General features: G+C 70.0%; 99 protein-coding genes, 2 pseudogenes and 1 riboswitch (2 of these 102 running past the window's edge). Of the genes and pseudogenes, 34 read left to right on the forward strand and 67 right to left on the reverse strand.

Annotation, left to right across the window (positions count from 1 at the left end):
• Both OG210_RS05770 and OG210_RS05775 read right to left on the reverse strand, forming a co-directional pair.
• A protein-coding gene (locus tag OG210_RS05770; RefSeq protein WP_371535161.1) for an endo-alpha-N-acetylgalactosaminidase family protein crosses the window boundary here: on the reverse strand, positions 1 to 3,678 show its 5' portion. 180 nt of this gene lie to the left of the window's left edge; only the first 3,678 of its 3,858 coding nucleotides appear in the window; it begins with the start codon at positions 3,676 to 3,678; the stop codon falls past the left edge of the window.
• 124 nt (positions 3,679 to 3,802) lie between these two features.
• Entirely contained in the window at positions 3,803 to 4,312 is a 510-nt protein-coding gene (locus OG210_RS05775) for a hypothetical protein (protein ID WP_328331822.1), read from the reverse strand.
• Between the two features lie 329 nt (positions 4,313 to 4,641).
• Here OG210_RS05775 and OG210_RS05780 point away from each other — a divergent pair, with 329 nt between their 5' ends.
• Positions 4,642 to 5,250, forward strand: a complete 609-nt coding sequence (locus OG210_RS05780; RefSeq protein WP_328331821.1) for a YceI family protein — start codon at positions 4,642 to 4,644, stop codon at positions 5,248 to 5,250.
• Here the strand turns inward: OG210_RS05780 and OG210_RS05785 are convergent.
• Together OG210_RS05785 and OG210_RS05790 are read right to left on the reverse strand one after the other, a co-directional pair.
• Positions 5,251 to 5,364: pseudogene (locus tag OG210_RS05785) on the reverse strand (CGNR zinc finger domain-containing protein); the annotation flags it as partial.
• Positions 5,365 to 5,377: 13 nt separating this feature from the next.
• Positions 5,378 to 6,076 (reverse strand): TetR/AcrR family transcriptional regulator, encoded by a 699-nt coding sequence (locus OG210_RS05790; RefSeq protein WP_328331820.1) that lies wholly within the window; start codon positions 6,074 to 6,076, stop codon positions 5,378 to 5,380.
• 106 nt (positions 6,077 to 6,182) lie between these two features.
• On the opposite strand from OG210_RS05790, the gene OG210_RS05795 reads away from it, so the two are divergent.
• From OG210_RS05795 to OG210_RS05835, 9 genes and pseudogenes are all read left to right on the forward strand, one after another.
• Positions 6,183 to 6,917, forward strand: a complete 735-nt coding sequence (locus OG210_RS05795) for an SDR family oxidoreductase (protein WP_328331819.1) — start codon at positions 6,183 to 6,185, stop codon at positions 6,915 to 6,917.
• A 91-nt stretch (positions 6,918 to 7,008) separates the two neighbouring features.
• Positions 7,009 to 7,215, forward strand: a complete 207-nt coding sequence (locus OG210_RS05800; RefSeq protein WP_328331818.1) for a 4-oxalocrotonate tautomerase family protein — start codon at positions 7,009 to 7,011, stop codon at positions 7,213 to 7,215.
• Positions 7,216 to 7,477: 262 nt separating this feature from the next.
• A complete protein-coding gene (locus OG210_RS05805; RefSeq protein WP_328331816.1) occupies positions 7,478 to 8,125 on the forward strand; it encodes a hypothetical protein in 648 nt (215 codons plus the stop codon).
• A gap of 227 nt (positions 8,126 to 8,352) precedes the next feature.
• The gene (locus OG210_RS05810; RefSeq protein ID WP_328331814.1) at positions 8,353 to 9,972 is read left to right on the forward strand and encodes a histidine kinase; all 1,620 of its coding nucleotides are present in this window, start codon (positions 8,353 to 8,355) and stop codon (positions 9,970 to 9,972) included.
• Entirely contained in the window at positions 9,969 to 10,646 is a 678-nt protein-coding gene (locus OG210_RS05815; protein ID WP_328331812.1) for a response regulator transcription factor, read from the forward strand. Before OG210_RS05810 ends, OG210_RS05815 begins: the two co-directional genes overlap by 4 nt.
• A 160-nt stretch (positions 10,647 to 10,806) precedes the next feature.
• Positions 10,807 to 11,580, forward strand: coding sequence for an ABC transporter ATP-binding protein (locus OG210_RS05820; RefSeq protein WP_328331810.1), 774 nt, complete (start codon positions 10,807 to 10,809; stop codon positions 11,578 to 11,580).
• Between the two features lie 53 nt (positions 11,581 to 11,633).
• On the forward strand, positions 11,634 to 14,201 hold the full coding sequence (locus OG210_RS05825; RefSeq protein ID WP_328331808.1) for an FtsX-like permease family protein: 2,568 nt from the start codon (positions 11,634 to 11,636) through the stop codon (positions 14,199 to 14,201).
• Between the two features lie 761 nt (positions 14,202 to 14,962).
• Positions 14,963 to 16,216, forward strand: coding sequence for a globin domain-containing protein (locus OG210_RS05830; protein WP_328331806.1), 1,254 nt, complete (start codon positions 14,963 to 14,965; stop codon positions 16,214 to 16,216).
• Positions 16,213 to 16,791: pseudogene (locus OG210_RS05835) on the forward strand (pyridoxamine 5'-phosphate oxidase family protein); the annotation flags it as partial. The gene OG210_RS05830 and the pseudogene OG210_RS05835, both read left to right, overlap by 4 nt.
• A gap of 360 nt (positions 16,792 to 17,151) precedes the next feature.
• Here OG210_RS05835 and cimA read toward each other — a convergent pair.
• The 6 genes from cimA to ureA form a co-directional block, all read right to left on the reverse strand.
• Entirely contained in the window at positions 17,152 to 18,765 is a 1,614-nt protein-coding gene (gene cimA / locus OG210_RS05840; protein ID WP_328331804.1) for a citramalate synthase, read from the reverse strand.
• A 350-nt stretch (positions 18,766 to 19,115) separates the two neighbouring features.
• Positions 19,116 to 20,447, reverse strand: coding sequence for an MFS transporter (locus tag OG210_RS05845; RefSeq protein WP_371535167.1), 1,332 nt, complete (start codon positions 20,445 to 20,447; stop codon positions 19,116 to 19,118).
• Positions 20,448 to 20,544: 97 nt separating this feature from the next.
• On the reverse strand, positions 20,545 to 21,156 hold the full coding sequence (locus OG210_RS05850; RefSeq protein WP_328331800.1) for a TetR/AcrR family transcriptional regulator: 612 nt from the start codon (positions 21,154 to 21,156) through the stop codon (positions 20,545 to 20,547).
• 70 nt (positions 21,157 to 21,226) lie between these two features.
• Positions 21,227 to 22,246, reverse strand: coding sequence for an agmatine/peptidylarginine deiminase (locus tag OG210_RS05855; RefSeq protein WP_371535170.1), 1,020 nt, complete (start codon positions 22,244 to 22,246; stop codon positions 21,227 to 21,229).
• Between the two features lie 83 nt (positions 22,247 to 22,329).
• Positions 22,330 to 23,994 carry an urease subunit alpha gene (locus OG210_RS05860; RefSeq protein ID WP_328331796.1) on the reverse strand — a complete coding sequence of 555 codons (1,665 nt, stop codon included), beginning with the start codon at positions 23,992 to 23,994 and terminating at the stop codon, positions 22,330 to 22,332.
• Positions 23,987 to 24,688: an urease subunit gamma gene (ureA, locus tag OG210_RS05865; protein ID WP_371535172.1), complete on the reverse strand. Its 702-nt coding sequence runs from the start codon at positions 24,686 to 24,688 to the stop codon at positions 23,987 to 23,989. Before ureA ends, OG210_RS05860 begins: the two co-directional genes overlap by 8 nt.
• Positions 24,689 to 24,858: 170 nt before the next feature.
• Between ureA and OG210_RS05870 the strand changes: the two genes are divergently transcribed.
• Both OG210_RS05870 and OG210_RS05875 read left to right on the forward strand, forming a co-directional pair.
• Positions 24,859 to 26,307: a cytosine permease gene (locus OG210_RS05870; protein WP_371535174.1), complete on the forward strand. Its 1,449-nt coding sequence runs from the start codon at positions 24,859 to 24,861 to the stop codon at positions 26,305 to 26,307.
• A gap of 11 nt (positions 26,308 to 26,318) precedes the next feature.
• Positions 26,319 to 27,530: an amidase gene (locus OG210_RS05875; RefSeq protein WP_371535176.1), complete on the forward strand. Its 1,212-nt coding sequence runs from the start codon at positions 26,319 to 26,321 to the stop codon at positions 27,528 to 27,530.
• Positions 27,531 to 27,617: 87 nt separating this feature from the next.
• Here OG210_RS05875 and OG210_RS05880 read toward each other — a convergent pair whose 3' ends face one another.
• Both OG210_RS05880 and OG210_RS05885 read right to left on the reverse strand, forming a co-directional pair.
• Positions 27,618 to 28,724: a branched-chain amino acid aminotransferase gene (locus tag OG210_RS05880; protein ID WP_328331788.1), complete on the reverse strand. Its 1,107-nt coding sequence runs from the start codon at positions 28,722 to 28,724 to the stop codon at positions 27,618 to 27,620.
• A 228-nt stretch (positions 28,725 to 28,952) separates the two neighbouring features.
• Complete coding sequence (locus OG210_RS05885; protein ID WP_328331786.1) at positions 28,953 to 29,993, reverse strand: 3-isopropylmalate dehydrogenase; 1,041 nt, start codon at positions 29,991 to 29,993, stop codon at positions 28,953 to 28,955.
• 129 nt (positions 29,994 to 30,122) lie between these two features.
• Here OG210_RS05885 and OG210_RS05890 point away from each other — a divergent pair, with 129 nt between their 5' ends.
• Positions 30,123 to 31,703: a purple acid phosphatase family protein gene (locus OG210_RS05890; protein ID WP_371535179.1), complete on the forward strand. Its 1,581-nt coding sequence runs from the start codon at positions 30,123 to 30,125 to the stop codon at positions 31,701 to 31,703.
• Positions 31,704 to 31,798: 95 nt separating this feature from the next.
• Here OG210_RS05890 and OG210_RS05895 read toward each other — a convergent pair whose 3' ends face one another.
• From OG210_RS05895 to OG210_RS05940, 10 genes are all read right to left on the reverse strand, one after another.
• A complete protein-coding gene (locus tag OG210_RS05895) occupies positions 31,799 to 31,936 on the reverse strand; it encodes a hypothetical protein (protein ID WP_203599203.1) in 138 nt (45 codons plus the stop codon).
• A gap of 364 nt (positions 31,937 to 32,300) precedes the next feature.
• The gene (locus OG210_RS05900; RefSeq protein ID WP_328331782.1) at positions 32,301 to 33,320 is read right to left on the reverse strand and encodes a hypothetical protein; all 1,020 of its coding nucleotides are present in this window, start codon (positions 33,318 to 33,320) and stop codon (positions 32,301 to 32,303) included.
• Positions 33,311 to 33,988: a hypothetical protein gene (locus tag OG210_RS05905; RefSeq protein WP_371535182.1), complete on the reverse strand. Its 678-nt coding sequence runs from the start codon at positions 33,986 to 33,988 to the stop codon at positions 33,311 to 33,313. The genes OG210_RS05900 and OG210_RS05905 overlap by 10 nt, the downstream gene beginning before the upstream one ends.
• Positions 33,989 to 34,056: 68 nt before the next feature.
• A complete protein-coding gene (locus tag OG210_RS05910; protein ID WP_328331778.1) occupies positions 34,057 to 34,383 on the reverse strand; it encodes a hypothetical protein in 327 nt (108 codons plus the stop codon).
• A 39-nt stretch (positions 34,384 to 34,422) separates the two neighbouring features.
• A complete protein-coding gene (locus OG210_RS05915) occupies positions 34,423 to 35,007 on the reverse strand; it encodes a hypothetical protein (RefSeq protein ID WP_371535184.1) in 585 nt (194 codons plus the stop codon).
• Positions 35,007 to 36,749, reverse strand: a complete 1,743-nt coding sequence (locus OG210_RS05920; RefSeq protein ID WP_371535186.1) for a hypothetical protein — start codon at positions 36,747 to 36,749, stop codon at positions 35,007 to 35,009. Before OG210_RS05920 ends, OG210_RS05915 begins: the two co-directional genes overlap by 1 nt.
• Positions 36,750 to 36,990: 241 nt before the next feature.
• Positions 36,991 to 38,232: an LAETG motif-containing sortase-dependent surface protein gene (locus tag OG210_RS05925; RefSeq protein WP_328331772.1), complete on the reverse strand. Its 1,242-nt coding sequence runs from the start codon at positions 38,230 to 38,232 to the stop codon at positions 36,991 to 36,993.
• A 148-nt stretch (positions 38,233 to 38,380) separates the two neighbouring features.
• Complete coding sequence (locus tag OG210_RS05930) at positions 38,381 to 40,963, reverse strand: NACHT domain-containing protein (RefSeq protein WP_328331770.1); 2,583 nt, start codon at positions 40,961 to 40,963, stop codon at positions 38,381 to 38,383.
• A 425-nt stretch (positions 40,964 to 41,388) separates the two neighbouring features.
• Positions 41,389 to 43,029: an L-glutamate gamma-semialdehyde dehydrogenase gene (gene pruA / locus OG210_RS05935; RefSeq protein WP_328331768.1), complete on the reverse strand. Its 1,641-nt coding sequence runs from the start codon at positions 43,027 to 43,029 to the stop codon at positions 41,389 to 41,391.
• 48 nt (positions 43,030 to 43,077) lie between these two features.
• Positions 43,078 to 44,004, reverse strand: a complete 927-nt coding sequence (locus tag OG210_RS05940; protein ID WP_328331766.1) for a proline dehydrogenase family protein — start codon at positions 44,002 to 44,004, stop codon at positions 43,078 to 43,080.
• A gap of 192 nt (positions 44,005 to 44,196) precedes the next feature.
• Between OG210_RS05940 and OG210_RS05945 the strand changes: the two genes are divergently transcribed.
• Entirely contained in the window at positions 44,197 to 45,438 is a 1,242-nt protein-coding gene (locus OG210_RS05945) for a helix-turn-helix domain-containing protein (protein ID WP_328331764.1), read from the forward strand.
• 41 nt (positions 45,439 to 45,479) lie between these two features.
• Here OG210_RS05945 and cynR read toward each other — a convergent pair whose 3' ends face one another.
• On the reverse strand, positions 45,480 to 46,385 hold the full coding sequence (cynR, locus tag OG210_RS05950; protein ID WP_328331762.1) for a transcriptional regulator CynR: 906 nt from the start codon (positions 46,383 to 46,385) through the stop codon (positions 45,480 to 45,482).
• Between the two features lie 115 nt (positions 46,386 to 46,500).
• On the opposite strand from cynR, the gene OG210_RS05955 reads away from it, so the two are divergent.
• The 3 genes from OG210_RS05955 to OG210_RS05965 all read left to right on the forward strand — a co-directional run bounded on the left by OG210_RS05955 (position 46,501) and on the right by OG210_RS05965 (position 48,281).
• Positions 46,501 to 47,121: a carbonic anhydrase gene (locus OG210_RS05955; protein ID WP_328331760.1), complete on the forward strand. Its 621-nt coding sequence runs from the start codon at positions 46,501 to 46,503 to the stop codon at positions 47,119 to 47,121.
• Positions 47,122 to 47,238: 117 nt separating this feature from the next.
• Complete coding sequence (gene cynS / locus OG210_RS05960) at positions 47,239 to 47,709, forward strand: cyanase (RefSeq protein WP_328331758.1); 471 nt, start codon at positions 47,239 to 47,241, stop codon at positions 47,707 to 47,709.
• Between the two features lie 71 nt (positions 47,710 to 47,780).
• Entirely contained in the window at positions 47,781 to 48,281 is a 501-nt protein-coding gene (locus tag OG210_RS05965) for a nucleoside deaminase (RefSeq protein ID WP_328331756.1), read from the forward strand.
• A 108-nt stretch (positions 48,282 to 48,389) separates the two neighbouring features.
• Here the strand turns inward: OG210_RS05965 and OG210_RS05970 are convergent, their stop codons facing one another.
• The 7 genes from OG210_RS05970 to OG210_RS06000 form a co-directional block, all read right to left on the reverse strand.
• Positions 48,390 to 48,971, reverse strand: a complete 582-nt coding sequence (locus OG210_RS05970) for a TetR/AcrR family transcriptional regulator (RefSeq protein ID WP_328331754.1) — start codon at positions 48,969 to 48,971, stop codon at positions 48,390 to 48,392.
• 100 nt (positions 48,972 to 49,071) lie between these two features.
• A complete protein-coding gene (serA, locus tag OG210_RS05975; RefSeq protein WP_328331752.1) occupies positions 49,072 to 50,664 on the reverse strand; it encodes a phosphoglycerate dehydrogenase in 1,593 nt (530 codons plus the stop codon).
• Between the two features lie 258 nt (positions 50,665 to 50,922).
• Entirely contained in the window at positions 50,923 to 51,924 is a 1,002-nt protein-coding gene (gene ilvC / locus OG210_RS05980; RefSeq protein ID WP_327295079.1) for a ketol-acid reductoisomerase, read from the reverse strand.
• A 130-nt stretch (positions 51,925 to 52,054) separates the two neighbouring features.
• Entirely contained in the window at positions 52,055 to 52,582 is a 528-nt protein-coding gene (ilvN, locus tag OG210_RS05985) for an acetolactate synthase small subunit (RefSeq protein ID WP_327295080.1), read from the reverse strand.
• A 20-nt stretch (positions 52,583 to 52,602) separates the two neighbouring features.
• Positions 52,603 to 54,489 carry an acetolactate synthase large subunit gene (locus OG210_RS05990; protein ID WP_328331750.1) on the reverse strand — a complete coding sequence of 629 codons (1,887 nt, stop codon included), beginning with the start codon at positions 54,487 to 54,489 and terminating at the stop codon, positions 52,603 to 52,605.
• Positions 54,490 to 54,705: 216 nt separating this feature from the next.
• Entirely contained in the window at positions 54,706 to 57,558 is a 2,853-nt protein-coding gene (locus OG210_RS05995) for a putative bifunctional diguanylate cyclase/phosphodiesterase (RefSeq protein ID WP_371535193.1), read from the reverse strand.
• A 298-nt stretch (positions 57,559 to 57,856) separates the two neighbouring features.
• On the reverse strand, positions 57,857 to 58,795 hold the full coding sequence (locus tag OG210_RS06000) for a 2-hydroxyacid dehydrogenase (protein ID WP_371535195.1): 939 nt from the start codon (positions 58,793 to 58,795) through the stop codon (positions 57,857 to 57,859).
• 46 nt (positions 58,796 to 58,841) lie between these two features.
• Here OG210_RS06000 and OG210_RS06005 point away from each other — a divergent pair, with 46 nt between their 5' ends.
• The 3 genes from OG210_RS06005 to OG210_RS06015 all read left to right on the forward strand — a co-directional run bounded on the left by OG210_RS06005 (position 58,842) and on the right by OG210_RS06015 (position 61,457).
• On the forward strand, positions 58,842 to 59,834 hold the full coding sequence (locus OG210_RS06005; protein ID WP_328331744.1) for an aldo/keto reductase: 993 nt from the start codon (positions 58,842 to 58,844) through the stop codon (positions 59,832 to 59,834).
• A gap of 126 nt (positions 59,835 to 59,960) precedes the next feature.
• Entirely contained in the window at positions 59,961 to 61,169 is a 1,209-nt protein-coding gene (locus OG210_RS06010) for a PQQ-dependent sugar dehydrogenase (protein ID WP_328331742.1), read from the forward strand.
• A gap of 66 nt (positions 61,170 to 61,235) precedes the next feature.
• Positions 61,236 to 61,457 carry a DUF6191 domain-containing protein gene (locus OG210_RS06015; RefSeq protein WP_328331740.1) on the forward strand — a complete coding sequence of 74 codons (222 nt, stop codon included), beginning with the start codon at positions 61,236 to 61,238 and terminating at the stop codon, positions 61,455 to 61,457.
• A gap of 46 nt (positions 61,458 to 61,503) precedes the next feature.
• Here the strand turns inward: OG210_RS06015 and OG210_RS06020 are convergent, their stop codons facing one another.
• The 5 genes from OG210_RS06020 to OG210_RS06040 all read right to left on the reverse strand — a co-directional run bounded on the left by OG210_RS06020 (position 61,504) and on the right by OG210_RS06040 (position 68,427).
• Complete coding sequence (locus OG210_RS06020) at positions 61,504 to 64,602, reverse strand: AAA family ATPase (protein WP_371540185.1); 3,099 nt, start codon at positions 64,600 to 64,602, stop codon at positions 61,504 to 61,506.
• 80 nt (positions 64,603 to 64,682) lie between these two features.
• A complete protein-coding gene (locus tag OG210_RS06025) occupies positions 64,683 to 64,856 on the reverse strand; it encodes a hypothetical protein (protein ID WP_328331738.1) in 174 nt (57 codons plus the stop codon).
• A gap of 193 nt (positions 64,857 to 65,049) precedes the next feature.
• Complete coding sequence (locus OG210_RS06030; protein ID WP_328331736.1) at positions 65,050 to 65,661, reverse strand: hypothetical protein; 612 nt, start codon at positions 65,659 to 65,661, stop codon at positions 65,050 to 65,052.
• Between the two features lie 35 nt (positions 65,662 to 65,696).
• On the reverse strand, positions 65,697 to 66,251 hold the full coding sequence (locus tag OG210_RS06035) for a GNAT family protein (RefSeq protein ID WP_328331734.1): 555 nt from the start codon (positions 66,249 to 66,251) through the stop codon (positions 65,697 to 65,699).
• Positions 66,229 to 68,427, reverse strand: coding sequence for an MMPL family transporter (locus OG210_RS06040; RefSeq protein WP_328331732.1), 2,199 nt, complete (start codon positions 68,425 to 68,427; stop codon positions 66,229 to 66,231). Before OG210_RS06040 ends, OG210_RS06035 begins: the two co-directional genes overlap by 23 nt.
• A gap of 165 nt (positions 68,428 to 68,592) precedes the next feature.
• Between OG210_RS06040 and OG210_RS06045 the strand changes: the two genes are divergently transcribed.
• A complete protein-coding gene (locus OG210_RS06045) occupies positions 68,593 to 68,979 on the forward strand; it encodes a S4 domain-containing protein (protein ID WP_328331730.1) in 387 nt (128 codons plus the stop codon).
• An 86-nt stretch (positions 68,980 to 69,065) separates the two neighbouring features.
• On the opposite strand, the gene OG210_RS06050 is transcribed toward OG210_RS06045, so the two are convergent.
• The 8 genes from OG210_RS06050 to OG210_RS06085 form a co-directional block, all read right to left on the reverse strand.
• Complete coding sequence (locus OG210_RS06050) at positions 69,066 to 70,322, reverse strand: SLC13 family permease (protein ID WP_328335619.1); 1,257 nt, start codon at positions 70,320 to 70,322, stop codon at positions 69,066 to 69,068.
• A gap of 162 nt (positions 70,323 to 70,484) precedes the next feature.
• Positions 70,485 to 71,993 (reverse strand): Asp-tRNA(Asn)/Glu-tRNA(Gln) amidotransferase subunit GatB, encoded by a 1,509-nt coding sequence (gene gatB, locus OG210_RS06055; RefSeq protein WP_266852755.1) that lies wholly within the window; start codon positions 71,991 to 71,993, stop codon positions 70,485 to 70,487.
• 16 nt (positions 71,994 to 72,009) lie between these two features.
• Positions 72,010 to 72,252 (reverse strand): hypothetical protein, encoded by a 243-nt coding sequence (locus OG210_RS06060; protein ID WP_328331727.1) that lies wholly within the window; start codon positions 72,250 to 72,252, stop codon positions 72,010 to 72,012.
• Positions 72,249 to 73,748 carry an Asp-tRNA(Asn)/Glu-tRNA(Gln) amidotransferase subunit GatA gene (gene gatA / locus OG210_RS06065; protein ID WP_328331726.1) on the reverse strand — a complete coding sequence of 500 codons (1,500 nt, stop codon included), beginning with the start codon at positions 73,746 to 73,748 and terminating at the stop codon, positions 72,249 to 72,251. The genes OG210_RS06060 and gatA overlap by 4 nt, the downstream gene beginning before the upstream one ends.
• A 3-nt stretch (positions 73,749 to 73,751) precedes the next feature.
• A complete protein-coding gene (gene gatC / locus OG210_RS06070) occupies positions 73,752 to 74,048 on the reverse strand; it encodes an Asp-tRNA(Asn)/Glu-tRNA(Gln) amidotransferase subunit GatC (protein WP_164259168.1) in 297 nt (98 codons plus the stop codon).
• 209 nt (positions 74,049 to 74,257) lie between these two features.
• Positions 74,258 to 76,423, reverse strand: a complete 2,166-nt coding sequence (locus OG210_RS06075; protein ID WP_328331722.1) for a bifunctional diguanylate cyclase/phosphodiesterase — start codon at positions 76,421 to 76,423, stop codon at positions 74,258 to 74,260.
• A gap of 292 nt (positions 76,424 to 76,715) precedes the next feature.
• The gene (gene ligA, locus OG210_RS06080) at positions 76,716 to 78,896 is read right to left on the reverse strand and encodes an NAD-dependent DNA ligase LigA (RefSeq protein ID WP_328331720.1); all 2,181 of its coding nucleotides are present in this window, start codon (positions 78,894 to 78,896) and stop codon (positions 76,716 to 76,718) included.
• A 33-nt stretch (positions 78,897 to 78,929) separates the two neighbouring features.
• Positions 78,930 to 79,934 carry a methionine synthase gene (locus OG210_RS06085; protein ID WP_328331718.1) on the reverse strand — a complete coding sequence of 335 codons (1,005 nt, stop codon included), beginning with the start codon at positions 79,932 to 79,934 and terminating at the stop codon, positions 78,930 to 78,932.
• Between the two features lie 266 nt (positions 79,935 to 80,200).
• Between OG210_RS06085 and OG210_RS06090 the strand changes: the two genes are divergently transcribed.
• Positions 80,201 to 81,421 (forward strand): PQQ-binding-like beta-propeller repeat protein, encoded by a 1,221-nt coding sequence (locus OG210_RS06090; RefSeq protein ID WP_328331717.1) that lies wholly within the window; start codon positions 80,201 to 80,203, stop codon positions 81,419 to 81,421.
• Positions 81,422 to 81,543: 122 nt separating this feature from the next.
• Here OG210_RS06090 and OG210_RS06095 read toward each other — a convergent pair whose 3' ends face one another.
• Complete coding sequence (locus OG210_RS06095; protein WP_328331716.1) at positions 81,544 to 82,242, reverse strand: SDR family oxidoreductase; 699 nt, start codon at positions 82,240 to 82,242, stop codon at positions 81,544 to 81,546.
• A 7-nt stretch (positions 82,243 to 82,249) separates the two neighbouring features.
• On the reverse strand, positions 82,250 to 82,789 hold the full coding sequence (locus tag OG210_RS06100; RefSeq protein WP_328331715.1) for a TIGR00730 family Rossman fold protein: 540 nt from the start codon (positions 82,787 to 82,789) through the stop codon (positions 82,250 to 82,252).
• A 61-nt stretch (positions 82,790 to 82,850) separates the two neighbouring features.
• On the opposite strand from OG210_RS06100, the gene OG210_RS06105 reads away from it, so the two are divergent.
• A complete protein-coding gene (locus OG210_RS06105; RefSeq protein ID WP_266852773.1) occupies positions 82,851 to 83,174 on the forward strand; it encodes a DUF427 domain-containing protein in 324 nt (107 codons plus the stop codon).
• On the opposite strand, the gene mnmA is transcribed toward OG210_RS06105, so the two are convergent.
• Positions 83,153 to 84,451: a tRNA 2-thiouridine(34) synthase MnmA gene (gene mnmA / locus OG210_RS06110; RefSeq protein ID WP_371535203.1), complete on the reverse strand. Its 1,299-nt coding sequence runs from the start codon at positions 84,449 to 84,451 to the stop codon at positions 83,153 to 83,155. The two genes, OG210_RS06105 and mnmA, sit on opposite strands and share 22 nt — an antisense overlap.
• A 61-nt stretch (positions 84,452 to 84,512) precedes the next feature.
• Here mnmA and OG210_RS06115 point away from each other — a divergent pair, with 61 nt between their 5' ends.
• Entirely contained in the window at positions 84,513 to 85,217 is a 705-nt protein-coding gene (locus OG210_RS06115; RefSeq protein WP_328331710.1) for an N-acetylmuramoyl-L-alanine amidase, read from the forward strand.
• A 54-nt stretch (positions 85,218 to 85,271) separates the two neighbouring features.
• Here OG210_RS06115 and OG210_RS06120 read toward each other — a convergent pair whose 3' ends face one another.
• The 3 genes from OG210_RS06120 to OG210_RS06130 all read right to left on the reverse strand — a co-directional run bounded on the left by OG210_RS06120 (position 85,272) and on the right by OG210_RS06130 (position 87,003).
• On the reverse strand, positions 85,272 to 86,435 hold the full coding sequence (locus tag OG210_RS06120) for a cysteine desulfurase family protein (protein WP_328331709.1): 1,164 nt from the start codon (positions 86,433 to 86,435) through the stop codon (positions 85,272 to 85,274).
• 72 nt (positions 86,436 to 86,507) lie between these two features.
• Positions 86,508 to 86,780, reverse strand: a complete 273-nt coding sequence (locus tag OG210_RS06125) for a DUF4190 domain-containing protein (RefSeq protein WP_328331707.1) — start codon at positions 86,778 to 86,780, stop codon at positions 86,508 to 86,510.
• 49 nt (positions 86,781 to 86,829) lie between these two features.
• A complete protein-coding gene (locus OG210_RS06130) occupies positions 86,830 to 87,003 on the reverse strand; it encodes a hypothetical protein (RefSeq protein ID WP_328331705.1) in 174 nt (57 codons plus the stop codon).
• A 132-nt stretch (positions 87,004 to 87,135) separates the two neighbouring features.
• Between OG210_RS06130 and OG210_RS06135 the strand changes: the two genes are divergently transcribed.
• On the forward strand, positions 87,136 to 87,762 hold the full coding sequence (locus OG210_RS06135) for a TetR family transcriptional regulator (RefSeq protein WP_371535207.1): 627 nt from the start codon (positions 87,136 to 87,138) through the stop codon (positions 87,760 to 87,762).
• A 125-nt stretch (positions 87,763 to 87,887) separates the two neighbouring features.
• Here the strand turns inward: OG210_RS06135 and OG210_RS06140 are convergent, their stop codons facing one another.
• From OG210_RS06140 to OG210_RS06190, 11 genes are all read right to left on the reverse strand, one after another.
• Positions 87,888 to 88,724, reverse strand: coding sequence for a thioesterase family protein (locus tag OG210_RS06140; RefSeq protein ID WP_328331701.1), 837 nt, complete (start codon positions 88,722 to 88,724; stop codon positions 87,888 to 87,890).
• A 23-nt stretch (positions 88,725 to 88,747) separates the two neighbouring features.
• Positions 88,748 to 89,410 (reverse strand): trimeric intracellular cation channel family protein, encoded by a 663-nt coding sequence (locus OG210_RS06145; protein ID WP_328331699.1) that lies wholly within the window; start codon positions 89,408 to 89,410, stop codon positions 88,748 to 88,750.
• Positions 89,411 to 89,483: 73 nt separating this feature from the next.
• A complete protein-coding gene (locus tag OG210_RS06150) occupies positions 89,484 to 90,875 on the reverse strand; it encodes a M1 family metallopeptidase (protein WP_328331697.1) in 1,392 nt (463 codons plus the stop codon).
• A gap of 123 nt (positions 90,876 to 90,998) precedes the next feature.
• Positions 90,999 to 92,357, reverse strand: coding sequence for a dipeptide ABC transporter ATP-binding protein (locus tag OG210_RS06155; protein ID WP_328335618.1), 1,359 nt, complete (start codon positions 92,355 to 92,357; stop codon positions 90,999 to 91,001).
• Positions 92,358 to 92,449: 92 nt separating this feature from the next.
• Complete coding sequence (locus OG210_RS06160; RefSeq protein WP_328331695.1) at positions 92,450 to 93,544, reverse strand: ABC transporter ATP-binding protein; 1,095 nt, start codon at positions 93,542 to 93,544, stop codon at positions 92,450 to 92,452.
• Complete coding sequence (locus OG210_RS06165; RefSeq protein ID WP_328331693.1) at positions 93,541 to 94,551, reverse strand: ABC transporter permease; 1,011 nt, start codon at positions 94,549 to 94,551, stop codon at positions 93,541 to 93,543. The genes OG210_RS06160 and OG210_RS06165 overlap by 4 nt, the downstream gene beginning before the upstream one ends.
• Positions 94,552 to 94,646: 95 nt before the next feature.
• Positions 94,647 to 96,392 (reverse strand): ABC transporter substrate-binding protein, encoded by a 1,746-nt coding sequence (locus tag OG210_RS06170; RefSeq protein ID WP_328331691.1) that lies wholly within the window; start codon positions 96,390 to 96,392, stop codon positions 94,647 to 94,649.
• A 46-nt stretch (positions 96,393 to 96,438) separates the two neighbouring features.
• On the reverse strand, positions 96,439 to 97,437 hold the full coding sequence (locus OG210_RS06175) for an ABC transporter permease (RefSeq protein ID WP_328331689.1): 999 nt from the start codon (positions 97,435 to 97,437) through the stop codon (positions 96,439 to 96,441).
• Positions 97,438 to 97,774: 337 nt separating this feature from the next.
• On the reverse strand, positions 97,775 to 98,545 hold the full coding sequence (locus tag OG210_RS06180; RefSeq protein WP_328331687.1) for an enhanced serine sensitivity protein SseB C-terminal domain-containing protein: 771 nt from the start codon (positions 98,543 to 98,545) through the stop codon (positions 97,775 to 97,777).
• A 358-nt stretch (positions 98,546 to 98,903) separates the two neighbouring features.
• Positions 98,904 to 99,653, reverse strand: coding sequence for an enhanced serine sensitivity protein SseB (locus OG210_RS06185; protein ID WP_328331685.1), 750 nt, complete (start codon positions 99,651 to 99,653; stop codon positions 98,904 to 98,906).
• Positions 99,654 to 99,745: 92 nt separating this feature from the next.
• Entirely contained in the window at positions 99,746 to 100,486 is a 741-nt protein-coding gene (locus OG210_RS06190; RefSeq protein ID WP_371535213.1) for an AAA family ATPase, read from the reverse strand.
• A gap of 121 nt (positions 100,487 to 100,607) precedes the next feature.
• Positions 100,608 to 100,703, forward strand: a riboswitch (glycine riboswitch).
• A gap of 141 nt (positions 100,704 to 100,844) precedes the next feature.
• Here OG210_RS06190 and gcvT point away from each other — a divergent pair.
• The 4 genes from gcvT (at position 100,845) to OG210_RS06210 (ending at position 105,219) form a co-directional block, all read left to right on the forward strand.
• A complete protein-coding gene (gcvT, locus tag OG210_RS06195) occupies positions 100,845 to 101,960 on the forward strand; it encodes a glycine cleavage system aminomethyltransferase GcvT (protein ID WP_328331681.1) in 1,116 nt (371 codons plus the stop codon).
• 67 nt (positions 101,961 to 102,027) lie between these two features.
• Positions 102,028 to 102,408, forward strand: coding sequence for a glycine cleavage system protein GcvH (gene gcvH, locus OG210_RS06200; protein ID WP_327295121.1), 381 nt, complete (start codon positions 102,028 to 102,030; stop codon positions 102,406 to 102,408).
• 9 nt (positions 102,409 to 102,417) lie between these two features.
• Positions 102,418 to 103,680, forward strand: a complete 1,263-nt coding sequence (gene glyA / locus OG210_RS06205; protein ID WP_328331679.1) for a serine hydroxymethyltransferase — start codon at positions 102,418 to 102,420, stop codon at positions 103,678 to 103,680.
• A gap of 171 nt (positions 103,681 to 103,851) precedes the next feature.
• A complete protein-coding gene (locus OG210_RS06210) occupies positions 103,852 to 105,219 on the forward strand; it encodes an L-serine ammonia-lyase (RefSeq protein WP_328331677.1) in 1,368 nt (455 codons plus the stop codon).
• A gap of 530 nt (positions 105,220 to 105,749) precedes the next feature.
• Here the strand turns inward: OG210_RS06210 and OG210_RS06215 are convergent.
• From OG210_RS06215 to OG210_RS06230, 4 genes are all read right to left on the reverse strand, one after another.
• Entirely contained in the window at positions 105,750 to 106,232 is a 483-nt protein-coding gene (locus tag OG210_RS06215; protein WP_371540189.1) for a GtrA family protein, read from the reverse strand.
• Positions 106,233 to 106,639: 407 nt separating this feature from the next.
• Positions 106,640 to 107,269, reverse strand: coding sequence for a dihydrofolate reductase family protein (locus OG210_RS06220; RefSeq protein WP_328331673.1), 630 nt, complete (start codon positions 107,267 to 107,269; stop codon positions 106,640 to 106,642).
• A 199-nt stretch (positions 107,270 to 107,468) separates the two neighbouring features.
• A complete protein-coding gene (locus tag OG210_RS06225; RefSeq protein ID WP_328331671.1) occupies positions 107,469 to 108,077 on the reverse strand; it encodes a hypothetical protein in 609 nt (202 codons plus the stop codon).
• Positions 108,078 to 108,080: 3 nt separating this feature from the next.
• On the reverse strand, positions 108,081 to 108,701 hold the full coding sequence (locus OG210_RS06230) for a sigma factor-like helix-turn-helix DNA-binding protein (RefSeq protein ID WP_328331668.1): 621 nt from the start codon (positions 108,699 to 108,701) through the stop codon (positions 108,081 to 108,083).
• A 361-nt stretch (positions 108,702 to 109,062) separates the two neighbouring features.
• Here OG210_RS06230 and OG210_RS06235 point away from each other — a divergent pair, with 361 nt between their 5' ends.
• Complete coding sequence (locus OG210_RS06235) at positions 109,063 to 109,893, forward strand: SAM-dependent methyltransferase (protein WP_328331666.1); 831 nt, start codon at positions 109,063 to 109,065, stop codon at positions 109,891 to 109,893.
• On the opposite strand, the gene OG210_RS06240 is transcribed toward OG210_RS06235, so the two are convergent.
• Positions 109,866 to 110,480: a TetR family transcriptional regulator gene (locus tag OG210_RS06240; protein ID WP_328331664.1), complete on the reverse strand. Its 615-nt coding sequence runs from the start codon at positions 110,478 to 110,480 to the stop codon at positions 109,866 to 109,868. The genes OG210_RS06235 and OG210_RS06240 overlap by 28 nt on opposite strands.
• Before the next feature lie 56 nt (positions 110,481 to 110,536).
• Here OG210_RS06240 and OG210_RS06245 point away from each other — a divergent pair, with 56 nt between their 5' ends.
• From OG210_RS06245 to OG210_RS06255, 3 genes are all read left to right on the forward strand, one after another.
• Positions 110,537 to 111,760: a beta-ketoacyl-[acyl-carrier-protein] synthase family protein gene (locus OG210_RS06245; protein ID WP_328331662.1), complete on the forward strand. Its 1,224-nt coding sequence runs from the start codon at positions 110,537 to 110,539 to the stop codon at positions 111,758 to 111,760.
• Between the two features lie 82 nt (positions 111,761 to 111,842).
• Positions 111,843 to 112,400: a GH25 family lysozyme gene (locus OG210_RS06250; protein ID WP_328331660.1), complete on the forward strand. Its 558-nt coding sequence runs from the start codon at positions 111,843 to 111,845 to the stop codon at positions 112,398 to 112,400.
• 347 nt (positions 112,401 to 112,747) lie between these two features.
• Entirely contained in the window at positions 112,748 to 113,968 is a 1,221-nt protein-coding gene (locus tag OG210_RS06255) for a glycoside hydrolase family 64 protein (RefSeq protein ID WP_328331658.1), read from the forward strand.
• A 54-nt stretch (positions 113,969 to 114,022) separates the two neighbouring features.
• Here OG210_RS06255 and OG210_RS06260 read toward each other — a convergent pair whose 3' ends face one another.
• Positions 114,023 to 114,685 (reverse strand): ANTAR domain-containing protein, encoded by a 663-nt coding sequence (locus OG210_RS06260; protein WP_328331655.1) that lies wholly within the window; start codon positions 114,683 to 114,685, stop codon positions 114,023 to 114,025.
• Between the two features lie 99 nt (positions 114,686 to 114,784).
• On the reverse strand, positions 114,785 to 114,997 hold the full coding sequence (locus OG210_RS06265; protein WP_328331653.1) for an EF-hand domain-containing protein: 213 nt from the start codon (positions 114,995 to 114,997) through the stop codon (positions 114,785 to 114,787).
• A gap of 209 nt (positions 114,998 to 115,206) precedes the next feature.
• Here OG210_RS06265 and OG210_RS06270 point away from each other — a divergent pair, with 209 nt between their 5' ends.
• Positions 115,207 to 115,343, forward strand: partial view of a GNAT family N-acetyltransferase gene (locus tag OG210_RS06270; protein ID WP_328331651.1) — the start only. 526 nt of this gene lie beyond the right edge of the window; only the first 137 of its 663 coding nucleotides appear in the window; it begins with the start codon at positions 115,207 to 115,209; its stop codon lies off the right edge, out of view.

Below are 115,343 nucleotides of genomic sequence, written 5' to 3' on the forward strand. Positions count from 1 at the left end.
CACACTCAACTGCACGCTGCCGCGCGTCCCCTGCGAGCTGTCGAGACCCGCCTGCGCGGTGAAGGACGTGCACCGGCCGCCCAGGTAGTAGCGGATGGTGCCGGGCGATGCGGTGCCGAGCCCCTTGGCGTACACCGTGCCGCCGATGGTCAGCGGTGTGCCGTCGCCCGCGGCTGTCTCGCCGTTGTCCATGTCCTTCTCGGCCGGTCCCCAGCCGTTCTCCATGGACGTCCAGTCGAGGTCGCTGGCGTAGCGGTCCCCGGTGGGCGGCGGCGGGAGCGTGCGGACCGAGGCGGACGCGGTCAGCTTCCTGGTGCTGCCACCGACCGTGTACGAGCCGGTGGAGCTCAGCTCGTAGGGCTGGTACGCCGCGTCGGCCGGCGGGGTGACCTGCCAGCTGCCGGTGGCCTTGGCGCCCGGGGCGACGGTGTCGAAGGTGACAGGCCCCGCGGGCTCGGCCTGCCAGCCGTCGGGGAGGTCCAGGCTCACCGAGACACCGGTAGCCGCGGTCGCCTCGTAGTTGGTGAAGGTGGCCGACACCTTGTTCTTCGCGCCCGGTTCCAGGGTCTGGCTGTCCGGGTCGACGGAGAGCGTGCCGCAGGCGGCCTGTCCGCTTGCCGGGCCCAGGTCGGTCACCGTGAAGTTGTCGAGCACGAAGTCGGCGCCGTCGGGCGCCCCTTCGGCCTTGCGCAGCCCGGTGAAGGTGTCCCCGCAGCCGGCCGTGAGCTGCTCGCTGAAGTGCCCGGTGGTCCGCTGCCTGCCGATGGGCGTGCTCCGGGTCTCCACCGAAGCGGCGCCGGAGCCCGACGTACGGTCGTAGCCGTCGACCCACGCGTAGGCGCCCGCGTCGCTCGACTGGTAGTCGAACCGCACCTGGTACGCGTGGCCTTCGGCCATCGGCACGGTCCACGGCGCGGTCCGGTAGACGAGGCCGGTGTTCTCCTCGTGCGACTTCAGCGACTGGCCGTCGCCGATGACGTCGTCGACGGCCTTCCCGTTCCACCCCGCCTGGGTGTACGGGGCATGCTTCTGCGCGATATGGGTGCGGGGGTCGGTCTCGCCGCCCGCGTCGCCCTTGAGGAAGGGGCCCCAGCCCTGGTCGACGTGTTCGAAGTCCTCGGACGCGACCGTCCCCGGCCTGACCGTCGGAGCGTTCGCCACGACCCGGATGTCATCGAGCCGCACGGTGGCCGCCGAGCCCTCGGCGGCCTCGATCCTGAGTGTGGTGGCGCCGTTCGCCGGCGCGGTGAAGTTGACCGCGGCCCGCTGGAAGTACGTGCCGTGCCAGTCGGACGCGGCGACTGTGTTCTTGGCGGTCGACCGCTCGACCAGCACCGACTTCCCGCCCGCCGAGAGCGTCGTACGTCGCGACCGGCCGGGCTGGACCTCGATCCAGGCGGATGCGGAGTAGCGGGCTCCGGGCTTGAGGCCCTTGAGCTGCTGGGAGACGGCGGCCGTGCCGCTTCCGGAGAGCGCGGCGCTGTTGCGGCCCTGGCTGTCGGTGTCCCGTACGGCGGTGCCGGTCCGCTGCCAGTCGCTCAGCTTCGCGTCGTTGAAGCCGGGGTCCTTGACGGCGGTGTCCTGGCCCCAGCGGGGGTCGGCCTGCTGCGGGGCGTGGTCCGGGTAGAGCACATACGGCCGGCCCGCGGCCGCCGTCAGGGTGATCCGCCCCTTGACCGGCTTGACGGTGCCGACCTCGGTGCGCCCGTTGTCGGTGAGCTTGTAGACGGTGTACGTGCCGCTCCCCGGCACCTCCCAACTGGTCGTGCCACCAGCCTTGTTGTAGTGGTAGAGCTTCTTGCCGCCGCCCCAGGGGATCAGGTAGTCGTTCCCGTCGATGACCTGCCGCCCGTGGTCGTAGACGGCGCGCTTACCGTCCTTGACCGTGCCGGTCACCCCGCCGGTGAAGGTGATGTCGTTGCCGTCCCAGCGGGTGATCTTCTGGTGCTGGAGGTACTTGGCGGGGAGGTCCTTCTGCCAGACGGTGTCGTAGAACTTCGTCCAGTCGGTCTCGCCCGTCCAGCCCTCGAACTCCTGGATGGCGGTCTGCCCGAGGACCGGATCGTTGTTCCAGACGTCCTTCTCGTCGTTCCGGATGAACCGGATGATCTTCGAGTTGAGGCCCTTGTTGTGGGCGTCGCCGTAGTCCAGGTCATTGGCCCAGTGCGACCAGAGGGTGTCCCGCTCGAACTTGTCCGCCCACTCGGACGCCAGGTTCCAGCCCTGCTTGCGGACGGCCTCGGCGGTCTTGTCGGCGATCCAGCCGTGGGTGTAATAGACGTCCAGGTAGAGCAGCGAGAGGTTGGGGTCGGTCTCGTTCCGCAGCTGCCGGAGCCGGTCGGTCAGGTCGCCGCTGTTGATGTCGTGGCGCTGGTCGATGTAGTAGCTCTGGTCCAGCCAGTTCCAGCCCTGCGCGCTCTTGTCGACCAGGCTGTCGTCGAAGTGGTGGGCGACCGGGTAGGCCTCGGTGGCGTTGATGTGCGCGCCGAACGTGGCGCCCCACTTCTTGCCGTCCTTGAGCAGCTTGTTCAGGTCGGTGAGGCCGCCTGCCCGGGTGTTGTAGTTGCCGCCGTAGTCGGGATGCGCGGAGTCGTGGCCTTCCGACTGGTAGCCCTTGAGCAGGGCGAGCTGGCCGAGGCCGTCCGTGGCGAGCGAGATGCGCTTGACGTCGTCCAGCGTGCGCAGGAAGGGGTGGGTGGCCTGGCTGGCGAAGTTGAACGGGATGTGGGTGATCACCCGGTCCGGGGTCTCGTTCCCGCCCTTGGGCTCGATGGCGATCGTGCGGAACGCGACGGCGCCGTCCTGCCAGTCGACGGCCTTGTCGCCGTTGGCGTCCGGGGTGACGACGACCTTCGCCCAGGGCAGGTTGTTCCCGGTCTCCGGCTTGGCGGCGCCGTCGCCCCGGTAGGTCCACTGCCCGGACCGGACGCCGACCCGGATGCTGCCGTCGGCCTCCTTCTGCGCCTGGTGCCAGAAGCGGGCCGCGTCGCCGTTGGTGGCGCCGGACGGCTTGTCGTACGAGGAGTTGGACTCGACAGCGGCGGCCAGCTGCCCGGTGTTGACGATGGCGTACGTCGCCCCGACCGGTGAGGCGTCGGCCTTCGTGTCCGCTGTGACCTTGCCGAAGACGTCGGCGGTACGGGTCGAGTCCGCGTCGAGCCGGGTGAAGGCGGTGGCGGCTCCCGCGTCGTCGGACCCCACCGAGACCAGGTCGTGGCCGGGTATGTCGATGGTCCCGACCCGGAACGCCGCGGTGTCCCGTACGGCGGTCACCTTGAACGTGGTGGCGCGCCCCGCGACGGACAGCTTCGCGTCGATCTCGACCCCGGGCAGGGCGGCGAAGGTGAGGGTGTACGCGGCGGACGTGGCCCGGACGACGGGCGCGCCCTTCAACTGGACCGGGTACGGCTTGCCGTTGAGGGTGACGGCGGTGACCGGCTGCGTACTGCCGAGCAGCCGCGATCCGGTGCCGCGGTCGGTGTACGAGACGATCCGCGGGAAGTCCCCGGCGACGGCGACCGAGAGCTGGGCCGAGCGGATGACGGCCTCACCCCCGGCGGCGCCGGCCGCGGGCGCGGCGGTGACGGTGGCGGAGGCGGCCGGGAGGGGCCCGGCCAGGGCGAACACGGCGGAGGACGCGGCGACGAGCGCGCGGACGGATCTGAATCTTCGGGGCATGGTCACTGGGTATCCGCGCCCCGACCACCGGTCAACGCCGAACGCCCTTGCGGGCAGCGGCAGTCCAACAGCCGCTGCCCGAAAGTCCAAGCCGGGACGGCCCGGTCGGCGTCAGGCCGGCGGCCTAGCAGCCGCCGCAGTTGTAGAACGTGACGTCCCAGTGGCTGCCCTCGTCCGCGTACACATTGCCCGCGCCGGACTTCCACTGCGGATAGCCGTCACCGCGCAGGCCGATGTACGTGAACGTGTTCTTGACGTAGTTCGTCAGGCAGGTGGTCTTGGCGATGTCGAGCTTGTAGCCGTTCCAGTGCGAGTACGTGCCGGACGCGTGGCCCGTCTCGGTGCCTCCCGTGATGTTCATCGCGCAGCCGAGCGCGCCCTTGAGTGTCTGGGCGCCCTGCGCGGTGGCCAGGTTGAGCTGGTCGAAGGAGGTGCAGGTGGCGACGTTCCGGTCGGAGCAGCCGCCGGACGAGGACCAGGTGATGCCGGACGAGCGGAACATCGAGGTGGCGGTGGCGTGGCTGATCTTCGTCACGGCGAAGGCGTCGGTGGCACCTCCGATGACGCCGACGCCGGGGGCGAAGAGGACGCCGAGGACGAGCGCGAGCGCGGCGAGAACCGGGCGGAGTTTCATGGGGGATTCCTCCTGCTGATGTCTGCGATGACGGCGATGCCTGCGATGACTTCATTGCGTGCGTTGTCGGCGTTGTTCGCGTTGCCTGTGGGGCCGCTGTGCAGGTGGAGCGGGACAGATAGTGCCGCAGTTCTACGCGCGTCGCCAGAGGGCCGTCATCGTGCGCCGCACATCGATCTGCCCACCCGCCCGCACACCCCTTGCGAAAGATGTTGAATTTTGAACCAGATGCCCCTACAGTGAATCCGTCGAAGGTTGAAGATTAAACAAACACCTTGGACGCCACCCCTGCACGCACTCCCGCACCACCCTTCACCCGAGGAGGAGCCATGGCTCTGTTCAACCGCAAGTCCCCCACCGCCCCGGCCACCACCGCCACCCTCCCGGTGGACCCCGCCCTGGCCGCCCTGTCCGGTGACTACAGCATCGACCCGGCGCACAGCGCCATCAGCTTCACCGTGCGCCACGCCATGGTGACCAATGTGCGCGGCTCCTTCGCCGAGCACGAGGGCACGCTGCACCTGGACGGCTCCGACCCGGCGAAGTCCACCGCGGCCATCGACATCCGGATCGAGAGCATCGACACCGGAATCGCGGACCGTGACGGCCACCTGCGCAGCGGCGACTTCTTCGACGCCGAGCAGTTCCCGCACATGACGTTCCGCTCCACGCGCGCCGAGCAGCTCGGCGGCGACACGTACCGCATCGTCGGCGACCTGACCATCAAGGACGTCACGAAGCCGCTCTCCATCGACCTGGAGTTCAACGGTTCGGCCACCGACGTCTACGGCAACCAGCGCGTCGGCTTCGAGGGCAGCACCGAGATCCTGCGCTCCGACTGGGGCCTGACCTGGAACGCCGCACTGGAGACCGGCGGTGTCATGGTCAGCGACAAGGTCAAGCTGGCCTTCGACATCTCGGCGATCAAGTCCGCCTGATCACGGGCCCGTTGCCGAACCCTGCTCGCGCCGGTGCGCCGCGACCCGCTCCCGGGTGGCGGCGCACCGGCGCGAGCAGTACCGGCGGGCAGGACCGCTCCCCTCCACGCTGAAGCCGAAGCCCGGCTCAGAGCGGCTCGGAGATGCGGGCGAGCCAGCGGAGCAGCAGAGCGGTCTCCGCAGGTTCGAGGGCGTCCGTGCCGGTCAGTTCCAGTTGCGCCCGCAGGCGCAGCGCGGCCGAGTGCAGGGGATCGCCCTCGTCCTGTCCGGTCGGCCGGGTGAGCACCTGGGAGAACACCGCATCGCGCATCCGGTGCGAGACCGTCGGATCGTCGAACAGCGCCGGAGCTGCGATGTGGTGGAGCGTGATACCGACGTTCGCGGACAGGATCAGCTCTGCCGCGGTGCGCGGTTCGACTCTGAGGGCGCCCACCGCCGCGCACCGGACGAGCGCCGCGACGAGCAGGTCGAAAACGCGCTGCCGGGCAGTGGAGTGCGACCAGGGCCTGGGCGTGAACATCAGCTGGTAGAGCGCCGGATCGCGCTGCGCGAAGGCGTGGTGGCCGTCCCATCCGGCCAGCAGGTCGGCCACCGGGTCACCGGTCTGCTCCTGGGCTGCTTTGAGCGCGGCGTACCGCTCGTAGCCGTGGTCGGCCACCGCGTCGAGCAGTCCGCGCTTGTCGCCGAACAGCCGGTAGAGGACCGGCTGGGTGACCCCGACGGCTTCGCAGACCGCACGAGTGGCCACGTCGTGGTCCGAAGAGCCGGCCAATTGCTGCAGCGCGGCTTCGATCATCGCCGCGCGGATGGTCGCGTCCGTATCCATGAAATCAACGATACGCGACATGGCTAGCGCCGATAAAGCCCCCGTGCTAGCGTCGCCCTATCATCGATTTCGAACGTTGATATCAGCGATACGGAAGAGGGTGGTCATGAAAGAGCAGCGCGTCGCCGTGGTCACGGGCGGGTCCCGCGGGATCGGCCGGGCCATAGCGACCCTCCTCGGCACCCGGGGCTACGCCGTCGCCGTGGGGTACGCCGGGTCGGCCGACGCCGCCCGCCAGGTGGTGGAGACCATCACCGCCGCCGGGGGCCGGGCCATAGCAGTGCAGGCCGACGTGGCCGACGAGAACGCGGTCGCGGCGGCCTTCGACTCGGCGGAGAAGGAGTTCGGCGGCGTTGACGTCGTGGTGAACTCGGCGGGCCGGATGGGCCTGTCCCCCATCGCGGACCTCGACCTCGCCGTCCTGGACGACCTGTACCGCACCAACATCCGCGGCACCTTCGTCGTGGCCAGGGAGGCCGCGCGTCGCGTGCGCGACGCGGGTGCCATCGTCAACCTGTCCACTTCGGTGATGGGTCTTCAGTTCCCACAGTACGGCGCCTACGTCGCCAGCAAGGGCGCGGTCGAGGCGATGACGCTCGTTCTCGCACGGGAGGTGAGGGGCCGCGACATCACGGTCAACGCGGTCGCCCCCGGCCCCACGGCCACCGAAATGTTCTTCGAGGGCAAGGACGAGGCCACGATCGAGCGCCTCGCCAAACAGCCTCCGCTGGAGCGGCTCGGCACCCCCGAGGACATCGCCGAGGTCGTCGCCTTCCTGGCCGGCCCCGCGGGGCACTGGGTCAACGGTCAGGTCCTGCGCGCCAACGGCGGGATCGTCTGACGCCCGGCAGCCACGCTCCGGACCCTTTCGCCATCACATCCACCACATCCATCCGGTTTGCCCAACACTCCATCAGAGAGCAGGAATCACCATGCCTTTCGCCAACCTCAAGGTGCCCGCGGAAACCCTGACGCAGGAGTCGAAGAAGAAGCTCATCGACGCCGTCACCGCCGCCTACGCCGATGTCTACGGTGAGCGCGCCCGGGCCACCACCCTGGTGGTCATCGACGAGGTCCCTGACGGGGGCTGGGGCGTGGGCGGCACCATCCTCACGTCCGGGATGCTCGGCAGGAGCTGACCACCTGACGGCGGGTCGGGCGCCCCGGCGTCCGCCCCGCCGCCCGAGCATCAGAGGCCACCTCCCCCGGGCAGCCCGTCGCAACGCCCATCAGCCGGGTGGCTGCCCCCAGTTCCCTTGTTACCAAGTGCGGACAGAACCCGGTGAACAAACCCCCGCCCGGGTTCCATCACACAGGGTGTAGCGAACAGCAGCCCCGGTCGGCCGCCCTGCGGGGAGCAGGCGGAGGCGCCGGATCCTGACACCCATGGGGGGATTTCCAATGAAGACCACTCGCCGCGCACGCCGTACCGTCCGTTCCGCCGGCCTGCTTGCCGTCGCAGCCGCTGCGGCGTTCTCGCTGACCGCCTGCCAGAGCGGGGGCAAGGACGCCGCAGCCGGTGTGGAGAAGAAGGACTCCGTCTCCATCGCCGACTCCACCGCCCAGTCCACCGGCAACGGCGGTGCGGCCGACGAGTCCAAGACCATCGCCGACACGACCACGACCACGTCGGCGCCGATCCACACCCAGCCCCTGCCGGACGGCAGCACCGCCAAGATCTACCAGGTCGGCCCCCAGCACTACCTCGCCAAGCTCGTCCACAAGGGTGAGGTCTTCGCCACCCTGGAGACGCCCAAGCAGGACGCCGACGCCGGGCTCGACGCCAACGACATGTTCGTCGTACTCACACTGGGCGGCGAGGTCCACGCCTGGATGGGCGGCGGGCACCAGGGGCCGGGCACGTTCAAGCTCGCGGGCGGCTGGAAGACCAAGGTCACGAAACTCGGCGAGGGTCAGTACCGCGCGCAGATCATCGGCCACGACGGCGTGGACGCCACACTGAACGCGAACCAGCACGACGCCGGGGTCGACGCCAACGGCATCTACATCGTGCTCAGTTCCGGCGGTGTGATCAGCGCCCACGCGTAACCACCTGTCCCGCTGTGGCGGTGGAGCCGCCGGAGCCGCTCCACCGCCACAGCGCTGACAACCGCACCCGCCGGAATCTCCCGGGGTAGCGGATCACCGTCTCTGTCGAAAGGCAGAGACCCGGATCGGTCCTGAGGTCCACGTCCGCCCGCCCGAGGCAATCGATACTGGGCGGTGTGTCCCTTCTCAGCCGTTTCCGTTGCGCCCAGCCCGGGCGGGATGCTCCGGTGCGTCCGGGGGGAGTGGGCCGGGTCGTCGGGGAGACCGCCGGTGTGGCGGTGGCCGCCCTGTGTCTGTGGGCGGTCGCCCTGCGGCTGTGGGACCTGCCGCACGCCGGGGTCCAACTCTCCCTGATCCCGGTCGCCGTCGCTGTCTTCCCGCTGCGGCGGCGGTGGCCCGACGCCACGCTCCTGGTCCTCGCGGTGCTGACCGGGGCGGCATCCGTCGTCGGTCCGATCACGGCAGCCGCCGCGTACACGGTGGCGATCGGTACGGCCCGTCCGCGCCATCGTGTCCGGCTGCTGGGCGGCGCGAGTGCGCTGACCATGGCGTCCGCGACTGCGGCCGCCCCCTCGATCGGCCCCGGCCCTGCCACGTACGGCCTGGAACTCGGGCTGGCCATGGCGGTGACCGCCTTGGTCGTACCCGGCCTGGCCGGGACGGTGTCCGGGCAGCAGACGCGGCTGCTGCAGGCACTGCGCGAACGCGGTGACGCGGCCGAGCGGGCCCGCCGGTCCGCGGACAGCGAGGCCCGCATCCATGAGCGGTCCAGGATCGCCGCCGAGATGCACGACCTGGTGGGTCACCGGCTCAGTCTCATTTCCCTGCACGCCGGCGGTCTGGAACTCGCCCTCGGCACGGCCGACCCTGAGCTGCGTGAGGAGGCCGTCCTGGTCCGGCGTACCACCCGGGACGCGATGCGTGAGCTGAGGCAGGCGCTCGGGGTACTCGGCCCGCTCGGCCAGGACACCGGGCCGGACGCCTTCACCGACGCCACCGGCACCCGGGCCGATATCGAGGCGCTGCTCGCGCGGTCCCGCGACGGCGGCATCGCCGTGCGGCTGGAGTGGAGCGGCCCCGACCTCGACGTACGCCCGGCACAGGTACGGCGCGCGGTGCACCGGGTGGTGCGGGAGTCCCTGACGAACGTGCACCGGTACGCGGCGGCCTCCCATGTCACCGTGGCGGTGGAGCATGACGACCAGGCGGTGCGTGTCACCGTCCGCAACGGCGCGTCAGCCGTCTCGGCCGGCGTACGGCCCGGGGCCGGTACGGGGCGGGGTCTGCCGGGCCTGCGGGAACGGGTCGAGTTGCTCGGCGGCACCTTCGAGACGGGCGCGTTGCCGTCCGGCGGGTTCCAGGTGGTGGCGGCCGTCCCCGCGGAACCGGCCGACGCCGTCACAAGGAATCCGGGAGCGGGCGATACGGCGGTCTCTCCCCCGGACGGCACTGGTCCGGCGGCGCTGCCGCACGGCCCGCGAACCGCCGGGACGCTGATGTTCGGTCTCGGGGCGGCGGCCCTGTGGGTGGTGATGACGCTCGCGGTCAGCATGGTCTACGGCCAGCCGAGGGGCGCGGCCCCGCCTCCACAGCCGCGCCTCGGCATGACGTACCAGGAGCTGAAGGGCGTCTTCGACAGCCCGGCCGTACGCGCCGCGGCCGACGGACACGAACCGCCGCGCCCCGCCCGGACGGCGGGCTGCGTCTACCCAGCAGCCGGCCCCGGCCCCCGGCCCGGCGCCTTCACCATCACCCGCTACTGCTTCGACACTGCACAACGCCTCATCTCCATCGACCGCTTCACCGTCCCGTCCGTACGGGACGCCCCGCCCTGGGAGACCCCATGACCGCGCCCACAGAGCTGATCCGTGTGCTGCTCGCCGACGACGAGGCGATGATCCGGCACGGTGTGCGCCTGATCCTGCGGCATGCGGAGGGCATCGACGTGGTCGCCGAAGCCGCGGACGGGCACGCGGCGGTAGCGGAGGCCGCCGCGCACCACCCGGACGTGGCTCTGGTCGACATCCGGATGCCGGTGTGCGACGGTCTGGCCGCGATCGCGCCACTGCTCGCCCTCGATCCCGCGCCGCGCGTGGTGATGCTGACGACCTTCGGTGACGACGACAACGTGATGCGGGCGCTGCGGGAGGGCGCCGCCGGGTTCCTGCTGAAGGACGACGGGCCGCAGGAGCTGATCAGCGCGGTGCGGGCAGCCGCCGCCGGGGATGCCGTGCTCTCGCCGGGCGTGACCGGGACGGTGATCTCCCGGATGCTGTGTTCCGGTACCCCGCAGGGTGCCGGGGGCGCGCTCGCGAACGATCGGATCGCCCGGCTCACCGGCCGGGAGCGGGAGGTCCTGGTGATGCTCGGCCAGGGTCTTTCGAACCAGGACATCGCCGGGCGACTCGGCATCGGCGTCGGCACGGTCAAGACCCATGTGGGCGCCATCCTGGACAAGACCGGTTCGGCGAGCCGCGTGCAGGCCGCGCTGCTGGCTCACCGTGCCGGCCTGGCCTCCTGATAGGACCTTCGGCAGAGAAATGGCGACGGGAGTCTCCCCTCAGGCAGAGCCCAACTCCCGCCTTCAGCACGACATTTCGCCAGCTCAAGACCGTGATGATGGATGTGTCCCCCGGCTCGCGGCACTCCTCGCGGGCCGTCGTATCCGAGGCGGAGTCCCGATGTCGCACCCGTACCCTTCCAGCGCCACCCGCACCGAACCGGCCGCCCGCGCGACCGGCCTGACCAAGACGTACGGGAGGGGGGAGGCCCGGGTCACCGCACTGGACACGGTGTCCGTGGAGTTCACGCGGGGCCGGTTCACCGCGGTCATGGGCCCCTCCGGCTCCGGCAAGTCCACGCTGCTGCACTGCATGGCCGGCCTGGACCCGGTGACCGCGGGGTCGGCCCGGATCGGCGACGCCGAACTGTCCGCCCTGAACGACCGGCAGCTGACCGGCCTACGGCGGGAGAAGGTCGGCTTCGTCTTCCAGGGATTCAACCTGCTGCCCACGCTGACCGCGCTGGAGAACATCGTTCTGCCACTGCGACTTGCCGGCCGGAGGCCGGAGGCGGCGTGGCTGGACACCGTCGTGGCCACCGTCGGCCTCGCGGACCGGCTCGCGCATCGCCCGGCGCAGCTCTCAGGCGGCCAGCAGCAGCGCGTCGCCGTGGCCCGCGCCCTGGTCTCCCGCCCGGAGATCGTCTTCGCCGACGAGCCGACCGGCAACCTCGACTCCCGTTCCGGTGCTGAGGTACTGGGCTTCCTGCGCGACTCGGTGCGGGAACTGGGCCAGACCGTGGTGATGGTCACCCACGACCCCCTGGCCGCCACCTACGCGGACCGGGTGGTCTTCCTCGCCGACGGCCGGCTCGTGGACGACCTGGACGGCCCGACCGCCGACGCCGTGCTCGACCGGATGCTCGCGTTCGAAGCCCAGGGCCGCGCCACCTGACCGTATCCGTCAGCCCGCCACCGCCCTCCCTCACCACCCTGCGAAAGCTCACCATGCTGCGAACAGCCCTGCGCAACGTCCTCGCGCACAGAACCCGTCTGCTCATGACCGTGCTCGCGGTCTGCCTCGGCGTCACGTTCATCACCGGCGCCCTGGTCTTCGCCGACTCCACCACCGCCGCCTACCGCGCCGCCATGTCCCGCGACTACGCGGACATCGCCGTCAGCGTGACTCCGGCATACCGTCCGGGCGCCTCCGGCACGGAGCAGTACGGCGTCCTGGACGACGCCCTGGTACGCAAGCTGTCCAGTGTCACCGGCGTCGCCTCCGCCCGCCCGGCAGCCGACGGCTCGGTCACCCTGTCCGCCAAGGACGGCACACCGATGCGCGCCGACAGCCTGATGGGCAAGTTCGGTGCCGCCTACGTCCCGGGCGCCGACGGCAAGGACAGCCGCTACCCGCTGACGGCCGGCCGCGCCCCCCGGGGCAGCGGTGAGGTCGCGCTGGACGGGGGCACCGCGGCCGCCGCCGGCTATGCCATCGGCGACACCGTCACACTCGCCAAGGACGGGCCGGTCCTCCACAAGCGCCTGGTGGGCCTGGTGTCCGCCAACGACAGCCGGGTGAAGGCCGGCGGCACCCTGGCCATGTTCGACATGGCCACCGCCCAGAAGCTGTTCGCCGCCCCCAGGCACTACAACCAGATCGACCTGACCGCCACGCCCGGCACCAGCCAGTCCGAACTCGCCAACCGCGTCACCGCCGTCCTGCCCGCCGACCGCGCCGAAGCCACCACCGGCAGCGCCCAGGCCGACCAGCAGTCCGTTTTCATCAGCACCAAGACCCACAGCTATCAGCGGCTGCCCCTGCTCTTCGCCGCCGTCGCGCTGTTCATCGGCACATTCCTCATCACCAACACCTTCACCATGCTCGTGGCACGCCGCAGCCGCGAGATCGCCCTGCTCCGGGCGATCGGCGCTACCCGCCGCCAGGTGGTCCACTCGGTCCTCGCCGAAGCGGCCCTGGTCGGTCTCGCCGCGTCCGTTCTCGGGTTCCTGCTGGGCCTGGGGGTGGCCACGGTGCTGCCGGGCGTGCTGGACACCTCCGGCGACCTGCTTCCCAGCGGGCCGCTGGTCATCGGCCCGACCACGGTCCTCGCCGCGCTCGCCGTAGGGGTCGGCGTCACCGTGCTCGCTGCCTGGCTGCCCGCACGCCGCGCGGCACGGATCGCCCCCATCGAGGCGATGCGCATCGCCGAACAGCCACCGTCCGCCATGGTCTCCCGCGTCCGCGGCATCGTCGGCCTGGTCATGATCGCCCTCGGAACCGGCCTGCTGTTCTCGCTGAGCGACGCGACCAGCGCCACCGACGACAACCTCCGGACCGCGATGTTCGGGGCCGGCATCCTCGTGGTCGGACTGATCACCCTGGCCCCGCTGCTCGCCGGCCCGGTGATCCGCCAAATCGGCCGGCTCACCGCCCGCTTCGGCGTCGTCGGCGACCTCGCCCGCGAGAACACCCTGCGCGACCGGCGCCGTACCGCCGCCACCGCCGCCGCCCTGATGATCAGCACCGCGCTGGTCTCCGGCCTCGCCGTCATCGACCAGTCCACGAGCCGGGCCCTGGACGCCCAGGCCGCCGCCGGACTGAGCGCCGACTACGTCATCAGCACCCGCGACACCACCACCGCCATCGACTCCGCCGCCGTCCAGCGCGTCGCCGACGTGCCCGGTGTGCGGACCGCCTCCGCCGTGGCGGACTCCACCATCAGCGCCGGCCCCTACGCCAAGACGGTCTCCGGGGTGGACCCGAAGACCGTGGACGACGTGATGAAGCTCCACTTCCTGCGCGGTTCCGCCAGAGGGCTCGGCCCCGGGAGGATCGCCGTCTCCCACAGCTTCGCCCGTGACCACCACGTCACCACCGGCGAGCAGATCAAGGCGGGCATCGGCCCCGGAACCGGCGACCGCGACCGGCTCTACACCGTCGTCGGCATCTACCAGGACAACCCCACCGCCCAGGACGTCCTCGGCTACCGCGCCGACGTGCAGAAGCTCGGCTACCTGCCGGAATCCGTGCAGCGCATCCTGGTCCGCACCTCCGGCGACGCAGTCTCCGAGGACCTGGCCAAGCAGCTGCGTGCCGCGGTGAGCGACAGCCCGCTGCTCAAGATTCAGAGCCGCGACCAGCTCGTCCAGGAACAGGCCGGAGTCGCAGGCGAGTTGATGACCATGGTGTTCGGGCTGCTCGCCATCGGCGTAGTGATCTCCGCACTCGGAATGATCAACACTCTCGCCATGTCGGTCTCGGAACGCACCCGGGAGATCGGGGTCCTGCGCGCCATCGGCATGGACCGCTCCGACGTCCGCCGCATGATCCAGCTGGAGGCCGTCTGCGTCGCCGCCTTCGGCACCCTGCTCGGACTGGCAGGCGGGCTGTTCGGAGCGTGGAAGGTCAGCGGACTGGCCAACGGCGCGATCCCGCAGTACTCCTTCTCCCTGCCCTGGCCCACCCTCGCCCTCGTGGTCCTGCTCTCCCTCGCCGTCGGCGCGGTCGCGGCCGCCCTGCCCGCCCGACGGGCCGCCGCGCTCAGCCCCCTACGGGCCGTCACCGACGTCTAGGCCCTGTCCGGCCGAACTTCGTGGGCCCGCGACGCCTGGCACGCCCTCATCGACCAGACCATACGTCCCGGCTGCGTAACCGGAGTCTCAGCCGCGTCCCGGCAGCCCGGCCGGTGCCGGCCGGCGTCCCCGCGTAACGGGCCACCGGCGGAGGGCGCTTGCTGCCGCCCTCCGCCGGGTCCCGGGCCGGCCCGGAGGCTTCGCAGATGTGTACCGGCCCCGGAGCACGGCCTGTTGGCGCCGGCCTCCGGCAATGCGGTCTCACCGCGCGGCCGACCCGGCGCCGCCCACCACCCACGGCACCGCGGTGCTCACGCAGAGCTTCGGAATCCGCATCGGCCGGAACGCCCGGTCCACGGCTGTGAAACTGTCCACACCCGTGTCGACCGCGCCTGCGGACGACCGGTTGCCCCTTGCGGCAGACGGCCTGCGGACGGTTTGTGGACGACCTGTGTCCACAATATGGACAGCGTGCCATCGTACGCGGGTTGCGCGAGGATCAAGCCCTCGCTGTAATGGCTGCCGCAAAGGAACTGCAACTGTCGCTGCCCGGATCCGCCCTGCGGTCGGCACGCGCCGCAGGACCCACGGAGCCGAGGAGTACGGAAGCACATGAGGGACAGACCTGGTCCGACCGGAATACGCGCCGAGGCCGAAGGCCCGTCCGCGTTGCGCCCGACAACCGGCGCACGGTGAAGGAAGCGCCGCACAGCGGCGGCGGCAGGTGGTTCCGCCGAGGCAGCCCCAACAGGCCCGGGCCAGTGACGCCCGAAGTACCCGCTCCCGCGCCGCCTCCCCCGCTCGGCGCGGAGCACGCGGCCATGCCGGGGGTGACATCCGACAGCGCACACGACACGGAGCTCATACGGGCCAGCCTCGCGGTGATCGAACCGCAGGTCGAAGAGCTCGCGGTCTACTTCTACGCGATCCTCTTCGCCCGGTATCCGACGGTTCGCGAACTCTTCCCCGCCAACATGGATGTGCAGCGTGACCGGCTGCTCCGGGCGCTGCTGCGGATCGTCGAACTCGTCGACGACCCCGAGAGCCTGACCCGTTTCTGCTCCCACCTGGGCCGGGACCACCGCAAGTTCGGTACGCAGAACGCCCATTACCCGGCGGTCGGCGAGTGCCTCCTCGAAACCCTGGCCCGGTTCGCCGGCCCGGCCTGGACCCCGGAGATCGCCGGCGCCTGGGAACGCGCCTACGGGGCGGTCGCGGACATCATGATGCGGGCCGCCGAGGAGAACGCCCAGCACTCCCCCGCGGCCTGGAACGCCCAGGTGATCGGGCACGTACGCCACCAGAACGGCATCGCGGAAATCACCGTGCAGCCCGACCAGCCGTACACCTACACCGCGGGCCAGTACCTGAGCCTCGAGTCGCCGTGGTGGCCCAGGGAGTGGCGCCACTACTCCCCGGCCCACGCACCGCGCGCGGACTCGGTCCTGACCTTCCACATCCGCGCGGTCCGGAGCGGCCGGGTCAGTCAGGCCCTGGTCGACCACACATCGGTCGGCGACTGGGTGCGAATCGGCCCGCCGCAGGGGGACATGGCCATCGACCCGGCGTCCCGTGACAACCTGCTCTGTGTGGCGGGCGGCACCGGGCTCGCCCCCATGCGGGCCCTGATCGAAGAGGTGGCGCGGCAGGGCATCTCGCACCGGCGCAGTGTCGATCTGTTCGTCGGTGCCAGAACGGCCGATGAACTGTACGGTCTGGACGACATGCTCCGGATGTCCCAGCGCCACCCCTGGCTCACCGTCCGCGCGGCGGTCTCCGAGCAGAACATCGTGGGCCGCACCGGCGCCCTTCCCCAGGTACTGGCAGAGTTCGGCCCCTGGGACCGGCACGAGGCGTACCTCAGCGGCCCCCAGCAGATGATCTCCGCGGCGGCCGACGTCCTGCTCCGCCGCGGTCTCGCGCCGGGGAAGCTGCACTACGACCCATGGGGTGCACCCGCACTCGCCTCGTCACTGCGCCGGGCCCGCGCCCAGGAGGAAGACGATCAGCTGTGACCACCTATGACGGGACGTTCGGCTCCCCCGGGGAGCGGCTGCTGCAGGAGGCGCTGGGGACGGCGGACCGCGCCTCCGGCTTCTACGAGCGGCAGATGCGTCCCTGTCTCACCCCGGCGATGCGCGACTTCATCGCACGGCAGTACATGGTGTTCCTGTCCACGGCGGACGCGCACGGCGAGTGCGACGCGAGTTTCCGGGCGGGGCCGCCCGGGTTCGTCGTCGCGCTCGACGACTACACCCTCACCTACCCCGAGTACCGAGGCAACGGGGTGGTGGCCAGCGCGGGCAACATCACCGAGAACCCGCATCTCGGCATGCTCTTCATCGACTTCACCGAGCATCACATCGGGCTGCATGTGAACGGGCGGGCCCAGGTGTACTCGGCGCACGACCACTACGCCCTGTATCCGCATCTGCCGGCCGACCCGGCGCCCGGCAGGCAGCCGCAGATGTGGATACATCTGTCGGTCGAGGAGGCGTACGTCCACTGCTCCAAGCACATCCCGCACCTTGAGCCCGGGCGGCGGCCCCGCGTCTCGCCGGACGAACGGCCCAAGGACGCCGAGTACTTCACCGGGGAGCAGCGGCCTGCGGTGTACCCCGCGGCCGGCTCCTATCCGGGGCCCTCGGATCCGTCCTGTCCGGCGCCCGCGCCCGCGTCCGCGGCCTATCCGGCGTCCGCGTCGTATGCGGAGCCTCCCGCGCCGCCCGCGCCCCCTGTGCCTCCCGCCCGTCACGCCGCCACCAGGAGCGGAGACTCCTCCGATGCGCCGCCGAGGACGCGGCGGGAGCGGCTCCTGAAACTTCTGCGCTGACCGCGCCCGTCCCGCCGGACCGGCCCGCCGGACCGGGCGGAACCGAGCCCGGCCGGAACCGAGCCCGGCCGGCGGGGAGTTGCCGCTCCGCCGGCTCCTCCTCGTTCCTCCTCGTTCCTACTCCGCCGGTTCCACCCCGGCCCGCAGCAGCCCGTACGTGTACGCGTCCTCCAGCGCCTGCCAGGACGCGGCGATCACGTTCTCCGCGACGCCCACCGTCGACCACTCCGCCGTGCCGTCGCTGGTGGTGATCAGCACACGGGTAGTCGAGTCCGTGCCGTGCCTGCCCTCCAGGATGCGGACCTTGTAGTCCGTCAGCTCCAGCTTCGCGAGCTGGGGGTAGATCCGCTCAAGGCCGACCCGCAGCGCCCGGTCGAGCGCGTTGACGGGGCCGTTGCCCTCCGCCGTCGCGACGATGCGCTCGCTCTTGGCCCACAGCTTCACCGTCGCCTCGTTGGCGTGTGTGCCGTCGGGGCGGTTCTCCACGATCGCGCGCCAGGACTCGACCCGGAAGTAGCGGCGGGCGCGGCCCTCCGCCTCCTCGCGGAGCAGCAGTTCGAAGGAGGCGTCGGCGGCCTCGTACGTGTAGCCCTGGAGCTCGCGCTCCTTGACGCGGCCGACGACGCGGGCGACCAGCTCGCGGTCGCCGCCCAGGTCGATGCCGAGCTCTTTGCCCTTGAGCTCGATCGAGGCGCGGCCCGCCATGTCGGAGACGAGCATCCGCATGGTGTTACCGACCTGCTCGGGGGCGATGTGCTGGTAGAGGTCCGGGTCGACCTTGATCGCGGAGGCGTGCAGGCCCGCCTTGTGCGCGAAGGCGGAGACACCCACGTACGGCTGGTGGGTGGAGGGCGTGAGGTTCACGACCTCGGCGATGGCGTGCGAGATGCGGGTCATCTCGGGCAGGGCGCCCTCGGGGACGACCGTCTTGCCGTACTTCAGCTCCAGGGCGGCGACGACCGGGAAGAGGTTGGCGTTACCGACGCGCTCCCCGTAGCCGTTCGCCGTGCACTGCACATGGGTCGCGCCCGCGTCGACGGCGGCGAGGGTGTTCGCGACGGCGCAGCCCGTGTCGTCCTGGGCGTGGATGCCCAGGCGTGCGCCGGTGTCCGCGATGACCGTGGCCACGACGGCCTGGACCTGGGCGGGCAGCATCCCGCCGTTGGTGTCGCAGAGGACGACGACATCGGCGCCGGCCTCGGCCGCCGCGCGTACGACGGACTTGGCGTACTCGGGATTGACCCTGTATCCGTCGAAGAAGTGCTCGCAGTCGAGGAAGACGCGGCGGCCCTGCGCGCGGAGGTACGCGACGGAGTCGCGCACCATCGCCAGGTTCTCTTCGAGCGTGGTGCGCAGCGCCAGCTCCACATGGCGGTCGTGGGACTTGGCCACCAGGGTGATCACCGGGGCGCCGGACTCCAGCAGCGCGTTGAGCTGTGGGTCTTCCTCAGCAGGGGTGTTGGGCCTGCGGGTGGCGCCGAAGGCCACCAGCTGGGCGTGCTTGAAGCCGATCTCCTGCTGCGCGCGGGCGAAGAACTCCGTGTCGCGGGGGTTGGCGCCGGGCCAGCCGCCCTCGATGAATCCCACGCCGAAGTCGTCGAGGTGCCGGGCGATCGTCAGCTTGTCCGAGACGGTGAGGTTGATGCCCTCGCGCTGCGCGCCGTCGCGCAGCGTCGTGTCGAAGACATGGAAACTGTCGTCCGTGGCCTTGGCCTTGGCCTCTGTGGTCATGCTGATCGACTCCTGTCGGATGGGTGGATCCGGAATTTCTGGCTCCACTTGCCCCCATCTTCGCGTGCGCCTCGTTCCCGGCCGAGGTGGGGCCTGGAAACGAAAAAACCCTTCGCGGGTGCGAAGGGTTAGCGCGCGGGTCTGGGGCACGGTGGCCGCGCCGTACGGGTTGGTACGGGTGCGGTCACTGCGGACCGGCGCGCCTGCTGCCGATAATCATGGCGAACGAGGACACGGTCGCAGTCTGCCACACCGTCCACTCCCCGTAGAGGGAATCTCACTATCCGGTCAAGCTCCTGCGCGGGCGTGGCGCGGACCACGCCCGCGGACCGGAGCGTCCCGGCCGGGTCTCACAGCGCTGAAGGGCTCGTCTTTCCCAGGTTCTCCGGGGCACGGCCGGCTGTGCCCGGGGCGGCGGCCCGGTTCAGATCGATGTCGCGGGTCTCCCGCATCGTGAGATACACCACCAGCGAGACGGCCGCGCACCCGGCCACGTACCAGTAGAAGCCCGACTCGGCCCCGGCCTTCTTGAACCAGAGCGCCACATACTCCGCGGTCCCCCCGAAGAGCGCGTTGGCCACCGCGTACGGCAGAGCGACCCCCAGCGCGCGGATCCCGGTCGGGAACAGCTCCGCCTTCACACACGCGTTGATCGACGTGTAGCCCGTGACGATGAGCAGCGCGAGCAGTGCCAGGCCGAAGGCCGGCCAGAACGTGCCCGCGTGCTTGAGCATCGTCATGATCGGCACGGTCAGGAAGGTCGAGCCGACCGCGAACGTGATCAGCATCGGGCGGCGGCCGATCCGGTCCGAGAGGAGGCCCGCCAGCGGCTGGACACACATGAAGACGAACAGCGCGCAGAAGCTGACCAGCGACGCGGTCGGCTTCGGCATACCGGCGCTGGAGGAGAGGAACTTGGTCAGATAGGTCGTGTACGTGTAGTAGGCGACGGTGCCACCCATCGTGAGCGCCATCACCAGCACCGCCTCCCGGCGGTGCGCCCAGAGCGCCTTGAGCGTGCCGCGGCTCTCGTCCGCCGCCGCGCCGGACTCCGCGTACACCTCGGTCTCCAGGAGCGAGCGCCGCAGATAGAAGACGACGGCCGCGCCGACAGCGCCCACGATGAACGGGATGCGCCAGCCCCAGCTGTGCAGCGCGTCCTCGGACAGGGTGCGCTGGAGGACGATCTGCAGTCCCAGGCCGACGAGTTGGCCCGCGGTCATCGACACGTACTGGAAGCTGGAGGCGAATCCGCGCCGGCCGGGGGCGGACGCCTCGGTGAGATAGGTGGCGCTGGCCGCGTACTCACCTCCGACGGAGAGCCCCTGGAGCAGCCGGGCGACCAGCAGGACCGCCACGCCCCCGTACCCGGCGACCCCGTACGTGGGGGCGACCGCGATGAGGATCGCCGACGCCGACATCAGGGAGACGGTGAGGGTCAGCGCGGCCTTGCGGCCCCTGCGGTCGCCGATCCGGCCGAGCAGCCAGCCGCCCACGGGCCGCATGAAGAACCCGACGGCGAAGATGCCCATGGTGTTCATGAGGTTCGCGGTCTCGTTCCCCTTCGGGAAGAACGCGTCGGCGAAGTACACCGCGAAGGTGGCGTACACGAACCAGTCGAACCACTCGACCATGTTGCCGGCCGAGCCGACCCAGACTTTCTTCCACTGCTCTCGTCCCATGGGGATTCACGGTGGCGCAGCCGCCTGACGGCCCACAAGAGGGCCGCACGCAACGATCACGCGTACTTGTGTGCGTTGCGTTCCCCGGGCGGCCGGTTCAGCTCTGCGGGGCGAGCGCCTCGTCGATGAACTCGCCGACGTGGGCCAGGACTTGGGGCCTGCCCGAACCGGGAAGGGCCATCGCGACATGGGTGCTGAAACCGTCGAGCAGCGCCCGTATCCGGGTCGCGAACCGCTCGGTGTCGACCGCGCGCAGCTCACCGCGCGACGCCCCCTCGACCAGCAGGGCGACCAGATCGCGGTGCCAGGACAACTCGATGTCGAGCAGCCGGGCGCGGGTGTCGTCGTCGACGCCGTGCGCCCGGTTCCACAGTTCCAGCCAGAGCGACCAGTGCGGATCACGGGGGCCCGCGGGGACATACAGGTCGACGTAGGCGTCGAGCCGTTCGCGGACCGGCACCTGCCGGGCGAGCGCCGCGCGGCGGTCCATGCCGAGCAGCTCCTCGCTCCATTCGAGGGTCTGGAGGAGGAGCTCGTCCTTGGAGCGGAAGTAGTACAGGAGGTGCCCGCTGCTCATCCCGACCTCGCGGCCGAGCCCCGCCATGGTGAGCTTCTCCAGGCCGCCGGCGGCGATGCTGGCCATGGCCGCGGCCAGCAGGGTCTCGCGAGGCGGGGCGTTCTTGCGCGCGCGGGCCGCCGGTTCGTTCATGCCGCCCAGAATATGGGATGCGCCGGCGGCCGCCGCGGGCCCGTCCTTGTCCACTGGTGGGCCTCCGGCCTCAGCCCTGTCCGACGAGCGGCTGCTGCTGGGTGATGCAGTGGATGCCGCCGCCGCCCGCGAAGATCGTCCGGGCGTCGACCTGTACGACGGTCCGGTCCGGGAAGAGCTCCTGGAAGACCGCCGCCGCACCCTTGTCCCGGGGATCGCCGAACGCGCAGAGCACCACTCCGCCATTGCAGAGGTAGTGGTTGATGTACGAGTAGTCGACCCACTCCCCGTCGGCCTTCAGGGTGGTCGGGGCCGGGACCTCGACCACCTCCAGCGGGCGGCCCTTCGCGTCGGTCTCCGCACGGAGCTGCGCCACGATCCCCTTGCACAGCTCGTGGTCGGGGTGGGCGGGGTCGGGCTGGGTGTGGGCCACGACCACACCGGGCCGCGCGAACGCCGCCACGATGTCGACATGTCCCCGGGTCCCGAACTCGCCGTAGTCGCCGCTGAGTCCGCGCGGCAGCCAGATCGCCTTCGTGGTGCCGAGCCGGGCGTGGATCTCGGCCTCGACCTGTGCGCGGGTCCAGCCGGGGTTGCGCTCGGGGCCGAGCTGGACGGTCTCGGTCAGCAGGACCGTGCCCTCGCCGTCGACATGGATCGCGCCGCCCTCGTTGACGAGCTCCGAGGTGTGGGTCTGCGCCCCGGCCAGGTCGGAGACGTACGCGCCGATCTTGGAGTCATGTCCCCAGCGGGCCCAGGACTGGGCGCCCCAGCCGTTGAACGTCCAGTCCACCGCGGCCAGCCGCTCGCCGTCGGTGACGAAGGTCGGGCCGATGTCGCGCATCCAGGCGTCGTCCAGGTCGCGCTCCACCAGCTCGACATCCGGCCCGAGCAGCGCACGGGCCTCCGCGGACTGGCCGGGGCCTGTCACCATCGTCACCGGCTCGAAGCGGCGGACCGCCCGCGCCACCGCGGCCCACGCCTCGCGCGCCTGCGCCAGGCCGGCCTCGTCGTCGAAGGTGGGGTTGGGCCCGGGCCAGGCCATCCAGGTGCGCTCGTGCGGGGCCCACTCGGGCGGCATACGGAACATGGGCGGGTCCTCCGGGAGATCGGTCTGACGCGGATCGAAGGCTGAGCGGTGACAGGCTGCGGGTTGAGACAGGAAGGACGGGATCAGAGGAAGTACAGGCGGTTGAGCGAGACCGACTCCGCGGCCTCCGACTCCAGCGGGTCGCCGTCGAGTGTGACGAGACCTGTGCGCTGGTTCACATCCACCTGTCCCGTACGGGAGTTGAGACGCAGGTCGGCCGGGCCGATGCCCCGGGTGCCGCGCACGGCGACGCGCCGCCGGCGGGTCGGCATGTGGTCGCTGCCCAGGTCTATGGCGGCCTGCGCCACGAAGGCCACGCCGAGGTCCGCCGCCGTCGCCCCGTAGGAGCCGAACTGCGGTCCGAGGATCAGCGGCTGGCAGGTGTCGGTCGCGGCGTTCGGGTCGCCGGTCACGCCGTACGCCGGGAAACCCGACTTCAGGACGAGCTGCGGCTTCGCGCCGAAGGAGTCGGGCCGCCACAGCACGATGTCCGCGAGCTTGCCGGTCTCGATGGAGCCGATCTCGTGGGCGAGGCCGTGGGCGATGGCCGGGTTGATGGTCAGCTTCGCCATGTACCGCAGGACGCGGGCGTTGTCGTCGTCGCCCTCCGCGCCGCGCTCGGCCTTCATCTTCCCGGCCATCGCGAAGGTCCGGCGCACGGTCTCGCCCGCGCGCCCCATGCCCTGCGCGTCCGACGAGGTGATCCCGATGGCGCCCAGGTCGTGCAGGACGTCCTCGGCCCCCATCGTCCCGGCGCGGATCCGGTCGCGGGCCATGGCCGCGTCGCCCGGCAGATCGGTCTTCAGGTCGTGTACGGAGACGATCATCCCGTAGTGCTCGGCGACCGCGTCCCGGCCGAACGGCAGCGTCGGGTTGGTGGACGAGCCGATGACGTTGGGGACCCCGGCCATCTTCAGCACGTTCGGCACATGGCCGCCGCCGCACCCCTCGATGTGGAAGGCGTGGATCGTACGGCCCTCCAGCACGCTCAGGGTGTCCTCGACGGACAGGCACTCGTTCAGGCCGTCGCTGTGCAGGGCGACCTGGACGTCGTACTCCTCCGCGACGCGCAGCGCGGTGTCCAGGGCGCGGGTGTGCGCGCCCATGTCCTCGTGCACCTTGAAGCCGGACGCGCCGCCCTCGGCGAGCGCCTCCACCAGGGGTGCCGGGTCGGACGACGAACCGCGGGCCAGGAAGCCGATGTTGACCGGCCAGGCGTCGAAGGCGTTGAACGCGTGGCGCAGCGCCCAGGGCGAGTTGACGCCGACGCCCCAGACCGGGCCGAACTCCTGGCCGATGATGGTCGTCACGCCGGAGGCGAGCGAGGCCTCCATGATGCGCGGCGAGAGCAGATGGACGTGCGCGTCGACGGCTCCGGCGGTGGCGATCAGCCCCTCGCCCGAGACGATCGAGGTGCCGGTGCCGACGACGACATCGACCCCGTCGAGGGTGTCGGGGTTGCCGGCCCGGCCGATCGCCGCGATCCGGCCCTCCCGGATACCGATGGAGACCTTGCGGATGCCCAGCACCGCGTCGATCACCAGCACATTGCTGATCACGACATCGCAGGTGTCGCGTACGGCGGCGGCCTTGAGGTGCAGTCCGTCGCGGGCGGTCTTGCCGAATCCGGCCAGGAACTCGTCGCCGGGCCGCTGCGCGTCGGACTCGACCCGGACGGTCAGCCCGGAGTCACCGAGGCGGACCCGGTCACCGGCGCGGGGTCCGTGCACGGCTGCGTACTCACTCATCGTTCGGCTCCTGTCGTCCGGCACCCAGATATCCGCAGGCCGCCGCGCGCCGCAGGGCCTCTTCCTTCGCGCCGGGCGCGTCCAGCTCCCCGTCGACCAGCCCCGCGAACCCGATCGCGATCCGGTCGCCGCCGATCGCGATCAGCTCCACATCGGCGCTCTCGCCGGGCCCGAACCGCACGGACGAGCCCGCGGGCACACACAGCCGCCTGCCGTAGGCGGCGGCGCGGTCGAAGTCCAGCCGGGGGTTGGCCTCGAAGAAGTGGAAGTGCGAGGTGACGCTGACCGGCACGGACGCGGTGTTGTGCACGGTCAGCGTCACCTCGGGGACGGGGTCCTGGTAGCCGGGCCCGGACAGTACGGCGCCGGGCGCGTCATCGCCCAGCGAGCCGCCGCCGATGGGGTCGGTGACCACGGCGAGCCGCGATCCGTCGTCGAAGACGGCCTCGACATTCACCTCGGCGACGACATCGGCGACCCCGGGCAGCACATCGCCGGGGCCGAGCACCGAGCGCGCCGCCTCGATCGCCTCGGCGAGGCGCCGCCCGTCACGGGCCGCCTCGCAGACCGTGTCGGCGATCAGCGCGGTCGCCTCGGGGACATTGAGCAGCAGCCCGCGCGCCCGGCGCGCCCGCGCCAGCTCCGCGGCGCCGAACAGCAACAGCCGGTCGCGCTCTGTCGGGGTCAGTCTCACGCCCACTCGCTTCCATTGGTCGTCGGAACGTCCGATTGCCCATCACTCATCGTTTAGAGCGTCACTCTAACTTCAAACAACGGTTATAGAAAGAACAGAAACCATTGACATGCCAAACCGGAAGACATCAGATTGAGCGGCACTCAAAAAGACGAGCGGAGAGGTACCTCGTGCCGATCGAACAGCGCGGAGTCGACACCATCCCGGACGCGGAGCGCACCAGCGGTCCGCGCGATCTCATCAGCATCCTGCTGGGGTCCAACCTCTGCCTGGGAGTGATCATTTTCGGCTGGCTGCCGGTCTCCTTCGGCCTCGGCCTGTGGCCGTCCGTCACCTCCGTCGTCTCCGGCACGGTCGTGGGCACACTCCTCACCGCACCGCTCGCCCTGGTCTCGCTGCGGACCGGCACCAACCTCTCCACATCGAGCGGCGCCCAGTTCGGCGTGCGCGGCCGGCTCATCGGCTCGATCGTCGGCCTGCTGCTCTCGCTCGGTTACACGGCGCTGACCCTCTGGACCGGTGGCGACGTGATGATCGGGGCCCTGTCCCGGCTGACCGGGCTGCCGGACAGCGGCCTGATGCACGCCGTCGTCTACGCACTCCTCGCCGCCCTCACCGTCACCGGCGCGGTGTACGGATACCGGATCCTGCTGCGCCTCAGCAAGGCCCTCGCCATCGGTATGACGCTCCTGCTGGTGCTCGGGCTCTTCGCGTACGCCCCCCACTTCACCACCGCGGCCGCCCCGCACACCGGGTATCTGCTCGGCTCCTTCTGGCCCACCTGGTTCCTCTCGGCCGTCGCCGCCGGGCTCAGCGGCCCCATCGCCTTCATCACCCTGCTCGGCGACTACACCCGCTATGTCTCGCCGCGCCGCCACACCTCCCGCGCCGTCCTGACCGCCACCTGCTTCGGTCTGATACTCGGGCTGCTCGTCCCCCAGCTCTTCGGCACGTACACCGCGCTGGCCGCCCGCTCGGCCGTCGACTTCGCGGGCCCGCTGGTCACCGCGTCACCCGGCTGGTACCTGATCCCGCTGCTGCTCGCGGCGTCAGCGGGTTCGGTCGGCAACGCCGGTCTCATGCTCTACTCGATGGGCCTGGACCTGGACGCGATCCTGCCGCGCGCCACGCGTGCGCGGGCGACCCTGGTGGTGGCCGGTGTCGCCACCCTCTTCGTCTTCGTCGGCCACTTCGCCTGGAACGCCCAGTCGGCGATGACCTCGTTCGTACTGCTGCTCACGGCCATCGGCACGCCCTGGGCCGTGATCACCGTCATCGGCTACGTCCGGTGCCGCGGCCAGTACGACTCGGAGGCTCTCCAGGTCTTCAACCGCCGGTCCAGGGGCGGGGTCTACTGGTACCGCTCCGGCTGGAACGTCCGGGCGTCGGTGGCCTGGGCGGCCGGCGCGGCCGTGGGTCTTTGCGCGGTCTCCACCCCGTTCTACGAGGGCCCCCTGCTGCACCTCACCGGCGGAGTGGACTGCAGCTTCCTCTTCTCCGGTGCGGTCGGCGGGCTGGTCTACGCGGCCCTCACCCGGCGCACGGCCGCGGCCGGCAGCCCCGCGGCGGCCCCGGCGGACCCTTCCGAGACCCCTGCCGGAGCGCTCGCGGAGTTGTAGCGTCGTGGCCCATGGAGCGTGAGATACAGGCTTTCGTCCCCGAACCGGGCCGCGCCGAACGGATCGCGGCCGAGACCGCGGCAGTCACAGCCCGCTGGCCCGACCCCGCGCACCGGCCGCCCCTCTTCGGCGTCCCGGTCGGCATCAAGGACATCATCCACGTCAACGCCCTGCCCACCCGGGCGGGTTCGGCCCTCCCGCCCGAGGCCCTGGCCGGACGGCAGGCCACACTCGTCGACCGGCTGCGAGCGGCGGGGGCGGTGATCGCGGGCAAGACGGTGACGGCCGAGTTCGCGGTACTGGCCCCCGGGCCGACCCGTAACCCGCGCAACCCCGCGCACACACCCGGCGGATCGAGCAGCGGCTCGGCTGCGGCGGTCGCGGCCGGGATGGTCCCGCTGGCCGTGGGGACCCAGACGGTCGGCTCGGTGATCCGCCCGGCGGCGTACTGCGGGGTGGCGGCCTTCAAACCGACGTACGGGCGCATACCGGTGGACGGCGTCATCGCGAACGCCCCGAGCTTCGACACCGTCGGCCTCTTCGCGGCGGACGTGGCCGGGCTGCTGCCCGCGGTCGCGGTGGTCTGCGACAACTGGCACCCGTACGGGCCGCCCGCGGGCGCGGAGGGCCGGTCGCCCGGTCTGCCGGTGCTCGCGGTCCCCGAAGGCCCGTATCTGGAGTGCGCGGAACCGGAGGCACTCGATGTCTTCGCGACCCGGGTGGAACGGCTGCGCGCGGCCGGGTTCACCGTGCGGCGCATCCCGGTGATGGCCGACTTCGAGCAGGTCAGGGCCCAGCTCTTCACGATGAACCGCTACGAGGTGGCCCGTACCCATGCGGAGTGGTTCGCGGAGTACGGCGCGCTCTACCGGCCCGAGACGGTACGGGCGATCCGGGAGGGCCAGGGCATCACGGAGGTGGAGTACGCGCGGGCGCAGCGGGAACGGGTCGCGTTCCGGGACCGGATGGCGGCGGCGATGGCCGGCACCGACCTGTGGATCACACCGTCGGCGACCGGCCCGGCCCCGGTGGGGCTGACCACGACGGGCAGCTCCGTCATGTGCCTCCCCTGGAGCAACGCGGGACTGCCGTCCCTGACACTCCCGGCGGGACACGCGGGGAACGGCCTGCCGCTGGGGCTCCAGTGCGTAGGAGCGGCGGGGGACGACGAACGGGTGCTGGCCTGGGGGGCGTTGATCGAGACGGCGCTCGGGGAGGAGTGACCTCTGGCCTCAGACGCCGGAGGAGCTTGAACAAGCTCCTCCGGCGTCTGAGGAGCGGGGTCCGGGGCCCCGGGAAAGGGACGGACCTCAGCCCAGCGGGTGCATCCACCCGTGCTGGTCCTCGCCGACCCCCCGCTGGATGTCGAGCAGCGCGGCCCGCAGTGCCAGCGTGACCTCACCGGGCGTACCGTCCCCCTGCGTCCACTCACCGCTTGCCGACTTCACGGTGCCGACGGGGGTGATGACCGCCGCGGTGCCGCAGGCGAAGACCTCGGTGAGCGAGCCGTTCTCCGTGTCGCGGCGCCACTGGTCGATGGAGACCCGGCCCTCCTCGGCGTCGTAGCCGAGGTCGCGGGCGACGGAGAGCAGCGAGTCGCGGGTGACGCCCGCCAGCAGCGAGCCGGTGAGCTGCGGCGTGACGATCTTCGGCTTGCGGCCGTCCCCGCCCCCGTACACGAAGCACAGGTTCATACCGCCCAGTTCCTCGACCCACTTGTGCTCGACGGCGTCGAGGTAAGCGACCTGGTCGCAGCCCTGGCGGGCTGCCTCGGCCTGGGCCAGCAGGGACGCGGCGTAGTTTCCGCCGGTCTTGGCCTCGCCCATGCCGCCGGGCACGGCGCGCACCCGGTCCTCGGACAGCCAGATCGAGACCGGCTTGACGCCGCCCTCGAAGTAGGCGCCGGCCGGCGAGGCGATCACGATGAAGAGGTACTCGTTGGCGGGCTTCACGCCCAGACCGACCTCGGTGGCGATCATGAACGGACGCAGATAGAGGGACTCCTCGCCGCCGTGCGCCGGAACCCATGCCTTGTCCTGCTGGACCAGCGCGTCACATGCGGCGAGGAAGGTCTCGACCGGCAGCTCGGCCATGGCAAGGCGGCGGGCGGAGAGCTGGAAGCGCTTGGCGTTGGCCTCCGGGCGGAAGGTGGCGACCGATCCGTCGGGCTGGCGGTACGCCTTGAGCCCCTCGAAGATCTCCTGCCCGTAGTGCAGGGTCATGTTCGCCGGGTCCAGGGAGAGCGGCGCGTACGGGACGAGCTGCGCGTCGTGCCAGCCCCGCCCTTCCGTCCACTTGATGGTCACCATGTGGTCGGTGAAATGGCGGCCGAATCCGGGGCGGGCCAGCAGCGCCTCCCGCTCCGCGTCGGACAACGGGTTGGAAGAGGGCTTGAGCTCGATCGGGAGCGTCGTCATGAGAGGTATGTCCTTCACCGGTTGTTTGTGACGGACCGCGCTCACGCCACTACTAGGACGTCCGAGCTTCCCCACATACCGCGGCCCCACGTCCGATTATCGCTCGTGGGTGGCCGCGGATGAAAGGCGTGAATGCGGTCCAGGATTCGATGGTCGCACCCGGGGACCGCAAAACACAGCCGCCGGGTGTCTGAGAGACCCGGCGGCTGTGGTGTATCAGTCGACGGGTCAGCCCGCTACTCGTACCGCGAGCGCGTCGCCGATCTGGTCGGTCGTACGCGGCTCCGTACCGCGCTCCGCCAGGTCCGCGGAGACCGCGTCCTCGATGCGGGCGGCCTCCGGCTCGTGGCCGAGGTGGCGCAGCAGGAGGGCGACGGAGAGGATCGTGGCCGTCGGGTCGGCCTTGCCGGTGCCCGCGATGTCGGGCGCCGAACCGTGCACCGGCTCGAACATCGACGGGAAGGTGCCCGTCGGGTTGATGTTGCCGGAGGCCGCCAGGCCGATGCCGCCGGTCACGGCAGCGGCGAGGTCGGTCAGGATGTCGCCGAAGAGGTTGTCGGTGACGATGACGTCGAAGCGCTCGGGCTGCGTGACGAAGAAGATCGTCGCGGCGTCGACGTGCAGGTAGTCGGTGGTGACGTCCGGAAACTCCTGGCCCACCTTGTCGAAGATGTTCTTCCACATGTGGCCGGCGTAGACGAGGACGTTGTTCTTGTGCACCAGCGTCAGCTTCTTGCGCGGGCGCGCCTGGGCCCGGGCGAACGCGTCGCGGACGACCCGCTCGACACCGTACGCCGTGTTCACGCTGACCTCGGTCGCGATCTCGGCGGGCGTGCCGGTGCGGAGGCTGCCGCCGTTGCCGGTGTACGGACCCTCGGTGCCCTCACGGACGACGATGAAGTCGATGTCCGGGCGGCCGGCGAGCGGGGTGGCCGTGTTCGGGAACAGCTTCGAGGGGCGGAGGTTGACGAAGTGGTCGAAGGCGAAGCGGAGCTTGAGCAGCAGACCGCGCTCCAGGACACCCGACGGCACGGAGGGGTCACCGATCGCGCCGAGCAGGATCGCGTCGTGGCGCTTCAGCGACTCCAGTTCGGCGTCCGGGAGGGTCTCACCGGTGCGGTGCCAGCGCTGGGCGCCGAGGTCGTACTCCTCGGTCTCCAGCTTCACATCCTGAGGAAGGACCGCGTTCAGGACCTTGAGGCCCTGGGCCACGACTTCCTGGCCGATACCGTCACCGGGGATCACTGCGAGATTGAGGCTGCGAGACATGACGGCACCCTACTGCGCGTCCCAGGGGATGACATGTGGTGTCCATTATCCGGACACGTGATCTGCTGTACGGGCACCGTTCACCCGTACGGCAGGAGCGCGTCAGGCCGACGGGGCACCTTGTCGGCCATGGACACACCTCGCTTCGGTATCCCCGAGAAGCTCGCCGGCCGGATGAGTATGGCCGAGCAGCACGAGTACCTCCGCACCCGGCTCAGCCGTCGCGGGGTGCTCCGTACGACCGCGGCAGGCGCCGCTGTCACCGTAGCCGGAGCCGGCACCGCGCTGGGCACGCAGGCCGCTTACGCGGCGCCCGCGCCCGCGCACCACCCCGCTCACCCGACGCCGGCCGTCGACGGCTCGCTGGTCGCTCCGTTCGGCAGGCACCTCGCCTACGGCGCGGACCCCAGGACGCAGATGCGGGTCTCCTGGCAGGTCCCGTTCGCGGTGAAGCGGCCGTACATCCGGATCGGCACCTCGCCGTCGGACCTGAGCCGGAAGATCGGCGCCGAGGTGCGGCACCTGACGACGCCCAGCCTGAACGGCGGCAAAATCGCCGCAGCCGAGCAGTTCTACGTGCACGCCGGACTCGACCGGCTGCGGGCGGGGACGACGTACTACTACGGCGTCGGGCACGACGGCTTCGACCCGGCCGACCCCCGCAACCTGGGCACCCTCGGCACCTTCCGCACCGCCCCGTCCCGCGCCGAGTCCTTCACCTTCACGGCCTTCGGCGACCAGGGCGTCAGCTACCACGCGCTCGGCAACGACCAGCTGATCCTGGGCCAGAACCCGGCGTTCCACCTGCACGCGGGTGACATCTGCTACGCGGACCCGTCGGGCTCGGGCCAGGAGACGGACACCTACGACGCGCGCACCTGGGACCAGTTCCTGGCGCAGACGGAGACCGTCGCGAAGTCGGTGCCGTGGATGGTGACCACCGGCAACCACGACATGGAGGCCTGGTACTCCCCCGACGGCTACGGCGGCCAGAACGCCCGCTGGACGCTGCCGGACAACGGCCCCGACCCGGTCAACCAGCCCGGTGTGTACTCGTTCGTGCACGGGAATGTCGGGGTCGTGGCGCTGGACGCCAATGACGTCTCGTACGAGATCCCCGCCAACTACGGCATCAGCGGCGGCAAGCAGACCCGCTGGCTGGACCGGCGCCTGGGCGAGCTGCGTGCGAACCGCGACGTCGACTTCGTCGTGATCTTCTTCCACCACTGCGCGTTCTCGACGACGAACTCGCACGCGTCGGAGGGCGGGGTGCGCGAGGAGTGGGTGCCGCTCTTCGAGAAGCACCAGGTGGACCTGGTCATCAACGGCCACAACCACGTGTACGAGCGCACGGACGCGATCCTGCGGAACAAGGTGGCGCGCAAGGTGCCGGCCGGCGAGCGGACGGACCCGACGCGGGACGGCATCGTGTACGTGACCGCGGGCGGTGCGGGCAAGTCGCTGTACGACTTCCCGGCGCCCGACAGCTACGAAGGACACCTCCACGAGCAGGAGAGCGTGCCCACCTACCACTGGGTCAAGGGCGGCGGGAAGGCGACCGAGACCGTGGAGTGGTCACGGGTGCGCTACACCGGCTACTCGTTCCTCGCGGTGGAGGTGACGACCGGCCCGCGGGCGGCGCTGAAGGTCAGCGCGCTCGCCGAATCGGGCGAGCGTATCGACCACTTCGAGATCCGCCGCGGCCACTGACGCCGTACCCCATACCTCTTCACGACCGCCCTGTGCCGTACGGCGCGGGGCGGTTGTGCGCGTGCGTGCTGGTGAGGAGGGCGAGGGCGGGCGGGTCAGTGCCCGGTGGAGCCGCCGTTGTCGCGGCGGTCGAGTGCGCGCTGGAGGGCGGCTGCCGCGTTCTTGCGGTCGGACTCGCCCGAACGTGCTGCGCGGGCGGTGTGACGGACGCGGCGGACTGTCGTCTCGGCCATGGGGATCGACTCCTTGAAGCAAGGGGGATATCGATGCGCCGGAGGGGCGGGGAGTCGGCGCCGCAGGGGTTACCTGCCTCAGGGCGCTGCTCACGACCGCCAGTCGCTGGGTCGAGCGAGACGTTCGGCTCCTCTCAAACTAAGGGAGCCGGGCTGGTCTGTCTGCACAATTACTCGGACTTCCTACTATCTGAGACGCGATCATGAATCGGCCTCACCACCCAGGTCGCATCCTGCCTAGGTGGTGAGGCACTGTCGGTATGACCGCAGACCGCAGATCCAGCTGGATCGCCGCACCGATCAGCGGCTGATTCGGCCGGCGGCGCGTGAGACGTGACGTCATCAGGGGCGTTGCGGGCCGAGGTCAGCGGTTGACGGCCTGAATCTCCTGAACGGTGACGGGCTGGTCATCGCCGTACGCACCGTCGGGAAGGGTCCCTCCCGCACCGCCGGTCCCTGTCCAGCTGATCTTCCAGGTGGCAGTGGACCGCAGATCGAAGGTGCCACCCCCGGAAGACCGCTGGTAGACGACGCCGCAGGGCGGGGTCCGATCGGCCTTGCCCGGCGCGAACGGCTCACCGATGGAACCGTGGCTGATGGCACACCGACCGGACGCCGGGAGCACCTGGGCGTCGTCGGTACCGGGGTCCAGGCTGAGCGAGTCCGCCGTGGCCGTGGTCGTCGCCTCGGCATGAAAACCGCCGACGTCGAGTGAGGCGGTGACGGAAACGGGTTTGAAATCGGCCTTGTCCAGCCATGCCCAGGTCGGCAGATTGACCTTGCTGGCACCGGCCGGAGCGAGACTGACCCTGGTCCCGGGGACCTGCATCTGCTGATAGGCGAGCCCGGCGAGCGTCTCGGGCTTGATGGCCTCGGGAACGTCGGGGGTCTCACCGTTCTTGACCCAGAACGGGTCCTTGTCACACTTCATCTGATCGGCAAGTGAGGCGTCGTCGTTGAACTGGGGCCCCCACCACATCCCCTCTTTCTCCTTGTCGATGTTGTAGTTGTCGCCGGCGTACTTCTGGTTCTGGTGCGAGATGTCCCCGCGGACATCATTGGGCAGATCCGGGTCGTGGACGGCCGAGACATAGACGCCCTGCCGGAACTGCTGGAACTCAGTGGCGGACCACTCCGGGGCATACCAGCACGCGGGCGGCGTCCAGTTGGAGTCGGTGGAGGCCATCGGACCGGAGCGGCCTCCGGCACTGCCGGACGAGCGGTACTTGATGGATACCTGGGAGGCGATGGTCCGGTTGGGTTTCTTGGTGCCTTGGGCTCCGCTGATGGTGTCTTCCGCGTGGGCCGGCGCGGCGACTGTCCACAGCAGCGAGCAACTGATGGCCGAAACCAGGACCGGCTTGCGTATCACCTTCACATGCACTGAGCGGCCTCCGCTTGCACCTTGATCTCCTTGGCGCGCCAGAGGCCATTGACGCCGTCCGCAGCACTCATGCCGATCTGCCAGAAGTAGAAGTCCTTGACGCTCTTGGTGGTCCGGGTGACGTCACCACTCTTGACGTTCTTGCTGTAGAGCTTCGAACCGTCACTGCAGAAGGTGACAACGGCAGTCTTCTTGCCGTCTACCGACTGCACCTTGGGCTCGTAGTACTTCCTCTCGCCGGTGACGGTCATTCCCGCCTCAACATGCTGGGCGATCTGGTCCCGCGCGTACTCCTGGGCGGGACTCTGGAATTCGGAGTAGAACTTGTACGCAGCGTCGTTCTTGTCCTGCTTGACGATTCCGTGCTCGATGGCACGAATGAAATTCTCCGCATCGCCCAAGGCCGCGGCCTGGTCCGGATCCGACAGATGAGACACGGGGAAAACGAACTTGACGTCTCCAGGAAGCCTCACATCCGGCCTGTCGATACCAGGCGCCTTGCTCGTCGCAGGTTCGCTCGGCGCCGCGGTCTTCTTCGCTCCCCCGCCGTCCGCGCCGGCGATCTTGTCGTTGCCCGAGCCCTTGTCCCCACCCCCGCATCCCGTCAGCAACAGGGCAGCGGCCGCCGCGAAGGACACGGCGGCGGGCAGGACGCGACTGCGGTTCACTGGTAACTCCCGGTGAGGCGAGGGTTCTTTGAGTCAAGGGATCGTACTAGCACCGGCCACGCAGCCGTTCAGCCCATCCGCCCGGCGAGAATCCGCCGCTCGGTGTCGGCCTCGGCCTCCGTGACCTCCTTGGGGTGCGAGGCGCGCTGGCGCTGCACATCCGCGAGGAAGTCATGCGCCTGCTTGGACAGGTCGGTGTTGGCACCGTGCAGATCACTCCCCCAGGCCCGGGCGTTCTTCCCGACCCAGACCTCCCCCTGGCCACTGGCCATCTGCTTGTCGGCCGCCTTGAGGGCATCCGCCACGGAGGCGATGTCATTGGACACCTCCTTGCAGAGAGCGTCCAGCTCCTGCCAGATGGGGCTGGGGACCTTCTTTTCCGACTTGTCAGCCATCAAAATCTCCTAGTGATGCCGGGGCTCCAGCACGCCCCACTAGGGAGCATCCGGATCAGGGAAACCTGTAGGGACAGGGGAAGTCGATGCGTCCTTCGGGTCATATTTGTCGCTCGACTGACTGCCGTAGTCATGCAGGAGTTCCTTCTTTGCATTCCCGACGGGGATGCATTCACTTCGAGTCCAGAGTGAAGCCCTGGGCCCCTGACCGGCTTCCCCCTTGAGCGGTACGATCACGAGCGTAACGCCGTGCACTGTGGAAGAATAAGCTTTCTTGCCCGACGATCGAAGATCCCAACCCGCTGCACTCAGTTTACTTTTGAGTGAAGCCAGGAACTCCGCATCGCTTTCTTTCTCATCCCCCTCGATGATCGGGGCGTAAATTTCATACATGCTTGAGTTCTTGGCATTTCGATCCGTGCATTCAGTGAACCGGCCGAACGCCACCTGCCCCGTCGCACCGCTTGCGCGGTAGATTTTCCAATAAGACTGAGCTACGGGCCGACGGGCCCGTTCTGCCGCTTTCTTGCCGTCCGCAGCACTCGTAGCATCTCCCCCGCACGCACCGAGAAGCGATACGAGCGCAGCGACGGAAACGCAGATAAGACCATTCCGCTTCATCATTACGACGCTCCGGTGAGGCGAGCGACCTCAAGTTGATTGTAAGTTTCTTCGGACGTATTGGCGACGGTCTTGTCATTCAGCCAGGCATTGTAGGCAAGTTTCTGACTCGGGGACGCGTCGCTGACCAGCCCCCCATCATCGTCAAGGAATTTCTTTCCGTCACAGTACTGATCGGCGTACTGCCCCGGGTTGCCCAAGTTGTGATTCTTCTTGAACTGCGTCTTGACAGCCGCTGTGTACTCGTCACGCCAGCCCTTGTACGGAGCCTTGTCCTTCTTCTTGTCCGCCTCATCCGGGTCGACGTTTCCGATGAACACTGACAATGCGTAATTGACAGCCGCTTTTGAGATATTGGCGGCGGCCTCATTCGGCGCGAACGCGACTTCGATTCCCGCACCGGTCACAGCAGTCATCTGTCCCTGGATTGTGGAATTCCACTTATCGGCCTTGGCTGAGTCCTCCGCCTGCATCTGGCCAAAGACTTTCTTCGCCTCGGCGCCAAAGATCCCGTCGAGCATTCCCTTGGTCCGGGTCGCCTGAGCATTGTCCGGATTATTGTCCAGAACGTACTGCCCCTGCTGGCTACTCATCGCCATCATCGTGGTGGTGGCCTCCGGGTTTCGCATGGCCTCGTCGATGAAAGCCCGCAAATCATCCTCCGGAACAGAGACATGCCCCGCTCCCGGGTCCGCCGGGGCCGGATCCGTCAAGATGCTCTGCACGTCGTCCCAGTGATACGTGACAATGTCACCGAACGCCTTCTGGATCTCCGAATGAGTATGTTCGTCCGAGTGCTCGGAGTAGTACTTGATCAACTTCTCCGAGTTGTCGGCTGCCACATTCGCGTCCGCGCCCTGCCCATCCAGCGTCCCCGCCCTGATGACACCGGCAAACGCCTTCGCCTGGAAGTCGGGCATCCCTCCGTGGTGATCCGAGTCGTCTTTCATCCAACCCGGGATGCGGTCCATGTTTTCGTGGAGGAACTTGGTCGCGGCCGCGGGCTCCTCACCCATCGCCTCCCAGACCTTCTCCCCGTACATGTAGTTGCCCGGGTTGAGACACTGCTTGCCGAGGTTCGCCACCACGTCCGACGGGAAGGTGGCGTGTCCGACGAGTCCCGACAGGTGCTGGAGGTCCTCGTCGCCGTTCTCGTCCTTGAACGTGGTCCCGTTCCGCATGGCCGTGGCCACAGTCGTAGCAAGGACGGATATCCCGGCGTCCGGGTTACCCGGGTCGTACATCGCCGGGCCGTCCTGCAGTTGGTAGAGCGCGGTGTCGCCGAGCTCAGCCATCGCGGCCTTGCAGTAGTCCGGATCCGTCTCGTTGGCCGCAAGCATCTTCATGTACTCGTCGAGGCCGATGTCACCGTCTTTATAAGCCTTGGCGTCCTTCTTCGCGGCCTTCTGCGCGGCAGCCTGAGTCGTGTACTTGCCGAGGTCGCCGGCCCCCGAGGTGACCATCCCGCTGATACCGAGATCCTTGTCCAGCTTCTCCTCGTCCATCGCCAGGCTCTGGCGGCGCCGGAGCATGGGCAGTTCACCGTGGGCCCAGCTGAGGTGGCCGGTCATCTTCGTCAGGCGGGTCGTGTCCATCTGGAGGCGACGTGCGTGGCTCATCCAGCTGTTGATGTGCGTCGGCCCCGCCCCGGCACCGTCCCCGGAGTTGGTGTTGATCGACTTGATGAGGTCACCGAGTCTGTCCGGGTTGATGCCCTGGAAATCCTTACCGGCATCCGGATCCATCTACGTCCCCCTGAGTCGATGACCAAGCAAGTGAAGTTGTCGCGAGGCGTGCGCGCAGCAGCTGCGGGCAGCACAGAGCACCTCCCCGATCCTGGGGACGCTATCTGTCGTGTCCATGGTTTCGCCAGTGCCAACGCTGTTCACGCCGGCCGGCCCGCGTACCAGAACGCCCCGGCTCGCCCCGACTTCGCATAGATGTCGGAGCAAATCCGGGGCGCCCTCAGGACCCGTCCCGACGGGACTACCGCACCCTGGCGCCGTTCCTGCGGCGCAGGGCGAATACCAGGCCCCCGCCCAGTGCCACCGCCGCCGCGGCCGCGCCCGTGATCAGCGGGGTGTTGCTGGAGCCGGTCGACGCCATGGTGCCGGTCGCGTCGCCGCCCGTCGTGGACGCGGCGCCCGTGGAGCCCGTGCCGCCGGTGGACTGGGCGTGGGTGCCGCCCGACGTACCCGTGGAGCCGGTGCCCGAACCGCCGGTCGTGCCCGCAGTCGAACCGCCCGTCGACGAGCCGCCGTTGGAGCCGCCCGACGAGGCGGATCCGGAGCCGGAACTCGTACCCGTACCGGAGTCCGACCCCGTGACGTCTATGACGAGCTTCGCCTTGTCGTTCGCGGGGTTCTTGTCGAAGACCGGGTGGATGTCGTACGCCGAGGTGGCCTTGACCTCGCTCGATGTGTCCTTCGCGCCCTTCTCGATCTTCAGGACGAACTTGTACGCCTGGAGCGACCCCACCTCGTAGATGTGGTCGGGCGGCAGGCAGACGTACTTCCGCTTTCCGGGCGCGGAAGGTCCGCTCGGGCCGTCGATCGCGAAGGGCTGGCAGTCCTTCGGGACCTCGACGGCCGTCGTGCCCTTGGGGATGTCGACCATCACCGCGGGCTGGTCGTCACTGGTGTTGTCGTCGATCCAGCCCGGGCCGTCGTTGCGCAGGCCCGCGGTGACCGTGACCTTGTCCCCCGGCTTGCCCTTCGCGGTGTCGCCGACCGCGGCGAGGTCCGCCGTGCTGTCCGCGGTGACGGGCAGCGAGCGGTAGCTGAGGGCGGTCGACCCGGACGCAGGGTCGCCGCCTGTGGTGCCCGTGCCGTACTCCACGTTCTCCATCAGCGCCTTGGGCAGCACCTTGAAGTTGATGGGCGCGGTGAAGTGCTCGCCGGGGCCGAGGACTTTGTCGAAGTGGCAGAGCGCCACGGAGACCTGGTCACTGTCGGTGGAGTACGTACAGCCCGCGGCGTGTTCGGGGAAGGCCAGGCCACGCGTGATCCGCAGCCGCATCGTGACGCCGTCGGCGGGTGCGTCGCCCTGGTTGGTGAAGGTCAGGGCGTCCGTCCGGACCTCGCCCGGCTTCCACGGATCGCTGGACAGCTCGGACACCACGAGGGCCGGGGCCGCCGCGTCATCGGCATGTGCCTGGACGGCCGGCGCGAGGGCTGCGGCGAGCAGGGCCGCCGCCACGGCGGACACGGAGCTGATGCGGTGGCGCAAAGTGATTCTCCTGTATGGGGTCGTGAACGCGTATCAGCCCTTTGATGCTCGAATGACGAGAGAGGTTGTCCGCATCCACCGGACCATCACCACATGGACACAACTCCGTCATCGTCCCGCGCTCACTCGCGCGCACCCTCACACGGGCTCACACCGGGACGATCTCGATGCCGTCCGGTACCCCGTCGAGGGTGCGCACCACCCCCGTGCTCACCTGGAGCGTCGTGAGGTGCGGGAAGGCGCTCAGCCATTCGAGGCCCACCCCCAGGTCGTACGCGAGCCACAGCCTGGTCAGCCGCTCGGCGACGATCCCGTCGAGCAGCTGGTCCGGTGTGAACATCCCGGAAATCAGCACCCGCGACCGCCCGCCCAGCCGGCGCAGCGCGTGCAGCTCGGACATGTCCGACACCGGGAAGTCCAGTCCGTCCTCGCCGAGATGGGCGATGATCTCGTCCGCGTAGGTGTCGGTGTCATAGCGCCGCCAGGCACCCGCGAGCTGGGAGCGCACGGCCCAGGACGAGCGGTCCCGCATCCGGACCAGATACCCGATCGCCCGGTCGTCGGCCACCGATGTGGCGGTGACCGCGAGCCGGTGTGCCTCGTCGTCGGAGACCGTGGCGGGGTCCGGCAGCATCTCCAGGACGATCGGCCCGATCCAGCCGAGCGCGCGGGCGCCTTCGAGCGTGGTCGGCCTGGCCAGGTCCCGGGTGTAGCGGTGCACCCTGGCACGTACGGCGGGATCGAGTTCCGTCGCGTTTTCGAGACTGGCCGCGGCGAGCAGTTTGCGGTGCCGGGACTCCACCGGGCGCGCGCCCTTGCGTGCGGCGACCAGTCCGTCCAGCAGGTACGCGCACTCGTCGGGCCTGGCCAGGGCGACCGCCATCCGGACCACCTCCTCCCAGTCGTCCTGGTGGGCGTGGTTGATCAGGAAGTCGAAGTCATGCCGTTCCACGGCGGCGCGGGCGCTCAGATAGTCCTGGAACGTCCGGTGCACGAAGTCCACCGAGCCGTGCGTGGGTTCGCGCAGCAGGCCCGTCCGGTTGAGCAGATGGCGGTAGATCTCCTCGGGTCCGCCCTGTTCCGCCGCGTGCGGGATGGACGGCAGATACTGGGCGAGGGTGTCCACCGCGACCGGACGGTCCATCTCCGAACGGCCGTTGACGAGCATCCAGTGGGCGAGCTTCTGGAGCAGCTGGACCTTCGGTTCCTGGGTGAGGTCGATGCCGTCGGTGGGGTGCATGTCGCGTTCGCGGTCGCGCCGTTCGAGCAGCATGGACAGGGCCGCGTCGTACAGCGCCTTGCGGCCGCGCGGCAGATAGCCCCGGCGGTCCCGGTGCAGGGCGCAGATCAGCCCGCACATCAGCGGGTTGGTGGCGAGCCGGCCCAGGTCGCGGTTGAGCCGGACCGCTCCCAGCAGGGTCTGCTCGTAGTGTTCGAGCCGGTCGAGATCGGTGGCCCCCTCCCGCGCCGCCCGGTGCCAGCGCTGGATGAACGCGGCGACGCCCTCGCGGCTGAGCGGCGAGAGCATCAGCTCGGTGAAGCCCTCGGAGGCGAGCCAGTTCTCCCGCACGGCGGAGGGCCGCGAGGTCAGCAGCCAGACATTGCCGGGGTAGAGGGCGAGCAGCCGGCGCAGTTCGTGGCGGAGCTGCTCGCGGTCCGCCTCGGACGACTCGTCTATGCCGTCGACGAGGAGCAGCGCCCGCCCGTCGGACATGACACGGTCGGCCCAGCCCGCCGGCTGGGAGCCCGCGCGGGGATAGCGGGCGGCGGACAGAAAGTCGTCGGGGACCGGGAATCCGCCCTCGCCGAACCGCCGTACGGGCAGTACGAAGGGCACCCGGCCGCGCAGCCCGTCGAGCTTCGCGGGCAGGGCGTCGCGCGCGATCGCCACCGCGAGCCACTGCACGAGCGTGGTCTTCCCGGAACCGGCCACCCCGCGCAACAGCACCCGGTCCCGGCCGGACAGCGCCTGCTCGGCCGGGAGCGCGGGCTGCGGCGGCGCGGCCCCGGTGACGCCGAACTCCGCCTCCAGGCTGAGGTAGGCGGTGTCCAGCGGCCAGCTGTCCGGCGAGTGGGCGAGCTCGATCCCGAAGATGGTGAGGTGGTTGTGGCCCGCGATGAGGTCCTGCGCGTACCGCTCCTCGAACGCGGCGTCCGCACTGGTCCGATCGGGAAAGCGCCGGGCGAGCGCGTCCATCTGCCCGCTGAGAAGGGCCAGTTGGCGGGTCTGTTCCACGAGGGTCGACGCGACGAAGGTGGAGCGCTGGGTGAAGAAGTGCAGAATGTGCAGACAGGCCGTCTCGACCAGCGCCGCGTGGAACCGCTCTCCGTCGGCGGACAGCTGATGGCCGGCCCCCGGTTCGGCGGCGCGGAGCAGTCCCGCGAACTCCCTGGTGCCCAGCCGCACCGCCTGGAGATCGTCGATCTCGATCGCGCCCAGCGCGCCCAGGGTCCGGGAGACCGCGTCCGCGACCGCCTGCTCCTCGTCCGCGGCGATGGGCTGCTCCCCCGGAGCGGCGGACCGCAGCGCCCGTCCGACCAGGGTCTCGGCGAGTCCGGCGAGGTCCCGTTCGTCGAGCGTCCGCTTCTCGCCCCGGAACGAGACCAGGCCGGATATCCGTACGGGGCGGTCGACCACCCCCGCGCCCGGCCCCTCCTGGACGAACAGCTTCTTCACCAGTGGCACGACGACGCTTGAGGCAAGTTTGGTGGCGAGTGTTGCGGGATCCACGGCGTTCTCCCCCTGACTGCGTTGCGCCGGCAGGCCGGCCGGCGCTGGAGGCCTGGCGCCCGGATACGGCGAGCGCGCGCCCCGTGTGAGAGACGTCGTGCGCCCCCCGAACGGTTCACCGTACGCCCCCTGTTGGGGATCACCGGGGTTCCGGACGGGGGCCGCCGGGGGCACCCGCACCACCCCCGCTGCCCGCACCGCCGGGCTCGTCCGTACCGCGGGGAAGCACAGCCGACAGCAGCCCGCCGTGCACCGGATACGCCCGCTCCCGTGGCAGCAGCGCGGCGGCGGCCGTCTCGTCACCGGCCCAGGCCGCGGGGAACCGGCCGTGCGGGCCACCGGAATAACGGCGGCCAGGACATGGATCCGCCCCCTCGCGGCGGGGGGGCCGGGAGGGGGCGGTGTCTCAGGGGGTGGGCCGGGGATCAGCCCTGGTGGGGGTAGGTGTACTCGGTCGGCGGGACCAGGGTCTCCTTGATGGCCCGGGTCAGGGTCCACCGCTGGAGGTTCTGCGGGGCGCCGGCCTTGTCGTTGGTGCCCGATGCGCGGCCGCCGCCGAAGGGCTGCTGGCCGACCACGGCGCCGGTCGACTTGTCGTTGATGTAGAAGTTGCCCGCCGCGTAGCGGAGCTTCTCCATCGTGTGGGCGGCCGCCGCGCGGTCCGCCGCGATGACCGAGCCGGTCAGGGCGTAGTCGGAAGCCGACTCCATCTGCTCCAGCATCGCGTCGTACGAGCCGTCCTGGCTGTCGTCGTAGACGTGGACGGCGAGGATCGGGCCGAAGTACTCGGTCGTGAAGACCTCGTTCGCCGGGTCGGTGCACTCGATGACCGTGGGACGCACGAAGTAACCGACGGAGTCGTCGTAGGTACCGCCCGCGATGACCGTGCAGGTCGGGTCGGCCTTGGCGCGGTCGATCGCAGCCTTGTTCTTCGCGAACGCGCGGTCGTCGATGACGGCGCCCATGAAGTTCGACAGGTCCGTGACGTCACCCATGGTGATCCAGTCGACCTCGGCGGCGAACTCCTCGCGGAAGCCGCTGTTCCAGATCGACGCGGGGATGTACGCACGGGAGGAGGCCGAGCACTTCTGGCCCTGGAACTCGAAGGAGCCACGGGTCAGCGCGGTCTTCAGCACGGCGCGGTCGGCGCTCGGGTGCGCGACCACGAAGTCCTTGCCGCCGGTCTCGCCCACCAGGCGCGGGTAGGTGCGGTACTTGCCGATGTTCTCGCCGACCGTCTTCCACAGGTACTGGAAGGTGGGGGTGGAACCGGTGAAGTGGATGCCCGCGAGGTCGCGGTGGTTCAGCGCGACCTCGGAGACCGCGATGCCGTCGCCCGTCACCAGGTTGATGACACCCTTGGGGAGGCCGGCCTCGGTGAGGAGCTCCATGAGCAGGACGGCCGCGTGCGTCTGCGTCGGGGACGGCTTCCAGACGACCACGTTGCCCATCAGGGCCGGGGCGGTCGGCAGGTTGCCCGCGATGGCCGTGAAGTTGAACGGCGTGATCGCGTAGACGAAGCCTTCGAGCGGCCGGTGGTCCAGCCGGTTCCAGACGCCCGGGGAGTTGGCCGGGGGCTGCTCGGCCAGCAGGTCACGGGCGTACTTGACGTTGAAACGCCAGAAGTCGATCAGCTCACAGGGCGTGTCGATCTCGGCCTGCTGGGCCGTCTTGCCCTGGCCGAGCATGGTCGAGGCGGCGAGCGTCTCGCGCCACGGGCCCGAGAGCAGCTCGGCGGCGCGCAGGATGATCGCGGCGCGGTCGTCGAAGGACATCGCGCGCCAGGCGGGGGCCGCGGCCAGCGCGGCGTCGATCGCGTCCTGGGCGTCGGCCTGCGTGGCGTGCGCACCGGTACCGATGACGGACTGGTGGTTGTGGGGCTGGACGACGGTGAACGGCTCGCCGCCACCCATCCGCTTCGCGCCACCGATGGTCATGTTGAGCTCGATGGGGTTCTCGGCCAGCTCCTTGAGCTTGGCTTCGAGACGCGCGCGCTCCGGGCTGCCCGGGGCGTAGGAGTGGACCGGCTCGTTGACCGGCGCGGGGACCTGGGTCACAGCGTCCATGAGTGCCTTGTCTCCTTATGTCTGAGGTGGAATGGTCAGCCGGGCAGGTCAGCCCTTGGTGAGCACGGAGCGGCCGAAGAACAGCAGGTTGGCCGGCTTCTCCGCGAGGCGGCGCATGAAATAGCCGTACCAGTCGGTGCCGTACGCCGTGTAGACGCGCATCCGGTGGCCCTCGGCCGCGAGCCGGATGTGCTCGTCGCTGCGGATGCCGTACAGCATCTGGAACTCGTACTCGTTCAGTTTGCGCCCGGCCCTGCGGGCCAGCTCCTGGCCGACGGCGATCAGACGCGGGTCGTGCGACCCGATCATCGGGTAGCCCTCGCCGTCCATGAGGATCTTCAGGATCCGGACGTACGCCTTGTCGATCTCGGCCTTGACCTGGTACGCGACGGAGGCGGGCTCCTTGTAGGCGCCCTTCACGATACGGACCCGGCTGCCGGCCGCGGCGAGGCGGCGGGCGTCATCCTCGGTGCGGAAGAGGTAGGCCTGAATGACACAGCCGGTCTGCGGGAAGTCCTTCCGCAGCTCCTCGTGGATGGCGAACATCGAGTCGAGCGTGGTGTGGTCCTCGGCATCAAGGGTAACCGTGGTGCCGATGGCGGCGGCGGCCTCGACGACCCGGCGGACGTTGGCGAGCGCCAGCTCGTGGCCGCCCTCCAGTCCCTGGCCGAACATCGACAGCTTGACCGACATCTCGGCCTTCTCACCCAGACCCAGGTCCTTGAGGCGGTCGACCAGCTGCAGGTAGGCGTCGCGGGCGGCGGTGGCCTGCTCGGGGGTGGTGATGTCCTCACCCACCACGTCGAGGGTCACCTCCAGGCCCTTGTCAGCGGCGTCCTCGATGATCGGGACGACCTGGTCGACGGTCTCACCGGCGATGAAGCGGGCGACGACCTGCTTGGTGCCCGGCGCGGCCGAAATGAACCGGCGCATCTTGTCACTTCGCGCCGCAGCGAGGATCACGGGAGCCAGCACGGAGCACCTCCAACCAAAAGTACGAACGAGGACCGTAGCGGTACGGAAGCGGTACGAACCGAATCGGACCGGTACAGCACGGGGAACTACTTCGAAACTTAAGGACCGCTCCGATGTTCTGCCATCGACAGCTGTCACGCATCCGTGCCCTGGATCTCAGACATATGTCTGAAGGGGTGGGAGAATGCCAGCGTGAAGGGTGACTACCAGGAACTGGCCGATGAGATCTCGGCGCTGCTCGGCGCACCCGCGACCCTGGAGAACCGGGATTTCGGGCTGATCGCCTTCGGCGCGCACAACAGCGAGGACGACAGCGAGATGGACCCGGTCCGTACCCGCTCGATCCTCACCCGGCGGTCCACCCCGGCTGTCCGCTCCTGGTTCGAGGACTTCGGCATCACCCGCGCCACCGGCCCGGTCCGCATCCCGGCGGCCCCGGAAGCCGGGGTCTACCGTGGCCGGATCTGTCTGCCGGTACGCCACCGGGGCACCGTGTACGGATACGTCTGGCTGCTGGACTCCGACCCGGGCCCCACGGACCGCCGGCTGGCCGCGGCGATGGAGGTGACCGCGCGGATCGGCGACCTGCTGTTCGAGGAGGCGCAGGCGGGCGCCGGGCTCTCGCGTGAATTCCGTGCGGTGCTCACCTCCGAAAGCGGCTGGCCGCGCGACATGGCGGTGGCCGCGCTGCGTACGGCGCTGGGGCCGGGCGCGGACGGGCTGCACGCCATGGTGTGTGTGGCGCCCTGGCCGGACGAGGATCCTCCGGTACGCCCCGTCCCGGCCGCCGCCGCGCTGTGCACCCTGCCGGGCACGGGCCCGGACGCCGGTCCCGGCGGCTCGGGATCCGGTACGGGCAGCTCCGGATCCGGTACGGGCAGCGGCCCGGCCGACGGCGGGGGCGGGACCACCGAGACCGCTCCGTACGCCTACGCCCTGGCCGCGCTGATCAGAGTGCGCAGCGCGGGCACCCTCGACCCGGCGCTGGATGCCGCGTCGCGCCTCGCGGAGCTGGCGGGGGCCGGGGCCTCCGCGGGCGTGGCACCGGCCCGGCACGGTCTGACCGAGCTGTCGGTGTCCTGGCGGGAGTGCGCGGCAGCCGCCCGCGCCGCGGCGGCCGAGCCACGGTTCGGCCCGGTCGCGGAGTGGGCCTCGATCGGCCCGTACCGCCTGCTGACCGCGCTCCCCCGGGGGCTCGCGCGCGACACGGTGGTACGGGATCTCACGGCACCGGCCCATGCCGAACTGGCCCACACCGCCGAGGTGTTCCTCGACTGCGCGGGCCAGGCCGGACGTACCGCGTCGGCGCTCGGCATCCACCGCCAGACCCTCTATTACCGCCTCTCCCGCATCGAGCAGCTGACCGGCCTCGATCTGGACGAGGGCGAGGACCGGCTGCTGCTGCACATGGCGCTGAAGGGGGCGCGGCTGTAGCGGCTTCGGCTGCGGCGGCCTTAACGGCTTCGCCGGCTCAGTCAGGCGGGCGTGTAGCCGCGGGTGCGGAGGACCTGCTGGACGACGTCGGTGAAGGCGTGGGACGCGGCACTCCGGTAGGCGCTCTCCCGCCGGAGGAGAGCGACGGTGCGCTGCGGAAGGGGTGGTTCCAGAGGGACGGGGCGCAGGTGGGGGTGGTCGTGGGTGATGGCGTCGGGCAGGACGGTGGCCAGCGGGGTGCGCCGGACGATCTCGGTGAGCGCCTGGATGGAGTTGGCCTCCACCATGATGCGCGGACTGACCCGCTCCTGGGCGAAGTAGGCGTCGATGTGGCCGCGGGTGGCGAAGTCGCCGCTGAGCAGGGCGAGATGACGCTCGGCGAGGTCCCTGACGGGCAGCGGCCGCCCGTGGCCGTCGTCGGACCGGTCCGCGCCGATGACGAGGCTGAGGGATTCGGTGAACAGGGCTGTCGCGGCGATACCGGGCAGATGAGGGCCGTCGAAGGCGATCCCGAGGTCGAGGCCGTCGGCGAGCAGGGCTGACTCGATGTGATCCTGCGTCATCTCCCGGACGTCCAGGGCGATTCCAGGATGGCGGGTGTGCAGCTCGGCGATCAGCGGCCCGATCAGATAGGCGGTGAACGTCGGGGTCACCGCCAGCCGCAGGGTGCCCCGGGAGAGGTCCTGGACATCGGAGACCGCACGTTCGGCGGCTGCCAGGTCACGCAGCGCGCGGCGGGCGTAGTGCTCGTACGCCTGACCGGCGTCGGTGAGGCGTACGGAGCGGCCGGTGCGGTCCAGCAGTTGCACCCCCACACCGCGCTCCAGCTGTTTGATCTGCTGGGACAGGGTGGGCTGGGAGATCCGCAGATCTTCGGCGGCGCGGGTGAAGCTGCCGTGCTCGGCCACGGCGAGCAGATAGCGCAAATGACGCAGTTCCAGGGCCATGGGCTCGACTATAGATGAGATCAATAGAACTTATGGATATTACGTCTTGGACGCTATAGCCCCAGGTCGTGCACAGTGGATCCAGCCATCGACGCATCCATCGAAGGGAGTGGCCATGCACGACCTCACCGAGGGAGTACGGCGCTTCAAGCGGGACATCTTTCCCCCCAGGGCGGAGCTCTTCGCCCACCTCGCGGACCACCACCGGCCGACGACGCTGTTCATCGGCTGCTCCGACGCCCGTGTCGTGCCGGAGCTGATCTGTGCCAGCGAACCCGGTGAGCTGTTCGTGATCCGCACCGCCGGCAACCTCGTCCCCGCCCACACCCCGGCCCGCGCCGACGGGATCGCGGCGAGCATCGAGTACGCGGTCGCGGTGCTGGGCGTGTCCGGGATCGTTGTCTGCGGGCACTCCGCCTGCGGCGCGATGACCGCCCTGGCCGAGGGCCACGACCTGACCGGCACCCCCGCTGTCGCCGACTGGCTGCGGCAGGCGGATACCGCCGGGGCCGACGCCGGGGCCGAGAGCGCTGCCACGGCCGGAGCAGGCGCTGTTGACGCGCTCGTACGCCGGAACGTGCTCGCGCAGCTGGCCGGCCTGGCCACCCACCCCTCGGTGGCCCGCGCACTCGACGCCGGCACGGTCGCCCTGCACGGCTGGGTCTACGACATCGCCACGGGCACCGTCGAAGAGCTCGACCCCGTGACCGGCCACGGCACCGCTCTCGCCGCCTGACCCGCGCCCCCGCCCCCTGATCCCCTGCCGCAGCGACGCGCCCGGGATCACCACCCACCCGAAACCCGCCGCTCCCGCCCCCTGCGGGAAGCAGCACACCGAAAGGAAGACCAGCTCATGGTGCACGCACAGTTGGACCCCACCGCCCGTCAGACCCTGGCCGTCGCCGCCGTCGAGGCCAAGACCCGCAAGGACCTGTCCTGGCAGCAGATCGCCGACGCCGCCGGACTGTCGCCTGCCTTCACCACCGCCGCAGTCCTCGGCCAGCACGCCCTCCCGGCCGAAGCCGCGCAGGCCGTCGCGGAACTCCTCGGCCTGGACGACGACGCGGTGATGCTGCTGCAGACCGTCCCCACCCGCGGTTCGATCCCCGGCGGCATCCCGACCGACCCGACGATCTACCGCTTCCACGAGATGCTCCAGGTCTACGGCACCACGCTCAAGGCCCTGATCCACGAGCAGTTCGGCGACGGCATCATCAGCGCGATCAACTTCCGGCTCGACGTGCAGAAGGTCGCAGACCCGGAGGGCGGCGAGCGCGCCGTCATCACCCTGGACGGCAAGTACCTGCCCACCAAGCCCTTCTGACCGCGGCCCGCACTCCTCTCCCCGTACCCCGGTTTCCACACCCCCCCCGTTTCACACCCTGGAGGAACCTCATGGACTTCGCGCAGCGCACCATCGACCTCGCCCGGCAGAACGTCGCCGACGGCGGCCGGCCGTTCGCGACCGTCATCGTCAAGGACGGCGAAATCCTGGCCGAGAGCGCGAACAAGGTCGCCCAGACCAACGACCCGACGGCACACGCGGAGGTCCTCGCCATCCGCGACGCGTGCGTGCAGCTGGGCACCGAGCACCTGGCCGGCACCACCATCTACGTCCTGGCCCACCCCTGCCCGATGTGCCTCGGGGCGCTGTACTACTGCTCCCCGGACGAGGTCGTCTTCCTCACCACCCGTGACGCCTACGAGCCGCACTACGTGGACGACCGCAAGTACTTCGAACTCGACACCTTCTACGGTGAGTTCGCCAAGGACTACACCGAGCGCCGGCTGCCGATGCGCCACGAGGCACAGGACGGCGCGGTCGACGTCTACCGGTTCTGGCAGGAACTGAACGGCGGCGAGCGCCGCGTAGCCGGGGCCCCCACCGCGAGCTGACGCCCCGGAGTGACCGCAGGGGTGGCGGGGACGCACCCGCCACCCCCAGGGCAGCAGCCGGGCGGGCGGAACAGTCCGCCCCGCAGCACCCGTTGACCGGCCGGCCGTTCAGGCCGGCCGGTCGTCCCCGACGATCGCCCTGAGTCCGTCCGTGAGGTCCCGTGCGGAGGGCGCCGTGCCGGGATCCATCAGCCACTGGACCATCACCCCGACGAGCAGCGCCTGGTAGACGAGTCCGGCCGTACGGGCCTTCTCCGGTTCGGCCTTCTCGTCGATGCCCTGGAAGTTCTCGGCGAGTCCGGTGCGGCCCTCCTGCTGCGGCCCGGCGATCGCCTTGCGCAGCTCTGGATCACCGTCGATGCGCGAGACCACTTCGAGCTGGAGTTTCCACAGGGCCCGGCTGCCCTCGTAGGAGCCGATGACCTTCCCCCACACCGCCTCCAAGCGCTCGTACGGATCGGCGATGGCCGTGGGATCCACCCCGGACTCCTCGCCGACCGAGTCGCCCCACTCCTCGGTCACCTTGAGGAAGGCCAGATTCAGCAGGGCCTCCTTGGAACCGTAGTGGTAGCCGATGGAGGCCAGATTCGTACCGGAGGCGGCGACGATGTCGCGGGCCGTCGTCCGCGCGTACCCCTTCTCCAGCAGGCAGCGCTTGGCGCCTTCGAGCAGATCCTCACGATGTCCCATGACAGCAGCGTACCCGGCTCGCAGACGCCTGTGTAAGACGTGTGTCTACGAGCCGGGTGCGGCGGTGACGTGCGGAAATCAGCTGTAACGTGCGAAAAAATCAGTCGGTCAGGTCGACCGAACGGGCCGAGACGGCGCCGATCTCCTCGGAGATCTCGGCCAGCACGGCCGGCGGCACGGTGTCGTCGACGGTGAGGACGACCAGCGCCTCGCCGCCCACGGCCGCCCGCGAGACCTGCATGCCCGCGATGTTCAGCCCGGCCTCGCCGAGGATCTTGCCGACGGCGCCGACCACACCGGGGCGGTCCGTGTAGCGCAGCACGACCATGTGGTCGGAGAGCGCCACGTCCACGTCGTACTCACCGACGGAGACAATCTTCTGCAGGTTCTTCGGACCGGCCAGCGTGCCGGAGACCGAGACCTCCTCGCCGTCCGCGAGGGTTCCCCGGACGGTGACGACGTTGCGGTGGTCGGGCGACTCGGAGCTGGTCGTCAGCCGGACCTCGACACCGCGCTCCTGCGCGAACAGCGGGGCGTTGACGTAGCTCACGGTCTCGTCCACGACGTCCTCGAACACGCCCTTGAGCGCGGAGAGTTCGAGCACCTTGACGTCGTGCTGGGTGATCTCGCCGTACACCTCGACGTCGAGCCGGGCCGCGACCTCGCCCGCCAGCGCGGTGAAGATCCGGCCGAGCTTCTCCGCGAGCGGCAGCCCCGGGCGCACGTCCTCTGCGATCACGCCGCCCTGGACGTTGACCGCGTCGGGGACGAGCTCACCGGCGAGCGCGAGGCGGACGGACTTGGCGACCGCGACACCCGCCTTCTCCTGCGCCTCGTCCGTGGAGGCACCGAGGTGCGGGGTGCAGACGACCTGGTCGAACTGGAAGAGCGGGGAGTCCGTGCAGGGCTCCTTCGCGTACACGTCCAGACCGGCACCGGCGACGCGGCCCTCCTTGAGGGCGGAGGCGAGCGCCTCCTCGTCCACGATCCCGCCACGCGCGGCGTTGACGATCCGGACATGCGGCTGCACCTTGTGCAGCGCCTCGTCGCCGATCAGGCCGATCGTCTCAGGGGTCTTGGGAAGGTGCACGGTGATGAAGTCCGCGACCTCCAGCAGCTCGTCGAGCGAGAGCAGCTTGACGCCCATCTGGGCGGCGCGCGCGGGCTGCACGTAGGGGTCGTACGCGACGATCTTCATACCGAAGGCCGACATGCGCTGCGCGACCAGAACACCGATCCGGCCGAGGCCGACGACACCGAGGGTCTTCTCGCTCAGCTCGACGCCGGTGTACTTCGAGCGCTTCCACTCGGCGTTCTTCAGCGCGCTGTTGGCCTGCGGGATGTTGCGCGCGGTGGCGACCAGCAGACCGCAGGCGAGCTCGGCGGCGGTGACGATGTTGGAGGTCGGTGCGTTCACGACCATGACGCCGGCCTTGGTGGCGGCGGAGACATCGACGTTGTCCAGGCCGACACCGGCACGGGCGACGATCTTCAGCTTCTTCGCCGCGGCGACGGCTTCGGCGTCGACCTTGGTCGCCGAGCGCACCAGGATCGCGTCCACGTCGGCGATGGCGGGCAGCAGCTCCGCGCGGTCGGCGCCGTTGCAGTGCCGGACCTCGAAGTCCGGGCCCAGCGCGTCCACTGTGGCGGGCGACAGCTCTTCAGCGATGAGTACGACAGGTTTCGAGCTCACGTGAGTCCTCACAAGTCCGAAGGGGGCCCCTCCCGCTCCGTCCAGGCAGTGGGGAGAAAACGGCCGTCCCGACGACCGCAGGCGGAGGGGCTGGGGCGCGTGGAAGACGCACGACGCTGTGGGCCTGACGCGTATGTTCTGAGCAGTGTAGTGGCGTTGCGGCTTACTTATTCCGCCAGTACGGAAGGATCACCCGTCCGTGGTTGGCCGCAATGGACAGGGGGCCGTCCGGTGCGGAAGACCCCCTGTCCTCGTGGCTTACGCCTCGTCGTTGTCGACCCAGCTCATGAGCTTGCGGAGCTCCTTGCCCGTGGTCTCGAGCAGGTGGTTCTCGTCGGCCTTCTTGTACTCGTTGTACTTCTTCAGGCCACCGTGGTACTCGTCCATCCAGTTCTTGGCGAACGTACCGTCCTGGATCTCGCCCAGGATCTTCTTCATCTCGACCTTGGTCTGGTCGGTGATGATGCGCGGGCCGCTGACGTAGTCGCCCCACTCGGCGGTCTCGGAGATCGACCAGCGCATCTTCTCCAGGCCGCCCTCGTACATGAGGTCCACGATCAGCTTGAGCTCGTGGAGGCACTCGAAGTAGGCGATCTCCGGCTGGTAACCGGCCTCGGTCAGCGTCTCGAAGCCCGCCTTGACCAGCGCGGCGGTGCCACCGCAGAGGACGGCCTGCTCGCCGAAGAGGTCGGTCTCGGTCTCCTCGGTGAAGGTCGTCTTGATGACGCCGGCACGGGTGCCGCCGATGCCCTTCGCGTACGAGAGCGCCAGCGCCAGGCCCTTGCCCGACGCGTCCTGCTCGACGGCCACGATGCACGGAACGCCGCGGCCCTCCTCGTACTGACGGCGGACCAGGTGACCCGGGCCCTTCGGGGCGACCATGCAGACGTCGACGTTGGCCGGCGGCTTGATGAAGTCGAAGCGGATGTTCAGACCGTGGCCGAAGAACAGCGCGTCGCCGTCCTTCAGGTTGTCCTTGATGGACTCCTCGTAGACCTGGGCCTGGATCGGGTCCGGGACGAGGATCATGATGACGTCGGCCTCGGCGGACGCCTCGGCGGGGGTCACCACGCGCAGGCCCTGCTCCTCGGCCTTGGCCTTGGACTTGGAGCCCTCGTGCAGGCCGACACGGACGTCGACACCCGAGTCACGCAGCGACAGCGCGTGGGCGTGGCCCTGGCTGCCGTATCCGATGACTGCGACCTTGCGGCCCTGGATGATCGACAGGTCGGCATCGTCGTCGTAGAAAAGCTCGGCCACTGGGATATCTCCTTGGTGTGCAGGTGTTACGGCCCACCGTACGGCGGGCGGGGGAGGGAAGGTTTCCGGGTCTCGCCATGCGAGCGGGCGGGCACCGCGTGAACCGCCGGAACGCGCGGTGCCCGACGGCTCAGGCGCTGCGTTCGAGTGACCGCAGGCTGCGGTCGGTGATGGAGCGCGCGCCGCGGCCTATGGCAATCGAGCCCGACTGGACGAGTTCCTTGATGCCGTACTGCTCCAGCATCTTGAGCATCGCGTCCAGCTTGTCGGTCCCGCCGGTGGCCTCGATGGTCACGGCCTCCGGTGAGACGTCCACGGTCTTGGCTCGGAACAACTGGACGATCTCGACGATCTGGGAGCGGGTCTCGTTGTCGGCGCGGACCTTCACCAGGACGAGCTCGCGCTGGATCGCAGCGCCGGGCTCGAGTTCGACGATCTTCAGGACGTTGACCAGCTTGTTGAGCTGCTTCGTCACCTGCTCCAGGGGCAGGTCGTCGACACTCACCACAATGGTGATGCGGGAGATGTCGGGGTGTTCGGTGACGCCCACGGCGAGCGAGTCGATGTTGAAGCCGCGGCGGGAGAACAGGGCGGCGATCCGGGCGAGGATGCCCGGCGTGTTCTCGACCAGGACGGAGAGCGTGTGCTTGGTGGACATGTCGTCGGTCTCTCTCTGTCTCAGTTCTCTTCGCTGTCGCCGAAGTCGGGGCGGACACCGCGGGCGGCCATGACCTCGTCGTTGGAGGTACCGGCGGCCACCATGGGCCAGACCATCGCGTCCTCGTGGACGATGAAGTCGACCACGACCGGGCGGTCGTTGATCGCGTTCGCCTCGGCGATGACCTTGTCCAGGTCCTCCGGACGCTCACAGCGCAGCGCGACACAGCCCATGGCCTCGGACAGCTTCACGAAGTCCGGGATCCGGGTCCCGCCGCTGGCCTTGCCGTCCGCGGCGATGCCGTCGGCGCCGGGGCCGGAGTGCAGCACCGTGTTGGAGTAGCGCTGGTTGTAGAACAGGGTCTGCCACTGGCGGACCATCCCGAGCGCGCCGTTGTTGATGATCGCGACCTTGATCGGGATGTTGTTGAGCGCGCAGGTGGTCAGTTCCTGATTGGTCATCTGGAAGCAGCCGTCGCCGTCGATCGCCCAGACCATCCGGTCCGGCATACCGGCCTTGGCGCCCATCGCGGCCGGAACCGCGTAGCCCATCGTGCCGGCGCCACCGGAGTTCAGCCAGGTGGCCGGGTGCTCGTACTGGATGAAGTGCGAGGCCCACATCTGGTGCTGTCCGACGCCCGCCGCGAAGATCGTGTCCCCGTCGGCGGCCTGGCCGATGCGCTCGATGACCTGCTGCGGGGAGAGGCTGCCGTCCGCGGGCAGGTCGTAGCCCAGCGGGTAGGTGTCGCGCCAGCGGTTGAGGTCCGTCCACCAGTCCGCGTACCGCTTCTGGGCGGCGGGGCCCATGGTGCCCTCGGTGTGCTCGGCCTGGACGGCCTGGACCAGATCGGCGATGACCTCGCGGGCGTCTCCGACGATCGGGACGTCCACCACGCGGTTCTTGCCGATCTCGGCGGGGTCGACGTCGGCGTGGATGACCTTGGCGTCCGGCGCGAAGCTGTCCAGCTTGCCGGTGACGCGGTCGTCGAAGCGGGTGCCGAGGGCGATCAGCAGATCGGACTTCTGCAGCGCGGTCACCGCGGTCACCGCACCGTGCATCCCGGGCATGCCCACGTGCTGCGGGTGGCTGTCGGGGAACGCGCCGAGCGCCATCAGCGTGGTGGTGACCGGTGCCCCGGTCAGCTCGGCGAGCACCTTGAGCTCCGCGGTGGCGTGCGCCTTGATGACACCGCCGCCGACGTACAGCACCGGGCGCTTGGCCTGCGCGATGAGCCGGGCGGCCTCACGGATCTGCTTGGCGTGCGGCTTGGTCACCGGCCGGTAGCCGGGCAGCTCCAGCTGCGGCGGCCAGGAGAACGTCGTCTGCGCCTGCAGCGCGTCCTTGGCGATGTCCACGAGCACCGGGCCGGGCCGGCCGGTCGAGGCGACCTGGAACGCCTCGGCGATCACCCGCGGGATGTCGGCCGCGTCGGTGACCAGCCAGTTGTGCTTGGTGATCGGCATCGTGATGCCGCAGATGTCCGCCTCCTGGAAGGCGTCCGTACCGATGGAGGCGGAAGCCACCTGGCCGGTGATCGCGACCAGCGGGACCGAGTCCATGTGCGCGTCGGCGATCGGCGTGACCAGGTTGGTGGCGCCGGGCCCCGACGTGGCCATGCACACCCCGACCTTGCCGGTGGCCTGCGCGTAACCGGTGGCCGCGTGACCCGCGCCCTGCTCGTGCCGGACCAGGATGTGACGGACCCGGGTGGAGTCCATCATCGGGTCGTACGCCGGGAGGATCGCACCGCCGGGAATGCCGAATACCGTATCGGCCCCGACTTCCTCAAGAGAACGGATGAGGGACTGCGCGCCCGTGACGTGCTCGACGGTGGCGGACGACGGTCCGCCGTTACGGGCCCGCGGCTGCGGGTGGTGGGCCCCGGTGGCCTGCTCGGTCATCGGCATTCTCTTCTCGAAGCTGAGGGTTTTTGCGGGGATTTTCGCGGTGTTCCGGTGGTGCTGGTGCAACAAAAAACCCCCCGTGCCGTGAGGCAAGCGAGGGGAGCGCGTCGGGGGCGTTGAGCGGAGCTGGTGAGGAGCTCTGCTTCAGCCGACGCGCTTTCCAAGTACGAGAATTCGGGTGGTCATGGCACTGACCCTCCTCCCGCCCCCCGGTGACTGTCAAGTGGGTGGGACAGGCGTCTCATTATTTGAACCGGCGAAGGACCGTGTTCCGAGCAGTACCGGCCTGGCCGCACCACCCGGCAGGGGGAAGCGCGAACGGCTCAGGGAGCGGCGCAGCCGGTACTCGTCCAGCGGCCCGGCGAAAGCCATGCCCTGCCCGTGCGTACACCCCATGGCGCGCAGCGCTGTCACCTGTTCGGGTAAGTCGACCCCGTCCGCGACCGACTGCATACCCAGATCACAGGCGATGCGCAGCAGTCCGCTGGTGATTTTGTGCAGCCTCGCCGATTCCACCACGCCCTCGACCAGTCCGCGGTCCAGTTTGAGTACGTCGACGGGCAGCCGCCGCAGTGCGTTTATCGCGGCGTAGCCCCGGCCGAATCCGTCCAGGGCGATCCGCACGCCATGCCTGCGCAGGACCACCAGACGGCGCTCCAGCTCCTCGAAGGCGATCCTCGGGTCGCTGTCGGCGATCTCGATGACCAGGGCGCCGGAGGGCAGCCCGTGCCGGGCGAGGAGCGCCTCGATGGACCCGAGCGGCATGGACCTGTCCAGCAGCCTGCGGGCGGAGAGGCGCACGGCCACCGGCACCTGGTGCCCGGCGCCGCCGCGGTCCGCGGCCTGCTCGACGGCCTCTTCGAGCAGCCAGCGGCTCAGCTCGCCGGTGCGGGCGCCCTCGGCCAGGTCCCCGGTCTCGTGGACCCGGAGGAACTCCGCCGGGGTGAAGAGGATGCCCTGGGTCGACCGCCAGCGGGCCTGGGCGGCGACGGCGGCGATCCGGCCGGTGGTGAGATTCACTACGGGCTGGTGCAGCAGGGCGAACTCGCCGTCGTGCAGTGCGGTACGGAGCCGGGCGGTCAGCTCGGACCGGCGGACGACCTCGGCCTGCATCTGCGGCGCGTACAGCTCGACGCGGTTCTTGCCGCCGGCTTTCGCCCGGTACATGGCGAGGTCGGCGTTGCGCATCAGATCGGTCGGGGTGACGCCCGACTCGGCGAACGCGACGCCGATGGAGGCCGCGACCCGCACCTCGCTGCCCTCGATCCGGTACGGCTCGGAGAGCCGCAGCCGGAGCCGGTCGGCGATCTCGTGGACCTGGGATTCGCGGGCGGACTGGTCCTGGCCGCCGTTGCCGATGATCAGGGCCGCGAACTCGTCGCCGCCGAGCCGGGCGGCCGTGTCCGCGGCCCGGACCGACTCCTGGAGACGGCGGGCCGCCTGGATCAGCAGTTCGTCCCCGGCCTGGTGGCCGATCGTGTCGTTCACCGCCTTGAAGCCGTCCAGGTCGATGAAGAGCACCGCCGTGCCGTGGTCCGTCGCTCTGCGCCCGACGAGCCCCTTGCGGACCCGGTCGGTGAAGAGCGCGCGGTTGGGCAGGTCGGTGAGCGGATCGTGCTCGGCGTTGTGCTGCAACTGCGCCTGGAGCCTGACCCGTTCGGTCACGTCCCTGCTGTTGAAGATCAGGCCGCCCTGGTGGCGGTTGACCGTGGACTCGACATTGAGCCAGTCGCCGGTGCCGGACCTGAAGCGGCACTCGATACGAGTGGTGGGCTCGGCGGCGGGTGAGGCGGCCAGAAACCGCCGCACCTCGTGGACCACGCGCCCCAGGTCCTCGGAGTGGATGAGTGAGGCGAGCTCGGAGCCGATGAGCTCTTCGGCGTCCCGCCCGTAGACACCGGCGGCGGCAGGGCTGACGTACCGCAGGATGCCGGTGGGGGCAGCGATCATGATGACATCGCTGGACCCCTGCACCAGGGAGCGGAAGTGGTTCTCCTTCTGGGCCAGTTCATGAGTGAGCGCGATGTTGTCGACGAGCATGATGCCCTGCCGTACGACCAGGGCGAGCACGACCGTGCAGCCGGTGAAGACGACCACCCGGTCCACTCTGCGGCCGTCGATCACGTTGTCGAGGATGCCGAGGGTGCAGACGGCGGCGGCGAGATACGGCGTGAGGGCGGACAGTGATCCCGCGATCGGACGGCTCGGGCGGCCCGGCTGGCGGATCCCCCGGGGCTCGGGCGCCGGGTCGGCCCCGGTGAATCCGGTGGCTCCCAGCCGCGCGGCCCAGGGGGCGTACGCCAGGAGCAGCGACCCCGCGAACCAGCCGGCGTCCAGCAGCTGGCCCGAGTGGTAGTTCGCACGCAGCAGCGGCGAGGTGAACAGGGCGTCGGACAGGACGGTCAGGGCGAGCCCGGCGATGGCGGTGTTGATCGCCGAGCGGTTGGCGTTGGACCTGCGGAAGTGCAGGGCGAGCACCATGGACACCAGGACGATGTCGAGGAGCGGGTAGGCGAGCGAGAGGGCCGCGTGGGCCACGCTCTCGTGGCTGCCTTCCAGCCGCGCGGTGTGCGCCAGCGCAAGGCTCCAGGAGAGCGTCAGCAGCGAGCCGCCGATGAGCCAGGCGTCCAGCGCCAGGCAGACCCAGCCGGCCCGGGTGACCGGACGCTTGGCGAGCACCAGCAGCCCCACGATGGCGGGCGGTGCGAAGCAGAGGAAGAAGAGATCGGCGACGGAGGGGCTGGGCACCGGGACCCGCAGGACGACCTCGTACCAGCCCCACACGGCGTTTCCGCAGGAGGCCATCGCGGAGGAGAGCGAGAAGAGCAGCCAGGCGGGCCGAAACCTGATCTCCCGGGTACGCGCGTAGAAGAGGCAGGAGACCGCCGCCAGTGCCGCGGCGAAGCTGAGGCCGAAGTCGCCCATCACGAGCGCCAGTTGCCTGGAGCCCCAGTCGAAGGCCGAGCCGACCGCGTACCCTCCGCACACCACGGCGAGGAGGAGTTGGGAGAGCAGACCCGCCGGACCGCCGGAGACCGGCTGCCGGGCGAGCAGCGCCCCCGACGCGCTCACCGCTCCTCCCCCGGGCCCGCCGGCCGCGGCACCACCCGGCGCGGGCCGGATCTGTAGAGGGCGGTCCGCCGGGAACGCCGTCGATGGCCCCGCTGCGTCAGCTGGTTCGTCCATTGGCCGTGCATCGCCCGTCGCCCCCTCGGAATCTGTACGCTCCCCCGCATTGTGACCTTGCGCGGTGGAGCCCCCAACCGGACGATACACCAGTACCGTCACTCAGGGACATAGTGCTTCTACGCTCCGTTACGACCTGGAGAGTTGCGGACACACAGCGCATCCAAATGCCTGCGGAACGTGCCTATTCGGTCGTCAGGACGACATTGTCCAACTGCTCGCCCGCGGCGAACCGGGTCAGCTGCGAAACCAGCAGACGCTTGGCGCGCGGCATGAACGCCGAGGTGGGACCGCCTGCGTGGGGGCTGATGAGGCAGCCGGGCGCGTGCCACAACGGGTGGCCGGCGGGCAGCGGTTCGGGGTCGGTGACGTCGAGGGCCGCCTGCAGCCGTTCCGACTCCAGCTCGGCGAGGAGCGCCTTGGTGTCGACAACGGGTCCGCGCGCGACGTTCACCAGCAGCGCACCGTCCTTCATCGCCGCCAGGAACTCCGCGTCCGCCAGGCCCCTCGTCTGCTCGGTGAGCGGCGTGGAGAGGACGACGACGTCTGCTTCCGGCAGCAGTTCGGGCAGATCGGTGAACGCGTGCACTTGACCGCGCTCCGTGGTGCGTGAGGAGCGCGCGACGCGCGCCACCCGCGCGCACTCGAAGGGCGCGAGCCGGTCCTCGATGGCGGAACCGATCGACCCGTAACCGACGATCAGCACGGTCTTGTCGGCGAGCGCCGGGCGGAAACCGGACTGCCACTCCTCACGCTGCTGGCCGCGCACGAAGTCGGGTATGCCACGCAGCGAGGCCAGTATCAGGGTGAGGGTGAGTTCGGCGGTCGACGCCTCGTGCACACCGCGTGCGTTGCAGAGCCGCACGCCCGCGTGGAGAGCGTCAAGTCCCGGGCGTACGTTGTCGACACCGGCCGAGAGGGTCTGTACGACGCGCAGATTCGTCATCGCGCCGAGAGGACGCAGGGCGACCTCCGTGCCCTGCATGTAGGGGACCACGTAGAAGGCGCAGTCCGCGGGGTCCGCCGGGTATTGCGGGCCACCGTTCCAGAAACGGTAACGGAGGGCGTCGGGCAGCCCGCCGATCTCGTCGGGCGGGTAGGGGAGCCACACATCAGCAGTCATGACCAGGAGGTTAGTTTGGGGTCGGGAAGAGGGAGGATGCGGCCAGGTGGAGCGCAGGACAATCGGGGCGGCAGCGCTCGAAGTGGGCGCGATCGGGCTCGGCTGCATGCCGATGAGCTGGGCGTACACCGGATCTCAGCAGCGCGGGGACCGTTCGTTGCGTACCGTGCACGCCGCTCTCGACGCCGGCTCGACCCTCCTCGACACGGCCGACATGTACGGCCCGTTCACCAATGAGCTGCTGCTGGGACGGGTACTGAAGGAGCGCAGGGCCGATGCCTTCCTCTCCACCAAGTGTGGCCTCCTCGCGGGCGAACAGCACATCGTGGCCAACGGCAGGCCGGGCTATATACGCCGGGCCTGTGATGCCTCGCTGCGGCGGTTGCAGACCGATGTGATCGACCTCTACCAGCTGCACAGGGCCGACCCAGAGGTGCCGGTCGAGGAGACCTGGGGGGCGATGGCCGAGCTGGTCGCCGCGGGGAAGGTGCGGGCCCTCGGGTTCTGCGCGGTCGGAGCACGCGCCTCCCGGCGCTCCGGCGCACGCCTGCATGACGCGACGGTCGGGCAGCTGGACCGGGTGCAGCAGGTCTTCCCGGTGAGCGCGGTACAGGCCGAGCTCTCGGTCTGGTCCCGGGACGCTCTCGACACGCTGCTGCCGTGGTGCGAGGCGCGCGGGGTCGGCTTCCTGGCCGCGATGCCACTGGGGAACGGTTTCCTCACGGGCACGCTCACCCCGGGGCAGGGCTTCGAACCCGACGACATGCGGGCCAGGCATCCGCGGTTCACCGCCGAGATGATGGCGGCGAACCAGCCGGTGGTGGCGGGGCTGCGGCGGATCGCGGAACGGCACGGGGCGACGCCCGCCCAGGTGGCGCTGGCGTGGGTGCTGAGGCAGGGGCCGCATGTGGTGCCGGTGCCGGGGACCAAGCAGGAGCAGTGGGCCGTGGAGAACGCTCGCGCTGCGGAACTGCTGCCGACGGCAGAGGATCTTGGGGAGATCGCGGAACTGCCGCCGGCACGGGGCTCCTGGGACTGAGCGTCTCCGTACCGCCCAGCGTCTCTGTACTGCCCTTTCGGCTCGCCTCCTGACAGGAGCAGGCCGGGGGCGGCCCTTTCGGGGGCGAACGGGCGCGGCTGGGAACCGGCGGCGGACCTGCGGTGTATGAACAGTAGCTGTGCTGTCGTCGAAGGGATCAGAACCGTGCAACGTCCAGCTGTGACAGCCGTGTTGGCCTCGGCCCTGCTGTTGTCGGCCGTCGGGTGCTCCTCCGGGGGCGGTGACGGACTTACCGGCACCGGCCGCGCCCCCGGGCCGCACGCGCCCGCCTCCGCGTCGGCCTCCCCGTCCAGAGCCGTCCCGCCGGCGAAGGGGGCGGTCAAGGTGGTCTCGACCCTCACCACGGGCCTCGACTCGCCGTGGGGGGTGGCGGTGCTCCCGGAGGGAGATCTGCTGGTCTCCTCACGCGATCGGGGGACGATCACCAGGGTCGACGCCAAGACCGGCCGGAAGACCGTGCTCGGGAAGGTCGCGGGGGTCACGCCGGGCGGTGAGGGCGGACTGCTGGGGATAGCGCTGTCCCCTTCGTACGCCTCGGACCATCTGGTCTACGCGTACTTCACCACCACGTCCGACAACCGCATCGCGCGCATGTTCTACGACGAGAAGCAGCCGGCAGGGCAGCAGCTGGGGGCGCCCGACACGGTCTTCAAGGGCATCCCGAAGGGCACCATTCACAACGGCGGACGGATCGCGTTCGGACCGGACAAGATGCTCTATGCCGGGACCGGGGAGACCGGCGACCGGAGTCTTGCCCAGGACAAGAAGTCACTGGGCGGAAAGATCCTCCGGATGACACCGGACGGACAGCCGGTGCACGGCGATCCCTGGGCCGACTCCGTCGTCTACTCCTACGGCCACCGCAATGTGGAAGGCCTCGCCTGGGACACGGACGGGCGGCTGTGGGCCGACGAATTCGGCCAGGACACCTGGGACGAACTCAATCTGATCGGTCCCGGGAAGAACTACGGCTGGCCCGAGGTGGAGGGCAAAGCGGGCAGCAAAGCGGCAAAGGCGGGGTTCACGGACCCGGTGGAGCAGTGGAAGCCGGCGGTTGCCTCACCCAGCGGTATCGCCTATGCCGAGGGGTCCCTCTGGATGGCGTCCCTGCGCGGTGAGCGGCTGTGGCGGATCCCACTCAACGGCGCCAAGCCCTCGGCCCAGCCGCAGGCCTTCCTCCAGGGCAAGTACGGGCGACTGCGTACGGTGGTCTCCGCAGGCGGGGACAGACTGTGGCTGGTCACCAGCAACACCGATTCGCGGGGGAAGCCCAAGGCCGGGGACGACCGGATCCTTCAGCTGGAGGTGAAGTAGCCGGGGTTACGCTGAGGAGGGCTCACCGCACGGGAGTCCGGCCGGGGCTCACCGCAGGGGGTCTGGATGTTCAACCTGATAGAGCAGCTCTTCGCGCCCGGGCGCAAGCACACCGAGGACGAGAACAAGCGGCTGGAGCTGTCCCGCGTCGATCTCAACGACGGCGATCCGGGGCGCGGCCCGATAGACCTGGACTCGGGCACAGTGATCATCCGGGCACAGGACGAGGATCCGAGCCAGGACCGGGACCAGGAGCAGGACCGGGACCGCCCAGCGCCCCAGCCCTAGGGTCCACCGGCACCTCCGCACCCCCACACCGCCGCACCTGTACAGCTCAGAGGGCTCCCTGAACGGCGGTCCCCGGGAGGGCCTCCGCGGCGTCCGTGAAGAGGTGCAGCCGGTGGGTCAGTGCGGCTGCTTCACCTCGGCCGGTGACCCCCAGTTTGGCCAGGATGTTGGAGACGTGCACGCTCGCCGTCTTGGGTGCGATGAACAGCGTCTCGGCTATCTGGCGGTTGGTGCGGCCCGCCGCGACCAGGCGCAGGACGTCCTGCTCACGACTGGTGAGGCCGAAGGCGTCGACAGCGCTGCGCATGTCACCCGGCGCGGAAGCGGTCCGGTGGTCCGCGGCTTCGGTGAGGGGTAGCCTGGCGCGCTGCGCGAGCAGTCTGATCTCCTCGGCCAGCGGGCGGGTGCCCAGCCGGTCGGCCGTCGCCAGGCTGCTCCGGAGCAGCTTCGCCGCGCGTTCCCGGGCCGCGGGTTCGCGTTCGGAGCCGTGCGCGAGCAGGGCGGCGGCCCAGTGCTGGTGCGCCTGCGCCAGCTCGTAGGGGCGTTCCAGTGGCTCCAGGGCCCCGGCAGCCGCGCTCCAGTGCTCCGGCCGGTCGACACCGTCGGCGCGGGCCAGCTCGGCGCTGACGTGCAGGGCGTAGGCGCTCCAGAGCGGTACGGGCGTGGCGAGCCGCGTCGCCGTCAAGCGGATGAGGGCCAGGGACTCCCTTCGGCCCGGTTCGGCCGCCGGCAGGCCGCGGGTATTGGCCTCGGCGGTGGCGGCGGCGAGCACCAGCGGCCAGCCGTAGCGCTGGGTGCCGGGAGGGAACCCCGCTTCCACCGCCCCGGCCAGTAGCGTACGGGCCTCGTCCAGCTGCCCCTGGGCTGCCAGGATTCCGAGGCTGAGCCTGGCCAGGGGTATGGAGTGCTGGGGCATCGGGTCGTGGGTGCCGAAGTGGGCGTGGGCGAAGGTAAGGTGCCGGGCTGCCTCCTCCTGCTCCCCGCGGAGCAGCGCCAGCTCCGCGAGCCGCAGGCAGACGTTGCCCCGGGGCTTGGCGCTCTGCGCGTACCGGAGAACCCACTGCGCGCACGCCGATGCCTCGTCCCAGCGGCCCAGAGCGAACAGTGAGTCGGTCATGTTGCCCCGGACCCAGGCCTCGTGGTCCCGCAGGCCGTACTTGCCCGCGAGGGCGACACCGGCGGTGCCCACGTCGACGGCCTCGGCGGAACGGCCGATGGACTCCAGGTTCGATATCAGATTGGTGTGCGCGCGGCAGCCCTCGGCGACCAGGCCGAGTTCGGTCGTCCGCTTGAGGGCGGCCCGCATGGTGGTCAGCCCGGTCTCGATGTCACCGGAGTCGATCAGGAGCCCGCCGAGGGTGAGGCGTGCGCTCAGTTCGATCTCCTCCGCGCCGACCAGCCGGGCGTAGTCCACGGCGCACTCGGCCGCGGTCAGGCTGTCGGGCCCCGGTTCGTGGAGCATCGCCCAGTTGGCCGCGGTGGTGAGGACCTGGGCATGGACGGCCGACGGGGGCAGCCCGCGTACCAGCTCCTGGGCAGTGGCGATCTCCCGCCAGCCGTTGCCGCGGGCGAGGCTCTGTTCCAGCTTGGCCCGCTCGGTCCAGAACCAGGCGGCGCGCAGTGCGTCGTCGGCGCCGCCGTCGATGATGCGCAGGGCCTTCTTGGAGATCTTCAGGGACCGTTCACGCTCACCGCAGCAGCGTGCGGCGACCACCGCTTCGGCGAGCAGGTCGAGATAGCGCAGCGCGGACGGCGCGGATGTCCCGGGTTGGTGCCCGCAGGCCGGGTAGGCATCGGTGGAGTCCATCGGCCGCAGCCCGTCCCGTACCTCGGCCGGGGCACTGTCCCAGACCTCCATCGCCCGCTCCAGGAGCCGCAGTTGCTCGGAGTAGGCGTGGCGCCGGCGTGCCTCTGCCGAGGCCAGCAGCACGGCGGGCAGGGCCTTCGCGGCGTCATGCGCGTGGTACCAGTAGCCGGCGAGCCGGGTGGTGCGCGCGTCGGCCCGTACGAGTGAGGGGTCGTTCTCCAGGGCCTCCGCGCAGCGGCGGTTGATACGGGAGCGCTCCCCCGGCAGCAGATCGTCGCTGACGGCCTCGCGTACCAGGGAGTGCCGGAAGCGGTAGCCGCCGCCGTCCGGCGCGGCGATCAGGATGCTGGCCCCGACCGCTGCCCGCAGCGCCTCGATCAGGTCGTCCTCGGACAGCCGGGTCACCGCGGCGAGCAGCGGATACTCGACGGTCGAGCCTCCTTCTGCCGCGAACCGGACCACCCGCTGGGCGTCGTCGGACAGGGCCTCGACCCGGACCAGCAGAAGATCACGCAGTGAGTCGCTGATCCCGGAGACCGAGCAGTTGCCGCCGGTGCAGACAGCCAGTTCCTCGACGAAGAAGGCGTTGCCGTCGGAGCGGGCGAAGATCTCGTCGGCCAGCGCGGCCTCCGGCTCGGCCGCGAGGATGCCGGCCAGCTGGAGGCGCACCTCGGACCGGGTGAAACGGGCCAGCTCGATCCGGCGGACCGTACGCAGCCGGTCCAGTTCGGCCAGCAGCGGCCGCAGCGGGTGGCGCCGGTGGATGTCGTCGGCGCGATAGGTGGCCACGACCACGAGGCGTCCGCTGCTCAGGGTGCGGAAGAGATAGGCGAGCAGATGGCGCGTGGACGCGTCGGCCCAGTGCAGGTCCTCCAGGACCAGCACCACCGTACGGTCGGCGGCGATCCGCTCAAGGAGCCGGGAGGTCAGCTCGAAGAGCCGGGCCGTGCCGTCCTCGTGGTGCGCCTGCCGGCTGGTCTCGCCCAATTCGGGCAGCAGCCTGGCCAGTTCGCCCTCCTGGCCCTCGGCCGCCGCGGCCATCTCGTCGGGAAGGTGGCGGCGCAGCGCGCGCAGGGCGGTGGAGAACGGGGCGTACGGAAGGCCGTCTGCGCCGATCTCGACACAGCCGCCGACCGTGACGACGGCCCCGGCGCGGCCGGCGCCCTCGATGAACTCCTCGACGAGCCGGGTCTTGCCGACACCGGCCTCCCCGCCGATGAGCAGCGCCTGCGGCTCTCCCCGGGTGGCGCCGGACAGCGCTTCGCCAAGAACGGCCAACTCATCGGCGCGGCCGACGAATACGGGGCTGACTGAGGTGAACTCCACAGCGCCGAGCATCGCACAGCGGTCCGGCGGTGCGGCACCCGATATTCGGATGCCGCCCGCCCTGGTGCCGGTGTCCTGCTGTGCGCCGTTCATCAGGCCGCGCGGACGAACCGGTCGCGGAACGATCTCACCGTCCTCTGCGTATCGTGCCTGCCGGAACGGCGGGCGGCCCTGCGGCCCTTCAGCGCCTGTCCCGCGAGACGCTCGGCCTCGGACCGGCGGGTGAGTTCGGCGGCGTAGGCCTTCTGGAGCTCCTGCTGAAGCATGGTGTTCTCCCCTGTGGCGGAAGCCGGTTGCGGCTTCCTTCGATGCCTCGACTTTCGTCTCCCAGAGGGGTCCGCCGCATCGGGCGAGTGCCGCATCCTCATGGCGGAGGGGGCCTTAGGCGCAGTACGTGAGTGCTTACGTACGGCGACTGAGGCCCCCTCGGGGATGCCTTACGGGTTTCTGTCCACCCGTCTACTGGGTCGGGGCGGGCGCGGTGGCGGGAGCGGTCGGGAGCGCGGCGAACAGGTCGAAGTACATGCCGACGGAGACGATCAGGCCGATGACGGCGACGCCGACAGCGCCCCAGGCCACGGCGCGGACCCAGACGGCCTGCGGGCGGACGGGCGAGCTGAAGAACGGGCGGGCCAGTACGGCGGCTCCGACGACCAGCGCCAGCAGCGCGAAGACGCCGTTGACGAGGGCGGTGGTGTGCCAGGAGTCGGCGTAGACCTCGTGGATCTGCTGCGAGGCGCTGGCGCCCTGCGAAAGCTTCAGCTGGCCGGTCAGGGTCTCGCGTTCGGAGAGCACCTTGCCCATCCAGCTGCCGGAGAGTCCGACGAAGCCCAGTGCGGCGGCGACGACGGCGGCCGCGCCCGCGCCGATCCCGGAGCCGCCGGCAGCGGGGCTGCCCGCCGCGAGCTCGGCCTCCTCGGCTTCTTCCTCGGCTGCCGCGTCCGCCGCGGCCTCGTCCGCGTCGATGTCGGTGTCCTCAGCGGTCGCCTCCGCCGCGGCCTCATCGGCCTCGGCGTCCTGCACCTTGGCGGCGGAGTCGTCGGTCGTGTCGGTCTTGGTGGTGGCGTTCATGCGGCGCACGCTAGGCGCCCTTTCTGAGAGCGGGCTTAATGCTCTCTGTGTGCCTTCCACTCGGGTGCCAGGACCGACCAGACCTCGGTGTCGTGCCGGGTTCCCCGATGGGGGTGGTTCTGCCGCAGTACGCCTTCGCGCACCATCCCCAGCCGCTTGGCGACGTTGATGCTCGCCGTGTTCCCGGGGTCGACGTGCCACTCGACGCGGTGCATCCCGCGGCCGTCCACCGCCCAGTCGATCAGCACTGCGGCGGCGCGCGTGACCAGTCCCCGGCCCACCCCGGCGGGCTCCAGCCAGCAGCCGACCTCGCAGCAGCCCGTCGCGGCGTCGAACCGCGGGAACAGCACCCCGCCGACCAGCGTGCCGTCCAGCCGGATGCCGAAGAGCCGGCCGCCGTCCGCGGCCTGCTTGTCGGCGAACGACTGGAGGAACGCACGCGCCGAAGGAAGATCCCTGGCAGCGTCGGCAAGCCCGATGTACTGGCCGATGAATTCGCGCCCCCGGTCGATGTGGGCCAGGTAGTCCTCGGCCTGCCAGGGCTCCAGTGGTCCCAGCTCCGCGCCCTCACCGAGCGATATCGCGAACATGTTTCTCCTCTGCCACCGGTGTGAGCTGCGGTTGAATTTTCGCACGGTCACCGGGGGCGGGTGCCTCGATGCTGATGCGAGGGAGCCGCCGGTCCAGCCAGCCGGGCAGCCACCAGTTCGCCCGGCCCAGCAGATGCATCAGAGCGGGGACCAGGAGCGTCCGCAGTACGAAGGCGTCGAGCGCGACGGCTGCGGCCAGAGCGATCCCGAACATCGCGATGACCCGGTCGCCGCTCAGGACGAAGGCCAGGAAGACGGAGATCATGATGACGGCCGCGGAGTTGATCACGCGGCTGGTCTCGGCGAGGCCCACCCGGACGGCCCGCCGGTTGTCGCCGGTCTCCCGCCACTCCTCGTACATCCGGCTGACCAGGAAGACCTGGTAGTCCATGGAGAGCCCGAAGAGCACCGAGACCATGATCACCGGCAGGAAGGGCTCGATCGGCCCCGCGCTGCCGAGTCCCAGCAGCTCACTCCCCCAGCCCCACTGGAAGACCGCGACGACGACGCCGAAGGCGGAGGCCACCGCTGCCACGTTCATCACGGCGGCCTTGAGCGGAATGCCGATCGAGCGGAACGCCAGCAGCAGGAGCAGACAGCCGAGCGTGATGACCACGCCGACGAAGAGCGGGAGTTTGCCGATGATCACCTGCGCGAAGTCGTCGTAGCTCGCGGTGACACCGCCGACCTCGACGTCGAGCGAGGTCCGGCTCTCGGCCCGGGGCAGGACATCCGTACGCAGCCGGTCGACGAGGTCACTGGTCTTCTGCGACTGCGGGGCCGAGTCGGGGACGACCGTGATGAAGGCCGTGTCGCCGCTGCCGTTGTAGGTGACCGGGCTCACGGATGCGACGTCCTCGGTCGTACGCAGCCGGGCGGGCAGTTCGTCCAGCGCCACCCGGTCCCCCGCACCATCCAGCCTGGCCGCCAGGGTGAGCGGTCCGTTGGCTCCGGGCCCGAATCCCTTGCCGATCAGGTCGTACGCCTTCCGGGTGGTCGAGCCCGCCGGGCTGTTGCCCTGGTCGGAGGTGCCCAGGTGGAGCCCGAGGGTCGGCAGCGCGAGGACCAGCATCACGGCAGCGGCGAGTGCGCCGAGCAGTCTGGGGTGCCGCTCCACGAAGGCCGACCAGCGGGCGGCGAAACCGGTGGGCGGATCGGGCTGCGGGCCGCGCTCGGCGAGCCGTACGCGTTCCCGGCGGCTCAGCGCCCGCATCCCGATGAACGAGAGCAGCGAGGGCAGCAGGGTGATCGATGCGGCCACGGTCAGGACGACCGTGAGGGAGGCCGCGATGGCGACACCGTTGAGGAAGTCCAGCCGCAGGATGAGCATGCCGAGCAGGGCGATGCAGACGGTCGCTCCGGCGAAGACGACGGCACGGCCCGTCGTGCTCACCGCGTGTGTCACCGCCTCCGCGATCGGCAGACCGCGGCGCAGCGCCTTGCGGTGTCTGGTCACGATGAACAGCGCGTAGTCGATACCGACCCCGAGCCCGACCAGCATCCCGAGCATCGGCGCGAAGTCGGCGACGGTCATGACGTGTCCGAGCAGTTCTATGGCCGCGTACGCGGTGCCGACGCTGACCAGGGCGGTGGCGATGGGCAGCAGGCTCGCGGCGAAGGCGCCGAAGGCGAGGAAGAGCACGAGGGCGGCGACGACGACCCCGATGGCCTCGCTGAGATGCACGCCGGTGGTCTGGGTGAGCGCGACGGCGCTGCCGCCCAGCTCGACCTGGAGCCCGTGGGCCTCGGCCGCCTTCGCAGTGTCGACGACGGTCCTGGCCTGCTGTACGGGGATCTCGTCGGACTGTGCGTCGAAGGTGAACACGGCGTATGCGGTGTGCCCGTCGGCGCTGGTCCGCGGCGTTCCGACGGAGGAGATCCCGGGGAGGTCGTCGATCTTGTTGAGGGTCTGCGTCATGCGCTGTTCGACCCCCGACGCACGCACGCTGCCCTGCGCGGTGTGCCAGACGATGGTGTCGCTGTCGCCGCCCTGACCGTGGAATCCCTGGTCGAGCAGGGCGGTGGCCCGCCCGGACTCCGTACCCGGCACTTCGTAGTCGTTGGAGTACGCGGATCCGGCGAAGCCCGCGGCCGCCGCGGTACCACCGAGGGCGAGGAGCCAGAGCAGAACAGTCAGAAGGCGGTGCCTGATGCACCATCGCGCGATGGCTGCCAACGGACTGCTCCCTCGGGGGGTCGACCTGGGTGGTTCGTCGGCCTCTATCGGGAATAAACCGTAAAGAGCACAGACCTTTAGCGCATCACTCTGACATCGAAACGTGATCCTTTGACTGTTTCGTGGGGTTAGTCACAAGGGTCCGCGCCGCCGTAAAGTCGGGGTATGGCTGCTGAAGAGGGGACCGTACGGCTCGACACCTGGATCTGGTCGGTGCGGCTCACCAAGACACGCTCGCAGGCCGCTGCCGCCTGCCGCGCCGGTCATGCCCGCCTCAACGGTGAGCGGGTCAAGCCGGCCCATGCGGTACAGGCGGGCGACGAGGTGCGGCTGTTCCACGCGGGACGTGAGCGGATCGTCGAGGTGTCACGCCTGGTGCGCAAGCGGGTGGGGCCGCCGGTCGCGGCCGAGTGCTACGTGGACAACAGCCCGCCGCCCCCGCCCCGGGAGGCCGTTCTCGACATCCCGGTACGCGACCGGGGTACGGGACGGCCGACGAAGCGGGACCGGCGTGAACTGGAGCAGTTGCGCGGGGACATCGGACTGCGCTGACCGGTCCTCCGTGTGCGTACGGAGGGCATCGCTCCGGAGGGACCGCATCGAGGGGCGGAATCGGGGGGCGGAATCGAGGGGCGGACTCACACCCCGACGACCCGCAGGGCTCCCCACAGCGCGACGGTCGACACGGCCAGCGTCGCCGGTACGGTCAGCAGGCCGAGCCGGGTGAAGGTGCCGAGCTCGGGCTCCTGCCCGTACTCGTTCATGATGCGGCGCCACAGCAGTGTGGCCAGCGATCCGACGTAGGTCAGGTTCGGGCCGAGGTTCACACCGATCAGCGCGGCGAGTACCGGTCCGGGCCCGGCGGGGCCGACGACCGGCAGCAGCGCCAGGATCGCCGGCAGGTTGTTGATGGCGTTGGCCAGGACGGCGGCGACCCCGGCCACCGCGAGCAGCGCGGGCAGTGTGGCGCCGCCGGGCAGCAAGTGCCCGATCCCGTCGCCGAGTCCGTTGTCGACGACCGCCCGCACGACGATCCCGAGCGCGAGCACGAACAGGCAGAAGAACGGGTTGGCGTCGCGCACCAGGCCCGTGACGGTGGTCCGCCCGCGGCGCAGCGCGCGGACCCCGAGCACCAGGACCCCGGCGAGCGCGGCCCAGACCGGTTCGGCGCCCGCGAAGGAGGTGACCACGAAACCGACGAGCGTCAGACCGACCACCACCAGGGTGAACACCGGCGTCTCGGGCCGCTCGGCCGCGTCGGGCGGGTGCGCGGGCGCGGCCAGGTCAGCGGCGAAGAACCGGCGGAACACGATGTACTCGACGGCCACGGCGGCCAGCCACGGCACGGCCATCAGACCGGCGAACCGGGTGAAGGTCAGGCCGCTCGCGGAGAACGCCAGAAGATTGGTCAGATTGGAGACCGGCAGCAGCAGGGAGCCGGAGTTGGCGAGGTGCGCGCAGGCGTAGACATGGGGCCGCGGTCTCGCGCCGACCCGCGCGGCTGTCGCGAAGACGACCGGGGTGAGCAGTACGACGGTGGCGTCCAGGCTGAGCACCGCGGTGACCACGGCGGCGACCACGAAGACGCCACCGAGCAGCCGTACCGGCCGCCCGCCGCACACCCGCGCGACCCAGTCGCCCAGGACGTCGAACAGCCCGTCGTCGGCGCAGAGCTGGGAGAGGACGAGCACCGCGGCGAGGAAGGCCACCACGGGCAGCAGGGTGCGCGTCTGGTCCCACGCCTCGGACGGCGAGACCGCGCCCAGAGCCACCACAAGTGCCGCAGCGGGTACGGCGGCTGCCGCCTCGGGCCGGCCCTGGGGACGGGTCACGGCGAAGGCGAGTACGCCCAGGAGCGCCGCTACGGAGAGGATCTCGGCGGGGACGGTGTTCAGGGCGTGCTCCGTGGGGGGAAGCGGGCCGGGGCCACGCCCCGGACCTCCGCGTCCCGTGACGCCGGGGGATGTGACCGCAGGCCAGGCCTGCGGTCACATCCCCCGGCGTCCGTGGAGCAGGGTCCGGGGCGCGGCCCCGGGCGACCGTGTGTGGGGGGCGGGTCAGCCTTCGGCGCCGAGCTTCTCCAGGATCAGCTCGCGGACGCGCGCCGCGTCCGCCTGTCCCCGTGTCGCCTTCATGACCGCGCCGACGAGCGCACCGGCGGCGGCCACCTTTCCGCTGCGGATCTTGTCCGCGATCGCGGCGTTGCCCGCGATGGCCTCGTCCACGGCGGCGCCGAGCGCGCCGTCGTCGGAGACGACCTTCAGACCGCGCTTCTCGACGACCTCGTCCGGTCCGCCCTCACCGGCGAGCACGCCGTCGATGACCTGGCGGGCCAGCTTGTCGTTGAGGTCGCCCGCCGCGACGAGCTCCGCGACCCGTGCGACCTGCTCCGGCGTGATGGGCAGCGCTGCGAGGTCGCGGCCGGTCTCGTTGGCGTTGCGGGCCAGCTCGCCCATCCACCACTTGCGGGCCTGGTCGGACGGGGCACCCGCGTCGATCGTGGCCAGAATCGGGCCGAGCGCACCGGCGTTGAGGATCGACTGCATGTCGAACTCGGTGACGCCCCACTCCTCGCGCAGCCGGTTGCGGCGCACGCGCGGCAGCTCGGGCAGCGCGCCCCGCAGCTCCTCGACCCAGTCGCGCGCCGGCGCGACGGGGACCAGATCGGGCTCCGGGAAGTACCGGTAGTCCTCGGCGTTGTCCTTGATGCGGCCGGCCGTGGTGGAGCCGTCCTCCTCGTGGAAGTGCCGGGTCTCCTGCACGATCGATCCGCCGGAGCTGAGCACCGCGGCGTGCCGCTGGATCTCGTAACGCGCGGCACGTTCGACCGAGCGCAGCGAGTTGACGTTCTTCGTCTCGGAGCGTGTGCCGAGCTTCTCGACACCGTGCAGCCGCAGCGACAGGTTGACGTCGCAGCGCATCTGGCCCATTTCCATCCGGGCCTCGGAGACGCCCAGCGCCTTGATCAGCTCGCGCAGTTCGGCGACGTACGCCTTGGCGACCTCGGGGGCACGCTCGCCCGCTCCCTCGATCGGCTTGGTAACGATCTCGATGAGCGGAATGCCCGCGCGGTTGTAGTCGAGCAGCGAGTGCGAAGCGCCGTGGATACGGCCGGTGGCGCCGCCGACATGCAGCGACTTGCCGGTGTCCTCCTCCATGTGGGCGCGCTCGATCTGCACCCGGAAGGTCTCGCCGTCCTCCAGCTGGACGTCCAGATAGCCGTCGAAGGCGATCGGCTCGTCGTACTGCGAGGTCTGGAAGTTCTTCGGCATGTCCGGATAGAAGTAGTTCTTCCGGGCGAAGCGGCACCACTCGGCGATCTCGCAGTTCAGCGCGAGACCGATCTTGATGGCCGACTCGACGCCGATCGCGTTGACGACGGGCAGCGAGCCGGGCAGGCCCAGACAGGTGGGGCAGGTCTGCGAGTTGGGCTCGGCCCCCAGCTCGGTGGAGCAGCCGCAGAACATCTTGGTCCTGGTGCCGAGCTCGACATGGACCTCCAGGCCCATGACGGGGTCGTACGTCGCGAGAGCTTCCTCGTACGACGCGAGTTCAGTGACGGTCACGATGAGACTTTCCCTCTCAGCCCAGCAGGACGTCGTCGTCGCCCAGGCGCTTCAGCTCACGTACGAGCAGAGCGATGCCGGTGGCGATGGCGGCTGCGGAGACGACGGCGTCGACCAGACGGAGCGTGTCGTTCTCGGTGCGGGCCTTCTTGCCCTGCTTGATCACGCCGAGCGCACCGAAGGCGGTGGTTCCGATGGACAGGTACGTACCGGCCTTGGACTTCTTGAATCCCTTGGCCTTGCTCACAACAGCACTCACAATGACGGAGCCTCCTCAAGCAGCGGGTGTCCCCACCTTTCCACGAAGGCGGCCTCGACGGCAGCTCCGACCTTGTACAGCCGGTCGTCCTTCATGGCGGGGGCGATGATCTGCAGGCCGACCGGCAGTCCGTCCTCCGGGGCCAGGCCGCAGGGCAGCGACATGGCGGAGTTTCCGGCCAGATTGGTCGGAATGGTGCACAGGTCGGCGAGGTACATCGCCATCGGGTCGTCGGCGCGCTCACCGATCGGGAAGGCGGTGGTGGGCGTGGTCGGCGAGACGATCACGTCGACCTGCTCGAATGCCTTCTCGAAGTCCCGCGTGATGAGCGTGCGGACCTTCTGCGCGCTGCCGTAGTACGCGTCGTAGTAGCCGGAGCTGAGCGCGTACGTACCGAGGATGATGCGGCGCTTGACCTCGTCGCCGAATCCGGCCTCGCGGGAGAGCGCTGTGACGTCCTCGGCCGACTTCGTACCGTCGTCGCCGACCCGCAGGCCGTAGCGCATGGCGTCGAAGCGGGCCAGGTTGGAGCTGCACTCCGAGGGGGCGATCAGGTAGTACGCGGAGAGCGCCAGGTCGAAGGAGGGGCAGTCCAGCTCCACGATGTCGGCGCCGAGCCCCTTGAGCAGCTCGACCGACTCGTCGAAGCGCTGGATGACCCCGGCCTGGTAGCCCTCGCCGCGGAACTGCTTGACGACACCGACGCGCAGCCCGGCGACCGAGCCGTTGCGGGCGGCCTCGACGACCGGCGGGACCGGGGCGTCGATGGAGGTCGAGTCGAGCGGGTCGTGCCCGGCGATGGCCTCGTGCAGCAGGGCCGCGTCCAGGACCGTACGGGCGCAGGGGCCGCCCTGGTCGAGGGAGGACGAGAACGCCACCATGCCGTAGCGGGACACCCCGCCGTAGGTCGGCTTGACGCCGACGGTGCCGGTGACTGCGGCGGGCTGGCGGATGGAGCCGCCGGTGTCCGTACCGATGGCCAGCGGGGCCTCGTACGCCGCCAGCGCGGCGGACGAGCCGCCGCCGGAGCCGCCGGGGATCCGGGAGAGATCCCAGGGGTTGCCGGTGGGCCCGTAGGCGCTGTTCTCGGTCGAGGACCCCATGGCGAACTCGTCCATGTTGGTCTTGCCGAGGATGACGACGTCGGCGGCCTTGAGGCGCTTGGTGACGGTCGCGTCGTACGGCGGGAGCCAGCCTTCGAGGATCTTGGAGCCGACGGTGGTCGGGACGCCCTCGGTGGTGAAGATGTCCTTCAGCGCCAGGGGCACACCGGCCAGCGGTCCGAGCTTCTCGCCGTTCGCCCGCTTGGCGTCGACCGCGCGGGCCTGCGCGAGCGCGCCCTCACGGTCGACGTGCAGGAAGGCGTTGACCTTCTCGTCGACGGCCGCGATCCGGGCCAGGTGCGCCTCGGTGACCTCGACGGCCGTGAGCTCGCCGGAAGCGATCTTCCCGGCGATCTCGGCGGCGGTGAGCTTGATGATGTTGATGTCCGTCATGGCTTAGTCCTCCCCCAGGATCTGCGGCACCTTGAAACGCCGCTGCTCCTGGGCCGGTGCACCGGAGAGGGCCTGCTCCGGGGTGAGCGACGGACGGACCTCGTCCGCGCGCATGACATTCGTCAGCGGCAGCGGGTGGGAGGTCGGCGGTACGTCTTGGTCGGCAACCTCGGAGACGCGGGCGACCGCGCCGAGAATGTCGTCGAGCTGTCCGGCGAAGTGCTCGAGCTCTTCGTCCTTCAGCTCCAGACGTGCCAGCCGTGCGAGGTGGGCGACCTCCTCGCGCGTGATGCCAGGCATGCAGCGATCCTCAGGGGTGAGTGTGTGGATTTTGGCCCAATCCTATGGGGCGGGGGGCCGTGGCCACTAAACGGTTTCACCGGGGAGGGCTGCGGAGGCGATTCCGGCGCTGCGGAAAGCCGGGCGCGGGGACGTCTCAAGCCCCCCTGCGGTCCCTGTGATCGAGAAGCGGGGGGTCCGAGCCGGAGCCCGGGTTATGGGCGACCCGGTTACGGGCGCCGGTCCTGCTGCGGTCCCGGCCGGCTGTGCAGCACCACCTGCCCGGACGGCAGCTTCTCCTTCTCGGCGGCGGCCGCAGCCGCGAGCTCCGCCGGCCGCTGCCATCCCCGGGACCCCCGGGCCAGCAGCCAGGCCGTTGCTTCGTGCGGCGGCATCGCTGCCGCCACCAGCCAGCCCTGCACCGCGTCGCAGCCCAGATCGCGGAGCCGCTCCCAGGTCTCGTCGTCCTCGACGCCCTCGGCCACGACGATCAGGCCGAGCGAGTGCGCCAGGTCGACCGTGCAGCGGACGATCTCGGCGTCCTCGTTGTCCACCGCGAGCCGGGCCACGAACGACCGGTCGATCTTCAGCTCGCTCACCGGGAGCCGCCGCAGATGGACCAGTGACGAGTACCCGGTGCCGAAGTCGTCCAGCGACATCTTCACGCCGTGTGCGGTCAGTCCGGCGAGGGTGTCGGCGGCCCGCTGCGGGTCCTCCAGCAGGACGTGCTCGGTTATCTCCAGCTGGAGGGCGCCCGGCGGCACCCCGTGCCTGGCCAGCCGGGCCGCCACCGCGCCGGCGAAGCCGGGGGTGTGCACATCGCGCGGCGATACGTTGACCGCCACCGGGACCTTCAGGCCCTGGAGGCGCCACTTGGCGACCTGTGCCAGCGCCGTCTCCAGGACGTACTCGGTGAGATGCGGCATCAGCCCGGACGACTCGGCGATGGCGATGAACTCGTCCGGGGGGACCCTGCCGCGCTCCGGGTGCACCCAGCGGACCAGCGCCTCAAGACCTGCCACCTGTCCGTCGAACCGGACCTTCGGCTGGTAGTGCAGCTCTACGTCGCCCGCGTCGAGCGCGCGCCGCAGATCGCCGAGCAGACCGAGCCGGTCGGGGGTGTTGGAGTCCCGCTTGGACTCGTACACCTCGACACCCGTGCGGTCCCGCTTGGCCTGGTACATCGCCACGTCGGCGCGCTGGAGCAGCCCCTCGGCGTCCAGCGCGTGGTCGGGGAAGACCGAGACGCCGGCGCTCGCCTCCAGCACCAGCGTCAGTCCGTCGAGGTCGAGCGGGGAGCTCAGTTCGGCCACCAGGTGGCGCGCGATGCGCATCACGCTCGTCGCCGAGTCGGCCGCCGGGAGCAGCACGGCGAACTCGTCGCCGCCGAGGCGGGCGACCTCCGCGCCGCGCGGCAGTGCGAACCGCAGCCGTTCCGCTATCTGCAACAGCAGCCGGTCGCCCGCGAGATGCCCGAGCGTGTCATTGACCGAGCGGAACCGGTCGAGGTCGATCAGGACCAGTGACGATCTGAATCCGCCGTTCTCCGCCTCCGCCAGCGCGGCCCAGGTCCGCTCCAGCAGCCACTGGCGGTTGGGCAGTCCGGTCAGCGGGTCGCGCAGCTGCTCCTCCGCTCGGGCCCTGGCGATCCACAGTGTGGAGTCCAGAGCGATCAGCGGCACCGCGAAGAGCGGCAGCAGCAGCGGCAGGGACACCGCGACCACGCAGATCAGCGGGGCGATCCCGAGCAGCGCGACGCCGACGAGTCCTTGCCTGACCAGTGCGGTACGGGCGACTGTCGGCAGCCCGCGGCCGGGCGTTGCCGCCGCGGACCAGAGCAGCATCCGCGCGACGCCCAGATAGGCGGCGGCCGCCAGCACGATCTCCGCCGCGGAACCGATCCCCCAGCCGAGTGGCTGCCAGGGGTGCTCGACCGTCGGGGTCTCGCCGAACGCGGCAAGGACGAGGGCGGCGGCGCCGATGCCCAGGATGTCGGACGCGCCGTGCAGCAGCCCCTGCCGCCAGCGGCGGCTGCGGGCAGCCCCCACGAGGACGACGACGGCCAGGCTGACCAGCGCCGCGGGCAGCCAGCCGTACAGCAGCAGGACGGCGAGGGTGAGGGCGGCGCCGGAGCCGGTACCGCCCCACCAGCGGTCGCGGCCGAGCGCGACCAGATGGCCCACGATGATGCCGGTGAGGACGGCGAGCGCCCAGCCCGCCGTGCCGTCGGGGAACAGTGCGCGGCCGTCCCTCACCGCACCTAACAATCCGGTCACCAGGACGACTGCGGCCAGTCCCACGACGAACGGGAAGGCGGGCAGCCTCGCCACGGAGTGAGCGAGCTGCGCGACACCGCGCACCCGCGACTCCGGATCGGCGCTCTCGGTCGGTTTCATGCCCGTCCCTCTCACAGCCGGCAGTGCCCATGCACGTGATGGCCCGCTGTCACGCCGTCACGGCTCATATCTTGTCCCGGACTCGGGAAGAAACTCCAGAGGAAGAATCTCCAGAAGAGCAGGGCAGGCCCATTGCAGCCGTGCGGGACGGGCGCACTCTTCAACAGTAGGCCGCGGAAGGGCTTGAGGGCAGCGCTCCGCAGGTCTTGCCCGAATGCGACCCGACCGTCCCGAACCATCTGCTATGGGCCGAACGGGTGAGCTTGGCCCCACCGCCGGTGCCCGCTCCTCCCTACTCCTCGACTGGCACAGCTGCCTCCCTGGCCGCGTCGGGGCCCTGTTCGAGGAGCACGGCGAAGCCCTCCTCGTTCAGCACGGGGACCTTCAGCTGCATCGCCTTGTCGTACTTCGAGCCGGGGCTGTCCCCGACCACGACGAACGCCGTCTTCTTGGAAACGGAGCCGGTCACCTTCGCACCGAGGCTCTGGAGGGCTTCTTTCGCGCCATCCCGTGTGTGGTGCTCCAGGGTCCCAGTGACGACCACGGTCAGCCCGTCCAGCGGCCGTGGGCCCTCGTCCACACCGGCCTCGTCCTCCATACGGACCCCGGCCGCCCGCCACTTGCGGAGGATCTCGCGGTGCCAGTCCTCTTCGAACCACTGCTTGAGCGAGGCCGCGATGGTCGGGCCGACGCCCTCCACGGCGGCCAGCTCCTCCTCCGTGGCCTGTTCGATCCGCTCGACCGAACGGAACTCACGTGCCAGCGCCTCCGCTGCCACCGGGCCTACATGACGGATCGAAAGGCCGGTGATCACCCGGGCGAGCGGGCGCTCCTTCGCCGCCGCGATGTTCTCCAGCATGGCCAGCGCGTTCTTCCTCGGCTCGCCCTGCTGGTTGGCGAAGACCGTGACGATCTTCTCCTCGCCCGTCTTCGGGTCCCTCTTGGGGAGTCCGCTGTCCTGGTCGAGGACGTACGCCTTGATCGGCAGCAACTGCTCGATGGTGAGGTCGAAGAGGTCGCTCTCGTCCTTCAGCGGCGGCTCGGCCGGTTCCAGTGGCTGGGTCAGCGCGGCCGCGGCGACATAGCCGAAGTTCTCGATGTCCAGGGACTTCCGGCCGGCGAGGTAGAAGAGCCGCTCACGCAACTGGGCCGGGCAGGAGCGGGCGTTGGGGCAGCGGAGGTCGATGTCCGCCTCCTTCATGGCCCGCAGGGCCGTACCGCACTCGGGGCACTCGGCGGGCATGACGAACTCCCGCTCGCTGCCGTCCCTCAGGTCCACGACCGGGCCGAGGATCTCCGGGATGACATCGCCCGCCTTGCGCAGCACCACGGTGTCGCCGATGAGCACACCCTTGGCCTTCACCACGTCCTGGTTGTGCAGCGTCGCGAACTCGACCTCGGAGCCGGCCACGGTGACGGGCTCGACCTGTGCGTACGGGGTGACCCTGCCCGTACGCCCCACGCCGACCCGGATGTTGACCAGTCTGGTGTTGACCTCCTCCGGCGCGTACTTCCAGGCGATGGCCCAGCGCGGTGCCCGGGAGGTGGAGCCGAGGCGTCCCTGGAGCGGGATCTCGTCGAGCTTGATGACGACCCCGTCGATCTCGTGTTCCACGGAGTGCCGGTTCTCACCGAAGTACGCGATGAACTCCCTGGCGCCCGCGAGGTCGTCGACCACCTTGTTGTGCTTGGCGGTGGGCAGACCCCACTCGTGCAGCAGCTCGTACGCATGCGACAGGCAGTCGATGTCGAAGCCCTCGCGGGCACCGATGCCGTGGACGACCATGTGCAGCGGACGGGTCGCGGTGATCTTCGGATCCTTCTGGCGCAGCGAACCGGCCGCCGCGTTGCGCGGATTGGCGAAGGGCTTGTCACCGGCCTCCACCAGCCGTGCGTTGAGCCCTTCGAAGGCGTCCATGGGGAAGTACACCTCGCCCCGGATCTCCACGAGCTCGGGGATCCGCTCCCCGTGCAGCCGGTGCGGGATGTCGGCGATCGTCAGGACGTTGGGAGTGATGTCCTCACCGGTGCGGCCGTCACCGCGGGTGGCGGCGCGGACCAGCCTGCCGTGCTCGTACGTGAGGTTGACGGCGAGGCCGTCCACCTTGAGTTCGCACAGGAAGTGGTAGCCCGGCGAGCCGGCCTCGCGCGCCACGCGCTCGGCCCAGGCGGCCAGCTCCTCGTCGTCGAAGGCGTTGTCCAGCGACTGCATCCGGTCGCGGTGCTGCACGGAGGTGAACTCCGTCTCGTACGCCCCGGCGACCTTCTGGGTCGGTGAGTCCGGAGTCCGAAGCTCCGGGTACTGCTCCTCCAGGGCCTCCAGCGCACGCAGCTGCGTGTCGAACTCAGCGTCGCTGACGACGGGCTGGTCCCTCACGTAGTACCGGAAGCGGTGCTCCTCGATCTGCTCGGCCAGCTGGGCGTGGTTCTCCCGTACCTCCGCAGGCACCGCACCTTGCTGTTCGACAGCCACCGTCTCGTCCTCCCGTTGATGAAACCGATCCCGCTACTCAGGGTTGTCAGCGAGTGACCTCGCCGCGCGGGCGCAGTGGGCGAGTGCCGTGCGGGCGTACTCGGGTGAAGCGCCCGCGAGCCCGCACTCCGGGGTGAGCACCAGAGACTCGGCGAGAGTCCCCGGATTCAGCCCCAGCCTGCGCCACAGCGTTCTGACACCCATGACGCTACCGGCAGGGTCCGACAATGCGGTGTCAGTGCCGGGCACCACACCGCAGAAGAGCTGGGTACCGCCCTCCACAGCCTCGCCGACCGCTTCCTCATCACGCTCGGTGAGGAGGCTGAAATCGAACGAGATACCTGCCGCACCGGCCCGCCGCAGCAGGGCGAACGGCACGCCGGGCGCACAGGAATGCACGATCGCAGGTCCGTCGCCGACCGCCATCACGTCCCGCAGCGTGCCTTCGATCACCTGCCGGTCCACGGCCCGGTGAGTCCGGTAGCCGCTGGCGGTCCTGATCTGTCCGCGCAGTACGGGGACGAGTGACGGCTCGTCGAGCTGGAGCACGACCTGCGCGCCGGGCACCCGCCGCCGCACCTCGGCGAGGTGCTCGCGCAGCCCCTCGGCGAGCGAAGCCGCGAGGTCCCGGCAGGCCCCGGGGTCACCGAGCGCGGCCTCGCCGCCCCGCAGTTCGAGCCCGGCGGCCAGCGTCCAGGGGCCGACCGCCTGGACCTTCAGCGGCCCCTCGTACCCCTGGGTGAACTCCTCCAGCGCGTCGAGGTCCTCGCCGAGCCAGGAGCGTGCCCGCCGGGTGTCGCGTCCGGGCCGGTCACTCACCCGCCAGCCGCTGGGCTCCACGTGCGCGTACATCTCGACGAGCATCCCGAGGGTGCGTCCGAGCATGTCCGCGCCGGGCCCGCGCGCGGGCAGCTCCGGAAGAAAGGGGAAGTCCTCGAAGGACCCGATGACGGTTTTCGCGCTTTCCCGCGCGTCGCCGCCCGGCATGGACCCGATCCCGGTGGCAGGACCCCAACTGAACTTGCTGTTCTCGCTCACCCCCGAAGGGTACGAGAGGGCCCGGGCGGAACCGGGGCGGCCCGGGCGGTGTATGTATCGATGAAGACCATCGCGGACGGACTTCGAGGGGGAGACCGATGAAGGACCGGCTGGACGGCTGGACATGGAATTCCGGCGACAGTGACACGGAGGCCGACTCGGGGCCCCCGGCGAGGGACCGGTATGCCGTTCCGCGGATACGGCGGACTCCGGCCCAGTCGGCGCGCGCCGCGGCTGCCTGGATTCACGTCAGACGGATCAGGCTGGTGACCGTCGTGACCGTGCTGGTCCTCGCGATCGGCGGCTGGCAGACATACACGTACCTCACCCGCTACCACGAGCAAATAAGCGGTACACACGGCGGCTTCCCCACCGCACTCGGCACCGCCGCACCCGAGCGGCCGGGCCGTGTGCTGCCGAGTGGCGCCGACGCTCCTGTGGGGGTCGTCGGCGGGCTGGTCCTGCACGAGCGGGACAACGGCATCACGGCGAACAGCGTGCGTACCAACCGGACTTACTGGCATTACGGGCGTGAGAAGACCGCGCTGATATCGGAGTCCGTCGTCAGCGGCGCCGTCGTCCTCTGGTACGACGACGGACTCGCGGTCTCGGTGGACCTGCGCAGCGGGAAGCCCCGCTGGCACACGAAGGTTGCGGGGAAGGTGCGGGAGGACACCGGAGACCGTGTCTGGCGGGCCGGGGGCACCGTGGTCATCAACCAGCAGAGCCGGCTGGGCAGTCGGCTGACCGGCCTGTCGGTGCGCAACGGAAAACAGCTCTGGTCCATCGCCCCGCCCAAGAGGTGCAAAGGGTGGGACCCCCGGCCGCCTGTGGACCTGTCCGGTGTGGAGGCGTTCGACGCCACCCACTGCTCCGGGCTGGTGTGGAACACGCTGTACGGGGTGGACCCGGCCACCGGACAGACCCGCTGGCACATCCGGGACCAGGCCATGGGATACGGACGTCTCGGCGACCACACGTTGGTCTCCCTGGCAGCACCCAATTCACTGGTCACAGTGGACGTGTCGGGGGCACGGCCCCGGATGCACTCGACCTTCGTACCGCACGACGCGAGTCTGTACGGCGTCAGTGACGGCATGGTCATGTTGAGCTCCGCCAACGACACCTCAGTCACCGCGCGCCAGGTGACCACCGACAGCAGCAAGGTGCTCTGGACCGTGAAGGCGGACAAGGGACGCGCACTGGGGATTCCCCGGACCGCCGACGACCGGGTGTACATACCGCAGTACCAGCGACAGATGGAGGCGAAGCAGCAGAAGGCTCACCGCTCGGCGCAACTGCTCGTACTGGACGCGCGAACTGGGCACGAGCTGCACCGGGCCGAGCTGCCCGCCTCCCTCTACGGGAGCCCGGACGATGTCGGCGTGAGCATGATGGCAGTCCTCGAGGCGAAGTACGGCGTGGTCAGGGTCGGCTTGAGCGGCTTCCTGGCCTCCCCCGAAAGCCAGGTGACCCTGGCCGAATAGCGCCCGGCACGACCGGTCGGGCCGGTCGGGCCGGTCGGCAGTAGCGACCCGACCGGTCACAACGGCCCAGTGGGAGCGGGCCGCCCGCGCCCGCGCTGGCGCGGGTACCGGTGCGGGGGTCGTCAGCGCCCCGCTCGGACCGTCACGTCGTTGATCTCGGCGTCGCGCGGGAGGTCCAGGGCCGTCAGGATGGTCATGGCGACCGACTCGGGGTCGATCAGGCCTTCCGGCCGGTACTCCTTGCCCTCCTGCGAGTGGATCTTCGCCTGCATGGGACTCGCAGTGCGGCCCGGGTAGACGGATGTGACCCGGACACCGTTCGCGTGCTCCTCCTGGCGCAGGGCGTCGGCCAGGGCCTTCAGGCCGTGCTTGGCGGCGGCGTAGGCGCCCCACTCCGCATGGGCGTTGAGGCCGGCGCCGGAGTTGACGAAAACAACCTGGCCGCGGACGGCCCGCAGCTGCGGCAGCATCAGCCGGGTCAGCTCGGCCGGAGCGATGAGGTTGGTGTTGAGCTGCTGGTGCCAGGTCGGGGGACGCAGTTCCGCTACGGGAGAGAGGTCGACGATGCCGGCGATGTGCAGCAGCGAGTCGACCTGTTCCGGCATCGTCTGCTTCCCGAGGGCCCAGGAGATGCGGTCGGGATTCGCCAGGTCGGCGACGAGCGTTTCCGCGCCGGGGAAGCGTCCCGCGAGCTCCTTGGCGCGGCCGGTGTCGCGCGCCACGATGACGAGGTGGTCGCCGCGCTCATGAAGGCGGCGCGCGACAGCAGCGCCAATGCCGGAACCAGCACCAGTGATCACATGTGTAGCCATGGGCCCCATCGTCGCACTACTGGACGCCCTGCGACTCCTCCAGGTACGCCAGGGCGGCCACCCCGTCCTCGGCGAACAAGACCAGGTCAGTGAGGGGAACGGGCAGGAACCCCTCCTCCTCCATCCGCTGGAACTGCTGCTTCAGACCGTCGTAGAAGCCGGCCGTGTTCAGCAGCACCACCGGCTTCACGGTCTTCCCGTGCTTCTTCAGCTCCAGGATCTCGGTGGCCTCGTCGAGCGTGCCGGTGCCACCCACCATGATCACAACCGCGTCGGCCTTGGCGAGCAGCAGCGCCTTGCGTTCGGCCAGATCGGAGGCAATCACCATCTCGTCGGCGTCGGTACGGGCCTTGGCTGCGAGGAAGTCCACCGACACCCCGACGAGACGTCCGCCGGCCTCCTGTACGCCGTCGGCAACCACCTTCATCAGACCGCTCTCCGAGCCACCCCAGACCAGGGTGTGGCCGCCCCTGCCGAGCAGTTCGGCGAATTCACGGGCGGGGCGGGTGTAGCGCTCATCGAGATCGGCGGCGGAGAGGAAGACACAGATATTCATGCGTCCACGGTAGAGGCCGCCCACGGGGAAGAAGTTCCGGCCCGGATGCGCTGAATCCCACATGACTACTGGACATCGCATCACCATCGAGCAAGGTACCGAGCATGTACGGGTGGTCCGCGAGGGCCGGGTCCTGGCGGAGAGCCGCCGCCCCCTGCTGCTGCACGAGACAGGGCTCCCGGTGCGCTACTACCTCCCGCCGGAGGACGTGCACACCGAGCTGCTGACCCCCTCGGACACGCACACCCACTGTCCCTTCAAGGGCGACGCGTCCTACTGGTCGCTGCCCGAAGCAGCCGACCTTGTCTGGGCGTACCCGGAGCCGCTGGCCCAAGTCGCCCAGATCAAGGACCACTTCTGCTTCTACGACACTGAAGTGGTCTGAGGCACGGCGGTCTGAGGCACGGCGGTCTGAGGCACGGCGGTCTGAGGGGGAGCTGTCTGAGGGGCAGTGGCCTGAGGGGCAGTGGCCTGAGGGGCAGCTGTATCGGACGTAGCAGCCCCGGACTCGGCGGCCCCGGACTCCCCTGGCCGCGTCGTGCCGGCTGCCCGGTCCGTCGTGGCGATCGTCGCCGAGCCGACGACGCGTGTGCCGTCGTAGAGCACGATCGCCTGGCCGGGCGCCACGCCCCGTACCGGCTCGTCGAACGTGACGTTCAGAGTGCCGCCCACCAGCTCGGCCGTCACCGGCGTCTCGCCGCCGTGCGCACGCAGCTGGGCGGTGTACGTTCCGGCCCCGGCCGGGGCGTCGCCGCACCAGCGGGGCTTGATCGCGGTGAGCGCGGTGACGTCCAGGGCCTCGACCGGCCCCACCGTCACGGTGTTGTTCACCGGCGAGATGTCGAGGACGTAGCGCGGCTTGCCGTCCGCGGCCGGGTGGCCGATGCGCAGCCCCTTGCGCTGGCCGATGGTGAAGCCGAAGGCACCGTCGTGGCTGCCCACCTTCGTACCGGACTCGTCGACGATGTCGCCCTCTGCCTTGCCGCCGAGGCGGGAGGCGAGGAAGCCCTGGGTGTCACCGTCCGCGATGAAGCAGATGTCGTGGCTGTCGGGCTTCTTGGCGACGGCCAGACCCCGCCGCTCGGCCTCGGCCCGGATCTCGTCCTTGGTGGTCAGGGTGTCGCCGAGCGGGAACATGGCGTGCGCGAGCTGGCGCTCGTCCAGTACCCCGAGGACGTACGACTGGTCCTTGGCCATGTCGGAGGCCCGGTGCATCTCGCGTGAGCCGTCCTCGTTGAGGACGACCGTGGCGTAGTGGCCGGTGCAGACCGCGTCGAAGCCGAGAGCGAGCGCCTTGTCGAGCAGCGCCGCGAACTTGATCTTCTCGTTGCAGCGCAGACACGGGTTGGGGGTGCGGCCGGCCTCGTACTCCGCGACGAAGTCGTCGACGACGTCCTCACGGAACCGCTCGGCCAGGTCCCAGATGTAGAAGGGGATGCCGATGACGTCCGCCGCACGACGGGCGTCGCGGGAGTCCTCGATGGTGCAGCAGCCACGCGCACCGGTGCGGAACGACTGCGGATTGGCGGAGAGCGCCAGGTGCACACCGGTCACGTCGTGTCCGGCCTCGGCGGCACGGGCGGCGGCCACGGCGGAGTCCACACCGCCGGACATCGCGGCCAGTACCCGGAGGGGGCGGGGGCTCTGGGGTGTCTGAGTCATAGCCGTACCAGGGTACGGGCACGGGGGAATCCCGCGCTCGCACGGATGCGTTGAGGCGCATATGGAAGGTACGGGCAGCGACAGGGACCGGCACGTGGGCCGGCGGGGCCTGCTGATCGGCGGGCTGGGCGCCGCGGCGGGCGCCGCCGCGCTGGGCAGGAGCGAGCTGGCGCACGTGTGGGACCGGCTGTCCGGTGGCGGGACGCCGCGCGAGAAGGGTGCGGTGGATTTCGCCGGGGCCGAGTGGGCGGCGGCCTCCCCCGCCAACTACCGGCGGGCCGACCGGCCTCATGACTATGCGATCGACCGGGTCGTCATCCACACCGTCCAGGGCAGTTACGCGATGGCGCTCAGGGTCTTCGCGGATCCGGCCCACGCGGCCGCCGCACACTACGTCCTGCGCAGGGACGGAAAGGTGGCACAGACGGTCCGGGAGCCGGATGTGGCGTTCCACGCGGGCAACCGCTCCTACAACGAACGCAGCATCGGCATCGAGCACGAGGGGTTCGTGGAACGGGCCTCGTCGTACACGGACGCCATGTACCGGTCGTCCGCGCGGCTGACCGCGGACATCTGCGCGCGGTACGGGATACCCGTGGACCGGCAGCACATCATCGGACATGTCGAGGTCCCGGGGGCCGACCACACGGACCCGGGGCCCTACTGGGACTGGGCCTGGTACGTACGGCTGGTGCGAAAGGCGCGGGAGCGGTCCGGAACGCAACGGGACAGATCCGGAGCGCAACAGGACGGATCCGGAGCGTAACGGGAGCAGTCCGGCCGGTGAAGGTCCCGGCGCAGCCCGTGCGCGGTGTCCGTCTCAGCTCAGTCCGGCCGACCGGGCCCGTTCCACCGCCGGGCCGATCGCCTCCGCCACCGCCGCCACGTCTGCCTCGGTCGAGGTGTGTCCGAGGGAGAACCGCAGGGTGCCGCGGGCCAGATCGGGGTCCGTGCCCGTGGCCAGGAGTACGTGGCTGGGCTGCGCCACACCCGCCGTGCAGGCCGAGCCGGTGGAGCAGGCGATGCCCTGGGCGTCCAGGAGCAGCAGCAGGGAGTCGCCCTCGCAGCCGGGGAAGGTGAAATGCGCGTTGGCGGGGAGGCGGTCCGACGGATCGCCGCCCAGGATGGCCGTGGGGACCGCGGAGCGTACCGCGGCGATCAGCCCGTCGCGCAGTGCGCCGATCTCCCGGGCGAAGACCTCGCGCCGTTCGGCGGCCAGCGTTCCCGCCACGGCGAAGGAGGCTATGGCCGGGGCGTCCAGCGTCCCGGAGCGCACGTGGCGCTCCTGGCCCCCGCCGTGCAGGACGGGGACCGGTGTGTACTCACGGCCGAGCAGCAGGGCGCCGACCCCGTAGGGGCCGCCGATCTTGTGGCCCGACACCGTCATCGCGGCCAGGCCCGACGCGGCGAAGTCCAGCGGGAGCTGGCCGTACGCCTGTACCGCGTCGGCGTGCAGCGGAATACCGGACTCGGCTGCCACATCGGCCAGTTCACGGACCGGCATGACCGTGCCGATCTCGTTGTTGGCCCACATCACGGTGGCCAGCGCGACATCGGACGGGTCCCGTTCGATCGCCTCGCGGAGGGACTCGGGGCGCACCCGGCCGTAGCCGTCGACCGGGAGGTACTCGACCGTCGCGCCCTCGTGCTCGCCCAGCCACTCGACGGCGTCCAGGACGGCGTGGTGCTCGACCGGGCTGACCAGCACCCGGTTCCTGCGCGGGTCGGCGTCGCGGCGGGCCCAGAAGAGGCCCTTGACCGCGAGGTTGTCGGCCTCGGTGCCGCCCGCGGTGAAGACCACCTCACTGGGGCGCGCGCCGAGCGACTCCGCGAGAGCCTCCCGGGCTTCCTCGACGGTACGGCGGGCCCGTCGCCCGGCGGCGTGCAGCGATGAGGCGTTGCCGGTGACGGTGAGCTGGGCGGTCATCGCCTCGACCGCCTCCGGAAGCATGGGAGTGGTCGCAGCGTGGTCGAGGTAAGCCATGGTGCCGACGATTCTACGAGTTCCGGGGCGGCCTCCCCGCCGCGCGTCCCCAGGTGGGCGACCAGTGCCCGGTCAGCCGCCGAAGTTCCAGATCACAGCGCCGCTCGAAGTGAAGACGGTGGCCAGGACCACCAGGTCGGCCACGCCGAGTGCGAGGCCGAGCAGCGCGCGGCCGCGGCGGGCCGTGCCGCGCCAGAGCGCGAGGCCGGACAGCACGATGGCGATGGGACCGAGGACGATGTTCAGCACGAGCAGACCCAGCAGGCCGAGCACGAACGAGGCGACGGCCATGCCGTCGGCGTCCCGGGTGCCGGTCCGGGTGCGGGCGGATGCGGTGAGTTCCATGATGCAGCTCCCTTACGTGGTGAGGCGCTGGACGCGGTGAGGCGCTCGGCTACTTGTTGAGGCGCTCGGTGAGGCGCCCGCGGCCGATGCGCTCGCGTACGGCGAACACGGCGAGCCAGCCGCCGATGACAGCCGCGGCGATCAGGGACACGGAGAGCGGGAAGTGGGCCACAGCACCCAGCACGACTCCGAAGAGGAGGAGAAGCGCGACGAGGGCAATCATCACTGTTCCTTTCGGTGCGCCCGGTTCGGCGCACACATACGGGTCTTTTGAGTGAACAATTGTGAGTACGACTGTTCACTGACTCTGAGTCTACGCTTCCCTTCGACGGAGAACGGTTGTTTACTGAATGGCATGAGTCACACCTCGGGCATCCGCCAGGCCCAGAAGCTGAAGACGCGCCAGGCCCTCCTGGACGCGGCCCTCGGCCTGCTGGAGGAGCAGAGTCTGTCCAGCCTCGGCCTGCGCGAGGTGACCCGCGCCGTGGGCGTCGCGCCGACGGCCTTCTACCGGCACTTCCGGGACACCGCCGACCTCGGGGTCGCGCTCGTCGAGGAGGCCCTGGGCTCGCTGCACGGGCTGATCGCCGCGACGCTCGCGGACACCGGCGACAGCGAGGTGCGCATCGGCACCACAGTGGATCTGATCGCCGCCCTGGTCCGCACGCACCCCGCGCACGTCCGGTTCATCGCCCGCGAACGGCATGGGGGCGTCCAGCCGGTGCGTGCGGCGATAGCGGCGCAACTGCGGCTGTTCACACGGGAGGTGGCCGCCGCGTTCGCGGGCGAGCCGCGGTCCGACGGGTGGAGCGAGGACGACCTGCTGATGCTGGCAGGCGTCTATGTGGATCACATGGTGATGACCGCGTCGGTTCTGCTGGAGGCGGCGGAGGACGGGCCGCAGGCCTCGGAGCGGGCGCGGGACATGGCCCGGCGCCAGATGCGGCTGGTCAGCCTGGGCCGGCTGCACTGGCTCGACTGAGGCTCAGCCGAGCTACGGGACCTCGGCCGAGGCACGGAGCCCGACCGGCTGCGCGGAGCAGGGCCCGCCCCGCGCAGCCTCCCGGCCGGAACCGGGAGGCGCCCCGCAAGAGGGGCAGGCCGCCCCTACCCCCGCGGCGCCAGCGCCAGTTGCCGGGACTGGGCCACCAGGCGGTCCGCGCTGTCCCAGACCTCCGCGTCCTCCTCCAGGAAGCCCCCGGCGAGATTGCGCGTGACGATCGACACCCGCAACGGGCCGGGCGCCGGGCGGCACCGGACGTGGGTGGTCAGTTCGACCGTGGGCACCCAGCCCTTGATGCCGAGCTCGAACGCGGTCGGCGGCAGCGCGTCCACCGTCAGCAGCAGCGAAAGCGGATCGGCGTCGCGACCGTCGGAGAGTCCGAACCACGCCCGCATCTCGCCCTTGCCGGACGGCGCGCCCACTGCCCACCCGCAAGTCGCCGGGTCCAGCTTCAGCATCAGGCGGTCCGCGATCGCGGAGGAGCCGGGTATGGGCGCCGGTCCGTCATCGGAGCCCAGGCAGTGCTCGATGGGCGGGATCGACGGCGGCTTCGCCGTGGTGTGCACGTCGTCGGGGAGCGCGTCCAGGTCGCCGTACGAGGCGAGCACCCGGATCCGTTCGACCTCGGCGCCGTCCTCGTCGTACTGGAACAGCGACGCCTGGCCGGTGGAGAGCGTGCGGCCGCTGCGGACGGTCTGGGTGCGGATCACCGCGGGGCCCGGACGCGAGGCGGTCACATAGTGCGCGGAGACCGAGAACGGGTCGGGGTGCGGGAGCGCGTCACCGAGAGCGCGGCCCATCAGGGCCAGCAGGTAGCCGCCGTTGACCGCCTGGATGATGGTCCAGCCCGCGGAGAGCTCCGCGTCGTAGACGCCTTCTTCACGACGGGTGACTGCGGTGTCGCGGTCGAACTCACTGTCCCCGATGGATGCCTGTGCCATGGACAGCACCGTACACCGCAAAGTTACTCGTCGGTAGAGACAGCCGCCGAACGCCGGTTCCAGGCCCGCGAGGCCCGCCAGTGGAAGCGCAGCGAGAGCAGCCGCAGCACGAAGCAGGTGAGGGCCGCGACGACGCCCGTGGTGGTGCTCAGCACGTCGAACCGGATGAAGATGGCCACCATCGCGGCCCCCACCATCGCCGGCACGGCGTACAGGTCGCGGTCCCAGCGCACCAGCGACGGCGTCTCGTTGGCCAGTACGTCGCGCAGCACACCGCCGCCCACCGCGGTGGCGAGGCCCAGCACGGCGGAGGCGGTGAGGCCGAGCCCGTAGTCGTACGCCTTGGTGGTGCCCGTCACGCAGAAGAGCCCGAGCCCGGCCGCGTCGAAGACGTTCACCCCGACCTGGATCCGCTCGACCTCCGGATGGAGGAAGAAGACCAGCGCCGCCGCGATCAGCGGGGTGATGAAGTACCCGAGGTCGGTGAAGGCGGCGGGCGGCACCGCGCCGATCACGATGTCGCGGAACAGCCCGCCACCCAGCGCCGTGACCTCGGCGAACACCGCGATCCCGAAGACGTCGAAGTTCTTCCGGACCGCGAGCAGCGCGCCCGAGATCGCGAAGACGAAGATCCCCACGAGATCGAGCGCGTGCTGGACGGAGGTGTTGAACAGGTCATGGAGCACCCGACAGTTCTACCCCCCACTGCCCGCCCCCGCCGCCCGCCCCTGCCGCGCGGCCCCGCTCAGCTGTCCCCCGTTACAGTTCCGGTTTGCCCGAGGTGCGCAGCCACGCGTCGAAGAAACCGTCGAGCTGCTGCCCGGAGATCTTCTCGGCGAGCGCGGTGAACTGCCCGGTGTCGGCGTTGCCGTAGCGGTGCGCCTTCGTCCAGGCGGGGAGCAGCCGGAAGAACGCCTTGTCCCCGATCCGATCGCGCAGCGCCTGGAGCGTCATCGCGCCCCGGTCGTAGACGGCCGACGCGAACATCGTGTCGCGCTGCGGGTCGGCGACCTTCGTGTGCCAGAAGGTGGAGCTCGCGGGCGTCGCGTTGTACTCGGCGAGGAAGGCGTCGTGGGCCGAGCGCTTGCCCCGGTGTTCGTCCCAGAGCCACTGGGCGTATGTGGCGAAGCCCTCGTTCAGCCAGATGTCCTTCCACTGCTTCACCGATACGGAGTCGCCGAACCACTGGTGGGCCAGCTCGTGCACGATCGTCGACTCGCTGCGTACAGCGGAGTAGCTCGGCTTGGACTGGGTCTCCAGCGAGAAGCCCGCCTGCGGCATGTCGTCGACCACCGCGCCCGTCTCCTCGAACGGATAGGGCCCGAAGAGCTTCGACCAGTAGTCGGTGGCCTCGGCCGTCACGGCGTACACGTCAACGGCGTTGCTGCCGGCGAGCACGGGGTCGATGGCCACGTAGATCGGCGTACCGGCGGGTGTGCGGCCGGTCCTGACGTCGAATTTCCCGATCGAGGCCGTGGCGAGATACGTGGCCATCTGCCGGGACTCGCGCCAGTGCGAGACGGTCGATGCGCCCTGGGTACGGGTGGAGAGCAGCCGCCCGTTGGAGACGCCGGTCAGCCCCTTGGGCGCCTTGATGGTGATGTCGAAGGCGGCCTTGTCGGAGGGGTGGTCGCTCGAAGGGAACCAGGTGGAGGCGGCGTTGGGCTCGCAGGCGACGAAGACGCCGTCCTTGGTCTTCATCCAGCCGTAGTCGGACCCGAAGACGATCGGGCCGCTGAGCGCCTGCGGAACACCGCCGTAGACGACCCGCACGGTGAAGGTGCGGCCCTCGCGCAGCGGGCCGGCCGGGGTGATGCGTATCTCGTCGCCGGAGCGGGTGAAGCGGGCGCGTGCGCCGTTCACCTCGACCGACGCGACCGTCAGCTGCTGGAGGTCCAGGTCGAAGGAGGAGAGGTTCTGAGTGGCCCGTGCCGTGACCGTCGTACGGCCGTCGAGCCGGCCGGTGTCCGGGTTGTACGCGATATCGAGGCCGTAGTGCAGGGCGTCGAAGCCGCCGTTGCCCAGCTGTGGGAAGTAGGGGTCGCCGATTCCGGCCGAACCGGGTGAGGGTGCGGGAGCGGCCGCGATGACACAGAGGGCGGCCGTCGCGGTGGCGAGGGCGGCCAGACGTGCCGAACGGGAGAGCGCCAAGAGTCTGCCCTTCGTGCGTGCGCCGTTGTTACGGACACGCTGACTCTGCACTCTCCCGTTTCAGCATGTACATGACTTTACCAACTTGTCATGGGCAAGCCTGCCGCCGCGGCTCGCGGCGGATTACTTCTCGTCGGGCTCCGCAGCGGCGTCGGACCCGGCAGCGGTGTCTGCGGCGGTATCGGCGTCAGGCACGGCAGCGGCCTCCGGCTCCGCCGCGGTGTCCTTCGCCTTCGCATCCTTCGCCGTCGCGTCCTTCGTGGTCGCGTCCTTCACGGTCGTGTCCGCCGCCGCGGTGTCCTCGGCCTTGGCCGCGCCGTCCTTCGCCGAACCGCCCTTCGCCGACGGCTTCTTCGCCGCAGCGTCCACGGCCGGCTTCTCCGCCGGCTCGGGCTTCGCGACCGACACCAGCTCGGCCGCCTCCCGTGCCTGCGGCAGCCGCTCCTCGCCCGGCGCCTGGTCAGGCGCGTTCTCCGGGTGGTGACAGGCCACCTGGTGTCCGGTCCGCAGCGTCAGCAGCGGCGGCTCCTGCACCCCGCAGATCTCCGTCGCCTTCCAGCACCGGGTGTGGAACCGGCAGCCGGCCGGCGGCGAGATCGGCGAAGGGACATCGCCCTCCAGCCGGATCCGGTCGCTCCTGACCCCCTTGCGCCGCGGGTCGGGCACCGGCACCGCCGAGAGCAGCGCCTTGGTGTACGGGTGCATCGGCGACTCGTACAGCGACTTGCGGTCCGCCAGCTCGACGATCTTCCCGAGGTACATCACCGCGATCCGGTCCGAGACATGGCGGATGACCGAGAGGTCGTGCGCGATGATCACGTACGTCAGACCGAGCTCGCTCTGGAGGTCGTCCAGCAGGTTCACCACCTGGGCCTGGATCGACACGTCCAGCGCCGAGACCGGCTCGTCCGCGACGACGAGCTTGGGCCGCAGTGCGAGCGCCCGGGCGATACCGATGCGCTGGCGCTGGCCGCCGGAGAACTCGTGCGGGTAACGGTTGTAGTGCTCGGGGCTGAGACCCACCAGCTCCAGCAGGCCCTGGACCTCCTTCTTCACGCCGCCCTCGGGCTCGACGCCCTGGAGCCGGAAGGGGGTGCCGACGATCCCGCCGATGGTGTGCCGGGGGTTCAGCGAGCCGTACGGGTCCTGGAAGATCATCTGGACGTCACGGCGCATCGGCCGCATCTGCCCGGTGGACAGATGTGTGATGTCCCTGCCCTCGAACTCGACCTTGCCACCGGTCGGTTCGAGCAGTCGCGTGATCAGCCGGCCCATGGTCGACTTGCCGCAGCCCGACTCGCCGACGACGCCCAGGGTCTCCCCCGGGTACACGTCGAACGACAGCCCGTCCACAGCCTGGACCGCGCCCACCTTGCGCTTGAGCACGCCCTTGGTGATCGGGAAGTGCTTGACCAGGTCGGTGACCTTAAGCAGCGGCTCCGCCCCGGTGTCCTTGGCGGAGGCCGCCACCGCAGCGTCCATGGACTTGGACGTCTGCTGCGGGACCTTCGGCGCCTCGGGAGCCTCGGCAGCCTGCGGAGCCTTCTTCTCCTCCGCCTTCTTCTTCTGATCAGTCACAGCTTCGGCGCAATCTCTTCGGTCCAGATCTTTTCCCGCTGGGCCTTGGACATGTGGCACGCGGAGAAGTGTCCCTCCGTGCCCTCCCGCAGCTCCGGACGCTCGGTGCGGGTGATGTTGTCCTTGGGCACGTCGGCGTACGGGCAGCGCGGGTGGAAGGCGCAGCCGGACGGCACGTTGATCAGGCTGGGCGGGGAGCCCTTGACGGGCACGAGACGCTCGGTCTGCTCACGGTCGATGCGCGGCATCGAGCCCAGCAGCCCCCAGGTGTAGGGGTGCTGGGGACCGTAGAAGACCTTCTCGGCCGAGCCGCGCTCGATGCAGCGGCCCGCGTACATCACCAGGAGCTCGTCCGCGATCTCGGCGACGACGCCGAGGTCGTGGGTGATGATGACGACCGCCGAGCCGAACTCCTTCTGCAGATCGCGGATGAGGTCGAGGATCTGCGCCTGGACGGTCACGTCCAGGGCGGTCGTCGGCTCGTCGGCGATGAGCAGTTCGGGGTTGTTGACCAGGGACATCGCGATCATCGCGCGCTGGCGCATACCGCCGGAGAACTGGTGCGGGTAGTCCTCGAAGCGGCGGTGCGGCTCGGGGATGCCGACCCGGTCGAGCATCTCGACCGCACGCTTGCGCGCGGTCTTCTTGTCGACCTTGTTGTGGACGCGGTACGCCTCCACGATCTGCGCGCCGATGCTGTAGTACGGGTGCAGCGCCGACAGCGGGTCCTGGAAGATCATGGCCATCTTCTGGCCGCGGAGGTTGCGGACCCGCTCGGGCCCCGCTCCGATCAGTTCCTCGCCGTCGAGCCAGATCTCACCGGAGATCCGGGCCCGGTCCGAGTTGTGCAGGCCCATGATCCCCAGCGAGGTCACGGACTTGCCCGAGCCGGACTCGCCGACGATGCCGAGCGTCTGACCGGCCTTCAGGTCGAAGCTGACGCCGTCCACAGACTTGACCAGGCCGTCGTCGGTGTCGAAGTGGATCCGCAGGTCCCGCACCGAGAGGAAGCTCTTGTCGGCGGCGGACGGCGCACCGGCCTGGCCGCTCTTCGCGGGCTCGCCGGAACCCTTCTTGCGCACGTCGCTCATGAGAGCCTCACCCGGGGGTCGATCGCGGCGTACACAAGGTCCACCAGCAGGTTGCAGACAACGATGAAGAAGGCGGCCACCAGCGTCACACCCATGACGATCGGGAGGTCGCTGCGGGTCACACCCTGGATGGCGTAGGCCCCCATCCCCTGGAAGGAGAAGACGGTCTCCGTGATGACCGCGCCGCCGATGAGCAGCGCGAAGTCCATCCCGAAGATGGTGACGAGCGGGGTAAGGGCGGCGCGCAGACCGTGCTTGACGACCACGTTCCGCTCCCGCAGGCCCTTGGCCCGCGCGGTTCTGATGTAGTCCTCGCCCATGGTCTCCAGCATCCCGGCCCGGGTGAGCCGGGCGTAGAGCGCCGAGTACAGGAAGGCGAGGGTGCACCAGGGGAGGATCAGGTTCCAGGCCCACTCGGCCGGATTGTCCGTGAAGGACACGAACTGCAGGTCGCCCCAGATCGTCCAGTGGAAGCTGAACAGGGCGAGCGAGACGAGTCCGGTGAAGAACATCGGCAGCGAGACGCCGGCCAGTGCCACGCCCATCGCCAGCCGGTCGATGAGCGAGCCCCGCTTGAGTGCGGAGACCACGCCGGTCGCGACACCGGTGACGACCCAGATGACCGCAGCGCCGACCGCGAGTGACAGCGTCACCGGGATGCGCTGCTCGATCTCGGGCCAGACCGCCGAGTGTGTCTTGAAGGAGTAGCCGAAGCAGGGCGCGTGGCACACCGCGGGGTCGGGCCCGAAGTGGTAGTTCGCGCCGACAACGATGGCCTTGATGAAGTGCCAGTACTGCTCGTAGAGGGGCTGGTCGAGCCCCAGGTTCTTCTTGACCGCGGCGAGCGTCGCGGGGTCGGGGCTCTTGCCCACGAACTGGGCTGCCATGGAGTCGGTCGTCTGACCGCCGAGGCGGGGGACGAGGAAGAAGATCGCGAAGGTGACTGCGCTGACCACCAGCAGCAGCAACACCGCGGCGAATACGCGTCGGATGATGTACGCAGCCACAGCCGTGCGGCGCCGGGTCGGACGGACGGGGTAGGCCCGTCCGTCCCGGCGCCTTCACCTGCCTTTCAAGGGGGTGCTGTCGATGAACAGGTGTGTTACTTGGTCGAGGTCATCAGCACGTAGTCGTACATGCCGAGGTACGCCTGACTGACCGTTACGTTCGCCGCCGAGTCCGGGCGGTAGAGCAGGTTCTTGCGGTAGAAGAGCGGCACCAGCGAGGCGTTCTCCATCACCATCTGGTCGACATTGCCCCAGGTGGCGTTGCGCTTCGCGTTGTCCAGCGTCCCGATGCCCTTGACGATCTCCGCGTTGATCTTCGGGTCGTCGAGCTCCATCAGGTTGGTGCCACCGGATGCCTTGATGGCCTTGCCGTCGACGATCTGGTCGATGTAGCCGAAGCCGGCCGGCCAGTCGGCGCCCCACGCCATCATCATCATTCCGGCGTTGTTCTTGTGGACCCAGTCCGGGACGCCCGCGAAGTCGGTGAAGTACTTGTCCGACGGGAACGTCTTGATGTCGGCGACGATGCCGATCTTCTTCAGGCTCTGCTGCAGCTGGGTGGCGCTGGTGACCTCGTCGGGACGGTCGGAGCGGGCGGTCAGCGTCGTCTTGAAGCCCTTGGGCTTACCGCACTTGGCCAGGTGCTGCTTGGCCTTGGCGATGTCGCCCTTGTTGCCCGGGGTCGGGTACAGGTCGAACTTCTTGTAGCCCGAGACACCCGGCGGGATGACGGTCGTCGCCGGGTCGCCCCGGACCGCGCCGCCGATCGCGTCGACCATGTCGGCCTTGTCCGCGACGTACTGCACGGCCTTGCGGCACTCGACGTTGTCGAACGGCTTCACGTGCACGTTCAGCGCGAGGTACTGCAGCGCGCCGGCGTACGGGTCGTCCGTCTTCGCCTTCTCGGAGGCCTTGGTGATGACCTTCGGCTGGGTCTTGGACTGCAGACCGGTACCGGCGATGTCCGCGGTGCTGGTGTCGTTGAGCAGGTGCTCGTCGACAGTCGTCGGCGTGACGTTGAACTTCAGGTTGATCTTGTCGGGGAGCGCCTTGCGGATCGGGTCCGTCTTCGGGTCCCACTGCGGGTTGCGGACCAGCGTCGCGCCCCGGCTCTCGCTGTACGAAGCGAACTTGTACGGGCCCGAGGACACGATGTGCTGGACGTACGAAGCGCCCTTGTCCGCCTTCTGCGGCACCGGCGCCGTCTGCGAGAACGAGGCCAGGTAGTCCATGTCCGCGAACGGCTTGCCCAGATGGAAGACGATCGTGGAGTCGTCCGGCGTCTCGATGGACTTGAGACCGCCGGGCGACTTGTCCTTGTAGGGACCCTTGTACTTGTCGCCGTCCTTGAGGTACGTGCTGAAGTACGTGGGCCCGTTGGACAGCGCCTCACGGGCGAAGGTCCGCTCGACCGCGTACTTGACGTCCTTCGAGGTGATGACGGAGCCGTCCTCGAACTTCACACCCTTGCGGATGTGGTACGTCCAGGTCTTGGCGTCCGGGGATGCCTTGCCCAGGCTCGTCGCCAGGTCGGGCACGATCTTGAGCCCTTCCTTGCCCGGAGCCGGCTTGAAGGTCACCAGCGCACGCGCGTAGAGCCGGGAGAAGTTCTGCACCCAGCCGTAGTACGTGTTGCCGGGGTCCAGGGAGTCCGGGCCACTGGCGTGCTCGTAGTTGACCGTCCCCCCCTTCTTGTCGGTCTTGTTGACGATGCTCGTCAGAGCCGCGTCGGCCTTGCCGTGGCCGCCCCCGCCGCCACTGTCACTGCTCCCGCAAGCGGTGGCAGCGAGCCCCAGCGCTACCGTCGCGGCTATCGCCGCTGCCGTCTTTCTGCTGTTCATGCTGAGGAAAGCCCCCTCGGTTGTCCGGTGTGCGGCATGGCCGCGATTACTTGCCACGGGGGTCGAGTGCGTCGCGCAGCCCGTCCCCCAGCAGATTGAAGGCCAGCACGGTGATGAAGATCGCCAGGCCGGGAATGATCATGAACATCGGATCGACCTGGTAGAGGTCGACCGCGGTGGACAACATGCCGCCCCAGGAGGCCTGCGGCGGCTGGATACCCACACCGAGGAAGCTCAGGGACGCCTCGAAGAGGATGTTGGTGGGGATCAGCAGCGTCGAGTACACGAGGATCGGCGCGATCAGGTTCGGGAGCAGTTCGCGGAAGAGGATGAAGGGACCGCGGGCCCCCAGTGAGCGGGCGGCCTCGACGAACTCCCGTTCACGCAGACTCAGCGTCTGCGCGCGGACGATACGGCCCATGTAGGGCCAGTTGAAGAAGCCGATCACGAAGATCAGCACGCAGATACGGAGCGTCAGCCCGTTCAGGCCGAACGCGTTGCCCTGCAGTGACGCGGAGATGGAGATCGCGAAGAGCAGCAGCGGGAACGCCAGGAAGGTGTCCATCAGACGGCTGATGCCGCTGTCCACCCAGCCGCCGTAGAAGCCGGCCACCACTCCCATCACGACGCCGATGACGACCGAGAGGAGTGTCGACCCCGCCGCGACCACCAGGGAGACCCAGGAGCCCTCGACGATGCGGGCCAGGATGTCCCGGCCGGTCTGCGGCTCCACACCCAGCGGGTGGCTCCAACTGATGCCGCCGAAGCTGCCCTTGGGCGCCAGCAGAGCCGGATCGACCAGGTTCTGGTGGAAGTCGTTGGGGTCGAGCCCGAACATCGCCTGGATCGGCTTGGACAGGATGGCGATCAGCACCAGCAGGATCACGACGACCCCGCCGGCCATGGCGACCTTGTCCCGCTTGAAACGCGTCCAGGCGATCCGGCCGAGTGAACGGCCCTCGATCTGGCTCTGCGTGGCCCCCGTGAGTACTGCCTCCGGCTGCGCTTCGGCAGTCGATCCGGTGGTCTCGATCGGTGCGGTCACAGTGCCTTTGACCCCTCCCGGCCGGCGGTGGCCGGCCCGTACCTGCCGCGGTGGCGGCTGCTGTGCATCAAGCGCATCGGGTGATGCCACTGTGCTGAAGTAACGGAATGTGTTCAAGACTCGTCGCACAAGGGCACGACGATGCTCAATGCAGGGAGTCTTCATCGCGGTTGCGATCACCCGCCAGACCTGACGGTGAATGTATGCGCAACCGTGATGCGGTTAATGAACTTCCGTTATCCGGACGCCGGGAGCGGCTGAGCGGAAATCTTCCTCGCTAAAGCGCCAGTTCGGACATCGCACCCAACAGCCGCCATTGACGGCCTAATTGGTGCACTCAGCCTACTGGCGGGTAGCCGTATCCCGCCGCGGGAGAGGGGGCCGCATGGGCCTCGCGGTCGTAGAAGGGGCGGGAGTTGGCCCGCAGCCACATCCCGACGGGGTCGTACGCGTCGGACAGCGCCACCGTCGAGACGGGCAGCCCCTCGGGCACGGCGCCGATCGACTGCTGCATCATCGCCCGCACCGAATCCACGGACTGCTGGCTCGTGTCGTACAGATCGAGCCCGATGGCCAGATACGGGGTGCCGAGCGCGGGCTGCACCCAGACCCGGCTCAACGAGCGGATCGCCGGGGTGTGGTGGGCGCTCTGGGTGAGCAGCGCGTAGAACTGCGGGATCTCGATGGCCGGCTCGGACAGCCGCAGCGGCCCGGCCGGCATCCGGTCCAGACCAGTGGCGATCCGCCGCAGATCGGTCCAGGGAATGCCGACACCGCCGCCGGGGGCATGCGGATTGAGCCAGATCCCCCAGTGGTCGGGATAGAGGGAGCGGGCGATGTCACGCCCTGTGACCACTTCGTGCGCACGGTTCCAGCCGGAGACCGCCAGCTCCTGCGCCGACGTCACACACGGGGCGTAACCGAGACCTTCGATCTCCATGTTCCCGTACTGGGCGTCCGGCGACCCGGCCTGGCCGTGCCAGAGCAGCATCCAGACCTGGCTGTCGGCGAGCGCCTGCAGCAGTGCCTCATAGGCGTCGTACCGCCCGGGGGTCACCTGGGGCAGCATCTGCTCGACCTGCCCGGCCGCCGTGCCCGACGCACTCACTCTGGGTCCCGCCCCTCTTTGATCCACCCGTTTTTGATCCACGCGCTTTCCATCCGCGCGCTTTTGATCACCCGTTGGCGTTCCGCGCGCCCGGGATGCAGCTCAGACGGTCCGGCCCGCACGATCCGCCCGCGCGATCCGTTCCGTTCGATCAGTTCCGTTCGATCAGTTCGATCCGTTCGGTGCACGATCGGTTCCGTGCGCGATCGGTTCCGTGCGATTCCGGCCAATCCGCGCGCCGGTCGTCCCACGCGTCCCGCACATCCGCCCAGCTTATGCCGCGGCGGGTTTCCGGTGCCTGCGCGGCACCGGCCACCTCGCTCCGAGTGCCGCAGGTCCCGGCCCTGCGGCACCGGCCCTACAGCACCGGCCCCGCGGCGTCGGCCCTCACGTAGAACGGCCTGACCTTGTCCAGCATCCAGTCGGCGACCGGGTCCTGCGCCACGTCCAGCAGGACGAGATTGACCGGCCAGGGCACCTCGACCCGGTGCAGCGCCCGGCCGAGCGCGTCCATCGGGGCGTTGCGGCCCGCGCCGTCCCACGTCGCGAACTCGACCCCGACGAAGAGGACCGGGTCGCCGCCCTCGATGGAGGCGAGGGCCCGGCGCGCCGAAAGGACCACGCCCGACTCCTCGAACTCACCGGCGGCGGCGGAGAGGAAGTCGACCGGCTCCTCCTGCCAGTCCGGCTCGAAGAGCCGCACCCGGCCGCCGGTCGCGGGCCCGTCGAGGGAGGTCCGGCCGCTCCGGCACAGTTCGGCCACCGCGAGCGGCGGCAGCGGCATACCGATCGCGCCGCCCGGGTTCACCACGACGCCCAGCTGCGGTGGCAGCCCGCGGGCGAACTCGACCGCCGGCGCCACCGCGAAGGAGTAGTGCGAGCCGACGCACTGGAGGAACTGCGCCTCGGAGCTGAAAACGGGGACATAGGCCCCGCCCTCGATGTCCACGGTGGGCAGGTCGAGCGAACTGCTGTCCTGCCCACCGCCGTTGGGCAGCGGTACCCAGAGGTTGCTGCGCCCCAGCACCTCGATCAGCCGGCCGCCCGCGGCCTGGTTCCCGACCGATGCGGTCAGGACCTCTTCGAGCTCATTTCCCGGCCATGCCATGTCCACCGAGGTATCCCCTTCTCACCTGTTCACCTGCCGACCGACCTCAGGGTCGTTCGTTTGGCCTCCCCCAACCATAAGGAGCGGGACCGTCACACCGCCGCCCCGAACCCGATCCGGCGCAGTACGGCCGCCGCGTCCCGGTCGAGCAGCACGACCGAACCGCACCCCGCGGGCAGCCGCGCCCGCTCGGCGTTCCGGACCAGCCCGCCGACCGCCCTGCGGTGCCGGGCGAAGGCGTACGCGGAGACCTTCCGGCCGCGCTCCGACTGACCGGCGAGCGCCACCCCGGGCGCCACGTCGAGCAGCAGCAGATGCAGGGCGGTCCGGCGCCGCCGCGCCGCCCGGGCCAGCAGCGCGCGCACCCAGGAGTGCGTGCCGCAGTCGTGCACGACGACACCGGCGCCCGAGCGCAGGGCGCGCCACAGCCTGCCGTAGTGGGCGGCCCGCACCAGCGGGCGGTAGCTCCAGTACGGCAGCCAGCCGGGCATCCGGCGCTCCCAGCGGTCCCGGGCGTCCTGCGAGTCGATCCCGCGCGCCCCCGCGGCCCTGCGTAAGAGCGTGGACTTCCCGCTGCCCGGCAGGCCGGACAGGACCACCACGTCCCCGGCGGCGAACACCAGGCGGTGCGGGCTGCGGCCGGCCCGCCGCCGCAGGTCCCGTACCGCGGGCGGCCCGCTGCCGGCCGCCTCCTGTCCGGTCCGTACGGTCCGGACGGACCGCACGGGCACCGCCCCCGGCCCCCCGGATGTCTCATGCGGCGCCACATCCGCGCGCCACTCCTGCCCCACCACGGCCACTCCCCCCGTCGGGCCACCCCGTAGGGCCCGCATGTGCCTGCGTATCCCCTGCATACCCCCGTCTACGAAGTGTAAAGAAACAGTAATGCGACACCGGTGAGGCGCCGCCCGCGCGGCATGCGATGATGTGCGCGCCAACTCCATACAGGCCGTTCGAATCCGCGCGGGAGAGTTCTCGGCCACTGGCCGGGGCGCCGAAGGAGCAAGTCCCTCCCTTGTAATCTCTCAGGCCCCGTACCGCGCGGACGAGGCAGATCTGAAAAGCGGGCCGCTCTGCGGTCCCACCCAAGGTGCAAGCCGTGCCCTCTCAACAGGCGCCGGCGAACCTCTCAGGTTCCGATGACAGATGGGGAGGATCGTCCTCGTCTGTCATGCCCCGGGAGTACCGCATATGAGCCCCACGCCCCGTCTCACAGCACTCGACGCCCTGCACCGGTCACTGGGCGCGACCATGACCGACTTCGCGGGCTGGGACATGCCGCTGCGCTACGGCAGTGAGCGCGACGAGCACATCGCCGTACGGACGCACGCCGGCCTCTTCGACCTCTCCCACATGGGCGAGATCACCGTCAGCGGCCCGGAGGCCGTACGGCTGCTCGACTACGCGCTGGTCGGCAACATCAGCACGGTCGGCAACGGCCGCGCCCGCTACACCATGATCTGCCGGCAGGACGGCGGGATCCTGGACGACCTGATCGTGTACCGGCTCGGCGAGCAGGAGTACATGGTCGTCGCCAACGCGGGCAACGCACAGGTGGTCCTGGACGAGCTGACCGCCCGCGCGGGCGGCTTCGACACCGTCGTACGGGACGACCGCGACGCGTACGCCCTGCTGGCCGTACAGGGCCCGGAATCCTCCGGCATCCTGAAGTCGCTCACGGACGCCGACCTGGACGGGCTGAAGTACTACGCGGGCCTGCCCGGCACCGTCGCCGGCGTCCAGGCGCTCATCGCCAGGACCGGCTACACGGGCGAGGACGGATTCGAGCTGTTCGTCGCCCCGTCCGACGCCGAGAAGCTCTGGCAGGCGCTGACCGAGGCGGGCGCACCGGCCGGCCTGGTGCCCTGCGGGCTCTCCTGCCGCGACACCCTGCGCCTGGAGGCGGGCATGCCCCTCTACGGCCATGAGCTGACCACCGCGCTGACCCCCTTCGACGCCGGTCTCGGCCGGGTCGTCAAGTTCGAGAAGGAGGGCGACTTCGTCGGGCGCGCGTCCCTGGAGGCGGCTGCCGAGCGGGCCGCCTCGGCCCCGCCGCGCAAGCTGGTCGGTCTGATCGCCGAGGGCCGCCGGGTCCCCCGCGCGGGCTACCAGGTCGTCGCGGACGGCCAGGTCGTCGGCGAGGTCACGTCGGGCGCCCCTTCGCCGACGCTGGGCAGGCCGATCGCCATCGCGTATGTCGACGCCGCCCACGCGGAGCCCGGCACGTCCGGTGTGGGCGTGGACATCCGCGGTACCCATGAGCCGTACGAGGTCGTGGCCCTCCCCTTCTACAAGCGCCAGAAGTGACCCACACCATCTCAGCCCGTAAGACCACCGTTCACCAGCACTCCCCCGCATCCAGGAGAATCAGGTCATGAGCAACCCCCAGCAGCTGCGTTACAGCAAGGAGCACGAGTGGCTGTCGGTCGCCGAGGACGGCGTCTCGACGGTCGGCATCACGGAGTTCGCGGCCAACGCGCTCGGTGACGTCGTCTACGCCCAGCTCCCTGAGGCCGGGTCCACCGTCACCGCGGGCGAGACCTGCGGTGAGCTGGAGTCGACCAAGTCGGTCAGCGATCTGTACGCCCCGGTCTCCGGTGAGATCACCGAGATCAACCAGGACGTCATCGACGACCCCTCGCTGGTGAACACCGCCCCCTACGAGGGCGGTTGGCTGTTCAAGGTGCGCGTCACCGGCGAGCCGGACGACCTGCTCTCCGCCGACGAGTACGCCGCTCTCTCCGCCGGCAACTAGGGACTATTGATGTCACTTCTTGATTCCTCCCTCCACGAGCTCGACCCGGACGTCGCCGCCGCTGTCGACGCCGAGCTGGTCCGCCAGCAGTCCACCCTCGAAATGATCGCCTCGGAGAACTTCGCTCCGGTCGCCGTCATGGAGGCCCAGGGCTCGGTCCTCACCAACAAGTACGCCGAGGGCTACCCGGGCCGCCGTTACTACGGCGGCTGTGAGCACGTCGACGTGATCGAGACGATCGCGATCGACCGCGTCAAGGCGCTCTTCGGCGCCGAGCACGCCAACGTCCAGCCGCACTCGGGCGCCCAGGCGAACGCTGCCGCGATGTTCGCGCTGCTCAAGCCCGGCGACACGATCATGGGTCTGAACCTCGCCCACGGCGGGCACCTGACCCACGGCATGAAGATCAACTTCTCCGGCAAGCTCTACAACGTGGTCGCGTACCACGTCGACGAGCAGACCGGCCAGGTCGACATGGCCGAGGTCGCGCGCCTGGCCAAGGAGTCCCAGCCGAAGCTGATCGTGGCCGGCTGGTCCGCCTACCCGCGCCAGCTGGACTTCGCCGCGTTCCGCAAGATCGCGGACGAGGTCGGCGCGTACCTGATGGTCGACATGGCGCACTTCGCCGGCCTGGTGGCCGCGGGCCTGCACCCGTCGCCCGTCCCGCACGCGCACGTCGTCACCACGACCACGCACAAGACGCTGGGCGGCCCGCGCGGTGGTGTGATCCTCTCCACAGCCGAGCTCGCCAAGAAGATCAACTCCGCGGTCTTCCCCGGTCAGCAGGGTGGTCCGCTGGAGCACGTGATCGCGGCCAAGGCGGTCTCCTTCAAGGTCGCGGCGACGGACGACTTCAAGGAGCGCCAGCAGCGCACCCTGGACGGCTCCCGCATCCTGGCCGAGCGTCTGGTGCAGTCCGATGTCACCGAGCACGGTGTCTCGGTCCTCTCCGGCGGCACCGATGTGCACCTGGTCCTGGTGGACCTGCGCAACTCGGAGCTGGACGGCCAGCAGGCCGAGGACCGTCTCCACGAGATCGGCATCACGGTCAACCGCAACGCCGTCCCGAACGACCCGCGCCCGCCGATGGTCACATCGGGGCTGCGGATCGGTACGCCTGCCCTGGCCACCCGCGGTTTCCAGGCCGAGGACTTCTCCGAGGTCGCGTACATCATCGCGGCCGCCCTGAAGCCGGCCTACGACCGGGAGGCGCTGGCCGCCCGGGTCACCGCGCTGGCCGAGAAGTTCCCGCTGTACCCCGGACTGAAGTAGGACCGGTCGGTCCGGATCAGTACGGTTTTGTACGAACCACGGGGCACCCCGCACACTGGACAAGTGAGCAGGGTGCCCCGCACCACGTACGCACCCCGCTCACTGCTGTACCGCGCTTCCTCTGCACCACCCCGGCAGACAACGGCGTCTACCCACACCTAGGAGTTCCCCGTGGCCATATCGGTCTTCGACCTCTTCTCGATCGGCATCGGCCCGTCCAGCTCCCACACGGTGGGCCCCATGCGGGCCGCCCGGATGTTCGCCGCCCGCCTGAAGAACGAGGGCCTGCTGGCCCACACCGGATCGGTCCGCGCCGAGCTCTTCGGCTCGCTGGGCGCGACGGGTCACGGACACGGCACCCCGAAGGCGGTGCTCCTCGGCCTGGAGGGCGAGTCCCCCCGTACGGTCGACGTCGAGCACGCCGACGAGCGCATCGAGCAGATCCGCACCAGTGGCCGCATCAGCGTCCTCGGTGCGCACGAGATCGCCTTCGACTACGACGCGGACCTGGTCCTGCACCGCCGCAAGGCACTGCCGTACCACGCGAACGGGATGACGGTCTCCGCGTACGACACCGAGGGCGCCCCCCTCCTCGAGAAGACGTACTACTCGGTGGGTGGCGGCTTCGTGGTGGACGAGGACGCCGTGGGCGAGGACCGCATCGTCCTCGACGACACCGTCCTGAAGCACCCCTTCCGCACGGGCGACGAACTGCTGCGGCTGACCCGGGAGACGGGTCTTTCCATCTCCGCGCTGATGCTGGAGAACGAGAAGGCCTGGCGCACCGAGGCGGAGATCCGCTCGGGGCTGCTGGACATCTGGGGCGTCATGCAGTCCTGCGTCGCCCGTGGCATGTCCCGCGAGGGCATCCTCCCGGGCGGCCTCAAGGTCCGCCGCCGCGCGGCCAACTCGGCCCGCCAGCTGCGCGCCGAGGGTGACCCGCTCGCCCGCGCCATGGAGTGGATCACGCTCTACGCGATGGCGGTGAACGAGGAGAACGCGGCGGGCGGCCGAGTCGTCACCGCCCCCACGAACGGCGCGGCCGGCATCATCCCCGCCGTCCTGCACTACTACATCAACTTCGTCCCGGGAGCCGACGAGGAGGGCGTCGTCCGTTTCCTGCTCTCCGCGGGCGCCATCGGCATGCTCTTCAAGGAGAACGCCTCGATCTCGGGCGCCGAGGTCGGCTGCCAGGGCGAGGTCGGCTCCGCCTGCTCCATGGCGGCGGGCGCACTGGCCGAGGTCCTGGGCGGCTCCCCCGAGCAGGTGGAGAACGCGGCGGAGATCGGCATGGAGCACAACCTCGGCCTGACCTGCGACCCGGTCGGCGGACTGGTCCAGATCCCGTGCATCGAGCGGAACGGCATGGCTGCGGTCAAGGCGGTCACGGCGGCCAAGATGGCGCTGCGCGGCGACGGCAGCCACAAGGTGTCCCTGGACAAGGTCATCAAGACGATGAAGGAGACCGGCGCAGACATGTCGGTCAAGTACAAGGAGACGGCGCGGGGCGGGCTCGCGGTGAACATCATCGAGTGCTGACGGGGCGCGCCCGGCCCGCACCGGCGTCCGCGTGGGACGCGGGCGCCGCTGCACCGAACTCCCCGGCATCGAACGCCCGGCACTGAACATCAGCCTAAAATCAGGTGCGTTGGTGCTGACGGATGCTGGAGGGGTCAAGTGGAGATCGGGCTCACGGAAGCGATTCAGGCGCTTCGGGGGGAGTTGGCCGTGGCGAACCGTTCCACCACACACACCGTCTCGCTCCAGCTCACCGCGCAGACAGCCGACGGCGCGTCCCTCTACACCGGCGCGGAACCGGGGGACGCGGCAGACCTGGAGGACTGACCCCGGGGTGTCCTCCGGTGCGCGAGCCGGGTGCGGGGAGCGGGGGGAGCCGTGGAGAAGGGGAGTTGAGGGTGAGGGGGACGGAAATGGCGTTCGGTGCAGGGGTGGTGCGGGTCATCGGGCGACCGCGTGGGATGAGCTGTTGCGCTGCGTACTGTCGACGCCGTGACGTATGACGCCCGTCGCTTGACCGACGGAACACAAGCGAGGGAACGCACCGGACCTCAGGCGTCGGACTCGTCCGGCGCCGCGGGTATCACTCGGAACACCCAGGTTCGGTAGGACCAGAATCTGAAGAGGGTGGCGACTCCGATGCCGATGAACTTGAATACGTTGCTCTGCAGCGGGCTGTCCCAGCCGAAGCCGTAAGTCGCCAGATAGAGAATGCCGTTCTCGATCACCAGGCCGATGGCGCTGAACAGCAGGAAGAGCCCCATCTCACGGGTACAGCCGCTCTTGTCCCGGTCCCGGTAGGCGAAGTATCGGAGCCCGGTGTAATTGAAGATGATCGAAACGACGGTGGCGATCACACTCGCGCTCACCACCGGTATCGAGGTGGTGTGGCGCACGAGATTGAACACCAGGAGATTGACCGCCACGCCGGACACGCCGACAGCTGCGAATTTCACGACCTCCCGCGCCTTCGGAGGCGGCGCTTTCGGAGGCTGCGCTGCCACTCGTACCGCTTGCTCACCTCTTACGGACATCGGCACAGTTCCTTCGGGGAGGGCTGGCGGGAGTCGATGTTCCTCTCACCCCCACCGGCCACCGGCTCCACACACCGGAGGCGTGGGGGCATGGGGGGCTGGGGCGTGGAGTGTGGGGTCGATGGCGCGAACCGAGCACTCAGGCGCCCGGGGCACCTGGCCGAGGCACGTGGCTGCTCGGACCACCTGGTCGGGCGGCCCGTACGGAGAGCCGTACGGAAGCGCCGTATGAAGGCCGACGGCGGCTTTGGCGTGGTGTGGCGGCGCTCCCCGGCGGGGTGCTGCGCGACACCATCCCCTCCAGACTCCCACTGGAAGCCGGCCTGTCAAGACGATCAAGAAGCGGGGGGCTCAGGGCAAGCGGCGGGCCCCTGGAAGTTCTCGTGACCCGTGCTCGCTTCCCGTCCTCACTCCTGGTCGTCCAGCAGGAACGATCCGTACTCGGGCTCCCCCGCCCGTTCGTAGACGCAGTACTGCACGCCCACGCTGGTGACGCGGGATTCCGTGAGCGTCCAGGCGGATGGGGCGGCGCCCTCGGCGAAGAGCCGCTTGCCGGTGCCGATGATCACGGGATGGACGAGCAGCCGGTACTCGTCGACGAGGTCGTGCTGCTGCAGGGTGCGGATGAGGTCGCTGCTGCCCTGCGTCATGATCACGCCGTCGAGCCGCTCCTTGAGTTCCGCGACGGACTCCTCGGCTTCGCCCTTCAGGAGATGGGAGTTGTGCCAGTCCAGGCTGGAGCGGGTGCGCGAAGCGACGTACTTGGGCATGGCGTTGAGTTTCACGGCGATCGGATTGTTCTCGTCGGTGATACGAGGCCAGTAGGCGGCGAAGAGGTCATAGGTCTTCCGGCCGAGCAGGAGATGGTCGGCGGTCTGCTCGAAGACGTCCTTCATGAGGCCCATGAAGTCGTTGTCGACGTACGGGACCTGCCAGCCCCCGTGCTCGAAGCCCTCGTCGACGTCCTCGCCCGGGCCGCCAGGGGCCTGGATGACACCGTCCAGAGTGACGAACGCGGTGACGATCAGCTTGCTCATGGTGCCGCCTTTCACGTGTGAACGGGTGCGGAAACCGCCTGTACCAGGGTCGACTCCCGGGCCGGCGAGAACTCATCGCCGCGGTCCGCCGGTCGCCTCCGGTGTGCGGGAGGCAGCCATGGCTGCGCCCGGCGCGTCCCTCAGCACCACGAAACTCCCATAGCGGCAGAAGTCCGGCCAGCCGGACCGCCCTGCCGCGTCACCCCTCCCGCAGGTACAGCCGGTCGACCGCCTCTGCCAGTGCCCGGGGCAGGTGGGGCGGGAGGCCGTGGTGGAGCTGGGCCAGCAGGCTGTGGCGGGCTTCTTCCGGGAGGAGGTCCGGGCGGGGTGCGGCGGGTCCGGGGAGTTCCGGGCGGGGGCCGGTGCGGGCGGTGGGCAGTTTCGCCGACTGCACGCGCCAGTACTTGGCGTCCCGGTACTCACCGCGCCTGCGGTGGTCCAGGAAGAGCGCGTACGCGGCGGTCCTGCTGCCCTCGCCCGCTGCGAACTGCCACCAGGAGCGGGCCGCGTCGTGTCTGCCGGTGATGTGCAGCAGCGCGGCGAGCACCAGCGCGCCCTCGGGGCCGGGGCGCTCCTCGTCGACCAGGCGGGAGAGGGCGGCCGCCGCCTGCGGGGCGTTCAGGACCAGGGCACAGGCCAGGCCCAGTTCGTGTGCGGCCTGTTCGTACGCCGTCGGGTAGGGGGCCGGGGCCGGGGCGTCGGGACGCGCCGGGGCGTGCGGGCGGTCGGGGTCCGCCGTGGGCCGGAGCCGGGGTTCGTTCTGCGGGGTGTACGGGACGTGCGGGACGTCCCCATGCTTCCCGTACATGCGCTACTCCCCCGGGCCGGGCGCCCATTCGAGGCCCAGGTCCAGGGCCAGTCTCCGCTTCGCGTGCCGGATGTGCGAGCGGACTGTCTCCTGCGGGACGCCCATGAGGAACGCGGTGCGGGCCTGATCGTATTCCAGTACGTACCGGAGCAGCAGTACGTCGTACTGGCGCTCCGGGAGGGCCGCGATGGCCGCGTAGAGCCCCGGCCGCGGCTGCGGCTGCGGCTGGTCGACGCCGGTTCGTTCCGCGCCGGGGGCCGGTGGCCCGCAGGTGCCCAGGATGGTCTCGCACACCTTGGCCGGCGCGGCGATGCGGACCAGCGCCGGTTCCAGGCCGCGCTCGTCCAGCCACTCGAAGATGATCTCCTTGAAGATCTTCCAGGAGTGCCCCTCGACCGACTCCTGGCGCAGCGCGTGTTCCCAGTGCAGTGTCAGCCTGCCCTTGAGTTCACCGACCAGGCCGTGCGCCGTCGCGCTGTCGCCGACCTGCAGGAAGGCGTAGGACTGCCACTCCTCGTGGTGCTCGGCGCAGAACGCCTCGCAGACCATGTGCAGTCGGCGCGCCGACAGGCCGCCTGTCGACGCCCGTAAGGCGCCGGCATCCACTGCGGTTGTTCGACGCATACACGTACCTGCTCTGCTGTGCCCCGCGCCGGCCCCCCGCTGGAACCCGCGTCCGGTGATGAGGGATACGCCCCCGTACGCCGACGCACACCATGCTCCGCACATCCATGCCGTGACGCATACAGAAGCCGCTATCGGTGTTCGTCTCATTACGTTGGGCTCGTATATGTGTACCCGAAAACAGAGGGGGCTGGTTCCGTTTCCCGACGTGGACCGGACTGGACCGGGCTGGACCGGAGTTGGCCGGAGTTGGCTGAAGTTGACTTGAGTTGACCTGAGTTGAATTGAGCCAGCCGGAGTTTCGGCACCGCTCGGCGGGCATGGTGCTCACGAGCGGCGCACCGACAAGGGGAGGCACGTCATGACGGACCACAACGGGCGGGCGCCCGGTACGAGTTCGGTCGACCTGGAGCTGGACCGGGCCCACTCGGCCCGGATGTACGACTACTACCTGGGGGGCACCACCAACTTCACCGCCGACCGGGAGGCGGTCGGCAGGGTGCTCACCGCGTTCCCCGGTGTGCGCATCGCCGCGCGGACGAACCGGGAGTTCATGCACCGCGCCACCCGGTGGGCCGCCGAGAACGGGCTGCGCCAGTTCCTCGACATAGGCACCGGCATCCCCACCTCCCCGAACCTCCACGAAGTGGTCCAGCTCTCCGTGCCGACCGCGCATGTGGTGTACGCCGACAACGACCCCATCGTGCTCGCCCACGCCCAGGCGCTGCTGCGCAGCACACCACAGGGACGGACCGCGTACGTCGAGGCCGACGCCACGGATCCCGACACCCTGCTGAAGGCGTCCGCCCTGCGCGACACCCTCGATCTGAGCCGGCCCGTCGCGCTGAGCCTCAACGCGTTGCTGCACTTCGTCACCGACGCCGACGGCGCCCACTCGATCATCGAGCGGTACAAGGACGCGCTCGCGCCGGGCAGCACGCTCGCCCTGTCGCACGCCACCCCGGACTTCGACGCGGAGACCATGAACCGCATGATCGACATCTACACCGCGGCCGGCACGCCGCTGCAGTTCCGCACCCGGGCGGAGTTCAGCCGCTTCTTCGACGGCTGGGAGCTCGTCGACCCGGGCGTCACGGTGTCCCACCGGTGGCGGCCCGACGACCCCCGGGAGTCCGGCCAGGTCAGCGATGCCGACGCAGCCTGCTACGTGGCCGTGGCCCGCAAGCCCTGACAGCCGGGACGCGGCGGGGCGAGCTTGCGGGCCGTCTCCACCACGTGGGCCCGCAGCGCGTCGGCATCGGGCGGCCCCTCTCCCGTATCCAGGACCAGCCGGGCCATCTGCGGGAACGCGAGCGGCCAGACCGCCACCCCGATGAGGGCGAGGAACGTGGCGGCGGCGTCCCCGGTGAGCCGCCCGCCGGTGGACTCCGCCAGCGCCGCCGCCTTCCGCGCGTAGTGCGCGGTGCGCACCTCACCGCCGGGCACCGCCCGGTCGCCGTAGTGCAGGGCCTCCCACATCAGCATCCGGGTCAGCTCGGGGTTGCTCCGGTGGTAGTCGTACATCCGTCCCGCGTACTCGCCCGGGTCGCCGTCCGGCAGCCCGACGCGTACCGCGTGTTCGTTCAGCGCCTCCGCGACGACCGCAGTGAACAGCTTCTCCTTGCTGCCGAAGTACCCGTAGATCCGCTCCTTGTTGGCCCCCGCCCGCTCGGCGATGCGGTCGACGCGGGCGCCGCTCATGCCGTGTTCGGCAAACTCCGTGCGCGCGGCCGCCAGCAGGCGGGCGCGGGTCCCCTCGGCGCGGGCGCTTGTCGTCATGGGGAGATCATACGCAGGTTGCCAACCAACTGGATGGTTGGCTACGGTCCCCCAACATGGCGACAAAAACGGATGTCTGGGTCACCGGGCTGGGGGCCACCACGCCCCTCGGCGGCGATGTCCCGAGTACCTGGGCCGCGATGACGGCGGGCGAGAACGGAATCGGCAGCCTGGACGGTGAGAGCTGGGCGCGGCAGCTGCCGGTGCGGATCGGGGCCCGGATGCGCCAGGACCCGGCGGATTCGCTGAAGCGCACCGAGGCCCGCCGGCTCGACCGGTGCGAACAGGCCGCGCTCGTCTGCGCCCGCGAGGCATGGGCGGACGCGGGCGCGCCCGGCGTCGATCCGGACCGGCTCGCTGTGGTGATCGGTACGGGCATCGGCGGCGTGCTCTCCCTGCTGGGGCAGAACCGCGTACTGGAGGAGTCGGGTCCGAGGAAGGTCTCGCCGCACACCGTCCCCATGCTCATGGCCAACGGCCCCGCCGCCTGGGTCTCCATCGACCTGGGAGCCCGGGGCGGGGCGCACACACCGGTGAGCGCCTGCGCGTCGGGGGCGGAGGCCATCGCGTACGGCCTCGACCTCATCCGGGCAGGACGGGCCGACATCGTGGTGGCGGGCGGATCCGAGGCGAGCCTGCATCCGCTGCCGCTGACCGCCTTCGCGCAGATGATGGCACTGTCGACGGCCAACGACGACCCTGACGGCGCCTCACGCCCCTTCGACGCAGCGCGGGGCGGCTTCGTGCTCGGAGAGGGCGCCGCCGTCCTGGTCCTGGAGAGCGCCGAGCACGCCCGCGCCCGCGCCGCGCGGGCGCACGGAGCGGTGGCCGGGGCGGGGACGACGTCCAGCGCGCAGCACATCACCGCGTCCGACCCCGACGGTCAAGTACGGGCCATCCGCAAGGCGTTGCGGGACGCGGAGATCGCCCCCGGGGACATCGGGCACGTCCACGCGCACGCCACGTCCACCCCGCAGGGCGATCTCGCGGAGGCGGAAGCGGTCGCCGCGGCTGTCGGTACCCACCCGGTGGTCACGGCCACCAAGTCCATGACCGGTCATCTGCTGGGCGCTTCGGGCGCGTTGGGTGCGCTGGCGGCGATCCTGGCACTGCGGGACGGGACCGTTCCGCCGACCAGGAACCTGACCCGGCTCGACGACCGGGTACCGCTGGATGTCGTCACCGGCAGTGCCCGCAGCGGGCGTTGGGACGCGGCCCTGGCCAACTCGTTCGGCTTCGGCGGCCACAACGTATCCCTGGTTCTCACTTCGCCCAGGTGAGCGAATGCAGTCGAGCCCGCCGGAATGGGTAAGTGGAATGTGGAATACCTGAATTTCCACCACACACCGGGAGGCGGTGCACATGCTGCACGGCATCGATGTCAGTACGTACCAGACGTCGTTCGACACCGACGGTCTGGCCTTTGTGTTCATCAAGGCCTCCGAGGGCCACACCTATGTCAATCCGCGGCTGACCGCACAGACCAAGCTGGCGCGGGACGGCGGGTGCGTCGTCGGCTTCTACCACTTCCTGTGGCCGGGGCACATCCAGACGCAGGCCGAGTACTTCGTGAGCAAGGCCCCCGAGAAGGGGGGCGACCTGCTCGCGGTGGACTGGGAGACCACCGGCGATCACACCAGGGCCAGCAACGCCGAGAAGGACAGCTTCATCCGCGCGGTGAAGAAGCTGCGGCCGCACAACCGGGTGCTGCTGTACACGAACCGCGACTTCTGGCTGCACCACGACACCACGTCGTACGCCGGGGACGGGCTGTGGATCGCGGACTACACCACGGCGGGCAAGCCCAGGATCAAGGCGGCCTGGACCTTCCACCAGTACACCGACAGCCCGCTCGACAAGGACGTGGCCAACTCGCGCTTCGCGAGCAAGAGCGCGCTGAAGGAGTGGGCCACACCGTAGGGAGCGGCTGTACCGCAGGAATTGGCTGCACAGGGGTGTCGGGCTGCCGGCGCCAGGAGTCGTCGGTCCCAGCCGCGCCGACGATGTCGAAACCGGTCGCGCCGATCAGCTCCCCCTACGACCCGCCCGGCGGCCTCGTCGCCCCGGATACCGCGCCCGCTTCCGCCCGGATGCCTGCCTTCTCCGCCTTCAAGTGGTGAAGGCGGAGAAGAATAAGAGAGCGCTCTCAGCCATAGGTATTGACCTGTCCCCCGAGCCTCGCAACAGTAAGGGCCATGCGGGAGGCCACCCCCACACAGCACCGCCGCCTCCCGCGCTCCGCCCCCCACAGACCACAGGAGACTTGCGTGATATCCCGCAGACTGTTCCTGACCGGCGCCGCGGCCACCGCCACCGCTCTCACCTACCCCGCCTGGGGAAGCGCACTGAGTCCGCGCGCCTCGGCCTCCGCCGCCACCTGCGAACTGGCCCTGGAGAACAAGTCGTTGCCCGGCAACGTCAACGCCTATGTCACCGGCCACGAGCAGGGCACCGACCAGTGGGTCCTGCTGCGCGCCGACGGCAGCGTCTACCACCCGCAGTCGCCGTCGGCCCCGCAGACACCGCTTCCCGTCGACTGCGCCATCCCGCTGAAGGCGGCAGGCGCGGGGCCGGTGACCCTGACGCTGCCTCAGATGTACGGCGCGCGCGTCTACTTCGTACGCGACGACAAACTGGACTTCTTCCTCAACCCGGGCCCGGCCCTGGTCGAGCCGGCCTTCGCCACCGCCGCGGACCCGAACTACGGCCGCACCTGGTCGTTCTGCGAGTTCACCTTCAACCCGGACCAGCTGTACGCCAACATCTCCTACGTCGACCTGGTGACCTCCCTGCCCATCGGGCTCTCGCTCAAGGGCGACAGCGACCACACCGTGGCGCCGCTCCCCGACGGCGCGGTCGACAAGATCGCCGCGGATCTCACCGCCCAGGCGGGCAAGGACGGCCAGCCCTGGGACAAGCTGGTCATCCGCGGCTCGGACGGCAAGGTGCTACGGGTGATCTCGCCGCAGAACCTGATGGCGTCCGGATCCCCCGACGCGATGCCGTTCGGCGATCTGTGGACCGGCTACGTGGACCAGGTCTGGGAGAAGTACAGCTCCACCGACCTCACCATCGACCTGCAGGGCGGCAAGGGCAGCCTGAAGGGCCGGGTGAGCGGCGGCACCCTCACCTTCGACGGCGGCCACACCTTCACCAAGCCCGACTCGAAGTCCATCTTCACCTGCAACGACGGCCCCTTCGCCAACAATCCGGGTGACCCGGACGACAAGAAGGCGCTGCTCGCCAGGATCGCGGCCGGGTTCAACCGGTCGATCATGCTCACCCACCCCAGCCAGCCGAACGGCACCACGGCTGCCGACTACTACCAGGGGGACGTCACCAACCACTGGGCGCGGGTGGTGCACGCCAACTCGCCGATCGGGTACGCCTTCCCGTACGACGATGTGGTCCCCGACGGCCAGCCCGATGTCTCGGGCGCCGCGAACGACGGCAATCCGGTCCGCTTCACGGTGTCCGTCGGGTCCTGACGCCGCACGACCTGGCCCTCGCCCGCACCCTCGCCCTCGCCGTCCGGTGTCCGCTCAGCCGGACGGCGAGGCGTCCAGGCGCAGTTCGCGGTCCACGACGGCGCGTGCCACGTCGGCCAGCTTCAGCCGGTGGGACCTCGCGTGGCCGCGCAGCACGCCGAATGCCTCTCCGGTCCCGGTGTGCAGCTGTTCGGCGAGCATTCCCTTGGCCTGCTCGATGACGATCCTGCTGTCCAGCGCCCGGCTCAGCTGCCCCACGGTCTCGCGGTGGCCGCGGAGTTCCTCGCTCTGCGCCTGGAGCACCATGGCCAGCTCACCCAGCCGCTGGGCGGACTCGATCTGGGCGTCGGACAGTTCACGCTCCTGGCTGAACAGCTGGAGTACGGCGCAGGGCCGGCCGGCGCTGTCGTGCAGCGGCAGCAGCGTCGCGAGGGTGTGGCCGTCGGCCAGCGCGCGGCCGGTGAACCCGGGCCAGCGCGCGCCCTGTTCGCGGAGGTCGATGTTGGTCAGCGCGCGGTCGCCGCGCAGACACTCGGGGCCCGGTTCGCCGCTGTGCGCCGCGGCGGCTTCCGCCGGCATCACACCGGCCCCGGATAGCTGGAGCAGCTCGGCGCATTCGTGGCCCAACTGCCGTAGGAGAGACGGCGCCCGCGCTTCGTCGGCCGCGACGGCCGCGAGCCGGAAGGCACTGCGGATCCACTGCTGTTCCCGGTCCATGTCGGGCCAGATTACCCAGGCGGGGCAGAGCCCGGAGCCGTACGGCACGACAGCCCCCCGGCACCGGTGCCGGGGGGCGTACGCGCTGCTCGTGACGCGCTACTTGTCCAGCGACGCCCAGAACTCCTCGAAGGAGAGCCTGCCGTCACCGTTGGCGTCCTTGGACCTGATGATGGACTGAGCCACGGTCTCGGTCACATGGAAGTCACCGAGCTGCGCCATGACGCTCTTGTACTCGTTCGCCGTGATCCGGCCGTCGCCGTCCACGTCGAGACGCTCGAACGCCTTGCGGGCCTCTTCTTTGTCCGCCACTGGGTCCACCCCTTCTTGGTACGTGCCTGACGGTAGTCAGATTAACCGGCGGGGCGGGGCCGCATGACCCGGCGGGGTGCGCCTCCCGGCGACCGCCCCGACAGAGCGGGAGAGCCGCCCGGTCGTAAGGCTCCGGGTCCGTCGTCGTTCATGTCTGCGAGTCTGTTCCTGCCAGCCGGTGGAGACTCGAGCCGAGGAGATACCCGAAGATGTGTACGACCAGGAACGGTGCGTCACGCGGCACTCTGGCAGCCATCCTGGCTGCGGCGGCCCGCGGCTCCTTCCCTCCGGCTGACGGGGCGACGACCGTGATCGCGCAGCCGAACTCCCGGGACGCCGGGGTACT

This window comes from Streptomyces sp. NBC_00466, assembly GCF_041433995.1.
Classification (GTDB): domain Bacteria; phylum Actinomycetota; class Actinomycetes; order Streptomycetales; family Streptomycetaceae; genus Streptomyces.

Coding starts and splice junctions, on each gene's coding strand:
- OG210_RS05775 (WP_328331822.1), bottom strand. CDS start 4,312: ATGAAACTCCGCCCGGTTCTCGCCGCGCTCGCGCTCGTCCTCGGCGTC.
- OG210_RS05780 (WP_328331821.1), top strand. CDS start 4,642: ATGGCTCTGTTCAACCGCAAGTCCCCCACCGCCCCGGCCACCACCGCC.
- OG210_RS05790 (WP_328331820.1), bottom strand. CDS start 6,076: ATGGATACGGACGCGACCATCCGCGCGGCGATGATCGAAGCCGCGCTG.
- OG210_RS05795 (WP_328331819.1), top strand. CDS start 6,183: ATGAAAGAGCAGCGCGTCGCCGTGGTCACGGGCGGGTCCCGCGGGATC.
- OG210_RS05800 (WP_328331818.1), top strand. CDS start 7,009: ATGCCTTTCGCCAACCTCAAGGTGCCCGCGGAAACCCTGACGCAGGAG.
- OG210_RS05805 (WP_328331816.1), top strand. CDS start 7,478: ATGAAGACCACTCGCCGCGCACGCCGTACCGTCCGTTCCGCCGGCCTG.
- OG210_RS05815 (WP_328331812.1), top strand. CDS start 9,969: ATGACCGCGCCCACAGAGCTGATCCGTGTGCTGCTCGCCGACGACGAG.
- OG210_RS05820 (WP_328331810.1), top strand. CDS start 10,807: ATGTCGCACCCGTACCCTTCCAGCGCCACCCGCACCGAACCGGCCGCC.
- OG210_RS05825 (WP_328331808.1), top strand. CDS start 11,634: ATGCTGCGAACAGCCCTGCGCAACGTCCTCGCGCACAGAACCCGTCTG.
- cimA (WP_328331804.1), bottom strand. CDS start 18,765: ATGACCACAGAGGCCAAGGCCAAGGCCACGGACGACAGTTTCCATGTC.
- OG210_RS05845 (WP_371535167.1), bottom strand. CDS start 20,447: ATGGGACGAGAGCAGTGGAAGAAAGTCTGGGTCGGCTCGGCCGGCAAC.
- OG210_RS05850 (WP_328331800.1), bottom strand. CDS start 21,156: ATGAACGAACCGGCGGCCCGCGCGCGCAAGAACGCCCCGCCTCGCGAG.
- OG210_RS05855 (WP_371535170.1), bottom strand. CDS start 22,246: ATGTTCCGTATGCCGCCCGAGTGGGCCCCGCACGAGCGCACCTGGATG.
- OG210_RS05860 (WP_328331796.1), bottom strand. CDS start 23,994: ATGAGTGAGTACGCAGCCGTGCACGGACCCCGCGCCGGTGACCGGGTC.
- OG210_RS05875 (WP_371535176.1), top strand. CDS start 26,319: ATGGAGCGTGAGATACAGGCTTTCGTCCCCGAACCGGGCCGCGCCGAA.
- OG210_RS05880 (WP_328331788.1), bottom strand. CDS start 28,724: ATGACGACGCTCCCGATCGAGCTCAAGCCCTCTTCCAACCCGTTGTCC.
- OG210_RS05885 (WP_328331786.1), bottom strand. CDS start 29,993: ATGTCTCGCAGCCTCAATCTCGCAGTGATCCCCGGTGACGGTATCGGC.
- OG210_RS05890 (WP_371535179.1), top strand. CDS start 30,123: ATGGACACACCTCGCTTCGGTATCCCCGAGAAGCTCGCCGGCCGGATG.
- OG210_RS05895 (WP_203599203.1), bottom strand. CDS start 31,936: ATGGCCGAGACGACAGTCCGCCGCGTCCGTCACACCGCCCGCGCAGCA.
- OG210_RS05910 (WP_328331778.1), bottom strand. CDS start 34,383: ATGGCTGACAAGTCGGAAAAGAAGGTCCCCAGCCCCATCTGGCAGGAG.
- OG210_RS05915 (WP_371535184.1), bottom strand. CDS start 35,007: ATGATGAAGCGGAATGGTCTTATCTGCGTTTCCGTCGCTGCGCTCGTA.
- OG210_RS05920 (WP_371535186.1), bottom strand. CDS start 36,749: ATGGATCCGGATGCCGGTAAGGATTTCCAGGGCATCAACCCGGACAGA.
- pruA (WP_328331768.1), bottom strand. CDS start 43,029: ATGGACGCTGTGACCCAGGTCCCCGCGCCGGTCAACGAGCCGGTCCAC.
- cynR (WP_328331762.1), bottom strand. CDS start 46,385: ATGGCCCTGGAACTGCGTCATTTGCGCTATCTGCTCGCCGTGGCCGAG.
- OG210_RS05955 (WP_328331760.1), top strand. CDS start 46,501: ATGCACGACCTCACCGAGGGAGTACGGCGCTTCAAGCGGGACATCTTT.
- cynS (WP_328331758.1), top strand. CDS start 47,239: ATGGTGCACGCACAGTTGGACCCCACCGCCCGTCAGACCCTGGCCGTC.
- OG210_RS05965 (WP_328331756.1), top strand. CDS start 47,781: ATGGACTTCGCGCAGCGCACCATCGACCTCGCCCGGCAGAACGTCGCC.
- OG210_RS05970 (WP_328331754.1), bottom strand. CDS start 48,971: ATGGGACATCGTGAGGATCTGCTCGAAGGCGCCAAGCGCTGCCTGCTG.
- ilvN (WP_327295080.1), bottom strand. CDS start 52,582: ATGTCCACCAAGCACACGCTCTCCGTCCTGGTCGAGAACACGCCGGGC.
- OG210_RS05990 (WP_328331750.1), bottom strand. CDS start 54,489: ATGCCGATGACCGAGCAGGCCACCGGGGCCCACCACCCGCAGCCGCGG.
- OG210_RS06000 (WP_371535195.1), bottom strand. CDS start 58,795: ATGACTGCTGATGTGTGGCTCCCCTACCCGCCCGACGAGATCGGCGGG.
- OG210_RS06010 (WP_328331742.1), top strand. CDS start 59,961: ATGAACAGTAGCTGTGCTGTCGTCGAAGGGATCAGAACCGTGCAACGT.
- OG210_RS06015 (WP_328331740.1), top strand. CDS start 61,236: ATGTTCAACCTGATAGAGCAGCTCTTCGCGCCCGGGCGCAAGCACACC.
- OG210_RS06020 (WP_371540185.1), bottom strand. CDS start 64,602: ATGCTCGGCGCTGTGGAGTTCACCTCAGTCAGCCCCGTATTCGTCGGC.
- OG210_RS06025 (WP_328331738.1), bottom strand. CDS start 64,856: ATGCTTCAGCAGGAGCTCCAGAAGGCCTACGCCGCCGAACTCACCCGC.
- OG210_RS06030 (WP_328331736.1), bottom strand. CDS start 65,661: ATGAACGCCACCACCAAGACCGACACGACCGACGACTCCGCCGCCAAG.
- OG210_RS06035 (WP_328331734.1), bottom strand. CDS start 66,251: ATGTTCGCGATATCGCTCGGTGAGGGCGCGGAGCTGGGACCACTGGAG.
- OG210_RS06045 (WP_328331730.1), top strand. CDS start 68,593: ATGGCTGCTGAAGAGGGGACCGTACGGCTCGACACCTGGATCTGGTCG.
- gatA (WP_328331726.1), bottom strand. CDS start 73,748: ATGACGGACATCAACATCATCAAGCTCACCGCCGCCGAGATCGCCGGG.
- gatC (WP_164259168.1), bottom strand. CDS start 74,048: ATGCCTGGCATCACGCGCGAGGAGGTCGCCCACCTCGCACGGCTGGCA.
- OG210_RS06075 (WP_328331722.1), bottom strand. CDS start 76,423: ATGAAACCGACCGAGAGCGCCGATCCGGAGTCGCGGGTGCGCGGTGTC.
- OG210_RS06095 (WP_328331716.1), bottom strand. CDS start 82,242: ATGGGGCCCATGGCTACACATGTGATCACTGGTGCTGGTTCCGGCATT.
- OG210_RS06100 (WP_328331715.1), bottom strand. CDS start 82,789: ATGAATATCTGTGTCTTCCTCTCCGCCGCCGATCTCGATGAGCGCTAC.
- OG210_RS06105 (WP_266852773.1), top strand. CDS start 82,851: ATGACTACTGGACATCGCATCACCATCGAGCAAGGTACCGAGCATGTA.
- mnmA (WP_371535203.1), bottom strand. CDS start 84,451: ATGACTCAGACACCCCAGAGCCCCCGCCCCCTCCGGGTACTGGCCGCG.
- OG210_RS06115 (WP_328331710.1), top strand. CDS start 84,513: ATGGAAGGTACGGGCAGCGACAGGGACCGGCACGTGGGCCGGCGGGGC.
- OG210_RS06120 (WP_328331709.1), bottom strand. CDS start 86,435: ATGGCTTACCTCGACCACGCTGCGACCACTCCCATGCTTCCGGAGGCG.
- OG210_RS06125 (WP_328331707.1), bottom strand. CDS start 86,780: ATGGAACTCACCGCATCCGCCCGCACCCGGACCGGCACCCGGGACGCC.
- OG210_RS06130 (WP_328331705.1), bottom strand. CDS start 87,003: ATGATTGCCCTCGTCGCGCTTCTCCTCCTCTTCGGAGTCGTGCTGGGT.
- OG210_RS06135 (WP_371535207.1), top strand. CDS start 87,136: ATGAGTCACACCTCGGGCATCCGCCAGGCCCAGAAGCTGAAGACGCGC.
- OG210_RS06140 (WP_328331701.1), bottom strand. CDS start 88,724: ATGGCACAGGCATCCATCGGGGACAGTGAGTTCGACCGCGACACCGCA.
- OG210_RS06155 (WP_328335618.1), bottom strand. CDS start 92,357: ATGGACGCTGCGGTGGCGGCCTCCGCCAAGGACACCGGGGCGGAGCCG.
- OG210_RS06160 (WP_328331695.1), bottom strand. CDS start 93,544: ATGAGCGACGTGCGCAAGAAGGGTTCCGGCGAGCCCGCGAAGAGCGGC.
- OG210_RS06170 (WP_328331691.1), bottom strand. CDS start 96,392: ATGAACAGCAGAAAGACGGCAGCGGCGATAGCCGCGACGGTAGCGCTG.
- OG210_RS06185 (WP_328331685.1), bottom strand. CDS start 99,653: ATGGCATGGCCGGGAAATGAGCTCGAAGAGGTCCTGACCGCATCGGTC.
- OG210_RS06190 (WP_371535213.1), bottom strand. CDS start 100,486: ATGCGGGCCCTACGGGGTGGCCCGACGGGGGGAGTGGCCGTGGTGGGG.
- gcvT (WP_328331681.1), top strand. CDS start 100,845: ATGAGCCCCACGCCCCGTCTCACAGCACTCGACGCCCTGCACCGGTCA.
- gcvH (WP_327295121.1), top strand. CDS start 102,028: ATGAGCAACCCCCAGCAGCTGCGTTACAGCAAGGAGCACGAGTGGCTG.
- glyA (WP_328331679.1), top strand. CDS start 102,418: ATGTCACTTCTTGATTCCTCCCTCCACGAGCTCGACCCGGACGTCGCC.
- OG210_RS06215 (WP_371540189.1), bottom strand. CDS start 106,232: ATGTCCGTAAGAGGTGAGCAAGCGGTACGAGTGGCAGCGCAGCCTCCG.
- OG210_RS06220 (WP_328331673.1), bottom strand. CDS start 107,269: ATGAGCAAGCTGATCGTCACCGCGTTCGTCACTCTGGACGGTGTCATC.
- OG210_RS06225 (WP_328331671.1), bottom strand. CDS start 108,077: ATGTACGGGAAGCATGGGGACGTCCCGCACGTCCCGTACACCCCGCAG.
- OG210_RS06230 (WP_328331668.1), bottom strand. CDS start 108,701: ATGCGTCGAACAACCGCAGTGGATGCCGGCGCCTTACGGGCGTCGACA.
- OG210_RS06235 (WP_328331666.1), top strand. CDS start 109,063: ATGACGGACCACAACGGGCGGGCGCCCGGTACGAGTTCGGTCGACCTG.
- OG210_RS06240 (WP_328331664.1), bottom strand. CDS start 110,480: ATGACGACAAGCGCCCGCGCCGAGGGGACCCGCGCCCGCCTGCTGGCG.
- OG210_RS06245 (WP_328331662.1), top strand. CDS start 110,537: ATGGCGACAAAAACGGATGTCTGGGTCACCGGGCTGGGGGCCACCACG.
- OG210_RS06250 (WP_328331660.1), top strand. CDS start 111,843: ATGCTGCACGGCATCGATGTCAGTACGTACCAGACGTCGTTCGACACC.
- OG210_RS06260 (WP_328331655.1), bottom strand. CDS start 114,685: ATGGACCGGGAACAGCAGTGGATCCGCAGTGCCTTCCGGCTCGCGGCC.